This is a genomic window from Flavobacterium flavigenum (assembly GCF_027111255.2).
Lineage (GTDB): Bacteria > Bacteroidota > Bacteroidia > Flavobacteriales > Flavobacteriaceae > Flavobacterium > Flavobacterium flavigenum.
In genome coordinates, this window is the sequence record NZ_CP114285.2 from 1,672,473 (window position 1) to 1,787,815 (window position 115,343).

Genomic DNA, 115,343 nt, shown 5'->3' on the forward strand with positions numbered 1-115,343 from the left:
ATGAACTGCAGGTTGTGATCATGCCCCGAAACTACAATGATATTTTTTTGCCCCTGAATAAGTGCTTTTATTCTTTTCGAAAGAATGGTGTATTGCTTATTCTGAAGATCCTGCGGACTAATTCCTGATGTTTTTCTAATTAAATTAATCATAGAACCAATAACCGGAAGCGGAATTTTATTCTCTAAAGGAAACAATTGTTTCTCTAATGAAAACTGTCCGCCATGTGTACCATTACTCATTAAAGGATGATGCATCGCCAGAACTATTGTCTTTTCCTGGTTTTTATTCAAAATATTTTCAAGCTCATCAAAAAAGTCTTCCCTGGTTTTAATATCGCAATTATCATTTATAGTCGGATGGTCGTTCCAGTCTTCTAAAAACCACTGGCTGTCAATGGTAACTAAAGAAGTAATGCTATCCATTTTTACCTCTTCAATTGGGCAATTTTTTCTTGGTAAGAAAGCTTTTTTATCATTGAGATATTTCGTTACAAAATCAGCCTGAAGCTCTAGCCCTTTTGTACCATTATACCAATCGTGATTTCCAGGAATAAAAATGGTTTTTCCTTTAAAACCTTTAGTAAGTTTGAGCTGATTGGTCAGTTTGGTTTGTGCAGGTTTTACTTCGGCTTCTTTTTTGCTGTCCGGAAAACCTTTAGGATAAATATTATCTCCTAAAAATAATAACGTAGCTCTTTTACTGGATTTCTTCAATTTATTATGCAGCAATTCCAGTGTTTGCTGCGATTTTTCTTCATCTGCATTTCCAGCATCACCAACTAAATAAAAAGTGTGTGCAATTTTTATGGTATCTGTTGCGTTTTCGTTTTCGTTGGCGCTTACCTTTTTTCCATACTGAGCATGATGCGTTGCACACGAATAGATTAAAGACAAAAGTAAAAATGGAACAATTTGGCTTTTAATCCTTACAACAAAATGATTATCCAGAAACAATTTCATAATTTAGTGGTATAAAAATATTCTCTATGAACCTAATAGAACAGTCCGAAGATTTCGTTACTAATTTACTCAAAGATAAACTATCTGCTTTATATTCTTACCACAATTTTAACCATACATTTAGTGTGGTAAATGCAACTAAAGAACTTTGTGAAAAAGAAAATGTAAATCCTGATGACAGGGAATTACTTTTAATAGCAGCATGGTTTCACGATACCGGATATATTAGTGGATATGAAAACCATGAAAATGAAAGTATCAGGATTGCTTCTAAATTTTTAAAAGAAAAAAATCAAACAGATGAATTCATAAAAAAAGTAGGAGATTTGATTTCGGCTACAGCCAAAGAATATATTCCAAAAAATCATCTTGAAAAGATAATAAAGGACGCCGATTTTATCCATATTATTAGTCCCGAATATATTAGTACCTGCGAATTATTACGCCTTGAATTAAAAAACACAGGTATTGTAGATTTTTCAAATCTGGAGTGGGCGACAGAAAACTTCAATTTTTTAATGACAAAACATCACTTTTATACAGATTATGCTCAAAAAAACTGGCAGCCTTTGAAAGAAAAAAACTTAGTCAAAATTCAGAAAAAAATAAATAAGCAGAAAATCAAAAAAGCGGCTACAATTGAAGATGAAGACAAAAAAAAGGAAAAATCAGAAAAAACAGAGCGTGGTGTTGATACCTTATTTCGTGTCACTTTAGGAAACCATACTCGTTTAAGCGGGATTGCAGACAGCAAAGCCAATATTTTATTATCTGTAAATGCTATTATTATTTCAATTGCGCTTTCTTCTATCATTCCAAAATTAGACAGTCCAAAAAATGCCCACCTGGTAATCCCTACTTTTATAATGCTGATTTCCAGTGTGATTACCATTGTTTTCGCCATTCTATCTACCAGACCTAAAGTAACTTCGGGTATTTTTACACGCGAAGATGTTGAAGCAAAAAAAGTGAATTTGATGTTTTTTGGTAATTTTTATAAAATGCCTTTACATGAATATGACTGGGCCATGAACGAAATGATGAAAGACCGTGATTATTTATACTCTACAATGATAAAAGATTTATATTATTTAGGTTTAGTTTTGCAAAGAAAATATAACCTGCTCCGGATTGCTTATAACTTTTTCATGACTGGAATCATCATTACGGTAATTGCATTTGTAATCGCTTTTAAAAGCATTTAAAAAGCTCAACATTTAGTTGAGCTCATCTAATAAATCCTGATAGGTAATTTTCTTTGTTGCAGCATTGGTAACATTATTAATTACTTTTACACGAATTGCTCTCAAACCTGAAACCCCCTGAAGATCTTCCACTTCAAATTGTTCTATCGCAGGCTCCAGTATTTTTTTATGCTGTAAATATTTAATATATTTTAAATACTCCGCTTCTTCACTATTTTGAGAATATACGATTGTGATTTTTTCCTTCTCGGTAATTCTCTCTGCACTGCCTTTTATATGTGCTTTATCAATACGTTTTTTAACAACTTCGTATCTCGCGTTGTATGTTCCGTCAACATCAAAACGTTTTTCATCCATTCTAAAACGGATTGAAAGAGCAGAACTAAACACTAAAATAAGCGAAGTAACATCCAATTCATAAGGCAGGGATTCTTTAAGCTGGTGATGTTCCAGCTCCATTTCACATAAAGTCTGTAATTGCCACAAACGCAGATTATGCAGATACATAATATCAAAAGGTTTTGTAGGCGAAATTGAAGCTCCTATATATAAGTTATGCTCAACACCATCAGTTTTAAAACGTTCGTAATAATGCGGATATATTTGCTGAGCTTCTAATTGCTTTTTATCCAGAACCGAAGCCAGTTTTTTATTGATAATTGACATCGCATTGTCAAACTTCTTTCTTTCCTGATAAAACATTCCTGTTTTTTCGTCTAGACTTTCAAAGTATTGCTCTTCCAGTTTTTTATTGATGGCCGTATCTTTTGTGTTTTTTAGAATTGGGTGAATTTCCTCTTCTATATAACGTTGAATATATTGTTCAGTATCCGCTTTTAACGGCTGATCCAATTCATCCCGCAACGATTCCAATTCAAACTTACGCTGCTCCAAAAGCATCAGATTGCTGTTTGGTTTCTGATTTTCGAAAATCTCTAAAATAGTACTAAGCTGATTTTTCAAATCCCTTCTCACTGTATCATTCCTGTGTTCAGAAGAACCTTTTATATCGATTTGCCCATACAGCGGAAATACATTTTTAAATACAATTTCCTTGAAAATATAATCTTTGGCTGGATTTGTATTTTGAAAATAATTTTGAGATTCCTTTTTAAATTTCCAATATACACTAGGGTGAATTGTAGTATACTCTCGTTGAATAATGGCTTCAACCTGATGTTGCATATCGGTATTGTACCGGTCAATTGTATCGGTAAGATAAGGCAAAACCAAATCCAGTTTTGTAGCATTTACTGTATTTAAAGCTCTTGGAACTTTTGAAACCAATTCGACAATACCTAATAAATTTCCGTCCTTAATAACCGGAGCAAATACACAGCTCTGAATATTTTGCCTTAATAAATGTTCCCCAAGATGTTTGTTTGCCGATTCTTCAGTGAATTTCTGGACATTAGAAATCACAAAAGGTTCTTGGTTGTCCAGTAAATTTTCAAAAGAACAACCAAAAAAAGCGTTTTTACATTCTACTTCCTGATTTGTTGAAAGCAGGAAACTCTGCAACTGATTATCAAACTTAACAGGTCTGATAAATTTTTCTTCCTCCGGATTGTAGATGATAAAACCGACTTTTAGATCTGGAATTTTAAAGATTGATTTAAAGATATTTTCGATAATATCATTTGATGCCACTGTTTTTGTATCCGGTTTTAGCAAATTACTTTTCAAATTCGAAATAGCACTTTCTGTCGTGGCATCAAATAAAGAAACAATTCCAAAACCTTTTAATATCCAGCTTCCCGGTGGAAATTTAGCTTTCCAGAGATCAATGTCACTATAATTATCAATCAGTAAATCAATATCGTCTTGTGAGAGTTCTACCGAATTAGCTGTTGGAGTAATCTCCATAAAATCGGCATTGTACATAATACGGTAATGTTTTTCAATTCCACTTTCATCCGGAATATCATAGAAAAAGATTTTATTAAACTCTATATTCTGTTTATAATAGCTACTCAAAATCAGGCAGCAATTACTGATATAGAATTGGTGATCATCAAAATCACGGATTTCCATATAAAATTCATCGCCTGCATTGCGCAGAATTTTCTTAAATCGCTCGGTATAATTAAAAGAGATATTTTGAAAAGGAATTGTTACTGCCTTTATCTCATTATGAGTTAAAGCTGTTGGAAACAAGTCAGCCATTATATTTTTGATTAAAGCCTCATGATTTTTAATCAGACTGTAATCTTCTATTCCTGTCCTGAATTCCGGGACTGATTCTATTTGCTTTAAAATAGCTTTTGCATAATTTGAGCGATAATCTACATCAGACAAAGCGATTTCTTCAAAAGACTGAATTAATTTATGAAAAGAGATGATAGTTTTAAATGGACTATCTGTGTGCAAAACAGGTTTCATCTGAATTTTGTTTTAGAATACAAAATTAGCAATTAAGTCAATCTGTTTTCTATTTCTTCTGTTTTATTTTCGATCACCTTTCAATTCAAACTTATTAAAACAAAAAAAGTCCTCGTAAGAGGACTTTTATATTTTAAGAATTGTAATTAATTACAATTTAGCAACATGTTTCGTTAATTTAGACTTCAGGTTAGAAGCTTTGTTATCGTGGATGATGTTCTTTTTAGCTAATTTATCAATCATAGAGATTACAGTTGATAATTTAGAAGCTGCATCAGATTTATCAGTAGCTAATCTTAATGCTTTAATAGCGTTACGAGTAGTTTTATGCTGGTATCTGTTAAGAACTCTTCTTTTTTCGTTGCTTCTGATTCTTTTTAATGCTGACTTATGATTTGCCATTTTTCTTAATTTTAGATGTAATAATTTATTATAGATACTAGTTAAAAAAGAAAAACCTCCCACAATTGCAAAACAATCACTTTGGTTTTAACTAATAAAACAAAAACCGAGACACCAATTTCTATTTTACAAAACTTATTCACAACTAATTTTAGTAGTCCGTGGGGGAATCGAACCCCCCTTACCAGGATGAAAACCTGGCGTCCTAACCGATAGACGAACGGACCAATATATCAAGTAAAATACTTAATCTGCAAGAAAAAAAGTAGTCCGTGGGGGAATCGAACCCCCCTTACCAGGATGAAAACCTGGCGTCCTAACCGATAGACGAACGGACCGTGTTTCTCTAATGCGGATGCAAAAATACAACTATTTTTAAGATGTACAACACCTGATGTAAAAAAAAATATTTTTTTTTAATATGCCTTAGCAAACAACACTCTTTTTGTAGACGGATTCCCAGTAAACACACAGCTTCCCACCTCTTCTGCATGACTTAAAGGAATGCATCGAATCGTTGCTTTTGTCAGGTCTTTTATTTTCTCTTCGGTTGCAGCGGTACCGTCCCAATGAGCCGAAACAAATCCGCCTTTACCATCTAAAACCTGTTTAAACTCCTCAAAACTATTTACTTCCGTAATATGGTTATTTCGATAGTCTAATGCTTTATTAAACAAATCCGACTGGATTTGCTCTAATAATTCATTTATATAATTTACAATTCCTTCACCAGAAACCGTCTCTTTTGTCAAAGTATCGCGTCTTGCTACCTCAAAAGTTCCGTTTTCTAAATCTTTTGGACCTACTGCAATTCGAACAGGAACTCCTTTTAATTCCCATTCAGCAAACTTGAATCCCGGTTTTTGGGTCGTTCTGTCATCATACTTAACTGAAATTCTCAGCTTTCTAAGTTTAGCCGTCAGGTCATTAACTGCTGCTGTTATTTCAGCCAATTGTTCATCTGTTTTATAAATTGGCACAATTACCACTTGTATAGGCGCTAAATTTGGAGGTAAAACCAGTCCCTGATCATCGGAGTGTGTCATCACCAAAGCCCCCATTAAACGGGTTGAAACTCCCCATGAGGTGCCCCAAACATGCTCCTGTTTTCCTTCTGCATTCGCAAACTTAACATCAAAAGCTTTTGCAAAATTCTGACCTAAAAAGTGAGATGTCCCTGCCTGCAATGCTTTTCCATCCTGCATTAAAGCCTCTATGCAATATGTTTCATCTGCCCCGGCAAAACGTTCTGTTTCGGTTTTCACTCCTTTTACAACCGGAATCGCCATAAAATTCTCTACAAAATCCGCATACACATTCATCATTTTTTCTGATTCCTCTACCGCTTCTGCCTTTGTAGCATGCGCAGTATGTCCTTCCTGCCATAAAAATTCAGCAGTTCTCAAAAATAAACGCGTACGCATTTCCCAACGTACTACATTCGCCCATTGATTAATCAATAAAGGTAAATCTCTATACGATTGCACCCACCCTTTGTATGTAGACCAGATAATTGCCTCACTTGTTGGACGAACAATAAGCTCTTCCTCTAATTTAGCATTCGGATCAACCATTAGCTTTCCAGGTTTATCAGGATCATTTTTTAATCTATAATGCGTTACAATCGCACACTCTTTTGCAAATCCTTCGGCGTTTTTTTCTTCAGCTTCAAACATGCTTTTTGGCACGAATAAAGGAAAATATGCATTTTGATGTCCGGTTTCTTTAAACATTCTGTCTAATTCAGCCTGCATTTTTTCCCAAATAGCATATCCGTACGGCTTAATCACCATACAGCCTCTTACACCTGAATTTTCGGCTAAATCTGCCTTAACAACCAGTTCGTTATACCATTTCGAATAATCTTCTGCTCTTGTAGTGAGGTTCTTGCTCATATTGAATATTTTGGCACAAATTTTGTTTTATTTTTTTTAACTAAATAGTTTGGCAAAACTAACTATTTTTGTAATGTGCAACAATAAAAAACACCACAGATATGAAAACTTATACTTCACTCCGACAAAACTCAGCTTATTTCTATCTAATTGGATTGTTGAGTTTTTTATTAGCATCGTGTGGTTCTTACCAAAACAGTTCGTATAATGATAATGATGGAGTTTATGGCAATAGCCGTAATTACACTCAGTCAAATACTACTCCTGCCAATAATCAATATCAGGATTATTTTAAATCACTTCAAAACGACGGAATGCCTACCGAAATATTTACTGACGTAGACAGCTATGGTAATTACGCAGAAAATGACAGCACACAAGTTACCTCAGTATCATCTTACCCTTCATGGGGAAGCAGCAATTCAGAAGTCTCAGTCAACGTTTATTCCAGCCCAATGTGGTCAATGGGATTTGGTTATGGCTTTGGATATCCATATTACGGATGGGGAGGATACGGAGGCTATTGGGGTTATTCCGGATACGGATGGGGTTATCCTGGATACGGATGGGGCTACCCTGCTTATTGGGGACCGGGATGGGGATATTCCGGCTATTGGGGACCTGCTTATGGCTATGGATACAGATATAACAACTATTCCTATAATTACGGAAGAAGAGGATCTGCTGCTTACTATGGCGGAAGAAATTATACGTCAAACAGAAGCTATAGCACAAATAGAAGTTACAACACAAGCAGAAGCTATAACAGCAACAGAAACTACACTACAAACAGAAGTTACAATACAAACAGACAAAACACCTTTTCAGATTACAGAAGAGGATCATCAACAAACAGAACATCAAGTCCTACTTTTTCAGACAGAAGAAGCTCAAATCAAAACAATAGCAGTTACGATTCAAGCAGAAGATCAAGTACTACTAACTCAAACAGAACTTACAATTACAACAACAATAGCAGCAATTCGTCAAGAAGTTATTCAGCACCTAGTTCTTCCCCTTCCCGTTCATACAATAGTAGCGGCGGCGGTGGCGGAAGCATGAGATCCTCTGGAGGAGGCGGTGGTGGCGGCAGATCGTATGGTGGCGGTGGCGGTGGAAGAAGGTAACAATTTCATTCTTCAGCGTATTTAGTTACAAATCAAATTCAACAAAAAATGAAAAAAATATTCATCCTAATTATAACAGGATTAACTGCCAGCGTCTCTTATTCTCAGGAAATTTCGGATGGTGTACGATACGCACAGGATAACATAAACGGAACTGCCCGTTTCAGAGCTATGAGCGGAGCTTTCGGAGCTGTTGGCGGAGATTTATCATCGTTATCTGCAAACCCTGCAGGATCTGCAATATTTAACAACAACCAGGCTGGACTGACTTTTAGCAATCAGAACATTAAAAACAATTCTAGTTATTTCAACAATGTAATGTCTGCAAAAGACAATTCATCGGTTTTAAATCAGGCCGGAGTTGTTTTTGTATTCAACACCATGAATCCAAACAACAACTGGAAAAAAATAACTATTGGAGCCAATTATGAAAACACAAACAATTTCAGCAACAAAACAGTTTCAGTAGGAACCAACACAAACAATTCTATAGATGATTATTTTTTAGCATATGCCAACGGAATAGAACTAAGAAATACAAATCTGGATTATAGAGATCAATCCTACAGTCAACAACAGGCTTATTTCGGACTTAGAGGAAAAGTTATCATACCGGCTTCTAATACTGCCAATAATACACAATACCTAACAAATGTTCCTGCAGGAAGCGACCCTGCAAAAGGTGAATATTATCAGGAAAACGAAGTTCATACTGTTGGATACAACAGTAAATTAAGTTTTAATATAGCAACATCCTATAATGACAGACTTTATTTAGGAGCTAATTTAAATGTCCATGTTACGGATCACAGAAGCACAAGAACTTTTTACGAGGACAACGCAAACCCATTGCAAGTCAGAGAAACAATTTCGAATTTGCGTTTTAATAACGAAATCTACACATATGGCAATGGTTTTTCATTTCAACTGGGAGCAATTGGAAAAATCACAGATTCTTTTCGAATTGGTTTAGCATACGAATCGAATACATGGTATGAGTTATATGATGAAATTACCCAAAGTTTATTTACCACAACAGAAAATAGCGCAAATGAGGTTTTTGATTATACTGTAAATCCTAATATTACCAACGTTTACAAACCTTACACCCTGCAGACTCCGGGAAAATTCACTTTTAGCGGGGCTTATATATTCGGAAAAACCGGTTTAATTAGCGTTGATTATTCTATTAAAGACTACGGAAATACTAAATTCAAACCGACGAGTGATTCAGGATTCAGAGAACTGAACAACGACATAGACAACCAACTAACAACAAGCGGTGAATTAAGAATTGGAGGCGAGTACAAAATCAAGAGATTAAGCCTGCGAGGCGGATATCGTTTTGAAGGAAGCCCTTACAAAGACGGCAAAACAATTGGGGATTTAAACAGCTATTCAGGAGGTTTAGGGTATAATTTTGGAGGCACAAAAATTGATCTTGCCTATTCTTACACTGAAAGAGAAACCAATGAGGGATTTTTTGCAACTGGCTTAACTAATCCGGCAAAAATCAATTCTAAACTCAATAATGTTTCCCTGACTTTATTATTTGAATTGTAATTAAAAATCAAAATAGAAGATTGAAAATTTCCGTCTGGTCTTTACCCGGCGGATTTTTTTTAGCCCTGATGGGAGCGGCATCCTTTTGTGGTGGGGTTCACCACAAAAGATACAGCGGACAGCAGGAATAGCTTCATAAAAAACACCTAAATGAAACCTAAACAAGCGGTGTTTGAATAAAAAAGTGTAATTTTGCACTCCAATTTATAAAAGTATGAGAACCAAGTCTTTAAAAAAGAACAAAATTAACGTAATCACTCTTGGGTGTTCGAAAAATGTATATGATAGTGAAGTGCTTATGGGACAGCTTCGTGCAAACGGAAAAGAAGTACAACATGAAGCACCTGAAAAAGAAGAAGGAAACATTATCGTAATCAATACTTGTGGTTTTATAGATAATGCGAAAGCAGAATCTGTAAATATGATTTTGGAATATGCTGATAAAAAAGACAAAGGTTTGGTTGACAAAGTTTTTGTAACAGGATGCCTATCCGAACGTTACAGACCTGATTTGGAAAAAGAAATTCCGAATGTAGATCAATATTTTGGAACAACAGAACTGCCTCAGCTCTTAAAAGCGCTGGGTGCAGATTATAAACATGAATTGCTAGGAGAACGTTTAACGACTACTCCCAAAAATTACGCCTATTTAAAAATTGCTGAAGGCTGTGACAGACCATGCAGTTTCTGTGCCATTCCGCTAATGCGTGGAGGACACGTTTCTCAACCAATCGAAAAATTAGTAAAAGAAGCACAAGGTTTAGCTAAAAACGGCGTAAAAGAATTGATATTAATAGCTCAGGACCTGACGTATTATGGACTTGACCTGTATAAAAAAAGAAATCTTGCAGAATTATTAGAAGCATTAGCCGCAGTTGAAGGAATTGAATGGATTCGTTTGCACTACGCTTATCCTACCGGTTTCCCGATGGATGTTTTGGAATTAATGAAACGCGAGCCTAAAATTTGCAATTATATTGATATTCCGTTGCAGCATATTTCGGATAACATTCTAAAATCGATGCGTCGCGGAACAACTCAGGCGAAAACGACTCAGTTACTGAAAGATTTCCGTGCTGCGGTTCCGGGAATGGCCATCAGAACCACTTTAATTGTTGGATATCCTGGTGAAACACAAGAAGATTTTGAAATTTTGAAAGATTTTGTTCAGGAAATGAAATTTGACAGAATGGGCTGTTTTGCTTACTCTCATGAAGAAAACACCCATGCTTATTTATTGGAAGATGATGTCCCTGCTGATGTAAAACAAGCCAGAGCCAATGAAATCATGGAATTACAATCACAAATTTCATGGGATTTGAATCAGGAAAAAATAGGCCAGATTTACAAATGTATTATTGACAGAAAAGAAGGCGCTCATTTTGTGGGAAGAACAGAATTTGACAGTCCGGATGTTGACAATGAAGTCTTAATAGACGCCTCAAAACATTATGTAAAAACTGGCGAATTTGTTAATATAAGGATAATAGAAGCAACAGAATTTGATTTATACGGAGAACCTGCTTAAATTTACGCTAAACAATCATCAATTTTAAAGTTTATGAAACCTATTCACTCCATTTTTATTTTAGTTTTCACTTTATTAAGCTATCATTCTGTTTCAGCGCAATATGGAAATGGCTACAATAATGGCTATGGAAACGGTTACGGCAGAGGCGGCGGAATGGGCATGGACAGAAGCATGATGCAAGGCCCCCAAAGCAGCCCGAGCAAACCAAAAGAAGTTCCTGTAGAAGAAACAGCTGCGAAAATTGTGGAGCAGATGAAACCCGAAGTAAATCTTGATGAACTACAGGTTATTGCCATTACAAACGTTCTGGCAGACAGCATGAGAGAACAAGGTGTTCTTTTGAAAAACGAAAGCAGCAGCCAGGATCAGAAAATTGAACAAATCACCGCATTAAGAGAAGTTACAACTAAAAAAATTACCGCTTTCCTAAACCCAGGACAGATTGAAAAATACACAACTTTTATGGCTAATTTTAAAGAAATAAAAAAGCCAAAATCTAAAAAGAAAAAAGATAAAGAGTCAAAAGAAGTCAAAGAAGATACTGAAGCAGTAAAGCCTGCCGAATAACAATCCTGACTCAACCTTAAATGTAATTAAAGCATGTTAAAGAAACATTTTTTTTATCTGATTTCAGCCATTATTATTACTTCCTGCGGGACAAAAAACCCATATAAAACTACTGAAAAAGTTTACGATAAGCAGCTTAAAACTTTAGAAAATCAAATTACAAGTAAAGAAGTTCAGCCAATACCACCAGTTGTTCCGCCTGTAGTTATAGACACTACTTATGCTTCTCAATTAGGGATCGTAAAGGATACAATTTCAAAAACAGGATCTACTTCTTTATTAAATGGCATTACAACAGAATGGATAGGAACTGTCAATTTCAATTTAAGAAAACCAAGTTTTATTATTATTCATCATACTGCTCAGGACTCACTACAACAAACTGTTAGTACGTTTACAAAAACCAGAACTCAGGTTAGTGCACATTATATCATTTCTGAAAACGGAAAAGTGGTTCAGATGTTAAATGACTATTTGAGAGCATGGCATGCCGGTGCATCAAGCTGGGGTAAAAACACGGATTTAAATTCCTCATCAATAGGAATAGAACTTGACAACAATGGTTTCAAACCTTTTACAGAAGCTCAAATTAGCAGTTTAGTGGCCCTTTTGACAAAACTGAAAAAGGATTACAATATTCCGACACAAAATATTTTAGGTCATTCTGATATTGCTCCAGGAAGAAAACAAGATCCAAGTGCTTTATTCCCATGGAAAACTTTAGCAGAAAAAGGATTCGGAATTTGGCCTGATGAAGTTCTGGAAGAAGCGCCTTTTGATTTTAAAATTGAACCTGCATTACGAATTATTGGGTATAATACCAAAAATCTTTCAGCAGCGATTCAGGCTTTTAAACTGCATTATATTCAAACAGACACTACAGCTATTTTGGACCGAAAAACAATAGACACCATTTATTCTATTTACAAAAAGCAACTTCAATAGACGGCATCATTTAAAATAAAAACGCATTCCTGATAAAATTTAGAGAATGCGTTTTTTTTTATTATTAGATTTTCAAGACTTGTAAAATACTATTCAAAAAAAATTATCCGAAACCCCTATTCAATCATAATTACGACATTCCTGAGGCAAAAAAATCAATCCTTACTATAAAACTTAAGTACTACTACTTTAACATTAGAAACAAATAAAAACACTGAGCATTTGAATCTGCTTATTCATTATACAAATGATTTAATACCGCTCATGCTAATCTTTTTTTCATAAAAAGTCGTACACAAAGATTTATTTAGGTTAAAGATTTTTCTTAAGCATGTTTTCTTTCGCTGTTATACTAATATTGTACCGAATGAAAATCATAAATTCAAACATATAAAAAAGCTGCCAAAAATGTATAATTTTTGACAGCTTCCAAAAAAAAAAAAAAAATATCAATCTTTATCTCTTTTCCAGAAAGAGTATGTTTTATAATTGATTTTAGAACCCGTAAACTAAAGCCAGAAGTACTTGAGAAGCAGATTTAGCAGGCGCTAAATTAGAATCTACGAACATAACTTCATCTGAATTAGAATCTAGTCTAAATTCTGGTATAATTGTCAAACCATTTATTTTATAATTTCCTGATAAAGTAAAGGCTGTAACATTAGTATCTCCAGAACCTTCTTTAAATTTAAAATATTCACCACGAACTCCTAATGAAAAAGCATCACTGATTGCATAAGATGGATACAAAGCCGCTCCTGTATAACCTACATCACCTTCATTTGAAAAATCAGCAGCGTTTAAACCTAATTTGAATTTATCTGTTAATTGAAATGATGCAGTCAAATCAACAATAGTACCGCTTACTGAACCATCCATAAAATTCAAATAAGCACTTGCCTTATCACTTACATAAGAAAATTGACCACCGACAGCATTTAATCCTTTTTGAGGATCTGCCTGATATGTATTCCAGGAATCATTAAATGCACCTACCATTACTCCAAATTTCTCAGTTATGGCATAATTTGCTTTAACACCTGCATTTTGGAATGGACCATTGGTAAACATATAAGAAGTAGAATAATGAAAGTTCCCTACAGGAGAGATCACCTCATAGCCAATAAATGTTCCCATATAACCCGCTGTCAAAGTCAGTTTATCTGTAACTGCATAACTAGCATACAAATTTTGAATATGAAATGATTCTCCAGAAGTTGTTGCGTTTGGAATAATATCACCATTTTCATCAAATACTACACCTGGCTGACTTGGAAGCGATTGTCTTTGACCTCTTGGTCCAAAAGAAATTTCACCAACAAAAGAAATGTTTTTTATTTTTTTCTTCAAAGCGATATCCAACATCCCTAAAGAAACGGAATTATGGTCTGTTGCAAAACTTGTCGGAATGTTAGGGACTTTAGCAAAATCATATTTGTAATATATATCACCTGAACCTGAAATTTCTAAAGGAGTGGTTTCTGATGTTTCATCTTGCGCAAATGCAAAACTTGTTGTTAGGGCTAATGATAAAATACATAATACTTTTTTCATGTGTAAATTGGTTTTAGTTATTAATTGATTCTGGTTAGTTAAATTTTTATCTTTTTATAATTACGATTGCTTTTTTTGAACTTCAAATCGGTCTAAATCATCATCATTTTCTTCAGCGAATTTATTAACTTTTGTATGAGTAGAATAATCGAAAACTATTTTTTTAATGTTTTTAGAGCAGAATTACGGATTACAAAAATTAAATTAAAAATAATCGTTATTTGATATTTATAAGGATAGCTTTTTAAAAATTCAACAACGCTTTTTTCAATATTAAGTCTTAAAAAATAGGGTTTAAAAGTTTTAAAATAATAAAATAGCCACTTTTAAATCTTTTTTTTTAAAACAAAAAGAAACACACCCTAAAAAAAATAGGGGTTAACTCAAAAAAATACATAAAACAAAAATAAATAAAAAAGAATACCATTAAATAACAGCTAAAAATCAATCAAATAAAATTCCTACAAAAAAATACACGAGATCAGCTTAGATGAACCGCTCTAAAAGACCTTTTAAAACAGAGAAAGCCTGTTAAAACAAACAGGCTTTCTTATAATCTAAAAATAACTGATACTACTTCTGACTATTGTATTTTATTAAAAACTTACGAACTTTAATTCCTGATTCTTTCAGATCAGTATTCTTCCATTTTCCTTCCGATTTTGCAGATTTTTTCAATATTGAACATGTTTCATCTTTATCAGAAACCGACCAGGTAATCCAGCTTAACTTTCGGGATTCCATCCAATCGATGTATTCCTTCCAAGCATTCATATTTAGAGGTCCGTCTCCAGTAGCCTCCATACCGGCTGATTCTGAAATAAAAACCGGAAGTCCGTTTTTGATTGCTTCATCGGTTCTGTCTCTTAATTCCTTCCCATGTGTTGCTGCATAAAAATGCATCGTATACATTATATTATTGTATCCTAAAATAGGATCTGCTGCCGGAAGATGCACATCCTGATCCCAGTGCGGGGATCCAACCAGAATAATATTTTTAGGATCATTACTTCTTATTATCTTAATAACTTCTTCAGCATACGACTTAATTTGTGGCCAGGTTTCATCATCCGGTTCATTGAAAACCTCATAAATAATATTTGGATACTTCGAATACTTTTTAGATATCTCAGCAAAAAAGGCTTTTGCTTCTTCTAAATTTATATTATGACTGTGCCAGTCTATAATTACATAGATATCCGATTTTATAGCCCCTTTTATAACTGCCTCAATTTTATCTTTCGAAAACTGCGGCTCCTTTATATAAGACATGTTTCCTAATTCGATTCCCATAGCCGCACGAACTACGTTACAGTTAAAATCTTTTTTTAGCCATTTAACTGCTTTTTCATTATAAAATCTGGGCCACATGCTATGCCATCCAAAACTCATTCCGCGTAAAACTACCGGATTATTATCCTGATCAACTAATTGAGTCCCCTGAACACTTAACTGACCATGTTTTTTCACAAATTGAGCATTGGTAAAACAAAACATTAATAGTAAGGTATAGACAAAAAGTCTAGCTTCTGTTTTCATATTAAAGAGTGTTATGGAATTAATCGTAATGTAATTACATCATGAGAATCAATATCTGCTGTAAAATTCTTTTTGGTATTACCGATTTCCTTATTTTTCCAAAGATCTTTCAGTTTGTAAAGTGTTTTACCAAAATTTGCTTCATAACCAAAATCAGTATCTTTAATTATATGCTTTTTCCAGTCAAAATTGATTTTTTTGGTAATATCACTTCTGTTTAAAAAAGTAACTGCCCAATTCCTGTCAGATAATGGTTTTACCCAAACTTCCACTCCGTCCTCTGCCAGATATTTAAACCCCTGGATACCTAATTTATCCTGATTTACAGCAATCAGTTCTTTATTGGTTAAAATTGCTAGTGTTTCTTTTGACATCTTTCTGTAATCATTTCCACTGAACAATGGTGACGCCAGCATACACCAAATACTAAAATGCGCCTTATCTTCAATATCATTCATTTCATTCCCTACTTCCATCATGTCAAAATCATTCCAGTGATCAGGTCCGGAATATTTACGGATATCTTTGCGCATGTCTGCAATTTTCATAAATCCCCAGGAAGACCAGTTTTCTGGATGTTTGAATTCACAGTCAAAACAAGGATAAATATCTCCCGAAATTCTCCAAAGATTCCCAACCGGTTTTCCCCATTCCCAAGGCTGATTGTCTCCCCATTCGCAAAGACTGAAAACAATTGGTCTTCCAGCAGTTTTTAACGCATTACTCATGGTTGTGTATGCCTCAGGAGCAGTTATTCCTTTTGTATTACACCAATCGTATTTTAGAAAATCAATCCCAAGCTTCGCATAAAAACGGGCATCCTGATATTCATAACCGCGTGTTCCAGGATAACCGGCACAAGTTTGCGTACCTGCACAATTATACAAACCAAATTTCAAACCTTTGCTATGCACATAATCAATAAGTGATTTCATTCCGTTTGGGAATTTAGCCGGGTCAGGAACTAAATCTCCATTTACGTCACGTTCTCTGGTCATCCAGCCATCATCCAGTACTATATAATTGTAGCCCGCAGCTGCCAACCCTGATGACACCATAATATCAGCGGTTTCTTTTACCAGTTTTTCATCAATATTAGTTGCGAAAGTGTTCCATGAATTCCAGCCCATTGGCGGTGTCATGGCGAGACCTTCGAATTTCCCACCTGTTTGATTATGTGTATTTCCCTGACTAAAACCTAAAACCGAAGTAAGTAAAGTCAATCCTAAAACTATTTTTTTCATTTTTTTAATTTAAAGTCTTTCATAAAAAAGATATTCCCTAATTTTTCAACTAGGGAATATCACATAAACTAACTCAAAAGAAATCTCTTATTTTAATACAAACCCTATATCATCAAATAATACGGTATTACCACCATCACTATTTGATTCTTGGAAGGTAAGCATTGTAAGGCTGGTTGGGTTTCCTAAATCGCTAAAAGGAATTTCCAGATACACCCATGAAGTTGTAACAGGCAATACATAATTTACACCGCCATTTACATTAAAATTAACTCGTCCGGTTTTTGAACCTTTAATAGCAATACGTAATGCTTTGTACGGAGTTAAATCAACATTAAAACCCCAATTTCCTCCATCCCATTGACCAAATTCCCACTTCCAGGATTTTTGGCCTTGATAAGAATCTCCGCCAAAATCAAAATTAACACCTTTTCCAGCCCATGGGCCTCCCCATTGCACACCATACAATACATCATCATACAATGCTGTCCCGATAGCTTCTTTTGAGGTTGCTGTTCCAGATATATTAGCTACAGAAAGGTATCTGTGATTAGCATTTGCCGGTATTTTTACCACGATCTGCTCTAAAGTTGAAGAAACTACTGTAACTGGAACCGCAGGTTGTGTTGGTGTTTCTGCCAAAGTAACTATAGGATCTAAGAAGTATTTACCTTTTATGATTACCTGATCTCCTTCTGAACAGTTTATAGAATTAAAACCGCTGAATGTAGGCACTGGAGGGGCAACTGTCAAATTATAAACCACAGTTCCTCTATCGGTAACTACTTTTAACTGATTAGAAGCATTCGCATAAGGCGTATCCTCATCAACTAATATAATAATGTCAGTATCAGTTACAAATGTTGGTCTGAAATACGTATCGAAGTCATTAAAGTATACTTTTTTTGTAGTAAGCAATCCTTTTCCATGAATTACATAATAGTTTTTTGGATCTACTAATGTTACCGGTGTTAATGGTTTAAGACTTCCATCTGTATTATATCCTGAAGCCATCACAGACTCTATTACAGGAGCGCCATTATAACCTTCAGTACTGTCATCACTTGAACATGAAGTAAAAAGCGTCAGAAAAAGCATCAACGCCATACTTATTGTTAACGAAACAATTTTTATATTTTTCATACTATTATTTTTTAAAATTATTTAAAAGTATACGGCGCTACTTCTGTTAATTTTGGATTTTTAATTAAATCATCTGCAGGATAAGGGAGTAAAAGATTTGATGCCGAAATGGTAATGTGTTTTGGCGTTTCTTTATCTCCTCTGTTTTGTGCTTCTAAAATTGCTTTTGCTTTCGCGAATGGCAAACGTCCTAAATCAAAATAATAATCTCCTTCACAAGCTAATTCTGCACGTCTTTCTTTGAAAATATCATCAAATGAAATAGAAGTTTTAATTGGCAGACCAGCTCTTTTACGAACTGCGTTAAATGATTTTAAAGCAGCAGGATCTGAAGTACTTCCCGATTGCGAACCTAATATTGCTTCGGCATGAATTAAAAGCAGGTCAGCATAACGCATCATATAACTATTCATACTACTTTCTCCATTAAATGGTGCATTGAATGGTCCAGTAATCGATAAATTTTCTTTCCCTATAACATATTTTTTCAAACCAGCTCCTGAATTCTGCGCTTCATTTTCTTCTTCAAAAGTATATCCCAAAAGTTTTGGTGAATCTACTGCCAGTGTTTGTGCATACATTAAGTTTGGATAATAATCTCCAGGAAGCATAAATGTTTCAGCTCTTCTTTTATCGCCTGGCTCATAAACATTATGAATTAAATCTTGAGATGGCGCAATTTGACCTGAATAAGAAGTTTCAACCAATCTGTTTTCTGGTGCAAATAATGTATTAGAGAAGTTTCCTTCGAAATAGGTTCCTGCCCCTGTCCATTGCCATGAGAAAATAGATTCTTCGTTATTATTATTTTTCTGAAGCCATAAATCAGCAAATGATTTGGTTGGCAATTCCTCTCCTCCTAATAATTTAAATTCTCCGCTGTTGATTACTTCCTGAGCCATTGTTCTTGCCAGATCGTATTTCTTTTGATATAAATATACTTTTGCCAAAAGTGCTTTTGCAGATCCGCTAGACACATGTGCGTTTGCCGCGTAATCAGAACCTCTGTTTTTTGATCTTAAATTATCGATAGCAAATTTTAAATCATTTTCAATAAATTTATAAACGTCTTCAACTGGATTACTCGGAATCACGAAGTTTTTAGAATAATCAGCATTATTTTCGATTATTGGCACATTTCCCCATAATCTTACTAAGAAGAAATAAGCAAAGGCTCTAATAAAATGCATTTCTCCCATTGCATTGTTCAAAGCTTCTTTTGAAACGTTTGGACCAACACTTTGAGGCAGTGTATTAATATAAGAATTACAATTGGCAACCGCTCCAAAACATGATCTCCATGAATCACCAATAAAAGACTGGCTGTTGGTAAAACTCAAATCTGTAAATTTTCCAAACTCATTATAAGGACCTGCATACATATTCCCCGAAATAACATCGGTAATACCATAAAATCCTTCTTTATTCATATTAAACCATACAATACCATAAAGTCCGTTACTAGCGTTATCCAGCTTTACATCAGAATCATAATAATTCCCTATTGTTGGTACTCCCTCTGCAGGTACATCTAAAAAGTCCTGAGAACAAGAAGAAGACATTAACATAATGATTGTTAAAGCAACAGCACCGCTTCTTTTTATTATATTTTTCATATTATTTCGTATTAAAATTCAACATTAAAACCAAAAGAAATCTGTCTTGGCACTGGGTAGCGTCCGTTATCTACACCAGATAATAAAGCATCCTGATTGTATGAACCTACTTCAGGATCATATCCTTTATACTTCGTAAAAGTGTATAGATTTTGACCAGAAGCATAAATTCTTAATCTTGTGAGTTTAATTTTTGAAATTATATCAGAAGGAAGTGAATATCCTAAAGTCACATTCTGAATTCTTAAATAAGACCCATCTTCAATAAATCTTGAAGAAACTGCATTATTAATATCATTATATGCAGATGGTCTTGGCAACGCAGCATTGGTATTTGTCGCTGAGTAAAAATCAGCTGCTTCTGTTAAATAATTAGTTCCTAAATTACTATTTAATGTACCCGACATACGAGTTAAATTCATCAGCTTATTTCCAGAAGTTCCTTGAAGAAAGATAGACAAATCAACATTTTTGTATTTAAAATTATTGGTGAAACCATATGTGAATTTTGGATTTGGATTCCCAATTGTCACTAAATCTTTAGTATCAATAACACCATCGTTGTTCTGATCTTTATAAATTACATCTCCTTTTTGAAATTCAGGCAATAATGAGTTGGTACCGTTTTTCAAAACTACTTTTGTTCCAGAACCATTATCATGTCCGTAAGTCAATAAATCCTGATCGGTTCTGTAAATCCCTTCCGCTTGATACCCTAAAAATGAACCAATTGGCAGACCTTCCTGAGTTCTGGAAACTGTAACAGTATTATAAGCTAGTGTTCCCATTGTTTTTACAATGTTTAATCCAGCCATGTTTGTAACCTCATTTACATATTTAGTAAAGTTGGCACTGGCATTCCAAGAAAAGTTCTGAGTAAACTGTTTGTTGTAAGTAAGCGTTACCTCAAGACCTTTGTTCTGCATACTTCCTAAGTTAAAGTATGGAGGATTAACTCCTCCCTCATAATCTCCACCACCTGAAAGGAAGTTTGGAAGAGGCACTTGATACAAGAAATTTTTAGATACTTTTTTATACAAATCGACAGTTGCAGAAAGCGAAGAATTAAATAAAGTAAAATCCAATCCTAAATTCGTCTGTTCTTGAGTCTCCCATTTCAAATCTTTATTAGCCGAATTTGATGGAAGATAAGAAGTTCCCATTGTGCTATTAATCAGATGAAGATTAGAATCATATAAATTGTTTCCAATCTGATTGTTTCCAGTTTGTCCCCAACCTGCTCTCAGTTTAATATTGTCCACATATTTTTTCGTTCCTGCCATAAAAGCTTCATTTGAAAGTTTCCATGAACCACTTGCCGAGCTGAAAACACCCCATTTATTACCTACAAAGAATTTTGAAGATCCGTCAGTTCTAACCGCAGCTGTAATTCCGTATCTGTCTCCATAATCGTAAACTACCCTTCCTAAATAAGAAGCCAACGTTTGAGTACCAGAATAAACTCCGCTTGTAACTGCTTTTGATAAGTCTGAAGCTGCTAGCGATTTATCGTTGTTATCTTTATAGCCATAACCTGTAATCGTATAACCTTGCCAGTGTGCCCTGTTTGATTCCTGAACAGCCAGAAGTGTAAAATTGTGTTTATCCACTGTTTTTCTATAGGTCAGCATGTTTTTTAAGTTCCATGAATTTCCTGAAGAAGGATTATAATACAAATTGGCAAAACTTTTTACTGCGTTTCCTAAAGAATACATTGGATCAAATCGCTGACCTAAATTGTCATAAATATAACCACCTACTTCAAAACGATATTCCAAACCTTTGGCAATATCAACCTGAGTATAAAAATTCCCTGAATAGTTTTTTCTAACTAAAGTATTTGATCCTAATAAAGAAGTAGCAACAGGATTTACAAACGATGTTGCTCCGCCCGCAGGAGGTCCTGCAAAAGCGCCTGATAATTCTCTAACCGCCACATCCGGAGTTGCTAGTAATGAAGTCGCTACAACTCCGTTAAATTGTCCGTTGAGTGTTAGTTTTTCATCTGTTATAGCACCACTTACGTTTACACCAACTTTAATAAAGCTGTTTACTTTAGCATCAATATTAGTTCTGAAGTTGTATCGTTTAAAACCAGATTCAATCACAATACCTTCCTGATTTAAAACACCTCCTGATAAATAGTAATTTATTCCTTCTTTTCCTCCTGAAAATGACAACTGATTTGAACTCATTAATCCCGTTTCATAAATGGCATCCTGCCAGTCAGTACCTTTTCCTAAAAGTTCAGGATGAGCAAATTCTGGTCTGTAAGAAGTTGGATCATAAACTGCTGACAATGCATTTTGATGCCTTGCGTATTCCTGAAGATCCATAGAATGAAGCTTTTTAGGAAGATTACTAATTGTATAGGAACTCTCAAAAGACAACTTCCCAGTTCCTTTCTTTCCTGATTTAGTTGTTACAATTACAACCCCGTTTGCTCCGCGCGAACCGTAAATAGAAGTCGCAGAAGCATCTTTTAAAATATCAATCGATTCGATATCACTTGGATTTAAAAGAGCCAGCGGACTTTGTGTAATATTACCATTATTAGAAAAATTCGAGTTTCCCTGAGCATTTCTTCCAGATGTAGATGAGTTCCTTGCGTCTCCAGACATTGGTACTCCATCAATTACATATAAAGGTTCGTTTGTTCCTGTTAGAGAAGAAACCCCTCTAATTCTCACCGAAACGTTACTTCCCGGTTCGCCAGAGTTACTATTTACCACTACCCCTGCCGCTTTACCCTGCATCATCTGGTCAAAAGAAACTACTTTTAAGTTTTCGATATCTTTTGAGCTGATACTCGAAATAGCACTGTTTACATCTTTTCGCTTTTGAGTACCGTAACCAATTACAACTACATCTTTAAGATCTTCCGCAGCTGATTTTAAAATTACATTTATGGTTTTTCTGCCGTCAACAGCAACTTTTTGAGTATTGAATCCGATAAAAGAATACAATAAAGTTCCATTTGCTGGAACATCGATCGAATATTTCCCGTCAAAGTCTGTTGAAGTCGAAACTTTAGTACCTACAATAGTAATATTAGCCCCTGGTATGGAAAGCCCTTTATCATCAGACACGACACCTGATACTTTTACCTGAGCAGTAATGAAGTTACTCAGCAACAAAAATAAAATCAATGGAATGGCCTTGCGGTTAGCATTCCAATGAATAAAATTAGTCATTAGTTTTTTCATAATAAATGTTTGGTTAGTTGAAAGTTTAATCCTTTATAAAGCAGTAAAAAGGGAGTTATATTTTACCGATTTATTTTTAACAAATCTATAACAGAACGATATAGGAAGTTAATAGTATTATATCATTTAATGATAATATTTTTACTATGCTGTTTTAAAAAAACATATAACAAAATAAAAATATCATTTTATTAAAATATTCGCAATTAAATACCCTAAAAACTCCACAACCAATAAACAATAATTAATGAAACTCAAAAAATTAAAACGATTTCGTTAAAAATAATATTTGTATATGAAAAAAAAGTATCATTATAAAATACGCTTTAACCCAGAAAAATCTTCCCTGTACTGACTGGGTGTACAGTTTTTAATAGCTTTAAAACTACGATTGAAATTCGCAATATTATTAAATCCGGATTTAAACGCCACTTCTGAAACACTCATGTCTTTTTCAACCAGCCATCGGGCAGCATAACCTATACGGATATCATTAATATAGTTTACAAAAGTTTTTCCGGTACGCTTTTTAATAAACCGGTTAAAAGAAATTATAGACATATTCGCAACATTAGCTGCGTCTTCTAAAGTAATTTTATCTGAAAAATGTTTTTGCACATATTCATAAACCAACTTCATTTTATCATAATCATCAAAAGTATCGTAATCTACTGTATACGTAGAAAGCAGCCTCTGATTTCTGGAATTTGCTAAATCATACAACAACGAAGTAATTTCTAAAAAATAATCCATACCATCTAATTTAGAGAGCTTTATCAATCTTGGAGTTAACTCTTCGGCTACTTTTTTAGAAAACAAAATACCATGAATAGAGCGATTAAACATGTCCCGAATCGGATTCATAATTCGTCTTGAAAGTAAGGATTCGTGAAACAAATCATTATGAAACTGGATCGTAATTTCATGAATTTTTTTACTTGTACATTTATTTAACTCCCAGCCGTGATATAAATTTGGACCAATAAGAACCAATTCAACATTATCAATTTCCTCAATATTATCTCCCACGACACGCCTAACTCCTTTTCCGTTTAAAATAAAATTAATTTCAAATTCAGGATGATAATGCACCGGAAAATCAAAACTATCTTTAATTCTGTCAAAGACTAAAAAACTATCCCCACTTGAGAGTGGAGCAATTTCTCTATAAAAATTTTTAGCAGTACTCATCTTACAATATATTTTTAAAGGATATGATACAATAAATTCAATTGCAATAATATGATATATAATTGATAAAATAATATTAATTGAAGTATAAACATCCGATTATCTTTGAAAAATAAAATTATCATTTCCTTTAAAACAACATTAATATTAAGCATTAATGATTTTTAACCTAATATTTTTTTATAGTTTTAATAATTTTAAAGAAAATATGACATTAATTCCTATTTGGAAAATAAAGGAAATTACAATACACTATTTAAGTAGAAATTACTTTCTACTTTATTTAAAAACAAGTAGTCAAAAAATGAAAAAAAACATAATAGTCCTTATAATATCAGCCTTTACGGGAATTTCATGTTCATCACAGACAGTTACAGATAATATTAATTTGTCACTTTCAGATAAAAAATCTACACCCGAAACAGTTTTACTTTATAAAAAACTGAATGTATTAACTCAAAAAGGATATCTTTTTGGACATCAGGATGACCTGGCTTATGGTGTAAACTGGAAATATCAAAATGGAAGAAGTGATGTAAAAGAAGTTTGCGGCGACTATCCCGCCGTTTATGGATGGGATATCGCGGGCCTGGAAAAGGACGAACATCATAATATTGACGGAGTTCCTTTTGAAAAAATGAAACAATACATAAAAGAGGCGAATGAACGAGGAGGGATTTCAACAATAAGCTGGCATTTTGACAATCCGGCAACCGGAAAAAATGCCTGGGATAACACTCCAAACTCACTCAAGACCATTTTACCGGGTGAAAAAAATCATGTAAAATTCACGTCCTGGCTTGATAAAGCAGCCGGTTTCTTTTTATCATTAAAAGATAAAAAAGGAAAAAACATTCCAATTATTTTCAGGCCTTACCATGAATTGACTGGCGGCTGGTTCTGGTGGGGAAAAGGAAACTGTACTCCCGAAGAATTTAAAGCAATCTGGAAATTCACTTTCGAATACCTCCAAAAAAAAGGAGTTCATAACTTAATTTACGTATATAACACAAGTAGTTTCAACTCCAAAGAAGCTTTTTTAGAAAACTATCCGGGCGATGAATATGCTGATATTTTAAGCTTTGACACTTACCAAAATGCTGATGACAAAAACGGCGAAAAATTCATAGCCGAAGTCCAGAGTCAGTTTAGAATCATAAATGAAATTGCTCAAAAAAAACATAAATTAATTGCTTTGGCAGAAGCAGGGTATGAAGCCATTCCAGATCCCAAATGGTGGACAGACACTTTTTCTAAAGCTATTGGGGATTATAAAATTTCATACGCTTTGCTCTGGAGAAATCATGGCTGGCAGGAAAAAGAACAAAAAATGCATTATTATGCTCCCTACCCTGGTCAGATAAGTGAAAAAGATTTTGTCGAATTTTACAAACTTGATAAAACTTTATTTGAAAAAGACATTCAAAAACTATCAAAAAAAATAAACTAACCTAACTATACAACCTTTAAAATAAATCTAATGCACGAAAAAATCAGCTTGAAAGAAAAAATAGGCTACGGACTTGGAGACGCCGCCTCTTCTATGTTCTGGAAAATATTCAGCATGTATCTTCTGTTTTTCTACACCGATGTTTTCGGACTGGCACCAGCAGTAGTTGGAACTATGTTTTTAATTACCCGAATCTGGGATTCCTGCTTTGATCCAATTGTTGGAATCATAGCTGACAGAACCAAATCCAAATGGGGAAAATTCAGGCCTTATTTATTATGGATCGCTATACCATTTGCTGTAATTGGAGTTTTGACTTTTTACACTCCTGATTTTGATGAAAAAGGAAAAATAATCTATGCCTACGTAACGTACTCTTTAATGATGATGATTTACTCACTTATTAATGTTCCGTACGCATCACTTTTAGGCGTAATGTCTTCTGACCGAAAAGACAGAAACACATTATCCTCTTACCGAATGGTTTTTGCCTTTGGAGGAAGCCTTTTAGCTCTTTGGTTAATCGAACCTTTAGTAAATTATTTTGGAGGAAATCTTAATTCAAAAACCGGCTGGCTGGCTACAATAGCTGTATTCGGAATTATAACAACCGTGTTTTTCTGGGCTTGTTTTTTCTGGACAAAAGAAAGGATAAAACCAATAGATGAGGAACAAGCAAATCTAAAGGAAGATTTAAAAGATTTAGTAAAGAACAGGCCCTGGTGGATTTTACTGGGAGCCGGAATTGGGGCATTAGTATTCAACTCTATCCGTGATGGTGCAGCAGTTTATTATTTTAAATATTATGTAAGCAGCAATGTAAATTTTGATTTTAACCTTTTCGGAACAGATTTTCACATGACGCCAACTTCTATTTATTTAGTATTAGGACAGGCAGCCAATATTATTGGAGTGATTGCAGCAACACCGCTGGCTAATAAATTCGGGAAAAAGAAAACCTTTTTTGGCGCAATGACTTTTGCTGCAATCCTGAGTTTAATTTTCTATGTCTTCGGAAAAGAAGATGTTTTCTTAATCATGAGTTTTCAAATATTAATTAGCATTTGTGCCGGCTGTATCTTTCCTCTTATCTGGTCTATGTATGCTGACAGCGCCGATTATTCAGAATGGAAACAAGGACGCAGGGCTACGGGATTGGTTTTTTCAGCATCATCAATGTCACAAAAATTCGGATGGACTATTGGCGGTGCAGGAGCTGGTTGGCTTCTGGGCTACTACGGTTTTCAGGCGAATGTTGAACAAACTGCCACGGCGCAAAACGGAATTCAATTAATGTTAAGTATTCTTCCTGCAATTGCTGCAGCAATATCAGTGGGTTTTATAGCATTCTATCCTTTAACCGAAGAAAAGCTGCAAACTATAGAACAGGACTTGAATGCAAAAAGAGACCAAAAAAAATAAAATACAGATTTAGAAATCAATTTATATGACAACAATAACGGCCGCTACATTTCAGGATAGAAAAGTAGCATTAGAAAAGGAACATCAAACACTCATTGGACTAAAAAACGAACCTCAAAATACAATCGGAAACGGTATTTATCAGCGATATAAAAATCCGGTAGTGACCGCTGCTCATGTACCATTGAACTGGCGCTTTGATTTCAACGAAGATACAAACCCTTTTTTACTGGAACGTATCGGAATGAATGCTGCGTTTAATGCGGGAGCCATCAAATGGAACGGTAAATATTTACTCGCCGTTCGTGTTGAAGGTATTGACAGAAAATCTTTTTTTGCCATTGCCGAAAGTCCAAACGGGAGTGATAATTTCGAATTTTGGGACAAACCGTGCGTCATTCCGCAAACAGAAGAACCGGACACCAATGTGTACGATATGCGTTTGGTACAGCACGAAGACGGCTGGATTTACGGTATTTTTTGTACAGAAAGAAAAGATCCGAAGGCTCCAAAAGGAGACACTAGTTCAGCTATAGCCAATGCAGGGATAGTCCGTACAAAAGATTTAGTGAACTGGGAAAGACTTCCTGATTTAATTTCGAATACAGGACAGCAGCGCAATGTTGTTTTACATCCTGAATTTGTTAACGGTAAATACGCCTTGTACACACGCCCGCAGGATGGTTTTATTGATGTTGGATCTGGCGGCGGAATTGGTTTAGGCTATGTTGATGATATGACAAATCCGGTTGTAAAAGAAGAAAAAATCATCTTCGGAAAACAGTATCACACCATATATGAATTAAAAAACGGCCTTGGCCCTGCTCCTATTAAAACACAAAAAGGCTGGCTGCATTTAGCACATGGCGTTCGTAACACTGCTGCAGGTTTACGCTACACTTTGTATATGTTTATGACCGATCTAAATGATATTTCGAAAGTTACCCACATTCCTGCCGGACATTTCATGGGACCAGAAGGTATCGAAAGAGTTGGTGATGTATCTAATGTATTATTTTCTAACGGATGGATTGAAGACACTGATGGAACTGTTTACATCTATTATGCATCATCAGATACGAGAATGCATGTTGCTGTTTCTTCTGTAGAAAAACTGGTTGATTATGTTACGAATACTCCTGAGGACACCTTTATTTCTGCAGGATCAGTAGAAACAATCATCAGCCAGATTGAAAAAAATAACGCAATATAATTCATGGTATCATCAATATTACAACAGCTAAAAACCGAATTATCAGCTGAACTTGATGCTATTTTAGACTATTGGGCAAAAAATACAATTGATAATAAAAATGATGGTTTTGTTGGTCAGATTGATAGCAATGAAAAAATAATACCTGATGCTGATAAAGGTTCTGTTCTAAACGCCAGGATTTTATGGTCTTTCTCAGCGAGTTATCAGGTTACTCAAAATGAAGAACATAAAAAAATAGCTGAAAGGGCTTTTAAATGTATTTCAAATCATTTTTATGATCCTGAATTTGGAGGTTTATTTTGGAGCATCAATTCAGATACAACACCAAAAGATACTAAAAATCAAATTTATGGTTTAGCTTTTGCCATTTATGGCCTGTCTGAATATTATGTGATTTCAAAAGATGAAAAAGCTCTGGCAATTGCAATCAATCTGTATTTAACAATCCAAAAATACAGTTACGACCCTGTAAACAAAGGTTATTTAGAGGCTTTTACAAGAGACTGGCAGCCTATTGAAGATTTGCGGCTGAGCAGTAAAGATGCTAATGAAAAGAAAACCATGAACACGCATCTGCATATTATTGAAGCTTATGCGAATTTATTCAGGGTTTGGAAAAATCCAAAACTGCAAAGTGATATTATAGAATTATTGCAAACCATAGAAGAACATTTTATCAATACCAGAACGGGACATTTGCATTTGTTTTTTGACGAAAACTGGATTGAAAAACCAGATGTTATTTCGTACGGTCATGATATTGAAGCCGCCTGGCTTTTATTGCAGTGTGCTGAAATTTCAGAAGATGAAAACCTGATTGCTAATTATAAAAGACATGCCATTCAAATAGCAGAAGTTGCGCAGGAGGGTTTAGATTCAGACGGCGGTTTGTGGTATGAATTTGATCCAAAAACAAACAATCTTATAGCAGAAAAACATTGGTGGGTACAGGCCGAAGCTTTAATAGGTTTTTACAATGCATATCAATTAACCCGTGATGAAAAGTTTTTAGACATTGTATTGAAAAACTGGGAATTTATAAAAAATCACATTTTAGACCAGCAAAATGGAGAATGGTTTTGGGGAGTTTACAAGGATTACAGCCTGATTCAGAAAGACAAAGCCGGCTTCTGGAAATGTCCTTACCACAACAGCCGTGCCTGTCTGGAACTGATGCAAAGAATAAAAACTTAAATTATTTCACTTTCATAAAACTGATTATTGCATTAAAAAAACAATTATGAAATCGCCATTAACAAGTTTGCAAAAGCAAAATCTACAAATAAAAAGGCGATCCCATATATGACCTTTAAAAAATAAATTTCACATATATGAAACAACTCTTTTTCTTTAGTTTATTATTTTTTAGCGCAATAAGCCATGCACAAACCAATCTTATTAAAAATGGCGGTTTTGAATCTGAAACGTTAAACTGGAATGGCGATGCTGCTACCCTGTCTCCATATTACAAAAAAACGGGTAAAAACAGCGCTGTCATCAATCAGTTTGTAGGTGCCGAATGGAAGTCAATAGATCAAATTATAAACATTCCAAAAAATTCTTATGCTATAGAATTTAGTGTTTGGGTAAAAGCAGATCAAGTTGAAGGCGGTAAGGAAGCTTACAACGCCGGTTTAATGATTGCCGAATTTACAAACAGCGGCGGGAAGAAAATAATTTCAGAAAACATTGCACAAGTAAAAGGAACTGTAGACTGGACCAATTATAAAAAAACGGTTTTGGTACCTGAAAAAGCCAAACAAATCAGAATCATGCTGGCTTTAGCACAAACAAATGGTTCTCTGTTTTTTGATGACGTAAATGCAACTGCCCTTTCTGAAGAAGAATATTTTAAGCTAAATCCAATAATTACAATTGACGAAGGTCAAAAAACAATTTCAACTCCAAAACAATTTTCTAACGGAAATTTCGAAGACAAACTAAACTCATGGAATGGCGCCGGAATTATTTCGGCTACAGATAAAAAAGAGGGCAATACCGCTGTAGAAATCACTTCAAAAACAGCCGAATGGAAATCAATTGACCAGATAGCTGATATTAATAACGGAGATAAAACTATAGAAATTTCAGGCTGGCTAAAAGCTAAAAATATTCAACAAGGTAAAGATCCGTGGAATAACGGAATGTTTATCATCGAATTCAAAAAAAACGACACAACCAAAGCCTCAGAAGACCAAATTATTGGAACTGTAACCGGAACTACGGACTGGACAGCTTTCAAAAAAACGTTCCCAATTCCGGAAGGTGCAAAACAATACCGGATTATGGTTGCCATGAGTGTTTGTACGGGAACCTTATTAGCTGATAATATTGAAGTTAAGCTATCAAAATAAATTAAAAATGAAAAATACATTTCTAAAAACAGCATTTTTGAGTTTCTTGTCTTTGGCACTTACAAGCTGCTCATCTGATAAAGAATCAGATAACGAAGTTATAGTTGATCCGCCAACGCAGGATGATCCTCTGACTACACAAAATGTATCAAATTATATGGCCGATGCAAATGCATCAAAAGAAACCATAGCACTATTTTATAACTTAAAGAAACTAGGTAAAACTAAAATTGCAATTGGACAGCAAGATGCTTTCAATAACTTTTATCAGGATGCCGGCGGTGATTCGGATATCAAAAAAAATACGGGTTTTGATCCTGCTATCCTAGGGTCAGATTTTATGTTTATTACAGATAAAAACAACAATAATCAATCCAATAACTGGTTTTACCAGCAAGAGCAAAAGAGTATCAGCGATACAAAAGCAGCTTATGCAAAAGGAATGATTAATACTTTTTCCTGGCATCTGAGAGAGCCTAACAATGAAGATACTTTTTATGCTTCTGATATGACAACCGAGCAAAAAAATACAGCTTTTAAAAGTATTTTGCCTGGCGGAGCCAACCACGAATGGTACAAGAAAAAACTGGATAAAGTAGCCAGCGTATTCTTAAATTTAAAAGGTTCAAAAGGCGAATTGATTCCGGTAATTTTCAGACCCTTTCATGAATTTGACGGAAGCTGGTTCTGGTGGGGTGCTAATTTCTGCACTCCGGATGAATATAAAACAGCTTATAAATTTACGGTTGATTATTTAAAAAATACTAAAGGCGTCCACAATATTTTATATGCTTTTTCACCTGACAGAACCTATTTAACCTCAACCGATTATTTAAGCAGATATCCGGGAGATAAATATGTTGATGTTTTAGGAATGGATAATTATGGGGATTTTGACAATCAGGGTTCAACAGGAGCTGTCAAAGCAAATGCCAAATTAAAAATCATTTCAGATCTTGCTAAAACCAAAGTAAAAATTGCAGCTTTAACAGAAACAGGTTATAGAGTTACAAGTTCAAACACACCAATAAATGATTGGTTTTCTACCTATTTATATGATGCTTTGACATCAAATAGTATAGAAGTAAGCTATATGATGTTCTGGACTAATGATAGTGATGGATACTATGTTCCAAATTCGAGCGCTTCGAATGCAGCTGATTTTAAAACCTTTGCTTCAAAACCCAAATCGGCATTAGTAAATTCATTACCAAAAATGTATGAATTACCAAAATAGTTTCTTTATAAACGTAAAGTCCTAGCCCTGATAGAAGCGGTATCCTTTTGTTTTTTCTTTAAAAAACAAAAGATAAAGCGGATAGCAGGAATAGCTTCTAAAAATATAAATTATGAAAAACAAACTTTTTAAAATACTCGGATTAGCATTGCTCATTTCGACAATGTCATGTCAGGCGCAGGAAAGAATTACGGTAAAAGGAACACAATTTTATAAGGGAGACAAACCCTATTCTTACATTGGAACCAATTATTGGTACGGAAGTTTACTAGCATCTAAAAAAGTAGGCGACCGAAAAAGGCTGCTTCGGGAACTGGATTTCATGCAAAAAAGCGGAATCGATAATTTGCGAATTTTAGTGGGTGCGGATGGTGGAAAATACGATTTTACGGTTCGTCCGGCTTTGCAGTATGAGCAGGGAAAATATGATGAGGATTTACTTGACGGACTGGACTTCCTGATGAATGAAATGAGAAAACGCAAAATGTATGCTGTTTTGTACCTGACCAATAACTGGGAATGGTCGGGCGGAATGTCACAATATCTCGAGTGGAATGGAAAAAGTGCTATTCCTATTCCGGCTATCGCTCCTAATACCTGGCCTCAGTTTATGTCGTATACTGAGCAATTTCACAGCTGTGATCCCTGCATGAAAGCACTTGAGGATCATGTGAAATTTATTATGGGCAGGACTAATAAATATTCGAAGAAAAAGTACACGGAAGACAATACGATTATGGCGTGGCAGGTTGGGAATGAACCAAGGCTTTTTACAGTAGAAAACGAAGAAAAGTTCACTATTTGGCTGAATAACATTGTGAATTTAATGGACAGTTTAGATAAAAACCATTTGATTTCTACTGGTTCTGAAGGTTTGAACAGTTCGAATGATGACATAGGAATTTTTGAAAGAACACATAAAAATCCGAATATTGATTACCTGACCATGCATATCTGGCCTAAAAACTGGAACTGGTTTAAAGCCGATAATACCAAAGCTACAATTCCTGTCACTATTGAAAATGCAGGAAAGTATATTGATGCTCATGTTAAAGTGGCCAACAATTTGCAACGACCAATTATCATAGAAGAATTTGGATTGCCGAGGGAAAACGAAAATTTGAATGCCGGAGCTTCTTCCATTTACAGAGATCAGTTTTATAGCTATATTTTTGGCAGAGTTGCCGAAAGTGTTGCCAATAAAGGTCCGCTGCAAGCCGCTAATTTCTGGGGATTTGGCGGTGAAGGAAAAGCAGTAAACGAAACCGGAAAATGGAATCCGGGAGACCCCTTGACAACAGATCCTCCACAGGAGCCACAGGGGTTAAATTCAGTTTTTAATGGTGATAAATCAACTTTGGAAATTGTGAAAAAATTCAATTTGGAGTTGAAATAATTTTTCACCATATAAGTTATGCAAGTTCATTTAATAGTGTTTCTTAAATTGAATATTCATAATTCGTAATTTAAAACTATTTTGTCATTCCGTAGGAATCTCTTTTTTATTTAGTTTGGCTTGAGATTCCTACGGAATGACAAAAGCTTACTATATTGGCATTTGCAATGCATAAAGATTCACAAAATCATTTAAATGAACTTACATAACTTATATGGTTTAAAAACATGAAAAAAATATTTCTTGCCTCATTCATTTTAATTTTCAATGCTTCTTTTTCTCAAAAGGTTCAGGACTTTACTTTAGCTTCTCCAAGCGGAAAAATTAAAGTCAATATATTAATTAATGAAAAGATAACCTGGTCAGTTTTGCACGAAAAAGATTTAATTCTGGCTCCATCATCGGTTTCAATGACGCTGGATCAGAATGAAGTTTTAGGTAAAAATGCTACGCTTTTGAATTCAAAAAGGGAAAAATTAAACCAGACTTTTGAATCTCCTTTTTACAAAAAGAGTGCTGTTAAAAACCAATACAATCTTTTAGTTTTAAATTTCAAAAGTGATTTCAGTATTGAATATCGTGCTTTTGATGATGGCGTCGCTTACAGATTCATTACTAAAAAGAAAAAAGACATTACGGTAAAAGCAGAAGAAGTTACTTTGAATTTTGATCAGGATTATGGAACCTTAATGCCTAATGTCCGTGATCTAAGAAATCCGAAAGACCCTTATATCTCTTCGTTTGAAGCACAATACGAAAATAAAAAAATAAGTGAATTTGCAAAAGATACACTTGCCTTTTTACCTTTTTTAATTGATTATAAAAATCATAAAAAAGCAGTTTTTCTGGAGGCTGGTCTGGAAGATTACCCGGGATTATTCGTTACCAATACTAAATCGAAATCAGGTTTTGAAAGTCGGTTTTCTAATTATCCATTAGAGGAAACAAACGGCGGTTTTAACAACATCAATCGCCTGATTACTAAAAGGTCTGATTATTTAGTAAAGACAAAAGGAACACGCAATTTTCCGTGGAGAATTTTAGTTATTTCTGAAAATGATGCTGAATTAGCTAATAATGATATGGTTCAGAAATTATCTGAACCAACAAAAATTAAAGATCTTTCGTGGATCAAACCCGGAAAAGTGGCTTGGGACTGGTGGAATGACTGGAACATTTACAACATCGATTTTAAAGCCGGAATCAACACACAGACGTATCAATATTACATTGATTTTGCTTCTAAAAACAATGTTGAATATGTGGTTCTTGATGAAGGTTGGAGTCTGGAAGACGATATTATGAAACACAATCCGAATGTTAATCTGGAAGCTTTGATTGCGTACGGAAAAGAACGCAATGTTGGAATTATTTTGTGGAGTTCGTGGATGGCTTTGACCAAAAACACAGACGGAATTTTAAAAAATTATGCCGATTTAGGAATCAAAGGTTTCAAAGTTGATTTCTTAGATCGTGACGATGCCAAAATGATAAATTCAGTTTATGATATTGCGCAAAAAGCTGCAGATCATAAATTGCTTTTGGATTTTCACGGTATGTATAAACCAACCGGAATTCAGAGAACTTTCCCTAACATTTTAAATTTTGAAGGTGTAAAAGGACTGGAGAACAATAAATGGACGCCAAACGATGATGTTCCATTGTACGATTGCTCGATTCCGTTTATCAGAATGATGGCAGGACCAATGGACTATACGCCTGGTGCCATGCGAAATGCAACCAAAAGCGAGTTTAAACCCAGTCACTCAAATCCGGTGAGTCAGGGAACAAGATGTCATCAACTGGCACTTTACACTATTTTTGAAGCACCATTGCAAATGATGGCTGATAGTCCGACTGCTTATATGAAGGAACAGGAAAGCACTGATTTCATTGCTAAGATCCCAACCACATTTGATGAAACACTTGCTCTTGATGGAGAAGTTGGGAAATTTGTTTCGATTGCAAGAAAAAAATCTAATACTTGGTATCTAGGAACCATTACCAATTGGGATTCCAGAGATATTACAATTGATTTTTCTTTCCTTGAAAAAGGCAAAAAATTTGAAGCTGAAATTTTCTCGGATGGATTGAATGCTGATAAAGATGCTAATGATTACAAAAGAGAAGTTGTAACAGTTGATTCAACAACAAAATTAAAATACAGAATGTCAAGCGGTGGCGGATTGGCGATGATTATAAAATAAAAAATGGAGAACAAATTCTTCTCCAAATTTTTTATTTTTTAAGTATAAAACCTAACAGGTTTTGAAAACCTGTTAGGTTTACTATGATAAAATCTTCTCAATCGCATTCAACTCATCAGGAGTGAAATCCAAATTCTGCAAACAATCAATATTGTTATTTAATTGTCTTACTGAACTCGCACCAATCAATACCGAAGTAATTCTTTTGTCTTTTTGCAGCCAGGCCAATGCCATTTGTGCTAAAGACTGATTGCGGTTTTGAGCAATTTCATTCAATTGAATCAATTTCTGAATTCTTTCCGGCGTAACTTCCTCTTCTTTTAAATGTCCGTTTGGATTGTGAGCTCTTGAATTTTCAGGAATTCCGTTTAGATATTTATCTGTCAAAAGGCCTTGTGCCAAAGGCGAAAAGGCAATACAGCCAACTCCTTTTTCTTCTAAAACATCCAGTAAACCTTCTTCAACCCAGCGTACCAGCATGGAGTATTTAGCCTGATGAATCAAACATGGTGTTCCTAATTGTTTCAAAACATCAACAGCCACTCGGGTCTGCTCTGCAGAATAATTACTGATTCCAACATATAATGCTTTGCCGCTTCGAACAGCGTAATCAAGTGCCATCATCGTTTCTTCAATTGGAGTTTCAGGATCCGGACGGTGTGAGTAAAAAATATCTACATAATCAATCTTCATTCTCTTCAAACTTTGATCTAAACTGGATAAAAGATATTTACGGGAACCCCAGTCACCATAAGGTCCATCCCACATCGTGTAACCTGCTTTTGTAGAAATAATGATTTCATCACGCAAATTTCCCTGAAAATTATGCCAAAGTATTTTACCAAAATTGGTTTCTGCCGAACCTGGAACCGGACCATAGTTGTTAGCCAAATCAAAATGCGTAATTCCTTTATCAAATGCTTCTACAGCAATACTTTCAGCATTTTCAAAATTATCTACGGATCCGAAATTATGCCATAATCCTAAAGAAATTTCAGGTAATAGCAATCCGCTTTTTCCACATCTGTTGTATCTCATTAATTAAAGTTTAATAGTTTAGTTTTAGGTTTTAAAGATAAAAAAAACTCTCACAGATTTTGCAGATTTAGGAGATAATAAATCTTCCTGATCTGCAAAATCTGCGAGAGAAAATGCTCTTTTTATTTAAGCAATAAAGCCTTTTTTTTCGATCATTCTACCATCCAGCTAAAACTAGGACGCTATTCAATTATACAATTAAACTTTTCGCCTCTGCGTCTTTGCGAGATTAAAACTTTAAGTTTATTCCTTTATCTCAAAACCACTTTCCAAACCTTTATCAGAGCTTCCACCAACTTTAAGTTTAAATGTCCCCGGTTCAACCAAATAATTTCCGTTGTTATCATAAAAACCAAGTTCCTTATCTGTCAAAGTAAAAGTTACCGTTTTAGTTTCTCCTTTTTTCAAATTCACTAATTCAAAACCTTTTAATTCTTCTACTGGTCTGGCAATACTAGCAAAATCATCGTGAATATACAATTGAACCACTTCTTTTCCGTCATAATTTCCTGTGTTCGTAACCTCAACACTGACCTGAACAGCTTCTCCTTTAGTAAAATTTGATTTATTTACTTTCAGATTTTTGTAATCGAAAGTGGTATAACTCAATCCGAAGCCGAAAGGAAACTGAGGTGTTTTTTCCACATCTGAAAAGTGTGACCAAAACACGTTTTTATCAGCATTTACAGGTCTTCCTGTACTGTAATTATTGTAGTAAATTGGTACCTGCCCTACATTTCTCGGGAAAGAAATTGGCAGTTTCCCGCTTGGATTATAATCTCCGTATAAAACCTGCGCTACTGCATTGCCTGTTTGAGTTCCTAAATGCCATGCTTCTACAATTGCCGGAACATGTTCTGCTGCCCACGGAATAGTTAACGGACGACCATTGTTTAAAACCAAAACGATATTTGAATTCACTTTATAAATTTCTTCCAGTAATTGCTGTTGCAATCCCGGCAAATCGAGATTGGTTCTACTGCGTCCTTCCCCGCTCTGGAAACCGTGTTCTCCTAAAACCATCACCACAACATCTGCATTTTTAGCTGCTGTTTTTGCTGCTTCGAATCCGCTTTTGTCTGTTGTGTTAAAAACGACCTCATCCAAAAAAGTCGCTTTCCCAACAATCAAATCAGCTCCTTTTTCAAAAACCAGCTGATTGTCTTTGTATTGCTGCATTCCTTCCAAAACAGAAACGGCAGTATTATCATCAGCAGCAATTCTCCAGCTTCCCAACGGACTGTTTTTATCATTTGCTAAAGCTCCGATCAAAGCAATTTTTTCCCCGGATTTCTTTAGCGGAAGCAGATTTTTATCATTCTTTAATAAAACAATTGACTTCTTCGCCATATCCAGAACACCATCATTATTGGCTTTATTTCCGATAGTTGCTTTTTCACGTTTTTCATCACAGTATTTGTAAGGATCATCAAATAATCCCAACTCAAATTTCACACGCAAAATTCTTCTCACAGCATCATCAACTAAAGCTTCCTTAACTTTTCCTTCTTTCACTAACTTGGCTAATTCGGCAACATATAAATGTGATTCCATATCCATATCAGAACCTGCTGTAACCGCTTTTAATGTTGCATCTTCGCCATCTTTCGCGTATCCATGTGGAATCATTTCACGAACCGAAGCCCAATCTGAAACCACAAAACCATCAAATTTCCATTTGCCTTTCAGAATATCTCTTTGCAGAAAAACATTTCCGGTTGCCGGAATTCCGTTTACCAGATTAAACGAGTTCATAAAGGTTCTCACACCGGCTTTTGTTGCTGCTTCAAAAGGTGGCAAAACGGTATTGAATAATTTTGAATTACTAATATCAACCAAATTATAATCTCGTCCCGATTCTACATATCCATAAGCAGCAAAGTGTTTCGCACAAGCTGCAATGGTATTGATTTTTCCCAGATCTTCTTTCGAATTCCCCTGAAAACCTGTTACTCTCGCCACCGCAATTTTACTTCCGAGGTACGGATCTTCTCCCGCGCCTTCCATCACACGTCCCCATCTCGCATCGTTTGAAATATCTACATTTGGTCCAAAAGTCCAGTTAATTCCGGATGCCGAAGCTTCGTCTGCCGCAATCGCTGCCGATTTTTTTATAGCTTCCAAATCCCAGCTTGCCGCTTCTGCCAACGGAATCGGACTCAACGTTTTGTAACCATGAATCACATCAAAACCAATAATCAGCGGAATCCCCAAACGGGTTTCTTCGACAGCAATTTTCTGAACTGCCCGAACTTCTTTCACTCCGCGAACGGTTAACATACTTCCCACCCATCCTTTTCTCAGATGTTCGTATTTCAACTCGGCATTTCCGCCTTTTGGAGCCGGACCGGTCACGTCCCAAAAACCGTTATACTGATTCATCTGACCTACTTTTTCTTCGAGAGTCATCAATGGCAAAAGCAAATCAATGCGTTGTTCAGTTGTTTTATTTTTATCCAGATACGGTTTCTTCTGTGCGTTCATATTTCCAGCAGTAAACAGGGTAAAAACCCCAATAATTAGTATTTTTTTATTTTTCATAGTGGTTTAGATAGTATCATATTTTGGGCGTGTCCCTCCGGGTCGGGCTATCCGTTTCAAGTCCTCGCACTTCCTTCGTCAGGCTGTAGGCTTTCCTCTTCTATCCCTCACGCGATTTACGGTAAACGAGAAGTTTCTATCTTTTTAAGGATTCCCATTTATCCACAAACTTGTCATTTCGACGGAGGAGAAATCACACTTGAAATTCCTCAATCAAAATCGCCAAGCTTTGTCGAGCTTCTTGTGTGATTTCTCCTCCGTCGAAATGACAAAAAAGTGTACAACCTTTTACTCCGAAATAAAACAAGAAGCCGGTAAATTCACTTTATTAAACAAATCAGACTGAATCGTATTTCCCCACGCAAATCTCACTTTTACAGGATTTGGTACTTTTTTACTCGTTACAATTACCTGATTGTTTTTTATCGAAGCTTCAGCAGGATAAAAAGTGCCGTCTGTTCCCGCAACTTCAAATTGTTTTGAGATTTTATCTTTAAAATATAATCCTTCAGCAAAATCAAAAGAGACAATAACCTTATTTTTATCAATTTTGATTTCCTTAAAAAGCGGTCCGTTAACCAAATTAGAATTGGTTTTATACGTATTTGCCAGAGCTAAATTTGCCAGACGAATTCCAACCGATTTTTTATCCTTTGGATGAATATCAATAGTATCTGAAACGTCGCTAATTACAACCATTCCGGTGTTGTTTACCTCTTTAAGTAATTTTCTTTGGGAATCTCTTACAATAACATTGGAGAAATTGTTACTGCCGTTTTTAAAAGGGGCAATCTGTACAAAATAAAACGGAAAATCATCCTGCCAGGCTTTTCGCCACGAAGTAATTAAAGCTCCTAAAGTTTTATCATAAACCAATGATCCAACATTTGACTCACCCTGATACCAAAGTGTTCCGGCAATTTTAAAACCTACAAAAGGAGAAATCATCGCATTGTAAGCGCGTCCGGGTTGTCTTGGACCGTATTCCTGTTCGTTCAGTTTTTTGGCATTTTCCAATAAAACAGGATCGTTTTGTACCACTTCTTCGGGCATCCAGATTTCAGCGGGAGTTCCACCCCAGTTAGATGAAATCAATCCGATAGGCACATTTTTTAAATCTTCACGTAAACGCTTGGCAAAAAAATAGCCAACCGCACTAAAATATTTCATGGTTTCCGGAGTCGATTCTGTCCAATTTCCCAGTAAGTTATTTTGAGGCGTCGTCGCGGTTAATTTTGGAACCGTAAAAAAACGAATATTAGGATTCATTGCATTTTTTGCTTCTTCTTCTCCATTATCAATTCCCCAGCTTACCGACATTTCCATGTTGGATTGTCCGGAGCAAACCCATACTTCACCAATCAAAATATTTTTCAGAATTACTTCATTATATCCTTTTATGGAAATCGTATAAGGACCACCGGCTTCAGGCGTTTTGATTTTGAGTTCCCATTGCGCCTGATTGTTTGCCGTAACTTTATATTCCTGATTGTTCCAGCTGGAAACTAATTTGATTTCCTCCTTTGGATTTGCCCAGCCCCAAATTTTCACTTCGGAGTTGCGCTGCAATACCATATTATCGCCAAAAATATTCGGAAGGGAAACGTTTGCCATCATTGTGCCGGAAATCAAAAAGAAAACAAACTTAAAAATATTATTTCTCATTTAGCAGCTTTTTTAAAAATGGTCCATATTCAGCAGCCATAATTTTGTGTTCTTCAATATTAGGATGACCTGAGCAACCGCTTGGTGTCATCGGTTTAAATTTGAAAATCAAAATTGGTTTGTGTGTTTTATCTGCATCAAATTCGGATTTTATTTTATTCAGGCAATTTTCAAAAACTACTGCTTTTTCTCCATTTACCATTGGACTATTTGTCAAAACCAATTGCGCATTCGGATTATTTTTATAAAGCATTTTTATAAAATTGACATAATTCGAAACATACTTTTCAGGATCAAAAGGCAGGCGCTCTTTTTTACCATCGCCATTCGAAAAATCATTGGTTCCTAAGGCAATACTGATAATTTCAGGCTGAAAAGCAAAATCATATTTAGGTTTGGAACTGTCTTTTGTCAGATATAAATTTTCATAAACTGCCGGCATAATCGGAACTTCAGGCCTCTCGTCATTCCAGTTACGATAAATTCCGATTCCGGAAACGGAACTCAATAAATAATCGGCATCAATAGTTCTGGACAAGATGGGTCCGTAGGCATAAAATCCATTGTGGTGGTCAAAATATTCGCCCTGATCACACGGAATTGTGGTTGGATCATTTGCTGCTCCACTGGTGATTGAATCTCCAATAAACTCTATTTTCTTTTTCTTTACAGCAGTTATAGTCATTAATTTGGCTGTAGTTCCGGCAAATAACACATTGCCCATTGTGGCTTCCGTTCCTTTATAAATAGTTAGAGTATGCACTTTTTGTTTAGAAGAAACCTTTATTTCAAAAGACTGAACTGGTCCTTTTTCAACTCTCACTTTTCCCATATACTGCCCATCAAGTTCTAACACCACATAATTATGATGTTCCCACGAATCAATACTTTGGAGTAAAACAGCACATTTTTCCCCTGAAAAATTAAACGATACCGAAGCTGCAGTTCCAATTAAAACAGCTTTATTATCCTCCAGTACATCTACCCTTCCGGCATATAAAAAGGTTTTTACTTTAGTTTGCGAAATCGACATTACGGAAATCAGCAAAAACAAAATTAAATGAGGTATTTTTTTGATAAACATAATTTATTCGTTAAAATATAAATACATTTCACAAATATATCCGAATTACATTTTACAGAAAGATACTAAAATGTCAAAAAGCAATAAAAAAACACCAAAAACGTTTATTAAACCAACCTCTTTTTGCTATTCTAAACAAACGCTTTACCTTTATAAACTAATATTTATCCGCCCGCTCACATGAAAACTACTATTCCCGCCGTGTTGTTTCTTTTGCTTACTATTTTATTTTCTTCTTTTACTTTAAAAAAAGACAACAAAACACAATCTGATTCAGTTAAAAAAATCCAGACTGAAATTGAACGGGATTCTGTCATTTCCTATGCAAAACAATATTTAGGAACACGATATTTGTATGCAAGCAGCAATCCAGACAAAGGATTTGACTGTTCGGGTTTTGTATCTTACGTTTTCAAAAATTTTGGTTTGACCTTACCAAGAAGTTCTGGTGGTTATAAAAATGTGGGCAAGACCTTAAAACCTGATGAATTTAAAGTTGGGGATGTATTAGTATTTTATGGTTATAAGGACAAAAGGGTAATAGGTCACGTTGGCATCATCTGTGAAGCCAATGGAATGCAATCGAAATTTATTCACGCTTCATCCGGAAAAGCACAAAAAGTTACCATCACCGGACTTGATGAAGAACACTATACCAAACGATTTTATAAATGCGTTGATGTTTTGTCTCTTGAATAAAAAACTGGCTCTTCGTCTAAATTAGTGGGGTTCCGTAATAAAGAGGTTGTCATTTCGACGAAGGAGAAATCACACTCATATATCGACAAAGATTGAAGAAATAGTTTACGGAGTTTCTTGTGTGATTTCTCCCTCCGGTCGAAATGACAAAACAACTAAATAATTAATGAGAATCATTTATTCAATTCGACTAATTTAGACGAAGAACCAAAAAAAAATAGTTTTTGAATAAGGTTATTAATTGTGGTATTTACTCAAAAGCACCGCAAATTGGAATTTCTAAAATTTTATTCTTCAGTCAATAATTTAATCAGGCTTTCGTCTTTTTGGTAAATATCCTTATAGAAATTCAGCTGCCCTTCGCGATCTACCCAAGCTGTAAAATAACCAATATAAACCGGAACTTTTTTCTTCAGTGTATACCAGCTTTCTTTTCCGGCATGCATGGCTTTATCAATTCTCTCCGGAGTCCATTTCGGGTCATCTTTCAATAATTCAATAGCCAGTTCACGTGGTTTTGCTACACGCACACAGCCGTGACTAAAAGCCCTGCTTTCCCTTTCGAACAAACTTTTTGAAGGCGTATCATGCAGATAGATATTACTTGAATTCGGAAATAAAAACTTAACCAGTCCTAATGAGTTATTTTTCCCCGGAAGCTGCCTTACAGCTCCATTATTCCATTCCAGATTTTTCTTTAGCAGATAGTCTTTGTCTTTCGCCATTCCAGGTTTGATTTCACTTTTAATTATACTTGGCGGAACATTCCAGTACGGACTAAAAACAATATTATTCATCATTCCACTGAAAATAACTGTTTTGGTCATTGTCCTTCCCACCACAACAGGCGATACAAATGCAATTTTACCATCTTCGATTATATACAGTCTAAATTCGGGAATATTGACTTCGATATATTTTTTGCCTTTTTCCAGTTCCGGATCAATCCATCGGCAGCGTTCCATATTGGCAATTATGGTTTTAATTCTGTCTGAAACCGGAATATTAAAATCATTAATGTGTTCTAATAAAATAGTGTTTTTTGGCACATAGCCATGACGTAATTCGTAATTTTTAACGGCTTTCATCAAAACCGAATCACAAACAGCACTTTTGTTATCTTCTTTAATATCTCCGGTTACAAAAAGCCTTTCTCTGATTTGACCAATTATTGCCGAAGAATCTCCTAATTTCAAACCTTTATAATCTTCTCCAACTTCAATTGTTTTCCAGCCTCCCTTTTTTTCAATATCCCTGTATTGGTGAAGTGCATCACGAAGCTTATAGTACTGACTGAACATTTTGCTTTTCTTATCATCACTAATAGTTGATTTTTTAAAAAGAGAATCGGTTAAAACCTGATAATTAAGTTTCTTTCTAGGAAGCAGCCATTCTAATGAAATAGATGTTTTTTCGTCAAAACCTCTGTATACTTTTTCTGCATAATAGAAATACAAATTGGTAATCATCAAATCGGTATTGATTTTAGAAAGCTTGTTAACCGAATTGTTCTCAAAAACCGAATTGATTTCCTTGTACGGAAAATTAGCTTTCAAACCTTCATTTTCTAAACCTTTATATTTATCATACAACGTATTTCCAAACTCAACAACTCCTTTATTATCAAGCCATAATTGGGTAGATTGTTTTTTACTGTATAAAGCAGCAACCTCTTCCTGAAAATTTTTCAATTTGGGATAAGTTTCATAAAATCCGGCAATCGCCAAACTGTCTATGGTAAGTTTTAATTCCGGAATAACAACTTCTGCTTCTTTTGAATTTTCTTCTTTTTTATCTCCTTTTGAATTACAGGAAACAACAATAAAAAGAAGGATAATAGCAGCAAAGCGGAACCAAATTTTCATAATAAATTTTTGAATAAAATTAGAAAAGTTTCCGTAAAAACAAATTCATTTCAAAATAATATTTTGGCATAAAAAAAACTCCCGACACATCACATGTCGAGAGTTTTCCACCTTTATATAATCAACTTTATTTTAGATAACTGTCCCTTTCAGAGTCAGGATTTTAGGCGTTTTTTCGGCATTTGTAGTAACGGTAACCGTTTTTGTAAAAGCCCCTTTGTTTGCCGCATTATAAGTTGCTGTAACTTTTGCAGATTTCCCAGGAAGGATTGGTTCTTTCGTATAATCTGTAGCAGTACAACCGCATGACCCCTGAACATTAGTAATTACGACAGCTGTTTTTCCAGTATTTTTAAATTCGTAAACAATCGCTTTTGGCGTTCCTTGTGGAATTTGCCCTACATCAATTGTTTCTGCTTTCCACACAATTGTAGAAGCATCAAATTTAGTTTCTACTTTTGAAGCGATTACTTTTATAGGTGTAATTGCTGAAAAAGACATTAATCCTAAGGCCAAAACCAGCATTGAAATTTTGATACTTTTCATGATTATTAAATTTTAAAATGGTTTATAGTTAAATTTATATTTCAAAAGTACTTTACATAAAATCAATTCGCTGTTAACCGGTTTCAAATGTTTGTTAATGACTTGTTAAGCGTGATTTTTAATTCTAAATTTGATTAATATTACACTCTCAAAAAAAGATTTTCTTGAAAATTAACAGACTTAACAGCATTATCATACTGGGGTTAATAGCCATAATTGGTATATTGATTGCACAATTGCTTTGGACAAAAGAGGCTTTTACATTAGAACAGAAAAAACTAAGTCAAAAAACTCATATTGCACTTCTCGAAGTAGTCAAAAAACTTCACGAAGGGACCAATCATGAATTGCCTGCACAAAATCCGGTACAAAAAATTGCAAATGATTATTATATCGTAAACATCGACAACGATTTTGAACCTGATATTCTGGAATTTTATTTGAAAACCGAATTCAAAAAAATGAATATCACCACTGATTTTGAATATGCTATGTATAATTGCCAAAGCGACGAAATGGTTTATGGTAATTACATTTCATTATCTGATAAAGGAAGAGCTAAACAGTCGGTTTATTTTCCTAAACACAAAAATCTGGTCTATTATTTTGCTGTACGTTTTCCGCATGAAACGACTTATCTGTTTAGTTCCATGCGTTTTTGGTTTGTATTATCTATCGTTTTGATTTTCATTTTACTGATTTACGTCTATTCGATTTTGACTCTTCTGCAGCAAAAAAAATATTCAGAACTGCAGCGTGATTTCATCAATAATATGACGCATGAATTTAAAACGCCTCTGTCTTCAATTTTAATTGCATCAAAATATTTAATCGGACAAGATAAAATCAAGGAAGACAAAAAACTGCACACTTATACCGATATCATCATTAACCAGAGCAACAAGCTAAACAGTCATATTGAACAGATTTTAAACATAGCCAAATCTGATTATACGCCGCTCGAATTAAAGAAAGAATCCTTATTAATCATACTTGTTATTGAAGAAGTAATTGAAAATATTCGTTTAAAATATCCGGAAGTTTCCATTAAAATTAAAACAGATTCGAGCCATTACGAACTCGAAACTGACACATTTCATTTTACGAATCTCGTTTATAATTTGCTGGATAATGCTGTAAAGTACTGCAATGAAAAGCCTGAAATTACAGTTGGGATTTTTACAGAAAATAAGTTCTTAAAACTGTCCTTTGAAGATAACGGAATCGGAATTGCTTCTAAAAATATTTCATTTATATTTGATAAATTTTACAGAATACAGAATGAAAAAAGCAATGAGGTTAACGGTTTTGGATTGGGTTTGTATTATGTAAAAAAGATTTGCGACCTTCAAAACTGGAAAATTTCAGCAACACAAAACAGCACAAAAGGTACCACCATAACTTTGTCAATCCCAATATAAAAATGAGCAGCTTTAAAATTCTTTATACCGAAGATGATGAAACATTAGCTTTTTTGACCAAAGACAATCTGGAGCAAAATGACTATGATGTAACACATTGTCCTGATGGAAAATCAGGTTTGGAAAGTTTTAAAAACGACGATTTTGATATTTGTATTTTTGATATCATGATGCCAAAAATGGATGGTTTTGAATTGGCAACAGAAATTAGAAAACTCAATACTGATATCCCAATTATTTTTCTCTCTGCTAAAACTTTAAAAGAAGACCGAATTAAAGGTTTGCGTCTGGGTGCAGATGATTATCTTGTGAAACCTTTTAGCATTGAGGAATTGATCCTGAAAATTGAAGTTTTTCTAAAACGTTCACAGAAAAAAAGCAAACACGGAAAAGCAATTTATGAAATAGGAAAATACCAATTTGACACCAAAAATTTTATTCTTTTTAATGACGAAGAAAAGATTGGCCTTACACAACGCGAAGCCGAATTATTGAAATTGTTTCTGGATAATAAAAATTCTGTCTTAAAAAGAGAGCAGATTTTAACAGCACTCTGGGGAACCGACGATTATTTTATGGGACGGAGCCTGGACGTTTTTATTTCGCGCCTTCGAAAAATTCTCGCAAATGAAAAAGGTATTTCTATCGAAAACTTACATGGAATCGGGTTTCGGTTTGTAATGTAATTTACAGATTTTGATTATAAAAAATTTCGTATTTTTAATAGTAAACTTTTAGATATGAAACTGCATCATTTACGAAATGCCACTTTAGTCATTGAAACAGAAAAACATGTCATCTTAATTGATCCTATGTTAGGAAAAAGGAAAACTATAGCTCCTTTTACCCTTTTTCGTTATCCGCCAAAGAGAAACCCGTTGACAGCACTTCCAAAAAACAGCAGGGAAATCCTGAGTAAAGTCACGCATTGCCTCATAACGCATTTACATCCTGATCATCTTGACAAAGCCGGGGAAGTTTTTCTAAAAAGAAAATCCATTCCGGTTATTTGCAGTAGTAAAGACGAAAAAAAGATAATCCAACGAGGTTTAACCGTTTCACAAACGCTCGATTACTGGCAGCCACAAAATTTTCTTGATGGAAAAATAACGGGTATTCCTGCTGTTCATGGCTATGGTTTTATTGCTAAATTGATGGGAAATGTAATGGGCTTTTTTATTGAGTTACTTAACGAAAAAACGGTTTACATCAGTTCAGATACTATTTTCACAAAAGATACAGAAAGGGTTCTTACCGAATTAAAACCAGATATTGCAACTGTTGCCTGCGGAACCACAAGATTAGATTTTGGACAGCCGTTATTAATGAGAATGAATGATATCCTGAAATTTACAGCACTGGCTCCCGGAAAAGTTTTTGCCAATCATCTGGAAGCTTTAAATCATTGCCCGACAACGAGGGAAGAGTTAAAAAAAGCTTTAGCCGAGAATAATCTTTTGTCAAAAACTGCTGTTCCTAATGATGGGGAATGTGTGGAATATTGATTATAAAACCAACAAACCAAACTCACGTAAAGTATTAACGGGTTTTGAATACCAAAACAATTCAAAATCTTCAAGCGAAGTTTCGAAGTTATTTTTCACTTCCTGAAAAGTATAATTTTTAGGATTTGAAACCGTTATTTTTTTCAGGATTTCGACCAGCCATTCTCCTTCTTCTTTGTTTGTCTGAATGGTAAAACTTTCTTTTTTATCATGAAAAGTCAGCGACATCATTTCCCAGGTTCTTCCTTTTTTAGATTTTGTAAAATGTTCTGCAAAAGGCTTCCCTCCTAACCAGACTACTTTTGCATTTGGTTTTGTATTGAAATCGTTTTGTTCTTCTAAAGCATTAAAAATAAAATCAGGATCTATTTTTGTTTTCGGAATTTTAAAGTCAAACCAATCCTGTAGCTCGTAATCAAAACAGATTCCGTGCATAAAATTGAATAGTGATTTCTTTAATCCAAAACTGAATTTATCGTGATTGATTCCTGTAGAATCGGTATAATCAATATCATTATTGGCAAAAGTTCCAATCGTTTCTGTAGCTTTTGTAACGCCAAATTTCTCCGGATACAAACCAACCGGACTGTGAGCTGTCATAGCAAACTGATGCCAAAACCCGGATTGTAAAACGCCTGCTTCAAACAACTGACGGACCATTTCGAGACTATCAACGGTTTCCTGAATCGTCTGTGTTGGGTAACCGTACATCAAATAAGCGTGAACCATGATTCCGGCTTCTGTAAAATTACTGGTCACTTTGGCGACTTGCTCAACCGTAACCCCTTTATCGATTAACTTCAATAATCGGTCTGAGGCAACTTCCAATCCTCCGGAAACTGCGATACAGCCGGAAGCTTTTAGCAACAAACATAAATCGGCAGAGAAGCTTTTTTCAAAACGAATGTTTGTCCACCATGTGACAGCCAATTTTCGTTTTAAAATTTCAAGTGCCAGCGCACGCATCAAGGCAGGCGGTGCAGCTTCATCAACAAAATGGAAACCATTCTGACCGGTTTGCTCCATCAAATCTTCCATTCGGTCGCAAAGCAAATTAGCGGCAACAGGTTCATACACTTTTATATAATCTAACGAAATATCGCAGAAAGTACATTTTCCCCAATAACAGCCATGAGCCATAGTAAGTTTATTCCAACGCCCGTCACTCCACATTCGGTGCATCGGATTCACAATTTCGATAACCGAAATATATTTATCCAAAGGCAGATCAGAATAATCCGGAGTTCCTACATACGCTTGTTTATAATCGTGTTTTAGGGAATTGTTTTTATAGACAACTTCTCCTTTTTCTAATAAAAAAGTTCTTTTGTATGAATTGTAATCCGGGTTTTCTAAATTGAAAATTAATTCTTCAATTGGCACTTCTCCATCATCCAAAGTAATAAAATCGAAAAACTCAAAAACACGTGCGTCAGAAAGCGAACGTAATTCGGTATTTGGGAAACCACCTCCCATTGAAATCTTAATTTCGGGATGATTTTGTTTTACCCATTGCGCGCATCGGAAAGCACTGTATAAATTTCCCGGAAAGGGAACCGAAATTAAAAATAAAGTCGGTTTTACAGTTTCAATTTTAGCTTTCAAAAGTGAAATTAAAATTGAATCGATATAAGTTAAATTCTGCTGTAAAGCTTCATATAATTCATCAAAAGAATTGGCACTACGCCCCAAACGTTCGGCATATCGGCTAAAGCCAAAATTTTCGTCTATACATTCAACAATAAAGTCCGAAATATCTTCAAGAAATAAAGTCGCTAAGTGTTTCGCTTTATCCTGAGTTCCCATGGTTCCGAAAGCCCAGTCGAGTTCTTCCAGCTGTGCAAAACGGGATGCTTCCGGTAGAAAATCTTCCTGGCAAATCTGCAAAGCCAATGTTGGATTTTTTCCCTGTAAAAACTGGATTACCGGATCGATGGTTTTGATGTATTCATCCTGTAAAGCAAAGATTCGCTTGGAATTATCCGAGATTTCATTTCCAACAACTTGAAACCTGAAACCTGACCCGAGGCTGGAAGCCGAATTGGCGGAGCAAACCTGAAACAAATCTAAAAGTCCTTTCTTCGAAAATAGTTCCAAAATCACATCAATACCCAAATCGGCCTGAAACGATTCTATGTTTTTCGTGTTTAGAAAACCTTTTATATAAGCGGTTGCCGGATACGGAGTATTCAGTTGGGTAAAGGGCGGTGTAATTACAAAAAGCTTGGTTTTCAAAAGGAAATATTTTCTGCAAAAATACGGGATATTTATTTTGTTTTTTGCGAAAAGATTCAACAGCTTAGTTTTGTTCTATTTTGTAGATATTTAATTACATTTGCGGGCATTAAATCATAGCCATGAAGCGAATTTTACTTTTTTTATCTTTATTATTTTTTACCCATACATTTTCGCAAAGCACAAATCATGCAATAGGTTTTAAAGAAAACAAAGGTCAGATTACAGATCAGAAAGGCAAACCGAATACGGCAGTAAAATATCTCTTAAATACTGGTGGTTTAAACGTTCAGTTAAGAAAAAATGGCTTTTCATATGATATTTATGAGGTAAAAAAAACGCCAATTGTTCTTTCGAAAACTTCGAAAACCCATCCTTATCAGATTCCGGAAAAAGATCATGACAAAAAACCTGAATATGATTTAGAGTATTTATTTCACCGAATAGATATTGATTTTGTAAATTCAAATTCGAAAGTTGAATTAATTACAGATCAGGAATCAAAAGATTTTGACAATTATTACAACATTCCAAACAAACCCGAAGGTATTATTGGAGTGCATCAATATAAACAGATAACTTACAAAAATATTTACCCAAATATTGATGTTGTTTTTACGATTCCGGCTGATCCTAAAAAAGTGGTTGAATATAATTTTATCGTTCATCCAAAAGGAAAAATATCCGATATTCAATTAAAGTTTAATGGTGCCGAAACAGATTTAGTTGAAAATAAAATCCAAATGAATGTGCGTTTTGGAAAAATGGAAGAAACGCTTCCAGCTAGCTGGATTGAAGATGGAATCACCAAAAAGGAGATTTCTGTTGGTTATAAGAAGATTAAAAATAATGTTTATGGGTTTAAAACTTCTAATCAAGTTTCAGACAAAACTGTAATTATTGATCCGGTGCCAATAAGATTATGGGGAACTTATTATGGAGGAGAAGGAGGCGACTTTTCAACTGCTTTGTGCAATGATACAAATAACAATGTTTACTTTTCCGGATATACCCGAAGTACTACAAATATAGCTACAATTGGCTCAATTCCTGAATCAAGCTTGTCGACATATTATAATGGATTTGGATATGTTACTAAATTTGATCAAGATGGTCATAGAATTTGGGGAACTTACTATTCTGTAATTCCATATACTATAAAAGTTGATTCAAATGGAAATCTATATTTTACAGGTACGGAACATATCGATGCGACTAACGTTACCACCTCAAATTCGCATCAGCCATCAAAAAACATGTACGATTATTCTGCTGCATATCTTGTGAAGTTGAATTCATCAGGATTAAGAGAATGGGGTACATACTACGGAGCTGAAAGTTTTGATTTTGGAAATGATTTATGCTTTGACAAATCTGATAATGTTTATTTGGTGGGGAGAACACAAAGTACTACTCAAATTTCGACTCCTGGAAGTTATCAACCTATACATGGTGATGGTTATCTTGATAGTGATGGTTATATAGTAAAATTTAGTCCTCAAGGAGTCCGATTATGGGGAACTTATTTTGGGGGAACAGGAAATGACGAAATTAATTCGTGCAATATTTCTGACGACGGTTTTTTGTATGTAACTGGAAATACAACCAGTATTAGTGACATTGCAACGCCTAACTCTTATGAACCAAATTTTATAGGCTACGGCTCTGCAATGATAGCAAAATTTACATTGGACGGTATGAGAATTTGGGGAAGTTATTGCAACGGAGCAAGATTTTCAACTATAAGTAAATCAGTAGTAAAAGAAAATTTTTTATATATCATAGGTAAAACTGATTCACATAATAATCTAATTAGTACAAATACTTTTAATCCAACCTTTCAACGTTCATCATTTTGGTTAGGATCTGATTACAATAGCTATGTTATTAAATTTGATCTTAGTATACAAAAACAGGTTTGGGGTACATACTTTGGTGAAATTATTCAAGATATTGCTGTTAACTCTAAAAACAAAGTCATAATAGAAGGTTGTACAGACATAAAAGATGGAATAGCAACACCTAATGCATATTCTACATCTCCTCAGTATGGTGATGCATACATGATAAAGCTTGATGAAAATGGTCAAAGAGAATGGGGAACTTATTATGGAGGAAATTATAGTGAAGGAATTAATACTGCAGCAGATGTAATTAATAAAATTTCAATAGACAAATCAGATAATATATATTTAGTTGGAAACACACAAAGTTCCAAAGGGATTTCGACCCCTGGAGCCCATCAAGAAAAATATTCATTAAATTCTGTTGGAGATATTCGTAATGTTTATTTAGCCAAATTTCAAGACTGTCTGTCAGACCCACAGGTCAAAAGCAACTCACCAGTCTGCATTGGCAAAACATTAGAACTTATAGCATCCGGAGGAACAAACTATTCCTGGACTGGACCAAACGGTTTTACATCAACAGACCAAAATCCAGTAATTACAAATGCTTCTTTGGCTAATTCAGGAGAATACAGCTGCTTGATTACAGGAACCGGTGGTTGTGATGATACTAAAAAAATCACAGTTGTTATTGGTGATATCCAAGCTCCTATACCTAATATTGCTACTTTACCCTCAATAACAGGTGATTGTAATACTATAATCAACACTTTACCAACCGCTACAGATGCCTGCGCAGGGATAATTACAGGAGTAACTTCGAATCCATTATCATACACACTTCCTGGAAGCTATATTATTGTTTGGAATTATAATGATGGAAATGGAAATACTTCTAAACAAGAGCAAACCGTTACTATTACAAGTCAACCGGTTCCGGTCGCTAATACTCCACAAGTTTTCTGTATACAAGAAAATGTCACTTTAGACGATATCGCAATTACAGGACAAAATATAAAATGGTATGATCACCAAACAACAGGATCACTTTTGCTTAATACAACATTACTACAAAATAATATTGTCTATTATGCTTCACAAACTATAAATGGCTGTGAAAGCGAAAGAATTCCAGTTACAGTAAACATTCAAAATACTCTTCCTCCAACAGGAAATACAAATCAGCCATTCTGTACAGGTCAGAATCCAACAATTGCAGATATTCAAATTACTGGAAATCAAATAAAATGGTATGACGCTTCTATAAATGGAAATCTTCTCCCAGCTACAAAAAATCTTCAAAACGGTAAAACTTATTATGCAACACAAACTAAAAACGGCTGTGAAAGCGAAAAATTCGGAGTTACAGTATCAATAGTAAATACGCCTTCAGCTCCAATAAAAAATGGAAATACAGAATTCTGCAAAAGCGAAAATGCAACTTTAAACAACATCAGCCTTACAGGTCAAAATATAAAATGGTATGAGTCTAATACCTCAACAACTGTTTTACCAAATACAACTTTGTTAGAAAACAACATAACCTATTATGCTTCGCAAACTGTTGGATGCGAAAGTAACAGAACACCTGTTTCAGTTTCAGTTTATAATACGCCATTACCTAACGGAAATAACAATCAACAGTTTTGCATTGATGAAAACGCCACAATTACTGATCTGAATATTTCCGGAACAAATGTTAAATGGTATGACGCCACGACAAATGGAACTAATCTATCAGCAACAACATTGCTGCAAAACGCTACTTATTATGTTACACAAACACTAAATAATTGTGAAAGCGGAAAGCTTGGTGTTACAGTGAAAATTCAGGATACTCAAAAACCAATTGCCAACTCAGCACAAACATTCTGTATTCAGCAAAATGCTATAATAGATGACATTAAAATTAATGGAGAAAATATAAAATGGTATGATCAGCCTGCAGAAGGAATTAATTTATCAGAATCTACCCCTCTTCAAAATGGAATTACCTATTATGCTTCTCAAACAATAAAGGATTGCGAAAGTGAAAGAACTCCAGTGACAATCCAAATTATGGAAGCCACTACAGCCAATTGTATCAATTTTGTTGATGAACTTCCATTTCCGAAATTTTTCACCCCTAATAATGATGGTTCTAATGATTTCTGGACAATTGATTTTGCCTATTTAAAACCTAATATGGGAATCCGGATTTTTGACCGATATGGCAAATTCATCAAAGAACTAGCTCCCAATACAGCCTGGGACGGAACTTATATGGGTCAAAACTTACCGGCTTCGGATTATTGGTTTGTTGTAACCCGATTAAATGAAACAGAATTTAGAGGACATTTTAGCCTGAAACGATAAATTAAAACCAAAAAAGGATGCCATTTAACTGACATCCTTTCTTTTTTACTTTTTCTTCTTGGCCGACTTATCTTTTTTAGTATCACCATTGAGTTTTTTGTTCAGCCTTTTTTCAGATTCTTCAATCATATAATCATAGCAAGTATTGATTGTAGAAAGCTTTACTTTTTTAATCACTTTCAACGCTTTTTTAAATTCTTGCTGACGTTCTAAAAGTGTGATTTTCTTCAAAAGAATTTCTACTTTATTGATTCCTTTGACAGTCAATGCAAAATCAATCAGTTTCATTGCTTCATCGTAATCTTCATTCAAAATTAAGGTATGAATGTAAAAAGGATACACTTCTAAAGCATAAATATTAATCGAAAGTGCTTTTTGAAAATACTCTTTGGCTTCTTCATATTTCAATAACTGATCTGCGAAAACCTGACCGTATAAACACAAGGCCATGATATTTTTATCATCATAAGACAAAGCATAATCCAAAGATTCGATGGTTCCTTCCAACCAATACGGATAATTGTCTAATGCCTGAAAAAGATATTTATCTACTGTTTTCATAATTTTTCTATTCGAAAATGCAAAGATTCTATTGTTCACGGTCGAAATAATCTTCCCGTTTTAATCTTTGCCGTTCCTGTTTGTAATTTTTAACTTGTTTTTGTTTTTTAAAATCTGAACCTTGAAAAATCCGAATCGGATTGCCTCGCTGAATTTGTAATTGATTGATCCATTGTGCCTGAAATTCGGCTTTGAAATGTTTTACGGTTTCATCTTTAAACTTCTGCAACAATCTTTCTGTTGCCAGTTTTTTATTCTGATGCTGAGATCGAGAATCCATAGCCACTACGCTAATTCCTGTTGGAACGTGAGTTGCTCGTACTGCCGAACTTACTTTGTTTACATGTTGTCCTCCCGCACCAGAACTGCGCATCGCCTGATACTGAATATCTTTTTCTGCAATTTCTGTCGTTGTCGCTTTATCAACTTCAAAAATTCCGATAAACCAATTTTTACGTTTATGAAATTTCCTAAACTGACTCTGCCCGATCCATTGAATAGTTCCAACCCACGAGTTTACGAATTCATTTAGATTATCACTTTCGAGTAAAATTGTGGCTGTTTCTACGGTTCCGTTTTCGATTCCTTTTTCACGTTTAAGCAAGGTTGTTTTTATTTTATTACCATGTGCTTCTTCCAGAAAAGTTTTCAGCACCTGAGCCACAACCCAGCTGCATTCAGCCGGACCGCGCCCTGATGTTATTTGAATTATTTTTTCCATAATTTCTGTTTTTTCTAGCGATCCATTCTAACGATTTTTGGAGTGAATGTACCTAATACATCTACCAATTCGTTTTGGTTTGCCATTACTTTATTAATGTCTTTGTACGCCATTGGCGCTTCGTCAATATTACCGCCAATCAAAGTCACGTCGTTTTCTTTGAGCACTTTTTTAATTTCACTTTGCGTAAAAGTTTCTTTGCATTTTTTTCTCGAAAACAATCTTCCTGCACCATGAGAAGCAGAGTTCAAACTTTCCGTATTTCCTTTTCCCTGAACAATAAATCCCGGAGCAGTCATCGAACCCGGAATAATTCCGAGTTCTCCAGCGTTTGCAGGAGTTGCACCTTTTCGATGCACAATAGCTTCTTTGCCGTTTACGATTTCTTTCCATGCAAAATTGTGATGGTTTTCAATGGTTACAACCACTCTTTTTCCAATCGCTTTTGCAATTCGGCGGTGAATATCGTCATGACAGGCTTTGGCATAATCTCCTGCTAAATTCATAGCAAGCCAGTATTCCTGACCATCATGAGTGTTCAAATCCAGCCATGCCAGATGTTGCACATTTTTTGGTAACGGACATTGTTTGGTTGCCAGATACGTATAATGTTTGGCGATATTAGCACCCAAACCTCTTGAACCACTATGGGAAAGCACTGCAAAATATTCCCCAACTCCGATCTTCCATTCATTAAGCGGATCGGTGATTTTTGCAATTCCGAATTCTACAAAATGATTTCCTCCACCAGAAGTTCCTAATTGTTTGTAAGCTTTACTTAAAAGGTTTTTCAAAAGCGGAATATCCTGAAATTCACTTCGGCTAAATACTTCATGATCTGCACGAATAGTGTGAGTTTCATACATTCCAAATTTGGTATTGTCTTTTAAAATAGCCTGCAGCTGCTGCTCTTTTCCTTTGAAGAAAGAAGCCGGAATATCAAAAATTGACAAACTCATTCGGCAGCCTATATCTACTCCAACTCCATAAGGAATTACAGCATTATCTGTCGCCAGAACTCCACCAATTGGCAATCCGTAGCCGGAATGCGCATCCGGCATTAAAGCTCCGGCTACTGAAATTGGTAATTTTAAGGCATCATACAACTGATATTTTGCCTGTTCATCAATCTCATTTTCTCCGAATATCGAAAAAGGCACTCTTGTGTTGTTAAGCTGATGCATTCTGACCTGTACCGGATTTACTAATCCTTCCGCAACTTTTCCCCAGGTTCCGTGTCCGGTAAATCTTTCCGGAAACAGTAAAACTTCTTTGGCCTCGGTTAATATACTTTCTTTTTTTTCTCTTTTTCTGTATCGGTTGATTTGCCCCAAGGCAATATTGATACTATTGTTTTTTGGAAAGCCTATTTTAATCAGGTCTTTTCCGGATAATTTATTTCCCATTTGTTTTTTACTATTGAAATTCTTTCAAAATCAATATTGCCTTTTTCTTTTTTGCAAAAAAATGAATGCTTTACATCAAACTATTTAAGGCGTAAGAATGTAACGCAAAACATCATGCAAACTAAGAGCAATAGATTTTGATCAACATTTTTATCTGAAACAGATAAATTTAGTTCGGATATTCGGGAATTTTTGAAGTGTCTAGAATAAAAAAAGCCCGAAAGTTATTTTCCTTCGGGCTTGTTCATATCTCTAAAATTGATTTGCTATGATTGAGAAAAGCCACGAAGACACATGCCAACAGAATCTGATCCTGATGCGATGTTTTGAGAGGTAAGGTTTAATACAAACATTGTCTTCGTTTATTAATAGTTAATTACTTATTTTCTGATGCAAATTTTGTGAATTATTTTTTTAATAAACAAATTAAATCATAAAACTTTCTTAAAATATTTTCAAAGCACTAAAAAATAAGCAGTTTAAAAATTATTTTTTTTACATCTATTTCATTTTTTAAACCCTAACCATACTCATTATTTCCAATGTTTAAAAGCGATGATTATAGAATGTTCATAAAAAACAAAATTTATCCCCTTAGCCCCGATTACTTCACTTAACATTTATCCTAATCGGAGTTCAGTGAACTTCGTTTGCAGTGAAAATCCTTTTTTGCCGGGGTTTGGCATAAAAGATTACTTCACTTAACTTTTATTTCAATCGGAGTTCAGTGAACTTCGTTTGCAACGGAAAGCGGGACTTTGTTTAATTAAAAACCTAATTTTCTGCTTCTAAATTTAATCCAAAAAAAAGAGGTAACGAATGACTCGTTACCTCGGTATAAATTAGTTTTGAAAATACTAAAACTGATGTACTTTTTTAGAAATCACTAAAAAGGAAACTAAAGAAACAAAAGCCGCAATTGTCAGATAAAAACCAACATAATTCAAACCATACGTACTGGCCAGCCAAATGGCAATCATCGGTGCAAAAGCGGCACCTAAAATTCCTGCCAGATTAAAAGTCAAGGAAGCACCTGAATAACGAACAGTCGTAGGAAACAACTCTGATAAAAAAGTTCCCAAAGGTCCATAAGTAAAGCCCATCAAAGACATTCCGATACAAACAAAAGAGGTTATTAAAAACGGACTTCCTGAATTGAGGAATAACGAAAAGAGAAATCCGAAAATCGCAATAGCAATTGTTGTAAAAATTAATATTTTTCTACGGCCAATTTTATCTGCAACCAAAGCTGAAACCGGAATAAAAATAGCAAAAAACAATACCGAAAACAGTTGGATCAATAAAGCATCTCTTTTTACATAACCTAAATCTGAAGTAACCCAGCTCAGGGTAAATACGGTCATTAAATAAAATACCAAAAATGTAGTTACTGCTGCTAATGTTCCGAAAATTAATTGGTTTTTATAGGATTTAATAAGAGTCAAAAACGGAACTTTTACTTCTTCGTGCGCATTTTTAGAATTTTCAAATGATGGAGTTTCTGTAATTTTGGTTCGGATATAAAAACCAACTATAACCAATAGCGAACTGGCGATAAAAGGAATTCTCCAGCCGTAATTCATGAAATCTTCATTACTCATGGAATCCGTCAGCAACAAGAAAGTCCCTCCTGAAAGCAACAATCCGATTGGCGCTCCCAATTGCGGAAACATCCCGTACCAGGCACGTTTGTGTGGTGGTGCATTTTCAATGGCTAATAAAACAGCTCCTCCCCACTCTCCTCCTAAACCTACACCTTGTCCAAATCGACAAAGCATCAATAACAATGGAGCGGCCACACCAATACTGGCATAACCAGGTAAAAATCCTATTGTAACTGTAGAAATTCCCATAGTCAATAAGGCTGCAACTAATGTAAATTTTCGACCGATTTTATCTCCATAATGTCCAAAAAAAGCAGAACCCAGCGGACGGGATAAAAAGGCTATTGAAAAAGTAGCTAATGATTCTAAAGTTGCCATGGTAGCATCTGAACCGGGAAAAAATAATTGAGGAAAAACCAATACGGCTGCATTGGCATAAATATAAAAATCAAAAAATTCAATTGTAGTGCCAATAAGGCTTCCAAACAGAACATGCTTTAAGGAGTTCTTTTGATTAGGGTTACTTTCCATATAACTTTTATATAACTTTTTTATCTGCAAAAATAGAGTTTCATTGTAAATAATTCAGTTTTAGAAAAATTAGTTTCACAACACTCAAGTTTTTTAACAAATTTTGTAAATTTTCATTGTTACACAACTTCTCAAAAAACTAAAAAGCTGATTACAAAGTTTTTAAACCAAAAAATAAAAATCAAATCATAAGCAATCGTTAAAACCATTTTTAACTGCATATTTTCATTAAATTTACAGCTGTCAAAAATAAATTCAAAATTATGCCAACCGACTGTATCAGCTATCAAAACTCAGGGTATTTCTCTAAATTGATGCAAGACTATTTAGATCAGAAACCAGAATTAAAACCGCTGTACAATCACTTTCCAACACTTGAAAATTTCGAAAAACAAATTATCGAAAAGCAATCAAATTTTGATAACGCAAATCGGGTTGCATTAGTAGATACATTAAAAAAACAATATCAAAATATCGAAATCTCAGATTCGACTAAACAAAATATTGAACTTTTAACACTAGAAAACACATTTACAATTACAACAGGTCATCAGCTAAATTTATTCAGCGGACCATTATATTTTCTTTATAAAATCATTTCAACTATTAATCTTACCAAAGAATTAAAGTCGAAATATCCATCGAATAATTTTGTTCCGATTTACTGGATGGCAACGGAAGATCATGATTTTGAAGAAATCAATTATTTTAATTTTAAAGGAAAAAAATTCCGTTGGAACAAAGAAAGTACGGGGCCTGTTGGAAGACTCTCGACGGAAGGTTTAGCCGAATTTCTGGAAATTTATGCTTTAGAATTGGGATCAAGTACGAATGCCAATACGCTGAAAAAACTGTTTGAAGATGCTTATCTGAAACATGATAATCTTGCAGATGCAACACGTTTTTTAGCCAATAGTCTATTTGCTTCTCAGGGCTTGGTTATCATTGATGCAGATGATTCTGACCTGAAACGAGCTTTTATACCGTATGCAAAAGAAGAATTAGTAAAGCAGACTTCGTTTAAAACTGTACAGAAAACAATCGAAAAACTGACCGATTATAGTGTTCAGGTAAATCCACGCGAAATTAATTTGTTTTATATCGAAGATAATTTGCGTGAGAGAATCATTTTCGAAAAAGACAGATACTTTATAAACAATACGAAAATCTCATTTTCTAAGGGAGAAATTTTCTCTGAACTAGAAAACAATCCTGAAAAATTCAGTCCAAATGTAATTATGCGTCCGTTGTATCAGGAAATTATCTTACCTAATTTATGCTACATTGGCGGAGGCGGAGAAATTGCTTACTGGCTGGAATTGAAATCATTTTTTGATGCCGTAAATATAACTTTCCCAATACTTTTAGTCCGTAATTCAGTACTTCTGGCAACCGAAAAACAGGTTAAAAAAGCAGATCAGTTGCATTTAAACTGGAAAGACTTATTTACGAAACAAGAAGATTTATTAAACGCTGTAACACATAAAATATCAGCTTTTACAATTGATTTATCTGCTCAAAAAGAAATTCTGAAAACCCAGTTTCAATATCTTTACGAATTAGCAGATCAAACCGATAAATCTTTTTCAGGTGCAGTAAAAGCTCAGGAAATTAAACAGACAAAAGGTCTTGAAAACCTTGAAAAACGTTTGCTTAAAGCACAAAAAAGAAAATTGCAGGATCAATTAAAAAGAGTTACTGACTTGCAGTGCGAATTGTTTCCAAATAACAGTTTACAGGAACGTCAGGTCAATTTTTCTGAATTTTATTTAGAAAAAGGCGAACAATTAATTCCATTATTAACTCAAAAATTAAAACCTTTAGAAACTAATTTTTCAATTATTACAATATAGATACCGATAAAATACTACAACAATCAGGAATAAAATAACCACTCCGTTCCGGATTATTGTTTCAAACCAAATAGCGATTTTTAAAATAATTAACTAACCAATTTACCCAAAACAAATGGTAAAAGAACGCTTAATTTCGCTAGATGTCTTTCGTGGACTCACTATTTTATTAATGACAATTGTCAACAATCCCGGAGACTGGGGCAATGTTTATCCTCCTCTCTTACATGCCGACTGGCATGGATGCACCCCAACCGATTTGGTATTTCCTTTTTTTGTTTTTATTATGGGAGTTGCTGTTCCGCTTGCGATGCCTGAAAAATTTTATGGCAGTACAACATTCAGTAAAATTTTAGTCCGCTCACTTCGAATGTTATGTCTGGGAATTTTCTTCAACTTTTTTGGTAAAATTCAATTATTCGGACTCGACGGAATTCCACTTTTAATTGGAAGATTAGCCATAACCATTGCTATTGGTTATGCTTTAATGGGAAGTTTTAGTTCTAAAGTAAAAAACATTTTAGCTTTTTCAATTCTGCTTATTTATCTGGTTTTGGCCTACAGCGATATAGAAGCCTATCATAATGTAAGGCTTCCTGGGGTTTTACAACGAATTGCCATTGTATATTTCGTAGTTTCACTTTTATATTTAAAAACTAATTTAAAAACACAAATTATAACCGGAGCAGTTTTAATATTAGGATATTGGGCTATAATGACACTGATTCCCGTTCCCGGAATTGGAGAAGCAAATCTTGAAAAAGGAACCAATCTGGCATCATGGCTTGATAGTATTTTGCTAAAAGGTCATATGTATAGCGGTACTGTCACCTGGGATCCAGAAGGAATTTTAAGTACCATTCCATCCATTGTAAATGGAATTATCGGACTATTAATTGGACAGCTTTTGCAAAGTGATAGTTCTAAAGTAAAAAAAGCATTAAAAATGGGCAGGATTGGTGCTTTTCTTGTCATTTCAGGATTACTTTGGGATTTGGTTTTTCCAATCAACAAATCGCTTTGGACAAGCAGTTACGTTTTATTCACAACTGGATTGGCAACCGTATTTTTTACCATATTATATTATCTGATTGATATTGCAGAATATAAAAAAGGTTTTAAACCATTCCTTATCTGGGGTGTAAATCCGATAATTGTTTTTTTCTGTTCTCAGATTATTCCGCAGGCTTTGGTAATGATCCAGTTTCAAAATCCAAAAAATCCCGAAGAACAAACCAATCTTTTAGATTTCTTATACCGCTTCTGGATTGCGCCATTCTTCAGTAACCAAATGACAGCCTCATTAGCCGGTGCACTGGTTTACGTTTGCATCTGGACATTTATTTTGTGGATATTCTACAGAAATAAATTAATATTTAAAGTTTAAAAATATTCCACCTATTTATAGAGACGCTTAGCAGTGCCTCTCTTTTTTTTGCAACATGATTCATTATTTAGATTTTTATTATTCAAAACATCATTGTAACCTATTTTAATTGTGAATATATTAAAATCAATTCGCAAAAAAGTTCTATTTTTGCACCAAATTTAAAAAACACAAAAAATGGCTACAAATAGAACTTTTACCATGATTAAGCCTGATGCAGTTGCAAACGGACACATCGGAAATATCCTGGCAATGATTACAAACGGAGGTTTCAAAATCGTTTCATTAAAATTAACGCAGTTAACTGTAGCTGATGCAAAAGCATTTTACGCAGTTCACGCAGAAAGACCTTTCTACGGAGAATTAGTAGAATTCATGTCACGCGGACCAATTGTTGCTGCAATTTTAGAAAAAGACAACGCTGTAGAAGATTTTAGAACTTTAATTGGAGCTACAAATCCTGCTGAAGCTGCTGAAGGAACTATTCGTAAAGCATACGCAACTTCTATCGGAGAAAATGCAGTACACGGATCTGACAGTGATGAAAATGCAGCTATCGAGAGTGCATTCCACTTTGCAGGAAGAGAGCAGTTTTAATTTAGACTTCTTAGATTATTGGATTTTTAGACATACTTAGATTCCTTAAAATCTTATAAAAGGAAACCCACTTCGTTGAAGTGGGTTTCCTTTTTTTAATCACTTTTTTTTTCAATCCAACAATCTAAAAATCTAGCTATCTAAGTTAGCCTAAAATTCTAAGAAGTCTATCGTAAAACCACATCCTTCACAACCTCACGCCCCAACTCTTCATTTATCATTTTAACGATTTTGGATTTCCCATGACTTAATTCTTCACGTAAAACAGCTGATGCCAGTTCTACATAAAGTGTAGTACCTTTAAGGATAACATTTCTTGTATACGTTTTTACACCATTCCCCATCAAATTTGCCCACGCGTCTTTTACATCAATCTGATCCATTCCGGGCTGCAATTTATTTACCTGAATAATCTGCTGCAAAACAGCTCCAATCGTACTTTCGTTATTTAGTCTTTTCGCCATCTTTTAATAAATTTACTGGTCCTGATTTTTTATAATGATATTCTTTATTCTGATTATTTTTCACAACAAAAGTCTCATCTGAAATTGAAATCAGCTCTTCGCTCCACTTTGCATAATCCGTTTTATAATCCAAAAACACTCCTTTATCTGTAAAACGAACAGATACATTTTCAAAAGTATTTGTTGTCAAAAAAGTTCCGTCAAGCTGTGCCATCACTTTTGTCCGTGTCCCTTTAGTCCCTTTAATCTGAAAATAATCAAAGTTCTCATTCATTCCGTATAACTTCTCCTCACCTTTATCAAAAACCACCTTTTCAATTTCCCAATAGCCATTCAGTTTTGCAATATCTGCCGGTTTAATTTCCTGTTTGCAGCCCACAAACAAAAGCGACACAACCAAAATCATAAAAGTGTTTTTCATACTATATATTTTAATAAGAAGCTGTTTCGTGCTGTCCGCTATATCTTTTTCCTGCTGGCAGCAGCAGGAAAAAGGATGCCGCTTCCATCAGGGCTAGGGCTCCGGTTTTCAAAAGATTTTTAGAGAACTACAAAGTTAACTTTATAAACTTTAAAAGAAATAAAAATCTGCTAAACACATTAAACTATTTTATATATTTTTGGTCATACCACAAACCAAAAACATAAACCATGACTAAAACAATTTACAAGATCCTGATTCTCTTAGTATGCATCAGCTGTAGTAAAGAAGACAACAGCTCTGACACCACTCCAACACAAAACATGTATTTCCCTCCTCTGACAGGAAATACTTGGGAAACCCAATCTATATCAGGCCTAAAGTGGAACCAAAATGCTGTTCAGCCGCTTTTAGACTATTTAGAACTCAAAAATTCAAAATCATTTATCATCTTGGTTAATGGCCGAATCGTTTTAGAAAATTACTTCGGAGATCATTCAGCAACCAAAAACTGGTATTGGGCAAGTGCAGGAAAAACATTAACCTCTACCGTTACAGGAATTGCCCAACAGGAAGACCTTATCAACATTAACAATAAAGTATCTCAATATCTGGGCACTGGGTGGACAAGCGAAACACTTGCGAAAGAGAATTTAATTACCTGCAAACATCTACTAACAATGACATCAGGTCTTGATGACAGCACTGATGATGTTGAACCAGCCAATCTAATCTACAAAGCCGATGCAGGTACACGCTGGGCATATCATAATGTTTACGTAAAACTTCAGGATCTTGTTGCAGCAGCAAGCAAACAGAACTGGTCAGTCTATTTCAACGCTAAATTGAGAGATAAAATTGGGATGGATGGCACTTGGGTTCAATTAGGCGTAAACAGCGTTTATACAAGCACTACCAGAAGCATGGCGCGTTTTGGTTTACTGATGCTGAATAAAGGAAAATGGGATAACAATACTATTTTGAATGAAACTTATTTCAATGAAGCCACTAACACATCCCAAAATATTAATTTAGGATATGGTTACCTTTGGTGGCTAAACGGAAAAGCGAATTATCATCTTCCTCAATCACAACTTACTTTTCAGGGAAGTGTAATTCCAACTGCTCCAAGCGATATGTTTATGGCTCTGGGAAAAAACGATCAAAAAATCTATGTTATTCCAAGCAAAAAAATGGTTGTCATTAGAATGGGAGATGCTGCTGATAATGTAAATCTGGCCTTATCTGATTTTGATAAGGTGTTATGGCAGAAAATTAGTGCATTATACCAATAACACAAAAGAATTACAGTAATTTCCATCCCTTACTTTTCAAAAAGCTTTTGCATTCCGTGCAGAAGCTTTTTGAATAAATTAAAAAAGCAAATAGAAAAAAACTATCGCTTTGTACGGATTCTTTTCAACATTCCTGCAAAAAAGAAAGACAGCCCCAATACCAATAGAACATAATAAAAAGACAAGCTTTTATCTTTTGAAACATTTGCAATAACAAAACACAGAACACTTGCAAAATAAAATGCAACAGGAGGTATATTTTTCATTTTATGTTTAAGGAATTATTTAAAAAAACTGTCAACGAATTCATATTTATTAAAGACTTGCAAATCTTCAATTCCTTCGCCGACACCTATGTATTTTACCGGAATTTGAAACTGGTCTGAAATGCCAATTACAACGCCGCCTTTTGCAGTTCCGTCTAATTTTGTAACAGCCAGGGAAGTTACCTCAGTTGCTGCTGTAAACTGTTTTGCCTGCTCAAAGGCATTTTGACCTGTAGAACCATCCAAAACCAAAAGTACATCGTGAGGAGCATCAGCTATAACTTTCTGCATTACACGTTTTACTTTTGAAAGCTCGTTCATCAGATTAATTTTATTATGCAAACGGCCTGCTGTATCAATAATTACTACATCAGCATTTTGTGCTACGGCTGACTGCAAAGTATCAAAAGCGACAGAAGCAGGATCGCTTCCCATATTTTGTCTCACAATTGGAACATCAACACGGTCTGCCCAAACCTGTAATTGATCGATTGCAGCCGCACGAAAAGTATCTGCAGCTCCCAAAACCACTTTGTGTCCGGCTTTTTTAAATTGATACGCCAACTTACCAATAGTAGTGGTCTTACCTACTCCGTTTACCCCGACAACCATTAGAACATACGGTTTTTTATCTTTTGGAACTTCAAATTCTGTTGCTTCCCCTGTATTGGTTTCAGACAATAAAGCCCCGATTTCATCTCGAAGAATCTGGTTCAATTCGTCTGTCCCTAAATATTTATCCTCAGCAACACGTTTTTCAATTCTTTCGATAATTTTCAGAGTAGTATTTACTCCTACATCAGATGCTACCAGAATCTCTTCCAGATTATCTAATACATCATCATCAACTTTGGATTTTCCGGCTACAGCCTTGCTTAACTTTGAGAAAAAAGTTGTTTTTGTTTTTTCAAGACCTTTATCTAAAGTCTCTTTTTTATCGGAAGAGAATAATTTTTTAAAAAAACTCATTTATTTTGTAGGTTTAAGATGTTAAGATTTTAGATAATCTGAAATCCAAATCTTTAAAGAAAGCCCATTGCTTAATTTAGCCCCGATTATATTTCACATAACTTCCTTTTCAATCGGAGTTAAGTAATCTACGTTTTCAGCCAAAACACCTTTATTCTGGAGTTCAGAATAAAACATTGTAGCAAAAAGCGGGGATTCATTATCAAAAAAAGCCAATTTGCAATGCTTCTTTAAATTTTAAACAAATATAAAAAATAAAAAAGCTACTTCCGAATGAAAGTAGCTTTTCTATATAATGTAATTGTAATTATTTCTTTTTCAAGAATTCATCAACTTCTTCAGGAGCCATAATAGATTCTACGAATGTATATGCACCAGTTTTAGGAGATTTAACCATTTTGATGGCTTTTGACAATCTCTTAGAAGCTGTTTGTAACGATGCTACGGTTTTCTTTGCCATGATTCAAATGTTATTGAAATTAATAAAAAAACAAATGACTGGATTTGAAATTTTATTAAACCTCTAATTATTACTTAATTTCTTTGTGAACAGTTACTCTTTTCAAGATTGGATTAAATTTTTTAATCTCTAATCTGTCCGGAGTATTTTTTTTGTTCTTTGTTGTGATGTATCTTGAAGTCCCTGCAACACCAGAAGTCTTGTGTTCAGTACATTCTAAAATTACCTGGATTCTATTACCTTTCTTTGCCATCTTGCTATATATTTATTTAGGAAAAGATTATTTGATAAATCCTTCTGACTGCGCTTTTTTCAAAACAGCAGTGATTCCATTTTTATTAATTGTTTTTATCGTAGATGCTGCTACTCTAAGAGTAATCCATCTATCTTCTTCTGGAAGATAAAAACGCTTTTTAACTAAGTTTACAGAAAACTTTCTCTTAGTTTTGTTCATAGCGTGAGAAACGTTATTTCCTACCATCGCTCTTTTACCTGTAAGGTCACAAACTCTTGACATTATACTTATCTTTTATCGTTATTCAAAATCAGGGTGCAAAGAAAAGAAAAATAAACCATTTAACAAAAAAATATTACACAATTTTCAAAATTTCTTTCTGTAATATTTCCAGACTCTTAATGGTAGCCCTATCTATCACTTTTTCACGTGGTTGCCCAAAGTTAAATTCTTCTGTAATGACACCATTTGGCGTGGCCAAAGCAATAAACACAGTTCCAATTTCAGCATCTGAGTCACCTTTCGATGGACCAGCATTGCCTGTTGTAGCAATAGCATAGTCAGTTTTAAGCAACTGTTTTACATTTAAAGCCATAGCCGATGCTACCTCTGCACTGACTACTGAAAATTCATCTACAAGATTCTGCGGAACCCCAAGAACATTCACTTTCGTTTCTGTTGCATACGAAACAACACTGCCTTTAAAGTAATGAGACGCTCCCGGAACAGCAGATAATAATGAAGCAATTTTTCCGCCAGTAAAACTCTCAGCAGTTGAAATAGTTTTATTTTGCTGAACTAACAATTTCCCTACAACAACTTCGATAGTTTCATCATCATCAAAACCTACTATAATATCGTGAATTATAGCATCCAATGACTTTACATTTTCTTCTATTGCCGCCTCCAAAACCTCTTTATCTGTACCTCTCGCGGTCAATCTCAAACGTACGCGACCCGGATTTGGAAGATATGCCAATTTAATAAACTCAGGCAGATTATTTTCCCAATGTTCAATACGTTCCGCAACTAAACTCTCGCCCTGCCCGTAAGTCAAAATGGTTTTATGAATAATATAAGGACGTTTATATTCGCGGACAATTTTAGGAATTATTTCTTCTTCAACCAGATACTTCATTTCATAAGGTACTCCAGGCAACGAAATAAAAACAGTATTTTCTTTTTTCATCCACATTCCGGGCGCTGTACCAACTTTATTATAAAGTATGGTACATGCAGAAGGAACCAGAGCCTGATCTTTATTCATCTGCGTAATCGGACGTTTAAAATGACCTTCGATTAACTGGGTAACATGAGCCAAAACTTCCGGATTTACAACCAGCTGATCATCAAAATATTCGCAAAAAGTTTTTTTTGTAACATCATCCTTAGTTGGACCTAATCCTCCAGTTACAATCACCAGATCGACTTTATTCTGGAGTTGTGAAAAAGTATCTAAAATATGTTTTTTATCATCGCTTATCGAAATCATCTCCCTCACCTCAACTCCAATTCGATCTAATGCTTTAGCCATGAATCCGGAGTTAGTATCAATAATCTGACCTATTAAAATTTCGTCTCCAATAGTAACGATTGTTGCTTTCATTTTTGATTTTTTTTATTCAACTTTAAGTTGTTTCCAGAAGTAAGACTGTGAGTAAACAGGATTGAGCAAAAGCAGAAACAGCAGCTTTTTGCAACATTAAAAACAGTTTGTCAAACAAATTTCCAGACAAAAGGCATATACCCCCTTCCTGAATTTTAATCCTGTCTTATAAAGCTAAAATAAGGCGTGTATTAAACATCGAAATCTTTTTTAATTTCTTTAACAGCTTCATTTACTTGTTTTTTAATGCTTTTAAAAGTTTCTATAATTTCTTTCTTTTTGCCTTCAGCCTTGGTCCAGGCTTCAACCTGCAAAATTTCTTCAAAAGCTACATTCAAACCCATCAAATCCAGGGTTGGTTTTATTTTATGCGCGTACGAGTAGGCGTGTTTGTGATCTTTCTTCTTAATTCCCTCTTTTATTTGCTTCAAATCTTCCGGCACTTCAGTAACAAACAATCTTAGAATTTCATTTACAAATTCCGAATCATTGTCTGAAAGTGCGTATACTTTTGATAAATTATATTTTAATGCCATTATTTTACTTGTATTCTAAATAATTTTTTATCCTCTAAAAAGCCTTCTAAAACATCATTTGGCTTAACCGCCGCAACTCCTGCAGGCGTTCCGGTAAATATAACATCACCTATTTTTAGAGTAAAATACTGTGATACATACGAAATAAGCTCATCTATTTTCCATAGCATGAGACTTGTATTGCCTTTCTGAACTGTTTTATTATTATTTACAAGTTCAAAATTAATATTTTCAACAGAACTAAAAAGTGTCTTCGGCAAAAAATCCCCAATTACTGCTGAACCGTCAAAAGCTTTGGCTTTTTCCCACGGCAGCCCCTTCTCTTTTAACTTTGTTTGTAAATCACGAGCTGTAAAATCAATCCCTACACTTATTTCATCATAATATTTATGTGCGAATTTAGGCTCGATATATTTACCAACCTTATTAATTTTTACAACAATCTCTATTTCATGATGAATATCTTCTGAAAATTCCGGAATAACAAACGGATGTTGCTTTAATAAAACCGCCGAATCCGGTTTCATAAAAATAACAGGTTCTGAAGGTCTTTCGTTTTTTAATTCTTCAATATGATTGGTATAATTTCTCCCGATGCAGATTATTTTCATATCAATTGTTGTTGGTTTCCAGTTGTCTGTTGTTAGTAAAAAAACCATCAACAAACAACTATTAACTTACTTGGTGTTTAACTTTCTTAATTTAATTGCCGTCAAAACTTTTTTCGTATACAAAGGAAAATCAGCATTTTGAATCCAGCTAAAATAGCCAGGTTCTGATTCTAAAACTTTTTCAACTTTTGCGCCTTTATGTTTTCCGAAAGTAAAAATTTCTTCATTGTCTTTATCAAAAGCAATCATTCCGGCAAAATCAGCAATTTTTTTGCGGGTTGTAAATTCTGACAATGACTTAATATCATTTTCCAGTTCAGGATAGCGATCTAACTGTGCTTTCAATATTTCATAAGTTGCCATTGTGTCTGCTTCTGCAGAATGTGCGTTTTCAAGATTTTTCCCGCAATAAAATTTTAATGCTGCACTTAATGTACGCTCTTCCATTTTATGAAAAATAGTCTGAACATCTACAGAAACTTTATTTTTCATATCAAAATCAACGCCCGCACGAAGCAATTCTTCAGCTAATAAAGGAATATCAAAACGATCTGAATTAAAACCTCCCAAGTCGCTGTCTTTAATCATATTGTAAACTTGTGGAGCCAACTCATTAAATGTTGGTTCATTCGCCACTTTTTCATCTGTTATACCATGTACCTCGGTTGTATGCGGCGGAATTGGAATTGTTGGATTAACTAACCAGGTTTTGCTTTCTTTATTTCCGTTTGGAAAAACTTTAAATATTGAAATTTCTACAATCCTGTCTTTTCCGATATCAATTCCGGTCGTTTCTAAATCGAAAAAGCAGATTGGTCTGCTGAGTTTGAGTTCCATTTTTTTATTTTTGAATTTACAAAAGTAATTTTTAAAGCCGAATTATCACTAATAATTACAGCAAACAACTGTTAAATTATTTTTACAAAAGCATATTTTACGAAAATAAAAAATCCGGCAAAATTGAATTCTGCCGGATTTAATCATTATTAATATATTATTTTAGAAATCCCTGTCGACATCAAATGCTTCTAAATACTCAGCAACACGCTTCACAAAGCTTCCTCCTAAAGCACCATCTACTACCCTATGATCATAAGAATGCGATAAAAACATCTTCTGACGGATTCCTATAAAATCACCTTCAGGTGTTTCTATGACCGCAGGAACTTTCCGAATAGCACCTAAAGCCAGGATTCCAACTTGTGGCTGATTGATAATAGGAGTTCCAAAAACACTTCCAAAAGTACCAACATTTGTCACAGTATAAGTTCCTCCCTGAGTATCATCAGGTTTTAGCTTTCCGCTTTTAGCACGATTTGCCAAGTCATTTACCGCTTTTGCCATTCCGACAAGATTTAACTGATCTGCATTTTTAATAACAGGCACAATCAGATTTCCGTTTGGCAAAGCAGCAGCCATTCCTAAATTTATATTCCTTTTTTTGATAATGTAATCTCCATCAACCGATATATTGATTCCCGGAAAATCTTTTATAGCTTTTGCAACAGCTTCCATAAAAATAGGTGTAAAAGTAAGTTTTTCACCTTCTCTTTTTTCAAAAGCAGCTTTAACCTTTTCTCTCCATTTGACAATATTCGTCACATCTACTTCAATGAAAGACTGAACATGCGCAGAAGTTTGAAGCGATGCTGTCATATAGCCAGAAATTAATTTACGCATTCTGTCCATTTCAACAATTTCATCCTCTCCATTAACAGAAACCGGAACTGCGTGTTGCGTTTTTTGAGGTATTGGTTCTGCTGATTTTGGAGAAAGTACAACTTCTACTTTTTTATCATCAGATTTACGGTTTTCAATGTATTTTAAAATATCTTCTTTCGTAACACGTCCTTCTTTTCCTGAACCGGGTATACCTTCTAATTCAGAGACAGAAATACCTTCCTCCTTAGCTATATTTTTCACCAATGGGGAAAAGAATTTATCCGAATCAGAGAAATTTTGAGGAGTTGAAACAGCTTCTCTGGCAGCATCAATTGTTTTCTCAATTTCAATTGCCTCAGCAGGAATTACCGTTTTTTCAATCGATTTTACTTCTGAAGTATTATCCCCTTCTGTTTCAATAATCGCTATAACTTGTCCAACCTGAACCAGATCATCTTTGCCAAATAATTGTTCAACTAAAATCCCCGACACTTCACTTGGTACTTCACTATCAACCTTGTCCGTTGCAATTTCCAGGACCGCTTCGTCAGCTTCAATTTTGTCTCCAACTTCTTTCAACCAGTTTGTAATGGTTGCTTCAGCTACACTTTCTCCCATTTTCGGAAGTCTCAATTCAAATCTTGCCATATTATTAACCTAAAAGGTGATTTTGATTTTCAGATTGCGAAATTACTAAATATTCAAAATATAAATTACATAAAATTTAATTTTACTCAATTTTTATTATTTGACCACGTTCGTTTTTAGAATTACTTCCAATTATAAAACTACTTTTTTTGGGTAAAATTTTAAAAGTAATATTAGTACGTTTAAGACTTTCTAAGATTTCGATACATTTTTTAAAAGAAACGTATTGATTATCTAAAATAATCTCAATTCTTTTACCCCCTGAAAGGAGGCACGAATTTACCATTTTTTCCTTTTTGAAATCGAAAAAACTTACTTTATTTTTTAAAACGGAAGACAATTGGGGGCTCAAAATTTCATTTTCCGAAAAGAAAACATAACTTTCCGGTAATGGATTTGACTTAGGTTTTCCCTGAAACATTTTAACAACCGAAAAAAGAAAAATTCCAACTTTAATAAAAACCGAAAAAAATAAGGATTTTCTAAAATGCTTCTGATAGAAAAATTCCATTGCCTCCTGAAATCTTCTCATGTATTTTTCGTCCTTAACAGTACTTTCTCCTTTATAATGTAGTACTGATGTTTCATGAAAATAATAATTATTTTTTTGCATTTGCAAAACAGAATAGGATAAATCTATATCGTCTGCATACATAAAACAATTTTCATCAAAACCTCCGATTTGCAAGTACAATTCGCGTTCCATAAACATAAATGCACCTACTAAAATATCAACCTTTCCTGTTTTATTTTCTGATAAATGCTGTGCATAATACTGATTGAAAAGCTTTTGTTTTGGAAAAATTTTATACAATCCAAAAATCTTGGTAAAAGCTACCCATGGCGTTGGGGTTCCGCGTTTGCTTTCAGGCAGAAAATTTCCTGTCCCGTCAATTAATTTACAGCCGATAATACCGAGATTCTTTTTTTCTTCGGCGAAAGCCAGAATTTTTATAAACGTATCTTCTGCAACTACTGTATCGGGATTAAGAATACAAATATATTTGCCTTTAGCCTCAGATACACCGATATTATTTCCTCTTGGAAATCCTGAATTTTCTTTATTTTCAATTAGTCGTACCTCAGGAAACCTGCTTTTCATCATTATGCAGCTATCATCATCAGAATTATTATCGACTACAATAATTTCCCCATGAATACCAGAAAGGGCTTCCTGAACACTCAATACACACTGTTCCAGAAAATAGCGTACATTATAATTAAGAATAACAACTGATAACTGCATCAAAAAATTTAAGTTGAAATATTTGGGAAAGTTAAAAATTTTCAATCAAACCCAACGTGATAAAAGACATTTTCATTATTCTGAAGATACATCACCAGATACTACTAATTTTATTTATATAATTTTAGAAATGATTCTTGCAATAGAACTCAAAATATTCGCATAAATGTTAATTCAAATTTCTTCACATCACAATGGTAAAACTCCGGCAATAAACAAAAATAGTTGTTGCATTTTTTCTACTTTTGCCTCATGCTATCATTTTTAAAACAAAAACCGCATTTAAAAGATCTTTTATCAGGTGATTATATTGATATTCACTCGCATTTATTGCCAGGAATAGACGATGGTGCCAAAACAATATCTGACACAGAGAGCCTAATAAAATCATTCGAAAAGATTGGGGTTTCGCAATTTATAACGACGCCCCATATTAGCCATTATATATGGAATAATTCTCCTCAGGCTATTCAGAAAAATCATGCCGAAACAAGCGGACTATTAAGCAATACTAATGCATCCAAACCTTTTTTGGCTGCAGCAGAATACTTTATGGACGACTGGTTTGAAAAACATTTTCAAAATGAAAAGCTTCTTCCTTTAAAAGACAATTATGTCCTGGTAGAAATGTCATATATAAATGCCCCCATACAGTTGTATAAAATTTTATTTGATTTACAGGTCGCAGGATACAAACCCGTTTTAGCACATCCGGAACGCTATTTATTTTATCATAAAAATTTCATTGAATACGAAAGACTAAAAAAAGCAGGATGTTTGTTTCAATTGAATTTATTGGCTGTTGTAGGCTACTACGGTGAAGAAGTTACTAAAATCTCTGAACAGTTATTAAAAAAAGGAATGTATGATTTTGTGGGCACAGATGTTCATCACAACAATCACATAGCTGCCTTTGATAAAAAAGTAAAAATAAATACAGTAGAAGCATTGAGGGAAATTATAGCCAACAATAATTTTTTCAAATTCTAAAATCCATCAGTTTACACCGATAATTACAAAAAAAGGTCCAAATAAATTTGGACCCTTTTTTTGATTTTTGCAAACTCATCTGCATTAGCTTATATCTTTTTTGATTTTTCTAAACCAGGATTTTTTTTCTATTTTAACCCCATAGCCATATCCATAGCCATATCCTTTGGTAGAATCAGTATCATTAAGGACAATACACATATTTGGTAATTTCTTTTCTCTGTAAAATGTATTCGCTATAGATAACATTCTTTTCTCTAAAACATTAGCACGCATTACATATACAAACGTATCTGCATTTTTTGCAACCAATAATGTATCTGCCACCAGACTTACAGGTGCAGTATCTACAATAATATAATCATATTCCTTTTTTAATGTTTCAAACAGAGTATCTACATTTTTACTCATCAACAACTCTGCAGGATTTGGCGGGATTACACCAGATGGCAATATGTAGAAATTTTGGTAGTCATTATGCTTAATAATGTATTTGTTTATATCTGTATCATTTGACGACAAATAATTAGTTAAACCAAAATTTGGCATCGCAAAATAATCCATAAATTTTGGATTTCTAATATCCATTCCTATCAATAAAACTTTTCTTCCTGATAATGCGAAAGTAGCAGCCAGATTTACTGACACTAATGTTTTACCTTCTGCAGGAAAAGTAGAAGTCACAAAAATAGTTTTTGCTAAACCATCCGGAACATTTGTCAGCATAAATTCAAGGTTTGTCCTGACAATACGTATCGCCTCTGCTGAACTTGTCCTGCTCTCAGTTTTAATCAATTCATTCGCATCTTCAGAAGTAGGGATATCCCCTATAAAAGGTATTTGCGTTTTACCTTCCAGATCCAGTCTGCTTTTAATTTTAGTATCTAATAAATCATGTCCATATATAATTCCAAAGGGTATCAAAAGACCTATTAACAAACCTGCAAGATAAATAACTTTTTTCTTTGGGCTTACTGGAATCTTATTTGCCTTTGCAGCATCAATAACACGCGCATTAGGTTCAGTAGCAGCCAAAGAAATAGCAGTTTCTTCCCTTTTCTGCAGCAAATACAAATACAATTCCTCTTTTACTTTTTGCTGTCTGGCAATGACCCTGAACTGACGCTCCTGCACCGGAATTTTACCAATTTTACTATTCAAAATTCTTTCCTGGCTTTTTAAATCGCGGTTTTGGATCTGTAAATTAGACTGCATTCTTTTTAAACTTGTCGCAACATTGGCTTTAAGTGATGAAATCTGTGCATCTAATTTCACTACTGAAGGATTCTCGGTAGTAGCTGACTTTAAAATCCGGTTACGGTCTAAAACTAACTGATTGTATGACGTAATTAAACCACCTGCTTCCCCATTATCTGATATAATATTGGTTGGCAGTAAATCAGCATTCGTGCTTTTTTTAATAAAATCCAGCAAGGATGAAACTACATTCAACTGAATTTCAGTTTCCACACCCTTTTTATCATATTCATTCGAACCTTCAATAAAAAGCTTGGCTTCAGATTCAATGTCAGTTAACTGATTTGATTTTTTAAAGCTTTCTACATCCTGTTCTACGCCGTCTAATTCTTGTGTAATTAACGCCAGACGTTCAGCTATAAATTTAGATGTGTTTTCAGAAATAAAATTTTTATCTTCTGCAGCATCTTTATTGTAAATTTTAATCATATTATTTAGAAAATCTTCAGCTTTCTTTTGAACAGGATCTGTTATAGATATATTTACAACACTACTGGTTTTACTAATTGATTCGACTTTCAATCTTTCTCTAAAACTTTCCGTAACATTATCCAGGGGACTAATTATAATTCTAATTGATTTATCTCTTCCAATATTATTTTTCTTGTAGAATGCCGTTTTCACAATTATCAACATCCCTATTCTTGTAGGTATTTTCTCTCCAAACTTAAATTGTTTTTTAGATGACAGGAGAACATCCTTTACTTCATTCGGCTCATCTACTATTGTATTTTCTAAAGAGAAAGTATTGTTAGATATTAAATGTAATTTTAAAATTACTTTAGCCTCATCAAATAATTCCGTTTTATTTATAAAATAAACATTTATAGGGGTTTCGCCGTATATATCGCGATCTACAACATTTCCTTCAACAAATAAGGCAACATTAAGATTAAGATCCTTAATAGTACTTTCAACTAATGTTCTTGACTTCAAAATTTCAATTTCGTTATCGACATTGCTTTTTAAACTCCCACCCATTCCTAAGTCTGCAAAGGCTGATAATTCAGAAAGCATACCTCCTTTTTTTTCATCCTTAACCAATATAGAAGTACTGGCAACATAATTTGTTGTGGTGTATCGTAAATACAAAAACGCCAAAACCAAACAAAGGAAAACACTTAATATAAACCATTTCCAATGAATTAAATATTTATCTAGTTGTTCACGAAGATTTACCTCATTGATTACATCTTCTTCAGCTTCATTATAAAAATCTTGCATTTATTTTTGTTTATTCAGTTTATTTAAAAAGTAGAACAGAAAGTGACACTAATATAGAAATTGCTGATACAATAACAGAAGTATTAGGACCTACTGCTGCGGCATTTATTTTAGTTTTGTTTGGCTCTACATACACAACATCATTTTGTGTCAAATAATAAAAAGGTGAATTAATAAAATCCGCTTTTGTGATATCGACTCTATTATACGATTTCACACCATTAATTTCGCGTATAATTAAAATGTTATCCCTTTTACCATAAATAGTCAAATCCTTCGCCATACTTAAAGCCTCAATTAGTGTAATTCTTTCAGAGACTATAGAATATGTCCCAGGTAAAGTTACCTCTCCTTGTAATGAAATTTTAAAATTGGTAATTCTGAGATTAATTATAGGATTTTTAATATAAACTCCGATTTTTGTTTTTAATGATTGCAGCACTTCTGTTCTGGTTAATCCCCCTACTTTTAATTTCCCTAACACAGGAAATTCAATATCACCATTTCTATCTACCAAATAAGTCTGAGTAGTTAATTGACCTGTTGCTAAATCCGGTCTCCCCGAACTAGAAACAGCAATACTTGTCAGATTAAAAGGAATTGCAATTTCTGGATCTTCTGCAGATACAATAATCATCAATAAATCATCTGGCTGAATTTTCACTTCATATGAAGTGGTATTTTGAGGTATATTAGCTCCTTCAATATTTTGATAGTAAATAATATCTTTTTTAGAGGCACATGAAAAAAATAAAAATAAAAGTATAAAAGGTATACCTTTATTAAAAAAATTAGAAAGATTTAAATTCATTAGAATTGTTGATTTAAGTAACAAATATAAGCCAATAGCTGTAATTTTTATTTATTAATGGATTCAGATTAGAGAAAGAGAAGTAGAAAATTTATTATTTTACAACATTAAATTAATACTTTTAAATGATATTACAAATTAAAAACAAACTTAATATGCATTTTCTTCACCCTTAAATACATTAATGACAGTTTTAATAATGATTTTTATATCCAATAGAATACTCCAATTTTCGATATACCAAATATCATATTCTACCCGGTTTTCCATGTCTTTAAGTTCCCTGGTTTCACCGCGATAACCATTTACCTGTGCCCAACCCGTGATACCAGGTTTTGTATATTGACGTACTAGATAATTGCTTATTAAATCAGTATATTGTTTAGTATGATTAACCATGTGCGGACGAGGACCTACAACAGACATATCGCCTAAAAAAACATTAAAAAACTGTGGCAATTCATCTATACTCGTTTTACGCATAAAAGCTCCGAATCTAGTAATACGTTTATCATCTTTTCCCGCTTGCAATTTATCAGCCAGTTTGTTAACCTTCATACTTCTGAACTTCCAGCAAAAAAATGATTCATTATCACGGCCGGTCCTCTCCTGCCTGAAAAAAACCGGGCCTGGTGATTCAACTTTAATTAAAATCATTACTAGAGGGAATAGCCAAGGAAAAATCAACAGTATCACTGCCAGAGAAAAAACAATATCAAATGCTTTTTTTAATAATCTGTTGACTGTATACTCTAACGGTTCTCTTCTAAACATTAGAACAGGTGTGTTGTCATAAAATGAAATTTCAACTTTGCTTGATTTTGTATACAATTGAAAATCCGGAATAAACTTGATACGTACCATGTGGTGCTCACAAATTTTTATCAACTTACTAATTACGTCTACATTATCAATATGCAATGCCACATACAACTCATCTACCTGATTAACAGACACATACCCCTCAACATCATCAAATCCGCCCAATACCGGCGAGGAAATAAAAGCAAAGGGATCTACTTTTTCATCAAAAAAACCTAAAAAGCGATAACCATAAGTTAAATCTTTTGACAATGTTTTACGAATTCGTTCTCCTGCATCGTTTGCTCCTACAATAATTACATTTTTAAAATTATATCCCTTTGCGCGAATAAACTTTAAAAGTTCCATCGACAAAAATCTGGAAAGCATCAACAAACAAAAGAAAAAAGCATAAAAATAAAGTAGACGAAGTCTGGAAATTTGTGTGTATTTCAAAAAAAGCACAAAAAAAGCAATAATTGCAATATGAAATATAAACTTTTTAGTAGTTCTCTTTAAAATTGATTCCAAAGGCTCTATACGTACAATACGATAGGAATCATTACGCAATAATAAAGCTACCCAGATCAAATTGGATAAAAAAGATACCGTTTGTACTTCTTTGAGGAATAATTTATCTAAATTCCCGAAACGTACCCATGCAGACAACACAATGGCTGAATTTAACAGTATTACATCCCAAATTACAAATAAAAGCTTAAAGTAACGAGAAAACCGAAAATTAGAAAGTTTTTGTAAAATTTCCATATTTAATTTCTATTAGCTTTTTTTTCTAAAATTTCACTAAAATGGCTTGCATATTGATCTATAATAATTTCCCAATCATAAATATTGGTAATTTTTTTCTTATTTTCATTTAACATGTACTGAAAAGAATCATTCATATAATTTACATTCAGTATGTGATTTGTTACATCATCCTGATTCTTAAAATACAGGGCATCATTACCTAAAATATAGCGATTGAAGTCATTATCATTTGCACAGATTAAAGTATTTGAAGCCATTGCTTCTAATAAGGATGGATTAGTACCACCAACAGTGTGTCCGTGAAAGTAGAGATTTGAGTAGAACCTCAGATTATTCAATACTTCAATATTATATATCCCTCCAATAAACTGAATTTGAGCAAATGAGGAAAATTTATTTTTCAAATAATCTCCATAAGAAGTTTTGTGATTGCCAATTACTAAAAAAGGACGGGAAAGATTTGCTTTTGCAACACCATCCAAAATAATTTCAATACTGTTTTCTGGTTCTAATCTGGCAATTAACATATCATATTCATAAGCTAATAAGTTATATTCTTGAAGTGTTTCTTGATTATTATTTTCAAAGAGAGTTGCACCATATGCTATATAAGTAGAATCTACTTTATAAATTTCTTTTAAATAATTCTGAATTCCTATTGAATCTGAAATAAGGAAATCACTGTATTTTACGCCCAAAGATTCTGCCCATTTTAGAAATTTCTTTACCTTTTCTGAATATTTAGTTCTTTTCCATTCTAAACCATCCATGTTTGTTGTAATAATTGCTTTTTTAGGCATTAGCCATCCCCAAACCGAGCTACTTGTATATCCTAGTTGCAAAACAATATCACAATTTTGTTTTCTTACATCTAAAATACAATTTAAATCATAAATAAATTGACCTGCAGTTCCTAATTTATGCTCCGGATCATAACAATGCACTATTTGTACACCATTCCATTCTTTCTCTTTATACGGATGATTATGTGAATTATAAACAATGACTTCAAATCCTCGATTTACTAAACCTAACGCCAAGTATTCTGCACATTGCTCGAATCCTCCATAATGGTTAGGTATACCTCTAGTACCTATTATGGCTACTTTCATGAAATATTATTTTTTAATACATTTTTATAAGCTTCTAATGTCTGCTCTGCTGTCCTATTCCAAGTGTAATTGTCTAAAACAAATTTCTTTATTTCGGTATTAACGGGAGCATTGTAGGCTTTCAAAACTGCTTCTTTAATGGAACCAACATTATCCGGATCGCAATAATAACACATATTTTGAAAATACTCTTCTGTATCTCCCTTGGGACTTACAACAATATTACAATCCATTACTGCTGCTTCTAATGAGCTTAACCCCGTTGTTTCAAACCAACTCGGCAATACATGTACCTTGGCTGCTTTATAAATCTTTACCAACTCGACATGTTCTATGTGTTCTATAAATTCTACATTACCTTTTTCTTTGGCCAGCATTTTACATTGTTCATAATAGTCCATATGATTAGGAGAAGGTTTTCCTATAATTGCAAGTTTAAGTCCTGTTCCGGCTAAAGCTCTAATAAGATTTAATTGATTCTTACGCCCTTCAATACGCCCAACTGTAAGCACATAATTTTGGTAATCGTTATTCGTCCCAGCCTCACTACTAAATACTGAAGGATCAATCGCATTAACTACTTTTTGATACGGTACATTTATATCATAATCAATAGAGAGTCTCTTATATTCGCTATGGGAATTTGGCAATAACATTGAGGCTTGTTCTGCAACATATTGGACTGATTTACGGTGCCCTTTCATTAAGTAATCAATCGAATTTATCTTATCACCATTTTTAACAAATCGTGCAATTACTTTTAAATATTCCAACTGGTCGCTTGTCAATATTCGAGAGACGAACCCAGAAAAACCTGTGCGATTTTGTTTTTCATATTCACTATAATCTACATAAATAGTAGATACAACAAATGGAACAACTAAACCTTTTATATGAGGAAGAATATCGCTTGGACGTATAATATTAAAAAAATGTATAAGGTCGTAATCCGTATATGCCAACACTTTATTTGCCAGCACCACATCCACTTTGACGTCAAGGTCTCTTAGAAATGAAGCGGTTTTTAATATCTGCACGGTATCACCTCCCGGACTGGAATAGAGCGTTGCTCTTGCTATCATTAATATCTTCATTCTTATTTTTTGCCCTTAGCGTTTTTTATGTCTTTTAAATAATTTACACCTTTTTTGGTGGGCGTTAAAAAAGCCCCTTCACCATATTCATTCCAAGCATATATTAATCCTATTTTTTCAGTCCCTATTGGATTTTTAGACAACCATTGAACACAATTTGATATAGATTTCTTAACTGAATTTGGAGAAAACCCTACATAATAAGACGCATTTTCATAATTATTGCTCGTATTGGCCCAAGGACGAGGATCCCAGTTTAATGTACAAACTGGAATGTAAGGTAGTTTTTTTGATGTTCTCCTGATATTTTCCCATAATTCAATCTCCGCTGTCTGAAGCTTACTTATAGGAACTTGTATTTTAGTATTAGGAAGCGCAATGTTATGATAATTATAACCCGTAATAATATCAAATCCACATAATTCAGCCAAAGCGATATTATCGGGAGAACCATCGATACAAACGGCAGCACTAACGCCACCTAACCCCCTTTTTTCAGCATCAGAGGAGATAGTAGCAAGAGCGTCTTTTACTGCTTTTGCACTACCAAACCCTTCGACTAAAGTATGGATAGAGAAGAAAATCAAAAGAGGTTTATTATTGACTTTCATATAATTTTTTACAGAAAAATAGCTTAACCATTCTTTTGATACCACTGACCAATTATTTTTATTAATTAAGAATCCGGCATGATTAGCCACCATTAACGAAAATGACATTTTTTGAGTTACTGGTGATTTGATAAAATATTTAAGACTGTTGTTTAATGGTTCTTTTTTAAAATCTCCTTTATCAGGATAATACCAGCAAAAACTAAAAAAAGAAATGCCCGCTTTCGAAGCTGTTTCAATTTGTTTATTCATAATTGATTGCGAACTCGTCATCCATCCCCATTTTGGTTCCCTGTTTGAAAACGAATCTTTTAATTTAGACGTTAAATGATATGGATAAGTTCCATGCCAACCATCAAAATAATAAGCACCCAACTTAACTTCTGCTTGAGCCCGTGCATAGAACATTGTGAAAATAATCAAAAAGAAAGAAATACAAGCTTTGTAAAATTGTACTTTCATAACTGCAATTCTAAATTATTTTTTCAGGTAAGCATTAAAACCCATTTTCCGTAAAATCGCTTTTACCCTAAATTTTAAGCTTATCTTATAAACATTCAACCTCGCACTCGTTGCCGACGCTCCACCTGTTTGAACAGCTGCCCTTTCGTGTTCCAGTAATGCTTTTAAAGAATCACTAGCTCCCCCCTCCTGCATAAGCACTGTAATTTCGTCAAAAAAAACAGCTTTTAATTTTTCCTGAGGCCTTAAAAGCAATTCATAATCACCTGTTATTTTATATGAAATATCAAATAGCCCATATTGATCAAAAAGTCTTTTTGAATGCAAAGATCCCGGATGTGCTACAGTCATATCTTTTAAGAAAAGCGGCCATTCCCAAGGCCAGCCTTTTACACGTATAGAATGACCCGTAAGATCTACCATCTTCATACGGCTAGAAATGTAATCTACTTGATCTATAGAAGGAAGTTTGGACATAAATCCTAAATACTTTTCAATTGCTCCTGGCAAAAGCTGATCATCTGCACCAAGAAACATAATCCAATCTCCACTACTGGCAACAACCCCTTTATTCCACGCATCATAGATTCCTTTATCAGGTTCACTAATCCAAAACGATACTTTTTCGAGATGCTTTTTTATTAGATTCACAGTATCATCCTTAGAACCCCCATCTATTATTATCAATTCTAAATTATCGGAATTTTGAATATTTACACTTTCAATAAGGCGCTCTAAATACGAAGCTGCATTATATGTTGCGACTATAATAGATATCTTCATTATTATGATTATTTTTTTTTATTAGTCTCCTGGATCTCATCTTGTTAAATACTTGTGTATTAAGAGATAAACCAAATATCATCCATGCATAGTATACAAACGGGTTCTCATAAGTATTTACAGATACCGCACTTGTTATAATGTATGCCAGCAAAAAGCCAAAACCTATAGTAGCAAATGCATTTCTTCCAATATTTTTTCTTATTAAAAATCCTATCCTGAATTTTAAAATTAATAGTAACAGCAAACCAAAAATCCCCAACTCAATTCCAAAATTAATAAGTGACGATTCAGCAAAATACAAACCTGTATTGAAATGAGTATGTGCATAATCTGTCGCTCCCAAACCCTTTCCCTGAGGATTTTCAAACAAATACTCTAATGCATCTAAGGTCATATCACCTCTCGCACTTGCACTCGCTTCTTTACCAGATAGAGTAGATTCGATAATAAAATAGAATTTAGGCACACTAAATATTATTGCTGTTACGAAAAATAAAGCTATGAGAACATACTTTAATCCAAAACTTCTAAAACGCTCATCAACAATCAAGACATAGAGAAAAGTGATTAACAAAATAGCCCAGCCAGCTCGTGAAAAAGACGTTAATAAGCAAAAAGTAGAAACTCCTAAACATATTAATAAGGTCCACAGTTGAAGAGCCGAGAATTTAAAATTTGCTTTGTTAACCCAACAAAATAAACCCAAAATTACTATTGCACTGTTAAATATCCCCATTTGATTAGGCCCTCCTGTTATAAGTCCGCTTACACGGTCATAACCCATAATCTGAAATGATGAGTTATCATAGTATAAGGTTCCATCACTTGCTTCTTCAAAAGAAGCACCCAATATATTTCGGAAACTATAACGGATTGTAGGAGATACAAAATCAACTACACCCGTAATATTGATTAACAAACTTCCTAATAGAATTATCAAAAAAAACATTTTGATATCTGAACTTGTAAAACGAATTTTTGAGACCGAAATTGTTAGAAAAAATGGAAAAAATAGTTTTTTAAATGTTCCTGCTATTCTGTAATCATTATCAATCCCTATAATTGTATATACTAAAATGAATATAGAAAAGAATACAAAGATTTTTAAAGCTTCAGTATATGCATAATTCTTAACATTAAGTGTTCGGAAAAACAATGCCAAAATTCCCAATTCTTTCCAAACAGCAAATATTTCCCCACCATCTTTAAATACCAAATACTTAATTGTACCATGTATAGGTAATAAGAAAAATATCAGATAAAGAATACGCTTCTCTGAAACCCGAAAAAAATAAAACAAAAATGCACCTAAAAATAAAAGTTCTAATACCATGCTTTTTTTTTAAGAGGAAGCCTTCAAAATAAGTCTTTTAAACTTTTTTCCTATCTAATAAAAAACTTCTAATCTGTAGGTAAATAAAGTCTTTAAATATCAACAAAATTAAACTGTATACTACTCCTCCAATAGACAAGCAAAATATAAGCTTTAAAAATTTTGGCAAGTAAAGAAAAAGACTAAGCCAAATAGCTATTACCATAATAAATGTAGCAAATAAATATCTCATAAATGAATTTATAAATCCAACTAAAACAATATCTTTCGAATAAAATATCAGGCTTATCAATAGAATCAATTGCGCTACTACTGACGCAATTGCAGCACCATTAAATGAATAAAGTGGGACTAATAAGAAATTCAAACCAATATTAATTATTGTCGACAAGATTATCCAAACCATCACTATTTTTTCCTTCCCTTGCGGATAAAGAATTTGAATGCCTATAAATGATGATAGCCCAATTACTGATATAAGCGGAGAAACAATTTTTAGAGTATCAATTGCTGGTTGGTAAGAATCCCCACAAAACAGAGGAATGATTAAACCGGCTAATAAAAACAATCCGGCAGAGATTGGTAACGAAATTGCTAAAATAAATTGAAGTGCTTTTTGTGAAAGGTCTACAAAACGCTCATTTTGCTGTTCTGACAATAAGTTTGATAAGCGAGGCAACATTACCATACCTAAAGAACTTACCACGGTCAAAGCTACCTGAATTAATTTTGTCGCTGCAGAAAAATAGCCCACTCCCTCATTTGTATCAAGAAAACCAAGCATTAATACATTTAATGTTATGTAAATAACAAAAAATAAATTGAGAGCGAATGAATGAAGTGTAAATCTAAAATGTCTGAAAATACTTAACTCAAGCCATTTAACATTTTTAAAATCAATATACATTCTAAGACGAAAGAGATTAAAAAAATTTCCTCCCGCCACACCAAAAACATTGTAAATAGCATACCACATTAAATCTGTTTTGTTTTTTACTAAAAAAAACAACAAAAACAACGAAATAATTTTAACAATCAATCCCCGAATAGTAATATACTTAAAATCTTCTACCCCTTTGTAAAACCATTCGCTACCAATTGTCATTAAAAAAATGGATGAACTCAAAACCATAAACAATGGCAGCTCGTTACGCACTTTAGTTATGCTATATCCTAATACAGCAATAACTAAATACCCTAGTAACGTAAGAAACAAACTCAAAAGCAATATTTCTAAAGAAATTTTTGTTCTTTTTTCAGGATTATCTCTCACTTTCGCTACTTCTCGTACACCATACATAGGTATCCCTAATAAAACAAACATACCTACATAATCAACAATGGATTTTAGAAAATTTATCTGCCCTATTCCATCTGCCATCAATATTCTGGAAGCATAAGGAAATGTTATCACTGGAAACAAGACAACCGTAACCGTATTAAAGAAATTTAGTAAAAAATTTTTTTTTAATGATTTAGACATTCGTTTTTATTTACTTGACATTAAGATTTTTTCTAGTTCCACTCTTGGAAATATTTCCAGCATCCCACCTCTGGTGGCATTATAAATTTTAATACCATTTTGATTTGCATATTCTAATGCCAGTTTATAATCATCCATTAAACCATTGTATAAATCTTCGGCAGAGTTGGCTAAATTATTTGCACCTTTGTAGTCAACTAAACTACTATGCTTTACCTCACCAAAAAAGTTACAATCAGTACCTAACAAGTATATTTCTTTAAATCCCATATAAAATGCAATCTGCATCAAAAAATGTACTACAGAGCTTCCTTCATATACCCGTTTAGAAATATCTGTACTGATACTTGTTGTCCAAAAGCGTTTCGGAATAATTTTACGAACATAAGCATTATATCCAATACCTTGCTTAAAAGGCACTGCAAAACCATTTTTTATATGCCATTTAATATATTTATCAGGATAAAATGCGCAATTTAATTTAACATCAGTCAATTCATCCTTAATCCTTTCGAATACATTTACATCCACCACACCATAATAGTCTGGTCTCCAATTTGTTTTATCAAACAATTTATAAATAGAGTTCATTCCAAAACAAATCTCACCCTTTAAAATGTTTACATCATCCAACGTTAAACTCGGTCCCGAAGCAACAATAAAACATCTTTTATCATTATGTATATTTTTAAATTGCTTTAAAGATTTAAAACGAGATTTAAAAATAAATGGAACAATATACGCTATATAACTCGTAAGTACTATTTTATATGGTAATTTAATAAACCACAGTTCCTTTATTTTGTTCATTAATTTCTTTAAAATGAGTTAATTTTCTTTACAATTTCTGGCTCTTTCCACTAAAACCTCTATTGTAAATTATTACCTGTTGTAAATCGTACATCTAATCTTTTTATTATTCTTCTTCCAAATTCTACACTTGGTTTTTCGATATATTTTTCCGACAATAACGCGAATCCAAAAGTACAGAAAACTGAAAACAGATAGAATATCATAAGAGTTACGGTCCCATTAATCATAGATAATCTCGGTGCTAAAAAACTAGTAATAAAATGTGCAAATATAAAATGTAATAAATACATAGAAAATGAAACCTGACCTATTTTAATTAATAACTTTTGATTTAAAAAATCATTTTTTTGAAATAATTCAAACAGAAAAACAAATGATAATCCGGATATTATAGGAATAAGTGAGAAAAAGTATGGTACATTAAAATACCATAACATATTAGAGACAAAAGTTAAAGCAATAAAGAACAGAAAATTATTAACTGAACTTAATTCATATTTATAATACTTTTTAAAAAAGAAATATCCAATACCTATCAAAAAAACAGGCAACTGATTAATAATATTAAAGTAAATGAAATCATTATTTGAAATGTAATATCCAGAAAAACTCAATAAAACAATACATAATTGTGAAAAAATAATTCCTGAAAAAATAAATATAAAAATACTCTTAAAGGAATATAATTTAACTCTAGCGACTTTAAACAAAAAAGGGAATATTGCATAGAATGCCATTTCAGTTCCTATTGACCATCCTCCCTCGACAATCTTATTATTAGCTGATGGAACAAAACCATGAATAAAAATTAAATTGCTAAATATATTTAGAAAATTATATTTAGCTGGAACTTCAATTTTACCAGTATGAAATTGTGAAATCAACAAAGATACAACAAAATAGATTATTAATCCACAATAATAAGCTGGAGCAATCCTAAAATATCTTCTAATTCCAAATTTAATCAAAGGTAAAGTTTCGTTATCTCTCCTATAACCAGAAAGACAAAGTGTATAAGCTGAAGCTATAAAAAAAAGTTGAACCCCCATTTGTCCATACCTTGCTATTACTTCAGTTATAAAATCTAAATTCCTAATTTTTTGAGATGTGTGAACCAGAATAACCATCAGTATCGCTACCCCTCTAATTGAGTCAATAAATTTCAACTTCATCATGTACTTGTAAACTTCTTACTTAAATTAATTAGAAATAATTTGATTGTTTAAACTGGAATTTTAATGAGTTCCTTATGCTTAAATATTTGCAGTATTATTTTAGAGAACTAATATTGGATTTTAAAAAAACAGCACGATTGTTAATAATATCCTCCTCATTAATTTTTATTAAAACAATACCTCCAACTGGAGCCCTCAAATAATCATAAACTATATTCAATACTCCGGGATCAGTTTCTATCATGTCAGGATAGCTGATGCCATAACCACCTTGAGTACCAATAGTACTATCTAAAAGTATTTTATAAGGCCAGGTAAGGCCATCATCTTCAGAAAGGCAAACTGTCATATTCGATCTATTAACATCATTGTTAAAAATAAAAACCAATCGTCCTGACTTTAATTTGCCTAAGTAAAATCGAGATGGTGTTGTAGCTCCAAGATCTGTAAATTTGATAGAATTATCCCAGGTATCTCCATCTTTACTTTTAGAATAATAAATTCCATCTTTAGTTCTAACCATACCCAAGTAAGTACTATCTTTCAATTGAACAACCATATGTTCATGAATTTGACTGATTGCAACTGGCACAGGAATTGCTCCTGTTTTTTTAAAATCTACTAAGCTTTCATTTCCATAGTTTGCTTTATAGATAAAGGGTTTATGCATTTGATAATTGCCTTCGTACCATCTTGCAACAGGAAATACAACTTGATCAGAGAACTCAGAATAAAACAATTTATTCAGCATAATACCTTCCACAATTTTTCTTGGAGGAGAAAAATTAATCGTATCGCCATCATCTGACAAGTTTATTTTTGAGTACCAGGTAGTAGCCCATTCTTTTGCGGCAATATTTTTTTTCTGTACATGTTTCCCCCAATACAGATAAAGATTCCCAAATTTATCTTTAAAAAAATTTGGGTCTTTCATTCTTGTGGAATCTTCAGGAGAAACTGCCAATATCAATTTGTCATGATCCCAGCTTTGCCCCTTATCTTTACTTACAGAAATAGTTAGATAATTTTCATTACTTTCACCGTTTCCTCCACTGATCCAGCCTGCATATAAATTACCTAATCTGTCCACACCTATTGATGGTATTCCCTGCCACTTTCTTTTTGACAATAAAAACCTGGGATTATTATTTTGATTTTGCAGGATTTCCCCTTCTCCATATACATCTGAATTTACAATATGATCCTTTAAAAATAAATCAAAGTTATCTCCCGGGTAGGAGTTAGGCGGCTTGTGCGTGTCTATTGGAGTAGGTTTCTCCGAAAAAGAATCTTTATCAACACTACAACATGTGAAAGCAAGTATTGTAAAAATAGAAAAAAGAATTAAGTATTTTTTTTTCATATAAAATATATGTTATCAGGAAAAGTCAAAAAAATATTTTAAAAATACTACTTACTTCAATCTAAATAATTAAAACACAAATAAAACAAGCAACTGCCTAATTACTCTTTTCATTAGGCTCATATTTATGATGTTCGACTACATGAATTTCTTTTTCCTGCTTACCACAAATTGATTGTGCAATTTTCATATCATGGACAAAATTTCTAAATTGATTAGTCGATAAATCAAGTGCCACTCCATCAAAATGAATCCAATCCAGATCTCCCAGTTTTACATGTTTTTCAATCATTAATGCACCAGCAGAAAGTGCCATCATAGAAGCCATAGAACCAATATCATGACTTGAATAACCAGGAATAATATTTGGATATTCTTTAACTTTCAAATTATTATAGTGCCTAATGACTGATACCTGGCAAGATTCTGGCGGAGCTGGATAAGATGATGTACATTGAAGTAAAAAAAGTCTTCTATTTTGCGTAAAATTTTGAAGAACAAATTTTTCATATTCTACATCTGTAAAGCCAGTAGAAATTACAAGATCTCCTTTAAAATTATTTCCAACATTTAATAAAAAATTCTTGTGCTTAGAAATTGTACTTGGAAGTTTCAAAAGTGGTAAATCATATTTCTTGACATATTCAAAAGAATTAACATCGAGAATTGATAAGAACCAAAATATCTCATTACTGGCACATTCTTCTATAAGTACATCAAATAATCTATCATTCAATTCTACTCCTTTTCTATAATCTCTTAATGTATTTCCAAATGGAGAATCATATGGTGAGTTTAATTCCGTTTCAGTATAAAAAGTATCTACATCTCTTTTTTGAACTTTTATAACATTTGCTCCCGCTCCTTTAGCAAGTCTAACCATAGCTCGTAATCTATTTTCATCTCCTATATGGTTATTTGTTAATTCAGCTACAATAATAGGTATGCCTTTTGAAGTATTTTCTAAAAGAACTTTGTAGAGTTCATTATTCTGTTTTAAGCTATTTGGTTTAGTTAAATTAATATCAACTTTATTAAATGTCTCTACACTAATATCACTGAATGTTCTATTACCCACATGTATGAAAGATATTTCTTTTGAACCAGAAAAATATTTTTTTAATGTTTTAAAAATACTTTCTTGTGTTTTTAAAACCATATCAGTATACTCTGGTTGATGGTCAGAAAAATCAGTAATTACATTTGGCACATTACTGTAAAAATCAAAGCCTATAAAATAGACCTCCATTTTTATTGATAATGTTTCCTGAATTGCCAAAGCTAATTTTGTTGCTGAAATAAATAAAAAATCAGTAATAGAAAGCTGATCATTTTCAATAATTGAGAGTGTTTTCTCTGATGTTTCAAAAGTCTCAGGCTCATACGGCAATTGATACCAATTTGTACTGGGAGATGTTATTCTAGAGCTAAAATAACATTTTGCTTTTGATCCATTAGCTTTTATACTTTCGTGTGCCCACAAACTATGCACTAAACAAAAATGGCCAGGAAAAATACGCTCAGAATCATTGATATTTATTACTATACCATCACCCAGAATACTCGTTTTAATTTTTCCAGAGGTAGGTCCTTTCCCTAAAATGTAAATTTTATTTGTTTGTAATTCTGAAACGATATTTTTTATTTGGTTCAAGTAATTCTCCATGATATTCTTTTCCGTTAACATTAACATTTAAATTATTCTCTAATGCCAGATTCAGTCCTGGAATGATATCCCAAACCTTTGCTCCTTTAGGGTTTTCAAAGCTAAAAAAAGATCCCTTAATAACATTATACATATTGTAAACAGCACAACCAATAATTCTATACTCAAATCCAGGTTCTAATTTTAAAATATCTTCTTTTGTTAAACTTGAAGAAATTCCAGCTATTCGAGATTCGAATTTTTCAAACTTATCACCGGTTATCATATACGAATCAAGTTCCGGAAGAGCAAGCATTGATTGCTGATGGATACCGTCAATATAAACACAAACAGCCACACCCCATTCTTTAAGTCCAGATACAAAATTTTCTGTTCCATCTATAGGATCCAAAATTACAATATTTGGCTTTTTAAAATTTTCAAGATTACTTTCGGGGCTTTCTTCAGATATTAAGCCAAAATCAGGAAGATTATCTTTCATGTAATTCTTAATAAGCGTCTCACATAACAAATCCCCTTTAGAAACATAACTGTCGTCTTCCTTTTTAACCTTTGTGTTTCTTAGTAATAATATTTCAGAAAGATTCTCTTGAATTATATTTTTAATATCTAGACATATTGAATTCATAGTAGTCCTTCTGATTTATAAAGTTCATAAATACCATTGTTAGAAATCCATTCCTCTGTACGCTTAAGATCATCAATATCATGAACATCGAAACACCCCTCGGTTAAATAAGGCAATATATTGTTCCCCATCACAGTCCATGGCTGCTGTCCATTTTTCGAGTTTATCCCTTTCTCCATACTTAACACCCAAAACGAATGATCATAGAACAAGCAAGTACCTAATTCTTGTCTGTTAGCAGATATATTTCCTTTGATTTGAACATAGGGCTCTAAAAAACCTTCCACATTAACTTTTCTTGCTCGAAGGGCATGATATTCATCTTTTTGATGCGATGGAATTACAGCAGAGATATTACTATTTTTAAGTAATAATTCTATACAATCATCAATCATATTTGTACTAATTGTTCCAACATTGGCATGTATTACAATTAAGGTTGATATTTCACCTTCTTTCAAAATAGTTTCGCAAGCATGTCTAACAGCATCTGCACTTTGAGCATTTGGAGTAGCTAATTCATCAGGCCTCAAAATAGTAGTAAAGCCAACATTTTTTCCTGCATCTAAAATTTTTGGATCATCACTACTTATATAATATCTCTTTATAAATTTAGATCTTTTCGCAGCTAATGCACCCCAATGTAGAAGAGGAATACCAAAAACAGGCAAAATATTTTTATCCTTAAGCGTATTATTACCTCTTCCAATAATAAGGGCAGCAATATCTTCTCTCTTTGATTGTTCTATACTCATAATTTACACCTTAAATAATTTAAAGTTTTACAATCTTAAATCTTTTATTTTTTTAAAACAATTTCAAATCACTTTCTATCATTTCTTTAACCAGAGCTTCTAAATCATATTGAGGCTTCCATCCTAGTTTAGTTTTAGATTTTGTAGGATCACCAATTAGAAGATCTACTTCAGTAGGACGATAATATTCAGGATCTACACGTACTACTGTTTTTCCTACTTCTAATTGATATAGAGGATTGTTGCAAGATGCTACTTTAGCTACTTCATTTTCGTTTTCTCCTTCAAAAGTCAATGCAACTCCCACCTCAGCAAAAGCCATAATAACGAAATCTCTAATATAGGTAGTCACACCTGTAGCTATTACATAATCTTCAGGAGTATCCTGCTGTAAAATTCTCCACATTGCCTCAACATAATCTTTTGCATGTCCCCAATCTCTTTGTGAATTTAGATTTCCAAGATATAGACATTCTTGTTTTCCTTTTGCGATAGCAGCAGTAGCCATAGTAATTTTACGGGTTACAAAAGTTTCACCACGTCTTGGAGACTCGTGATTAAATAAAATACCATTACATGCAAACATATTATAGGCTTCACGATAATTTTTTGTTATCCAAAAACCGTAAATCTTGGCTGCACCATATGGAGAACGTGGATAAAATGGTGAGTTTTCATCATAAAAACCTCGTTCATTTTTATTTTCTGCCATACCCCCATAAAGCTCTGAAGTAGAGGCCTGATAAATTCTGGTTTTATCACATAATCCCAAAATCCTCACTGCTTCCAATATTCTCAAAGTACCTATTCCGTCTACATTAGCCACATATTCCGGGGAATCAAAAGATACCTTCACATGGGACATTGCTCCTAAATTATAAATCTCATCTGGCTGAACTTCCTGAATTATTCTAATAATATTAGTTGAATCAGTTAAATCTCCATAATGTAATTTAAAGTTAACATGTACCTCATGCTGATCCTGATAAATATGATCAATTCTTTGTGTATTAAAAGATGATGCCCGTCTTTTAACTCCATGTACCTGATATCCTTTTTCTAATAATAATTCGGCTAAATAGGATCCATCCTGACCTGTGATTCCTGTTATAAGGGCTACTTTTTGTGTACTCATTGATTTTTTTACTTTACATTTCATATTCAAGTTAAGATATTACATTATTAATTCCTAACTTTTATTAACCTGAAACTATATTTTTACTTGTTTAAAAACATCTTTATTTTTCAGAAACCAATCATATGTCTTTTGAATTCCTTCTTCAAGTTCTATTTTATGTTTCCAGCCTAAATCATGCATTTTGGTAACATCCATTAATTTTCTTGGAGTACCATCCGGCTTAGTAGAATCCCAAATAATTTCTCCCTGATGCCCTGTGATTTTCTGAATGGTTTCTGCCAGATGTTTAATGGTTAAATCTTCACCAGTTCCTACGTTGTATAAGTAATCCGGTAATTTATTTTCTAAAGCAAAAACCACCGCCTCAGCCATATCATCAACAAATAAAAATTCTCTCATTGGTGTACCGCTACCCCAGAGAGTCACAGCAGCATGATTATTTTCTTTAGCTTCATGAAACTTTCGAATCATAGCAGGTAAAACATGTGATGTATTTAAATCAAAATTATCATGTGTTCCATATAAATTTGTTGGCATCAAGCTCACATAATCCTTTCCAAATTGTTTTCTGATTGCCTGACAAGTTTTAACTCCTGTAATTTTAGCAATTGCATACCATTCATTAGTTGGCTCTAAAGTATCAGTTAACAAATAATCTTCTTTTAGTGGTTGTGGAGCTAATTTTGGATATATACACGAGCTTCCTAAAAAAATAAATTTCTCTACACTATTTTGTAATGCTGCATCAATCAGATTATTCTGAATCTGCATATTCTCCATAATAAACTGGTACGGATAATCATTATTAGCCAGTATCCCACCAACTCTTGCAGCGGCATCAATAATAACTTCAGGTTTTTCTTGAGATATAAAATCACGAACGGCTTGTTGATTTCGTAGATCGAGTTCTTTACTCGAAGCTCCAATTAAATTTGAAAATCCTTTATTAGAAAGTGTCCTCCAAATCGCACTCCCAACCATTCCTTTATGACCTGCGATGTAAATTTTTGTATTATTTTTCATTTTACCTAAATTACCTTTAATGCTTCTTTTTCTGCGACTACTTTCCTTAATCCACTGCTTGAAAAGCGATGATCTCTGGTATTAAAATATAGTTGAATTCCTTTGGATTCACAATATTCTCTACCTGTAAAGTTTTTTTCACGATATTCGTCCCCAATGATACGTACATCAATTTTAAATGAACGCAAAATATCTTCTAAATCCTGTTCAGTAGCATATGGTACAATCTCATCTACAAACTTGCATCCTTTCAATTGAATGTAGCGTTCTACGACAGTTTGTGTAGGTCTGTTTTTTTCGGGCCGATCTAATGTTGGATCCGTTTGCAATGCACAAATCAAATAATCACATTGATGTTTGGCCTCTTCCAACATAGTAATATGACCTGCATGAAGCAAATCAAAAGCGCTAAAGGTAATTCCTATTTTCATGACTATTATATTATACCTGAATGATATTTTTTTCGCTTAATATGCTGAATCTGCGTGGAAACGATTTTGTCCCAAGGCCACTATAAAACCAAAAGTCAGACCCAGCTGACTACTTGTCAATGGATTTGAAGACGAATGTGCTGTTTTCAATCCGTTATAATAAACATTCTGCTCTAAAATTGCCTTATAACTAAGATCTGCAAAAAAAGAAACTTTCTCATTTATTGCAATATAAGGTTTAGCACCAATTATTACAGCACCAATAAGATCACTGTAATCATATTCACTTGACAGTTGGCCAATACCACCCCCTGCATGAACAAGCAAACCAAATTGCCCTCCTGTACTTCGGGATAGTTCAATAACATTACCTAAATTATAACAAATTTCTAATGTAGCTAATTTCTGATCCGTTTGCCTTTCAATTTTCTTAGTAAACTGATCGTAACTTAAAGACCCTAATAGCCCAACGTTTTCAGAAAACATATATCGCAACGAACCTTGTGCATGAGTCATTGATAGTGAATTACCACCTCCTTCTGGTGAAATATTAGATAAAGGAACAGCCAATCCTATTCCTGCTTCTACAAAAAGCTTATCGTATCTTAATCTATATTGTGCTTGTGAAATTGATGTAATTAATAATAAAGCAAAAAATATTTTTCTCATAAGTAGGTAATTTTGGGATTTTTATATTTATAATTATTTTAAAGTTACTATTCTCCGTATTTATACATTTCATGTATTATATTTAGCGCAATTGCCATCACATCTAAAATTTCTAAAAACATTATAATTTCTAAATGTTAAAATCAAAATTATAATTTCAAAAATTTATAATAGTATTTTTCTTTATAATTTTGAAAAATAAATATCTTTTATATACAGCTTCGCTATTCTAACCCCCATATTAAGAATTAGAAATAAAATAAAATTTGTGCAAATGTATTGACATTTTTTAAATTATATACTTAAAAACACGACTGTATAATGAATAGTCGTTACACAAAAATACATTAATCTCATTATCAATCACATACAAATAATCATAAATTATAGTGATTTTGAGAATTTACTTTAAAAAATAAATTTAACTTAATTTAACAACTCAAAAAAAATCGTATTCGTTTTTTTGATGTTAAATTTCTGACATATATTAACCGGTTATAAATTGATTTTAGAAAATAATTTGTAAATTATTTATAAATTGTAAACAAATGCCTAAAGCATAACTTTTAAAATTTAAGTTTATTGCATCATTATTATGAAAGAATATTTATTTTTCTTACTATTTTTCAGTTTTACAACTTACAGCCAAATTTCAGGATGCACAGATCCGCTTTCTAAAAATTACAATCCTAATGCAACTCTAAACGATGGAAGTTGCTTGTACAAAAAAATCAACATAAAACCTGAATATTCAATTTTTTTAAATGATTCTATTAAAGAAACATCAGGACTTATTGCTTTTGACAATTTATTATGGACTCACAACGATGATCATGATAAAACTATTTACGGTTTAGACTCATTAGGAAAAATCAAAAAAAGAATAATTCTGAAAAATGCTATAAATCATGACTGGGAAGAGATTTCTCAAGATAGTTCGTACATCTATATTGGGGATTTTGGAAATAATTATTCAGGAAACAGAACTGACCTAAAGATTCTTAAAATCCAAAAAAAAACATTTTTAGAAAAAGACCCAATCATCGAAACAATCTCTTTTGTTTATTCTGATCAAACCGACCTTCATGCAAAGAGAGCAAATACAACCGATTTTGATTGCGAAGCTTTTATCGTCACAAAAGACAGTATTTATCTTTTTACAAAAAAATGGAAATCATCAAAAACCAGTATTTATAGTTTGCCAAATAAACCCGGAAATCACACAGCACAATTAAAAGAAACATTAGATTCAAAAGGGTTAGTTACAGGCGCAACTTACTTAGAATCAAAAAACCTAATTGCACTTTGTGGTTATTCAACAAAAGGTAAACCTTTCATATATCTCTTATACGATTTCAAGAATCATGATTTCCTATCAGGAAATAAACGAAGAATTAACCTTAAACTTTCTTTTCATCAAGTAGAAGGAATTACAACTGCAGATGGTTTACATTATTATTTAACCAACGAAGCGTTAATCAGGAAACCTATTCTGAATATAAGGCCACAAATACACTATTGCGATCTAAGTTCAATACTGGATTCCGATCTGCATAAATAATTCGCAAATCGTAATATAATAGTTTACTTTTGCAAAAAGTTATGTTTTAATACACATTCATAACTTATTAATTTATAACTCATATTTTACAAAGTGAATTACTTATCTGTAGAAAATATATCAAAATCATTTGGTGAAAGAACACTTTTTGACAACATTTCATTCGGGATTAACAAAGATCAAAAAATTGCTTTTATAGCTAAAAATGGTTCCGGAAAAACAACCATCATGAGCATTATTAACGGTCTGGATGAGCCAGATACCGGACAAGTCGTTTTAAGAAAAGGAATCCGAATGGCGTTTCTTTCCCAGGATAATAATCTTCAGGACGAACTGACTATCGAAGAAAGCATTTTTGCTTCTGATAATGAAACACTTAAAATAATTGAAGCTTACGAAAAAGCGCTTGAAAACCCGGAAGACGAAGAAGCTTACCAAAAAGCTTTTGACGGAATGGACCAGCATAATGCCTGGGATTTTGAAACGCAATACAAGCAAATTTTATTCAAATTAAAACTGGAAGATTTCAAACTTAAAGTAAAAAACCTTTCCGGAGGACAAAAAAAACGTCTTTCACTTGCTATAATTCTAATTAACAGACCGGATTTATTGATTTTGGATGAGCCAACCAACCACTTAGACCTTGAAATGATTGAGTGGCTTGAAAGTTATTTTGCCAAAGAAAACATCACCCTCTTTATGGTAACGCATGACCGTTTCTTTTTAGAACGCGTATGCAACGAGATTTTGGAATTAGACAATGGAAAATTATACCAGTATAAAGGAAATTACTCGTACTATTTAGAGAAAAAAGAAGAACGAATTACATCTGAAAATGCCAGTGTTGACAAAGCTAAAAACTTATTTGTAAAAGAATTAGAATGGATGCGCCGCCAGCCAAAGGCCAGAACAACCAAATCTAAATCGCGCCAGGATGATTTCTACATTATCAAAGAAAAAGCCCAAAGCCGAAGAAAGGAAAATAAAGTCGAACTGGAAATTAATATGGAAAGAATGGGAAGCAAAATTATTGAGCTTCATAAACTTTCTAAAAAATTTAAAGACAAGGTTATCCTGGACAATTTTAGTTTTGATTTCCAGCGTGGTGAAAGAATTGGGATTATTGGTAAAAACGGAACAGGAAAATCAACATTTTTAAACCTGCTGACAGGAACAATTCCACCCGACAGTGGTCGCGTTGTAAAAGGTGACACTATAAAAGTTGGCTATTATACGCAATCCGGAATCAATCCTAAACCAGGTCAGCGTGTTATTGATATCATTAAAGAATATGGCGAATACATTCCGCTTGCCAAAGGCAGGATGATTTCGGCTTCACAATTATTGGAACGTTTTCTTTTTGATGCAAAAAAACAATATGATTATGTTGAAAAATTAAGCGGAGGCGAATTAAAACGTCTCTATTTATGTACTGTTTTGATTCAGAATCCAAACTTTTTAATCCTGGATGAGCCAACAAATGATTTAGACATTGTAACCCTGAATGTTTTAGAAAGTTTTCTTTTAGATTATCCCGGATGTCTTCTTGTAGTTTCGCACGACCGCTATTTCATGGACAAAATTGTCGATCATTTATTTGTTTTCAGAGGACAAGGAGAAATAGAAAACTTTCCAGGGAACTACTCTGATTTCCGTGCTTATGAAGACAGCGCCGATATTGCCCAGAAAGAAGAAAACAAAGCCGAAAAGAAAGACTGGAAACAAAATAATCCGACTGGAAATTTAAGCTTTAATGAACAAAAAGAGTATCAAAAAATTGAAAGGGAAATAAAAGATTTAGAAATAGAGAAAACCAAAATCGAACAATTATTTTCTGACGGAAAAGTTGCTGATGCCGATATTGAAAAAAAAGGAAACGAATTACAAAATATCATTAATAAAATAGAACAGAAAGAGGAACGCTGGTTTGAGCTTTCTGCTAAAATAGAAGGATAATTCAGGCAACCATCAAAATACAGCATTGTAATATCAACTAAACAAATATAAAATGAAAAAACTTTTATCTACCCTATTAGTTTTCACACTTTTTTCATGCCTAAGTCCTGAAAACGATTCATATACACCACCTAAAGACTTTACGGCAGAAAATGACAAAGAAATTACCGACTATATTGCAAAAAATAATTTAACAGCTCAAAAAACCAGTTCAGGCTTGTATTATGTTATCAATGAACCTGGCGAAGGAACGCAACCAACAGCTTCTTCTAATGTTACAGTAATTTACAAAGGATATTACACTAACGGAACTGTCTTCGATCCGGGAAAACCTGAAGGAGTTTCGTTTGGATTAAAACAAGTAATTCAAGGCTGGACAGAAGGGATTCCTTATTTTAAAACAGGTGGAAGCGGTATTCTTTTGATCCCATCACATCTTGGATATGGACCTTATGATTACAGAGGGATTCCGGGAGGATCTGTGCTTATTTTTGATGTTAAATTAATTTCCGTAAATAACTAAATTATAAATCAATATTGGCTCTATTATATGAATTGAGCCAATATTGAAAAACTAAAAATGCTGTTCCAAATAAAATCATATCTCAAGTTTCTTTGGCATTCTAAAAATGAACATGGAGTCCATTCTCCATTCGTTTTTAGTTTACTCACGAAATGTTTTTATGACAAAAAACCGAAACCGGAATATTCGATTCTTAATAACTATCGGAAATCACTTTTAGAAAACAAAAACTTTATTGATGTAACCGATTTTGGAGCAGGTTCTAAAGTCTTTAAATCAACCCGAAGACAAATTTCTAAAATTGCACAAACCGCAGGGATTTCACCAAAACGAGCAGAATTGTTGTTTCGAGTTACCAATTATTTCAAACCGAAAAATGTTTTAGAAATTGGAACCTCTTTAGGATTAGCGAGTTCATCTATTGCATTGGGAAGTAAAGAATCTTTTTTGCTTAGCCTCGAAGGTTGTCAAAATACACAATCAGTCGCGGAAAATTTATTTAATAAACAATTTCCAGATTTTAACTTTGAATTTGTGAATTCAGAATTTAGCAAATTCCTGAAAGATGGCTTAGCAAACAGCTGTGATTGGAATTTAATTTATTTTGATGGAAATCATTCTAAAAAAGCAACTTTAGAATATTTTGACCTTTTACTGCCAACTATAGATAATGATTCTGTTTGGGTTTTTGATGATATTCATTGGTCTTCTGAAATGGAGGAAGCCTGGGAAACCATAAAAAAACATCCAAAAGTAAAAGTGACAATAGATACTTTTCAATGGGGATTTGTATTTTTCAGGCACGAGCAGGAAAAAGAGCATTTTATAATCAGGGCATAAAAAAATGACAACCATTTCTGATTGTCATTTTCAAAACTAAAATAAACCTAACTAACCTATTTTTTTGCTGCTGCGTTTTCTTCAGATTTTGCGCCCATTCTGTTTACAGTATACATTGGTGCAAATTTTATTTTTAAGCCGGCAATTTTTCGATTATCTTCAGCTGTCAAACCTTCTTTTTCAACTGTATTTTTACGGCTGTCAAGCGCTTCATACATTAATTTAATTTCATCCCAGTCTTCACGTGAGTAACTGTCTTTATTATTTTGTACAGTATTCACAAATTGATCGTAAACACTAAGAATGTTTTGAGCATTTACCCATGCAAAACTCATATCATCGCCTATTTTACCTTCACCAAATAATGAATTACGCAATTTTTGTTTCGGAGTTACCTCAGGCGCAAGCTTAGCAGCCATTTGATTTTTAAACTCTTCGTATTTAATTTTACTTTCATTGATTTTTTCAGTTTCAGCAGTATTATCCTTAAGATCAGCAAGAGCTGCTTGTGCATTTTCTGCTCTTCTTTCATATTCAGCTTCAACATCTTTCCAGTCAGCTTTCAAATCCTCTTCTGCTACATTTTTTACTGAATCAACATAGGCTACATAAGAATCAATTTTCTTTTTTGCCTGTTCTTGTTTTTCGTCTTTGCATGATGTAAATCCTAATGCAATTAATACAATACCTGATAAAAGTTGTATGTTTTTCATAATTTGATTATTTAATTATTAGATATCCAAATTTACTTCACATAAAATCAAAATAAATTACATTATTATCATGTTTTTAAAATTAAATATCTTTTAAAAATATAAAACATTACAAATAATGATAATTATATAAAATTTATTAAAAAATCTGTAATGATATTAAACCTAATAATTAGATTATTAATAAAGATGTTTTGTAACAAAATGTGATTCTAAACTACTTATACTTTTTATTAAAAAGTGTTTTGTACTTTTAAATCCAAAATTGTAAAACGAAATGGCAAATCCATTAATTAAAATAACTGACATCAAGCGAAATTTTGTACTTGGGAATGAAATTGTATATGTCTTAAAAGGCGTTAATTTAGAAATTAATAAAGGTGAATATGTCGCTTTAATGGGGCCATCAGGTTCAGGCAAATCTACTTTAATGAACTTACTGGGTTGCTTAGACACACCAACTTCAGGACGCTATATTTTGAATGGAAAAGACGTTAGCCAGATGCGTGATGATGAATTGGCCGGAATTAGAAACAAAGAAATCGGATTCGTTTTCCAGACTTTTAACCTTCTCCCAAGAACTACTGCACTAGACAATGTTGCTTTGCCAATGATTTATGCCGGACATCCTAAATCAGAACGGGTTGTTCGTGCGACTGAAGTTTTGAAACAAGTAAATCTTGCAGACAGAATGGACCATCAGCCCAATCAGCTTTCAGGAGGACAGCGCCAGCGTGTTGCTATTGCCCGCGCATTAGTAAACAAACCCTCTATCATTCTGGCAGATGAGCCAACAGGAAACTTAGATAGTAAAACTTCTGTAGAAATCATGAAGCTTTTTGGCGATATTCATGCTCAGGGAAACACCGTAATTCTGGTAACACACGAAGAAGATATCGCAGCTTATGCGCATCGTGTAATTCGTTTACGTGATGGATTAATCGAAAGCGATACATCAAAATAATTATAGATTTCTGATTTAGACTATCTTCAAAAAAATTTAGTATCACATAGTCTTAGCTTCTAAAAAATGAAAATATATACCAAAACAGGCGATAAAGGTACAACTGCCCTCTTTGGAGGAACCCGTGTCCCAAAAGACCATATAAGAATTGAAAGTTATGGAACCGTTGATGAACTCAACTCCTATATAGGATTAATTCGTGACCAGGAAATTGATTCTGATTATAAGTCAATTTTAATAGAAATTCAGGATAGGCTTTTTACTATCGGTGCCATTTTGGCAACCCCTGAGGAAAAAGAAGTTTTAAAAAACGGCAAACTCAGATTAGAAAACCTTGGCATAATTGATTCTGATATTGAATTACTGGAAAATGAAATAGATAAAATGGAGGAAAGCCTCAAACCAATGACTCATTTTATTTTACCAGGCGGTCACACAACCGTGTCACATTGTCATATTGCGCGTTGTATTTGCCGCCGTGCAGAACGCTTAGCAGTACATTTAAGCCATAATGAACATGTACCGGAAATCACAATTAGCTACTTAAACCGACTTTCTGACTACCTTTTTGTATTGGCACGGAAGTTGTCGTCTGACCTTAAAGCGGAGGAAGTGAAATGGATTCCGAGAAAATAATTTTCTTTAAATTCCAATTTTTGAAATCCCAAATTCCAACTATCAGAGCTGTTGTTTTGGGTTTTGGAATTTAATTTTTGGAATTTACCATAAAACGTTCTTAAATTTTATTAAAATAAATCATTTTTTACTTGTCTTTTTCAGTAAAAAATTTATTTTTGCACAAACTAAATCGACAACAGATGTATTGGACATTAGAATTAGCATCGTATTTAAGTGATGCGCCGTGGCCTGCTAACAAAGACGAACTTATTGACTACGCTATCAGAGCAGGAGCTCCTTTAGAAGTAGTGGAAAACCTACAGTCGATTGAAGACGAGGGAGAGATATATGAATCAATGGAAGAAATTTGGCCTGATTATCCAACAGACGAAGATTATCTTTGGAATGAGGATGAATATTAAAAAATAAACCAAATGAAAAAGTCTCATCACAGAGGCTTTTTTTTTGGTTCAAATACACATTATTTTACATAAAATAGAAATACAATAAATCATGAGTTTTATAAACAGTATTATTAAAGTCTTTGTAGGTGATAAATCACAGAAAGATGTTAAAGCTTTACAACCTTACTTAAATAAAATTAAAGCATTCGAAGCCCCTTTAATGAGTCTGTCAAACGACGAATTAAGAGGCAGGACCGTTTACTTTAAAGACAAAATAAAAGAAGCGAGATCTGAAAAAGATGCTAAAATTGCTTCGCTTAAAGCGGAAGTAGAAAAGATTGAAGACATCGATAAAAGAGAAGACCTATATGATGCAATAGATGCTCTTGAAAAAGAAGCTTATGAAATTTCAGAAAAAACGTTATTGGAATTACTTCCTGAAGCATTTTCTGTTGTAAAAGAAACGGCTCGTCGTTTCAAAGAGAATTCACACATTGAAGTTACTGCAACTGCAAAAGATCGCGAATTCTCTGCTGCAAAACCATACATTACTATAGAAGGTGATAAAGCAATCTGGGCTAACAAATGGAATGCTGCAGGGAAAGATATCACCTGGGACATGATTCACTATGATGTGCAGCTGATTGGCGGTATGGTCTTGCATGAAGGTAAAGTTGCCGAGATGCAGACGGGAGAAGGTAAAACTTTGGTGGCTACTCTTCCACTTTACTTAAACGCTTTGACTGGAAACGGAGTTCACTTAGTAACAGTAAACGACTACTTAGCAAAACGTGACAGCACATGGAAAGCGCCTCTATTCGAATTCCACGGTTTATCTGTTGATTGTATCGATAACCACCAGCCAAGTACTGAAGCCAGAAAAAAAGCGTATGATGCTGATATCACTTACGGAACCAACAACGAGTTTGGTTTCGATTACTTAAGAGATAATATGGCGCACTCACCAAGTGATTTAGTGCAGAGAAAACACAATTTTGCTATTGTCGACGAGGTTGACTCGGTATTAATTGATGACGCCAGAACCCCACTTATCATTTCCGGACCAGTTCCTCAGGGAGATCGCCACGAATTCAATGAATTGAAACCAAAGATCGAAAACTTAGTTGCACAACAGCGTCAGTTAGCGAATGGTTTCTTAGCTGAAGCTAAAAAATTAATCAAAGAAGGTAATACTAAAGAAGGTGGTTTCTTATTATTAAGAGCTTACAGAAGTTTACCTAAAAATAAAGCATTAATTAAATTTTTAAGTGAAGAAGGAATCAAACAATTGCTTCAAAAAACTGAAAATCAATATATGCAGGACAACAATCGTGAAATGCACAAAGTGGATGAAGCTTTGTATTTTGTGATTGAAGAGAAAAACAATCAGGTAGAATTAACTGATAATGGTATCAAATATTTATCAGGAGATACTGATGCGGATTTCTTCGTTTTACCGGATATTGGAACTGAAATTGCTGCTATTGAAAAACAAAAACTGGATAAAGATGCTGAAGCAGAAGCAAGAGAGAAATTATTTCAGGATTTTGGTGTAAAAAGCGAGCGTATCCACACTCTGACACAGCTTTTAAAAGCTTATGCTTTATTTGAAAAAGATGTAGAATACGTTATCATGGACAACAAAATTATGATTGTTGATGAGCAAACTGGCCGTATCATGGACGGACGCCGATATTCAGATGGTCTTCATCAGGCGATTGAAGCAAAAGAAAACGTAAAAATCGAAGCTGCAACTCAAACTTTTGCAACCGTTACATTACAGAATTATTTTAGAATGTACAGCAAATTGGCCGGTATGACAGGTACCGCTGTTACCGAAGCGGGTGAGTTATGGCAAATCTATAAATTAGATGTTGTTGAAATTCCAACCAACCGTCCAATTGCAAGACATGACAAGGAAGACTTCATCTACAAAACAACACGTGAAAAATTCAACGCTGTAATCGAAGACGTTACCGAATTATCAAAAGCAGGAAGACCAGTATTGATTGGAACAACTTCTGTAGAGATTTCAGAATTATTAAGCCGTATGCTTAAAATGAGAGGAATCACGCACAACGTATTGAACGCTAAAATGCACAAGCAGGAAGCACAAATCGTTGAAGAGGCTGGTAAGGCCGGAGTTGTAACTATCGCAACCAATATGGCAGGTCGTGGTACCGATATTAAATTATCTGCGGAAGTAAAAGCAGCAGGAGGTTTAGCAATCGTTGGTACTGAGCGTCACGATTCCCGTCGTGTAGACAGACAGTTACGTGGTCGTTCTGGTCGTCAGGGAGACCCGGGAAGTTCTCAATTCTACGTTTCTCTTGAAGATAACTTAATGCGTTTATTTGGTTCTGAAAGAGTTGCAAAAGTAATGGACAGAATGGGTCTGAAAGAAGGAGAAGTAATTCAGCATTCTATGATGACAAAATCTATCGAACGTGCTCAGAAAAAAGTAGAAGAAAATAACTTTGGTGTTCGTAAACGTTTATTAGAATATGATGACGTAATGAATTCCCAGCGTGAAGTTGTTTACAAACGTCGTCGCCACGCATTGTTTGGAGAGCGTTTGAAACTGGATATAGCCAACATGCTTTATGATACCTGCGAACTAATTGTAGACCAAAACAAAGTAAATAACGATTTCAAAAATTTTGAATTTGATTTAATTCGTTTCTTCGGAATCACGTCTCCGATTGCTGAAACTGATTTCTCTAAATTATCTGAAATCGAAATCACCGGAAAAGTGTATAAAGAAGCTTTGGCTTTCTATACAGAAAAAACCGAAAGAAGTGCCAGAGAAGCTTTCCCTATTATCAAAGGCGTTTTTGAAGAACCAAACAATCATTTTGAAAGAATTGTAGTTCCATTTACAGACGGAATCAAAACTTTAAACGTTGTTACAGATCTGAAAAAAGCTTATGAAAGCGAAGGTGCTCAGTTGATTGCTGATTTCGAGAAAAACATCACACTTTCTATTGTGGATGAAGCCTGGAAAAAACACTTACGCAAAATGGACGAATTGAAACAGTCTGTTCAGTTGGCTGTTCACGAACAAAAAGATCCATTGCTAATTTATAAATTAGAAGCTTTCAACTTGTTTAGAGGAATGCTGGATAACGTAAACAAAGAGGTAATTTCATTCTTATTCAAAGGTGATTTACCAGCTCAAAACGTCCCTGAAATTCACGAAGCAAGAGAAGTTCGTCAAAAAGAAAACTTACAGTTAAGTAAAGACGAAATTCCAAACAGCGAAAGCATGAACCGTGAAGCAGGAGAAACGCAACAACGTCAGGTTACAGAAACTATCGTTAGGGATATGCCAAAAATCAACCGAAATGACACTGTAACAGTTCAGGAAGTTGCTACTGGAAAAACGGAAACAATGAAATTTAAAAAAGCTGAAACCCTAATTGCTAATGGCACTTGGGTTCTTGTTAAATAACAATTTCTAAAGTAATACATTTTAGATCCCCCAATTACAAAAGTAGTTGGGGATTTTTTATGCAAAAAAAATAATATTTGTTCTTTCTAAAACGAATAAAATGTATTTTTGCAAACGAAACAAAGAAACAACTTTTGAAAAAGTTATTGATCATATTTCTTTCCTGCATGCTATTAGTTCCTTCTTTTGGCAGTTTCTTTGTTTACACCTCATTCAAATTAAATCAGGAAGAAATTGCAAAAACGATCTGCGTACAGCGAAAAATGGTATTTAATAGCTGTAACGGTCGTTGCGAACTTCAAAAAAGTCTGAAGAAATATGCCGACAATGAAAAAAAGATGCAAAACAACCTCAAAGAAAAAGTTGAAGTTGTTTACATTCAAAATTCACCAACAGCTAATTTCAAATTAATTACACCTATCGAATCAGCAGCAGAACTTTTTGCTTCTTTTGATTCAAAACCAGTTTCGGTTTCCAATAGCACTTTTCATCCTCCATCCTTTTTTATATAAATTTTAGTACCCTTTTCAATTCAAAACTGAAAAGATTTTTCTTGTCGTCATGTCAGGAAAACACATGTTGCTTTTAAAATTTATATAATTAAAATGAAAAAAATATACTTTACCCTATTCATCATAGGGCAATGTGTCCTTGCACAAAATAAAACAGAACAGGACACAACAAAATCACAGGAACTTGAAAACGTTTTTATAACCGCAAATCGCACAGCAACTTTACGAAAAGAAACACCTGTCGCCATCAGCAAGTTAACTGCTAAAACTATTAACGAAGCCAAGGCAACTGCTGTCTATGAAATTATAAATAAAACACCAGGAGTTCTCATGGTGAATTTAGGAAACGAACAGCATATGATGTCTATTCGTCAGCCTATGACAACAAATGCCTACTATTTATATCTGGAAGACGGTCTGCCTATTCGCCCAATGGGAATTTTCAATCACAATGCTTTATTAGAGATTAATCAGTTTAACCTTCAAAGTATTGAAGTGGTAAAAGGTCCGGTTTCTTCTTTATATGGACCCGAAGCCGTTGGCGGTACTATTAATCTAATTTCGATAAAACCATCTCTTGATCCTGAATTTAAATTTGGAATACAGGCCGATAATTATGGTTATAGAAGATTTCAGGCTGCCGGTGGTGCTACTATTGGAAAGGTTGGCTTTCATGTTGCAGGAATTTCCAGTTTGCAGGAAAATGGCTGGATGACCTATTCTGATTATAACAAAGACAATCTGAATGTTCGAATCGATTATAACATCTCACCTTCTACGCGACTAATCAGTAATACCATGTATGGAAAATATTATTCGGACATGAGCGGAAGTGTAAATGAAGAAGCTTTTAATAACAGAACCTATAAAAGTACGACTGACTTTACATATAGAAAATCGGATGCCTTAAGAACCCGTTTAACATTAGAACATGACTGGAACAGCAACTCCAGCAGTTACATCACCGCTTATTTGCGTGATAACAAATTAGGTCAAAATCCATCCTACGGAATCAAATGGAGTCCAACTGTTAATCCGACAACTGCAAAAGGTGAAGTCAATTCAAACAACTTCAAAAGTTATGGAGCAATCGGACAGCATACTCAAAAGTTTGAATTTCTGAATACCAAACTGGTTGCAGGAGCCCTTTATGATTATTCTCCGGTAACGTATTGGTCTTATGTTATCGATTTAAAAGCCAATCTAAATCCTGGAGAGGCAGGAAAACAAACGGTAGATTCGTATGAAATTATTGCAGAACATCCGGATTCAAAACTGGCAGATTATTCGGCTGATATTTTTAATACAGCAGGCTATGCGCAATTGAGTTTTAATCCGATTGAAAAATTAGTCATCACATTGGGAGGCCGTTACGACAATATGAAAGTTGATTATGATAACACTCTCGATCTTTCTTCAGGAAGTAAAATATATGACAAGGTTACATTTAAAGTAGGAGCTAACTACAACCCAACAGATTTTATAGGTTTCTATGGCAATTATTCTCAGGGCTTTGCTCCTCCGGGAATTACATCCATTTTCAGAACAAAACCCGGAACTGGCGGTACAACAGCTGTTCCTGCCGAATTTTATTACAACTTAAAACCGGCAGATTTCGATAATTATGAAATTGGCGGATGGCTTTCCTTTTTTCAAAATAAATTAAACTTTGACTATGCTTTCTATTATATGGAAGGCAAAAACGAACTGTTAAGCATCAAACTGCCTGATAACTCAACTGATTATCGTTCCGCCGGAGAAACCCGTCATAAAGGAATTGAATTTGGAGCCTCTTATCGTCCTTCAAAACAATTCAATTTTCGACTTGGCGGAACTTACGCACAGCATACTTATATCGATTTTAAACTTTCAGACAAACCATCAGATCCGGTTCAGAATTTAAACGGAAAAGAAATGCCTGCTGCTCCAAGATGGTCCGGAAATTCAGAGGTAAGTTATTACCCAAGCTGGCTTCCCAACTTAAGAACTTCTGTCGAGTGGCAGTTGGTTGGCAGCTATTATCAGGATCAGATCAATACTGTAAAATATGATGGTTACAATTTATTCAACGCCAGAATTGGCTATCAATGGAAAAAAATTGAAATCTACGGAAATGTCATGAACCTAACCGATAAATTATACGCTTATAATGTTTCGAGAACAAATATCGCAAACGCGCAGCCTACCTATACAGCAGCTGCACCAAGAACTTTTGTTTTTGGAATACAATATAATTTATCATTAAAAAAATAATTTTTAGAAGCTAATCCCGCTCTCCGCTATATCTTTTGTGGCGAACCCCGCCACAAAAGGATATCGCTTCTATCGGGGCTAAAAAGATCTAACAATGAGCAAAGCAATAAAAGAGAAAAAGTCCAAAAAAAAAGATTCTAAATTCATTAAAAAAATCAAACAGCACATGTACAAATGGCATAGTGTTATTGGTTTAATCACCATTATTCCGGTTATCTTCTGGACATTATCAGGTTTGATGCACCCATTTATGGCTCATTTTTTCAAACCCGAAATTGCCCATGATAAACTGGAACAGCAAATTATTGATCAAAATCAATTGCAATTTTCGATTCAGGAAGTTTTACAGAAAAACGAACTAACACAATTCAAAAATTTTAGAATTGTTGCCTTCAACAATAAAACGTATTATCAGCTTAAAACAATAATTGGCGAGTTATGGTATTTTGATGCCTTAACAGCTGAGAAACTAGAAAACGGAGATCAAAAATATGCTGAATGGCTTTCACGATATTTTTTAGACGATCAAAAAAGCACCATAAAAAAGAGTGAGGTTGTAACCGAATTTAATTCGCAATACAAATATGTAAACCGTTATTTACCTGTCTATAAATTGAGTTTTGATCGCCCTGATGCGATGGAAGTTTATGTAGAAACCTCATCAGGCAAACTGGCTACTTTTAATCCGGTTTCCAGACAATGGTTTATCTGGTTTTTCGACACTTTTCATAACTGGTCCTTTATAGATGCCATTTCGAACAACAGTATTCGGATTATTACCATGATTTTCCTACTGTCAATTATTGGATTTTCTGCCCTGAGTGGAATTTTAATTTACGGCTTACTTTGGAAACAATTCAAAAAAACAGATAGTTTACAACCCAAAAAAGGACTTCGAAAATACCATCGCCAAATCGGGATCTGGGTTTCGCTTTTTACATTGACTTTTGCTTTTAGCGGTGCGTACCATGCCACTACAAAATGGGCTCCCTACACTTTATCACAAATGATTTACGAACCTACTTTTGAAACCAAAGAAATTCCCAGAGCAAATAATATGCTCAATTTAGACTGGATTCGTTTTCAAAACATGAGCATTATTACACTCAATGATACGGCTTATTATCGTTGTCAGTTGGCTGAAAAAGAAACAAAAAGATTCAAAAAACCAAAATCAGATTCTAAATGGAACAAAAAAGAGGATACAAAATCTGAAGTCATTTACATCAATGCAACTACAAATAAAATTGCGCCAAACCTGGATTTAGAATATGCCGAATTTTTAGCTTATTATTTTACCGATGGTGCACCAAAAGCTTCGTGCTGCGAAATGATTGATACGTCAGAAGATGACTCTCAGCCTTCATTTGAAAATATAAAATTATTGGAATCAAAAGTTTTGAATGATTTTGAAAGCAGGGAATATGGCTTTGTCAATAAAAGGCTTCCAGTCGTAAAATTAGCGTATGACACACCTGAAAGAACAACTTACTTTATCGAAACTTCAACATCAAGATTAGCTGCGGTTATCAATAACTCAGACCGGATTGAAGGGTATTCTTTTGCCATCCTGCACAAATTTTTATTTATGGACTGGGCTGGAAAAAACATCCGTGACCTGACGATGGTTTTGGCTGCATTGACGATTTTGATTGTGAGTATTCTTGGGTTTATTTTGTTTTTGAAGAAATAGTATCGTTTTATTCCTGCAAGGTCTTTTCTTGACCTTGTAGGTATTTAAAACCACAATAAACAGACGTAAAAGGTTTTAAAAACCTCGCAAAAAACTTAATAAGTAAATTTATCGGGGATTCTCCTCATAATAACGCGCTTCGATACGCTTAATATCTTTTATGGAATTTTTCGCCCAATCTAAACGCTTTACCAAAATCTCTTCATCAGACAACTGCCATTTTATATCCGATCTTCGAAGCCTGTTGGCTAGGTTTTGAATTATAATAGCCGCAGAAACCGAAATATTGAGGCTTTCGGTAAAACCAACCATTGGAATTTTCAGGAAACCATCTGCATTATCCATAATTTCTTTAGACAATCCTTCTTTTTCTGTACCAAAAAATAATGCGCTTGGTTTTGATATGTCAAAATCTTCCAGCATGCAGTCTTGTTCATGAGGTGTTGTCGCAATAATTTGATAACCTTTGCTTTTTAAATCTGAAAGACACCCAGCAACTGAATCAAATCGGTTAATGTCTACCCATTTCTGGGCTCCAAGGGCGATTTCTTTATCAATTCTTTTCCCAAAACGCTGTTCGATAACATTCAGTTCCTGAATTCCGAAAACTTCACAGCTACGCATTACCGCACTTGTATTGTGCATTTGGTACACATCTTCTACGGCAACTGTAAAATGTTTGGTACGATTTTGAAGAACATGTAGAAATCTTTCTTTACGGTTGTCTGTTAGTATGTTTTCTAAGAAAGCCAGGTAATCTAAATCAATCATTATCTATATTTTTATTGCTAAGTATATTTTTAATTACGTTATTTAAAACAAAGGTATTCCAATCTTCCTTGTATGAATAGCCTCTATTTATATCCCTTGGGTTTTCTTTCGAATAAATTGAGAAATAAGTTCTGAATGATCTATATCTTAGATCTTGCCAGGCAATTTGTTTCTTTTCCTGTTTAATGAGTTTTGAAACACAAAAAATGACTCCTTCAGAATTAATAGTAACATCTCCAATAGAAAAAGCTTTACCTTCATCAAATTCTTTCATAAAATCATTTACTTGGTTATTAAAATATAAATCCCATAGTGAATCCATAATACTTACATAAAGTGCAAGGCGTTCTCTTTTCTTTACTCCAAAATAAGAATTAAAATGAATTTTTAAAACTTCATCATTATGATTTCTAATGTAAAACTGGTATTCTCTTCCAAAAACAAAATAGAATTTAAACCAATTAACTCCAAAGCGAAAGTCTTTTATTTCTGAGTTTTTAAAAAATATAAAACCTTCATTTTTTAAATCTTTATCTTCAAATCGAATAAACTCAGGATGGAGATGCAAATCTCTTTTATAATTATCGAAAAAACTTCTTTGGATTTTTACCTTAAATTCCGTTTTCAATTTATTTGATTTTAATGGGGTGCTAAAATAACCATTTCATTTTAAAAATTTCTCATTTGATTATTTGTAATTATAAATGAAATCTGAAGTACTACTCTTAAAACTGGTATGATTTAATTCGTACTATTCTTAAAATCGGTTACTTTTACTAATTACTAACCGCATCATAAAAATAACCTGAATGAACAAGTCTTTTTACAAGAGTATTCTATGTGCTTTATCTCTCACCCTTTTTGCCTGTGCTACAAAATCTCCCAAAGAAATTCCTGTTGGTTTAGGCTGGAGCAATAATTCTGTTAATACCGTTAAATTCAGAAAAAATGCTGTAACTACTTTTAAAGATCTTCAGTTCACAGCTTATTATGATGCAGATGGCTCTGTAGTTTTAGGCAAAAGAAAACTTAATTCTGCTAACTGGGAAATCGTAAAAACACCTTACACTGGTAATGTAAAAGATGCTCATAACAGCATTAGTATTGCTGTAGATGGAAAAGGCTTTTTACATATAAGCTGGGATCATCATGATACCAGACTTCGATATGCAAAGAGCAAGTCGCCTTTAAGTTTAGATTTAGGTAATGAAGAATCAATGACCGGAATTGCCGAACAAAAAGTGACGTATCCTGAATTTTATAATCTGCCCAACGGAAATTTATTATTCTTTTACCGTTCCGGTGCTTCGGGAAGAGGCAATATGATTATTAACTCCTATGATTTAAAAAACAAAAACTGGTCACAAATTCAAAGCAATTTATTAAATGGTGAAGACAAAAGAAGTGCTTACTGGCAAGCCAAAGTAGATAAAAAAGGCACCATACATCTCTCATGGGTTTGGAGAGAAAGCTGGGATGTTTCGACGAATCACGATATTTGTTATGCTCGTTCTTTTGATGGAGGTTTGACTTGGGAAAAATCAAATGGAGAAAAATATAATTTACCAATAACTGTAGCATCTGCAGAAACTGCTTGGAAAATTCCGGAAAAATCGAGTTTGATCAACCAAACTTCGATGACAGCTGATGAAAACGGAAACCCTTATATCGCTAATTATTGGAGTGAAAATGATATTCCGCAGTTTCAGATTGTTTATTTAGAAAATGGTAGCTGGAAAAAATCAAATACAGGTTTCCGAACAACTCCTTTCTCTCTGGGAGGTGGGGGCACCAAAAAAATCCCGATTTCCAGACCTGATTTGTTACTTAAGGAAGAAGGAAAAAACCGCTATTTGTACCTTCTTTTTAGAGACAGCGAAAGAGAAAACAAAGTCTCAATGGCTTACACAAATTTAAATAAAGACAGCAATTGGAAAGTAACCGATTTAACCTCAACCGCAATAGGTGAATGGGAACCTAATTATGATATTTCACTTTGGGAAAAGCAAAAAAAACTTCATATCTTTCTTCAAAATGTAAATCAGGTTGACGGCGAAGGTCTGGCAAAGTCAGAACCGACAATCATACGGATATTAGAAGTGAATCAGTTACCCAAATAATTGCAATACAAAAAATGAAAAAGAAATTAGTAGTACTGACAGGAGCAGGAATAAGCGCCGAAAGCGGTATCAAAACATTTCGTGACAGTGACGGATTATGGGAAGGTCATGACGTAATGGAAGTAGCCACTCCCGAAGGCTGGTATAAAAATCAGGAACTGGTTTTGGATTTTTACAACAAAAGACGCCAACAGCTTAAAGAAGTGGAACCTAATTTAGGACACAAAATCCTAGCCGAATTAGAAAAAGATTTTGATGTTTATATCATCACTCAAAATGTTGATGATTTACATGAAAGAGCTGGCAGTTCTAAAGTTCTACACCTTCATGGAGAATTGCTAAAAGTCAGAAGTACCAAAAATCGCGATTTGATTTTAGACTGGACTGAGGATTTAATCACGGGAGATTTAGATGAAAATGGACACCAGCTGCGTCCGCATATTGTTTGGTTTGGCGAAGATGTTCCGGCACTTGAAGAAGCGATTGCCATAACGGAAACCGCTGATTATTTTGCCGTAATCGGAACTTCCCTTCAAGTTTATCCTGCTGCGGGTCTGATAAGTTACACCTATAGTATTACACCAGTTTTTTATATTGATCCGAAGCCAATTTCAATTCCGAATATTAGAAACAAAATTGAAACCATTGCAAAATTCGCTTCAGAAGGTGTAGCTGACCTGAGAGATAAACTATTGAATTTAGAAAAAACAAAATGATTTTTGAAAGCTGGCTGCAGCAATTAGCGGAATTCAATCTGGTTTCCTTGGCTGTTTTTTTCCTGATTGAAAACTTAGTTTTGATCTATATCTCAGTTTTGATCGGACGAATAATTGAACCAGAGAATACTGTTTTAAAAAAGTCTGATCGTAAATGGGTATTCTCAACTCTAATTTGCAATACATTCATAACAGTATCAGGCTTTGAATTGTATCGATTGGGAATCCTCGAAATAGATTTTTCAGCATCAATTGTTACTTTATTATTGGACACCTTATTGCTGATTGTTTTAATGGACTTTTTTATGTTCTGCTTTCACTTTCTGGCTCATCGCTTAAAATGGTTCAACCCTATTCACAGGCTTCATCACACACATGTTGATACCAGTGTTTACAGCCTTTATGTACTTCACCCTATTGAAACTTTAGGCTTTGGTATGATTTGGCTATTTTTAATTACGCTCCTGAAATTTAAATTTTTAAGCATCATAATTTACCTCATTTTAAACTTATCGTACGGAATATTTGGCCATTTAAAGACTGACATTTTTCCTGATTTTTGGTATAAAAACCGCTTAACAAAATGGATCTCAACTACAAAATTCCATAACGACCATC

The 115,343-nt window shown here is 33.9% G+C and carries 94 protein-coding genes and 2 tRNA genes (2 of these 96 cut by a window edge); 38 read left to right on the top strand and 58 right to left on the bottom strand.

All coding sequences use genetic code 11. The features are described from left to right. Positions 1-962 carry the start of a metallophosphoesterase gene (locus OZP09_RS06415; RefSeq protein WP_281310476.1) on the bottom strand. 2,773 nt of this gene lie to the left of the window's left edge, so 962 of the gene's 3,735 nt are visible here — the first part of the coding sequence; it begins with the start codon at positions 960-962; its stop codon lies off the left edge, out of view. A 26-nt stretch (positions 963-988) separates the two neighbouring features. Here OZP09_RS06415 and OZP09_RS06420 point away from each other — a divergent pair, with 26 nt between their 5' ends. Continuing rightward, complete coding sequence (locus tag OZP09_RS06420) at positions 989-2,167, top strand: Pycsar system effector family protein (RefSeq protein WP_281310477.1); 1,179 nt, start codon at positions 989-991, stop codon at positions 2,165-2,167. Positions 2,168-2,179: 12 nt separating this feature from the next. Here OZP09_RS06420 and OZP09_RS06425 read toward each other — a convergent pair whose 3' ends face one another. The 5 genes from OZP09_RS06425 to proS all read right to left on the bottom strand — a co-directional run bounded on the left by OZP09_RS06425 (position 2,180) and on the right by proS (position 6,846). After that, positions 2,180-4,549: a GAF domain-containing protein gene (locus OZP09_RS06425; protein WP_281310478.1), complete on the bottom strand. Its 2,370-nt coding sequence runs from the start codon at positions 4,547-4,549 to the stop codon at positions 2,180-2,182. Between the two features lie 150 nt (positions 4,550-4,699). Beyond that, positions 4,700-4,951 carry a 30S ribosomal protein S20 gene (gene rpsT, locus OZP09_RS06430; protein WP_041517133.1) on the bottom strand — a complete coding sequence of 84 codons (252 nt, stop codon included), beginning with the start codon at positions 4,949-4,951 and terminating at the stop codon, positions 4,700-4,702. A 155-nt stretch (positions 4,952-5,106) separates the two neighbouring features. Beyond that, a tRNA-Glu gene (locus OZP09_RS06435) sits at positions 5,107-5,178 on the bottom strand. A gap of 39 nt (positions 5,179-5,217) precedes the next feature. Next, positions 5,218-5,289, bottom strand: a tRNA-Glu gene (locus tag OZP09_RS06440). Positions 5,290-5,367: 78 nt separating this feature from the next. Continuing rightward, positions 5,368-6,846, bottom strand: coding sequence for a proline--tRNA ligase (gene proS / locus OZP09_RS06445; RefSeq protein ID WP_281310479.1), 1,479 nt, complete (start codon positions 6,844-6,846; stop codon positions 5,368-5,370). A gap of 101 nt (positions 6,847-6,947) precedes the next feature. Between proS and OZP09_RS06450 the strand changes: the two genes are divergently transcribed. The 5 genes from OZP09_RS06450 (at position 6,948) to OZP09_RS06470 (ending at position 12,579) form a co-directional block, all read left to right on the top strand. Continuing rightward, positions 6,948-7,973: a hypothetical protein gene (locus tag OZP09_RS06450; protein ID WP_269237074.1), complete on the top strand. Its 1,026-nt coding sequence runs from the start codon at positions 6,948-6,950 to the stop codon at positions 7,971-7,973. A gap of 48 nt (positions 7,974-8,021) precedes the next feature. Further along, positions 8,022-9,536 carry an OmpP1/FadL family transporter gene (locus tag OZP09_RS06455; RefSeq protein WP_269237075.1) on the top strand — a complete coding sequence of 505 codons (1,515 nt, stop codon included), beginning with the start codon at positions 8,022-8,024 and terminating at the stop codon, positions 9,534-9,536. Positions 9,537-9,750: 214 nt separating this feature from the next. Next, positions 9,751-11,064: a 30S ribosomal protein S12 methylthiotransferase RimO gene (gene rimO / locus OZP09_RS06460; RefSeq protein ID WP_269237076.1), complete on the top strand. Its 1,314-nt coding sequence runs from the start codon at positions 9,751-9,753 to the stop codon at positions 11,062-11,064. A gap of 33 nt (positions 11,065-11,097) precedes the next feature. After that, entirely contained in the window at positions 11,098-11,634 is a 537-nt protein-coding gene (locus OZP09_RS06465; RefSeq protein WP_269237077.1) for a hypothetical protein, read from the top strand. Positions 11,635-11,667: 33 nt separating this feature from the next. Continuing rightward, entirely contained in the window at positions 11,668-12,579 is a 912-nt protein-coding gene (locus OZP09_RS06470; protein ID WP_281310480.1) for an N-acetylmuramoyl-L-alanine amidase, read from the top strand. A gap of 495 nt (positions 12,580-13,074) precedes the next feature. Here the strand turns inward: OZP09_RS06470 and OZP09_RS06475 are convergent, their stop codons facing one another. The 7 genes from OZP09_RS06475 to OZP09_RS06505 all read right to left on the bottom strand — a co-directional run bounded on the left by OZP09_RS06475 (position 13,075) and on the right by OZP09_RS06505 (position 24,072). Further along, positions 13,075-14,133, bottom strand: a complete 1,059-nt coding sequence (locus OZP09_RS06475) for an outer membrane beta-barrel protein (RefSeq protein WP_269237078.1) — start codon at positions 14,131-14,133, stop codon at positions 13,075-13,077. 573 nt (positions 14,134-14,706) lie between these two features. After that, positions 14,707-15,672 (bottom strand): glycoside hydrolase family 5 protein, encoded by a 966-nt coding sequence (locus OZP09_RS06480; protein ID WP_269237079.1) that lies wholly within the window; start codon positions 15,670-15,672, stop codon positions 14,707-14,709. 11 nt (positions 15,673-15,683) lie between these two features. Next, positions 15,684-16,916, bottom strand: coding sequence for a glycoside hydrolase family 27 protein (locus OZP09_RS06485; protein WP_269237080.1), 1,233 nt, complete (start codon positions 16,914-16,916; stop codon positions 15,684-15,686). 87 nt (positions 16,917-17,003) lie between these two features. Further along, complete coding sequence (locus OZP09_RS06490; protein WP_269237081.1) at positions 17,004-18,059, bottom strand: hypothetical protein; 1,056 nt, start codon at positions 18,057-18,059, stop codon at positions 17,004-17,006. A gap of 17 nt (positions 18,060-18,076) precedes the next feature. Further along, on the bottom strand, positions 18,077-19,675 hold the full coding sequence (locus OZP09_RS06495; protein ID WP_269237082.1) for a RagB/SusD family nutrient uptake outer membrane protein: 1,599 nt from the start codon (positions 19,673-19,675) through the stop codon (positions 18,077-18,079). A gap of 11 nt (positions 19,676-19,686) precedes the next feature. After that, positions 19,687-22,881: a SusC/RagA family TonB-linked outer membrane protein gene (locus tag OZP09_RS06500; RefSeq protein ID WP_281310481.1), complete on the bottom strand. Its 3,195-nt coding sequence runs from the start codon at positions 22,879-22,881 to the stop codon at positions 19,687-19,689. A gap of 312 nt (positions 22,882-23,193) precedes the next feature. Next, positions 23,194-24,072 carry a helix-turn-helix domain-containing protein gene (locus OZP09_RS06505; protein WP_269237086.1) on the bottom strand — a complete coding sequence of 293 codons (879 nt, stop codon included), beginning with the start codon at positions 24,070-24,072 and terminating at the stop codon, positions 23,194-23,196. Positions 24,073-24,376: 304 nt separating this feature from the next. On the opposite strand from OZP09_RS06505, the gene OZP09_RS06510 reads away from it, so the two are divergent. From OZP09_RS06510 to OZP09_RS06545, 8 genes are all read left to right on the top strand, one after another. Continuing rightward, on the top strand, positions 24,377-25,522 hold the full coding sequence (locus OZP09_RS06510) for a glycoside hydrolase family 26 protein (RefSeq protein WP_281310482.1): 1,146 nt from the start codon (positions 24,377-24,379) through the stop codon (positions 25,520-25,522). Between the two features lie 30 nt (positions 25,523-25,552). Beyond that, on the top strand, positions 25,553-26,944 hold the full coding sequence (locus OZP09_RS06515; protein ID WP_281310483.1) for an MFS transporter: 1,392 nt from the start codon (positions 25,553-25,555) through the stop codon (positions 26,942-26,944). 25 nt (positions 26,945-26,969) lie between these two features. Next, positions 26,970-28,157 (top strand): glycoside hydrolase family 130 protein, encoded by a 1,188-nt coding sequence (locus OZP09_RS06520; RefSeq protein WP_269237088.1) that lies wholly within the window; start codon positions 26,970-26,972, stop codon positions 28,155-28,157. A gap of 3 nt (positions 28,158-28,160) precedes the next feature. Beyond that, the gene (locus tag OZP09_RS06525; protein ID WP_269237089.1) at positions 28,161-29,354 is read left to right on the top strand and encodes an AGE family epimerase/isomerase; all 1,194 of its coding nucleotides are present in this window, start codon (positions 28,161-28,163) and stop codon (positions 29,352-29,354) included. Positions 29,355-29,491: 137 nt separating this feature from the next. Then, on the top strand, positions 29,492-30,514 hold the full coding sequence (locus OZP09_RS06530) for a carbohydrate binding domain-containing protein (protein ID WP_281310484.1): 1,023 nt from the start codon (positions 29,492-29,494) through the stop codon (positions 30,512-30,514). Positions 30,515-30,521: 7 nt separating this feature from the next. Next, the gene (locus OZP09_RS06535; RefSeq protein WP_269237091.1) at positions 30,522-31,751 is read left to right on the top strand and encodes a glycoside hydrolase family 26 protein; all 1,230 of its coding nucleotides are present in this window, start codon (positions 30,522-30,524) and stop codon (positions 31,749-31,751) included. 112 nt (positions 31,752-31,863) lie between these two features. After that, a complete protein-coding gene (locus OZP09_RS06540) occupies positions 31,864-33,147 on the top strand; it encodes a glycoside hydrolase 5 family protein (RefSeq protein ID WP_269237092.1) in 1,284 nt (427 codons plus the stop codon). Positions 33,148-33,374: 227 nt separating this feature from the next. Continuing rightward, positions 33,375-35,354 (top strand): retaining alpha-galactosidase, encoded by a 1,980-nt coding sequence (locus OZP09_RS06545; RefSeq protein WP_281310485.1) that lies wholly within the window; start codon positions 33,375-33,377, stop codon positions 35,352-35,354. 81 nt (positions 35,355-35,435) lie between these two features. Here the strand turns inward: OZP09_RS06545 and OZP09_RS06550 are convergent, their stop codons facing one another. The 4 genes from OZP09_RS06550 to OZP09_RS06565 form a co-directional block, all read right to left on the bottom strand. Then, entirely contained in the window at positions 35,436-36,392 is a 957-nt protein-coding gene (locus tag OZP09_RS06550) for an aldo/keto reductase (protein WP_269237096.1), read from the bottom strand. Between the two features lie 243 nt (positions 36,393-36,635). Beyond that, on the bottom strand, positions 36,636-38,933 hold the full coding sequence (gene bglX, locus OZP09_RS06555; RefSeq protein WP_281310486.1) for a beta-glucosidase BglX: 2,298 nt from the start codon (positions 38,931-38,933) through the stop codon (positions 36,636-36,638). A gap of 288 nt (positions 38,934-39,221) precedes the next feature. Beyond that, on the bottom strand, positions 39,222-40,598 hold the full coding sequence (locus OZP09_RS06560; RefSeq protein ID WP_269237097.1) for a sialate O-acetylesterase: 1,377 nt from the start codon (positions 40,596-40,598) through the stop codon (positions 39,222-39,224). Further along, complete coding sequence (locus OZP09_RS06565) at positions 40,588-41,682, bottom strand: SGNH/GDSL hydrolase family protein (RefSeq protein ID WP_269237098.1); 1,095 nt, start codon at positions 41,680-41,682, stop codon at positions 40,588-40,590. The genes OZP09_RS06560 and OZP09_RS06565 overlap by 11 nt, the downstream gene beginning before the upstream one ends. A gap of 180 nt (positions 41,683-41,862) precedes the next feature. Between OZP09_RS06565 and OZP09_RS06570 the strand changes: the two genes are divergently transcribed. Continuing rightward, the gene (locus tag OZP09_RS06570; RefSeq protein ID WP_269237099.1) at positions 41,863-42,381 is read left to right on the top strand and encodes a C40 family peptidase; all 519 of its coding nucleotides are present in this window, start codon (positions 41,863-41,865) and stop codon (positions 42,379-42,381) included. A 287-nt stretch (positions 42,382-42,668) separates the two neighbouring features. On the opposite strand, the gene OZP09_RS06575 is transcribed toward OZP09_RS06570, so the two are convergent. Both OZP09_RS06575 and OZP09_RS06580 read right to left on the bottom strand, forming a co-directional pair. Next, positions 42,669-44,246, bottom strand: a complete 1,578-nt coding sequence (locus OZP09_RS06575; protein ID WP_281310487.1) for a L,D-transpeptidase family protein — start codon at positions 44,244-44,246, stop codon at positions 42,669-42,671. 132 nt (positions 44,247-44,378) lie between these two features. Next, on the bottom strand, positions 44,379-44,792 hold the full coding sequence (locus OZP09_RS06580; protein WP_269237102.1) for a DUF1573 domain-containing protein: 414 nt from the start codon (positions 44,790-44,792) through the stop codon (positions 44,379-44,381). A 164-nt stretch (positions 44,793-44,956) separates the two neighbouring features. Here OZP09_RS06580 and OZP09_RS06585 point away from each other — a divergent pair, with 164 nt between their 5' ends. The 3 genes from OZP09_RS06585 to OZP09_RS06595 are packed head-to-tail and all read left to right on the top strand — an operon-like array spanning position 44,957 to position 47,718. Beyond that, complete coding sequence (locus OZP09_RS06585) at positions 44,957-46,213, top strand: sensor histidine kinase (protein ID WP_269237103.1); 1,257 nt, start codon at positions 44,957-44,959, stop codon at positions 46,211-46,213. 2 nt (positions 46,214-46,215) lie between these two features. Further along, positions 46,216-46,899 (top strand): response regulator transcription factor, encoded by a 684-nt coding sequence (locus OZP09_RS06590; RefSeq protein WP_281310488.1) that lies wholly within the window; start codon positions 46,216-46,218, stop codon positions 46,897-46,899. A 54-nt stretch (positions 46,900-46,953) separates the two neighbouring features. After that, positions 46,954-47,718 carry an MBL fold metallo-hydrolase gene (locus tag OZP09_RS06595; RefSeq protein ID WP_281310489.1) on the top strand — a complete coding sequence of 255 codons (765 nt, stop codon included), beginning with the start codon at positions 46,954-46,956 and terminating at the stop codon, positions 47,716-47,718. Here the strand turns inward: OZP09_RS06595 and OZP09_RS06600 are convergent, their stop codons facing one another. Continuing rightward, the gene (locus OZP09_RS06600) at positions 47,719-49,953 is read right to left on the bottom strand and encodes a B12-binding domain-containing radical SAM protein (RefSeq protein WP_281310490.1); all 2,235 of its coding nucleotides are present in this window, start codon (positions 49,951-49,953) and stop codon (positions 47,719-47,721) included. A gap of 122 nt (positions 49,954-50,075) precedes the next feature. Between OZP09_RS06600 and OZP09_RS06605 the strand changes: the two genes are divergently transcribed. Then, a complete protein-coding gene (locus tag OZP09_RS06605) occupies positions 50,076-54,155 on the top strand; it encodes an Ig-like domain-containing protein (RefSeq protein WP_269237106.1) in 4,080 nt (1,359 codons plus the stop codon). Positions 54,156-54,200: 45 nt separating this feature from the next. Here the strand turns inward: OZP09_RS06605 and OZP09_RS06610 are convergent, their stop codons facing one another. The 4 genes from OZP09_RS06610 to OZP09_RS06625 all read right to left on the bottom strand — a co-directional run bounded on the left by OZP09_RS06610 (position 54,201) and on the right by OZP09_RS06625 (position 58,978). After that, entirely contained in the window at positions 54,201-54,716 is a 516-nt protein-coding gene (locus tag OZP09_RS06610) for a tetratricopeptide repeat protein (protein ID WP_269237107.1), read from the bottom strand. A gap of 28 nt (positions 54,717-54,744) precedes the next feature. Next, on the bottom strand, positions 54,745-55,437 hold the full coding sequence (gene prfH, locus OZP09_RS06615; protein WP_269237108.1) for a peptide chain release factor H: 693 nt from the start codon (positions 55,435-55,437) through the stop codon (positions 54,745-54,747). A gap of 14 nt (positions 55,438-55,451) precedes the next feature. Beyond that, entirely contained in the window at positions 55,452-56,843 is a 1,392-nt protein-coding gene (locus OZP09_RS06620; RefSeq protein ID WP_281310491.1) for an RtcB family protein, read from the bottom strand. Positions 56,844-57,700: 857 nt separating this feature from the next. Further along, a complete protein-coding gene (locus tag OZP09_RS06625) occupies positions 57,701-58,978 on the bottom strand; it encodes an MFS transporter (RefSeq protein ID WP_281310492.1) in 1,278 nt (425 codons plus the stop codon). A gap of 263 nt (positions 58,979-59,241) precedes the next feature. On the opposite strand from OZP09_RS06625, the gene bshC reads away from it, so the two are divergent. From bshC to OZP09_RS06640, 3 genes are all read left to right on the top strand, one after another. After that, positions 59,242-60,831 (top strand): bacillithiol biosynthesis cysteine-adding enzyme BshC, encoded by a 1,590-nt coding sequence (gene bshC / locus OZP09_RS06630; protein ID WP_269237110.1) that lies wholly within the window; start codon positions 59,242-59,244, stop codon positions 60,829-60,831. Positions 60,832-60,946: 115 nt separating this feature from the next. Then, positions 60,947-62,218, top strand: coding sequence for an acyltransferase family protein (locus OZP09_RS06635; protein ID WP_281310493.1), 1,272 nt, complete (start codon positions 60,947-60,949; stop codon positions 62,216-62,218). 177 nt (positions 62,219-62,395) lie between these two features. Continuing rightward, positions 62,396-62,815, top strand: coding sequence for a nucleoside-diphosphate kinase (locus OZP09_RS06640; protein WP_012026941.1), 420 nt, complete (start codon positions 62,396-62,398; stop codon positions 62,813-62,815). Between the two features lie 167 nt (positions 62,816-62,982). On the opposite strand, the gene OZP09_RS06645 is transcribed toward OZP09_RS06640, so the two are convergent. Continuing rightward, entirely contained in the window at positions 62,983-63,279 is a 297-nt protein-coding gene (locus tag OZP09_RS06645; protein ID WP_269237112.1) for a DciA family protein, read from the bottom strand. After that, positions 63,260-63,700: a hypothetical protein gene (locus tag OZP09_RS06650; protein WP_269237113.1), complete on the bottom strand. Its 441-nt coding sequence runs from the start codon at positions 63,698-63,700 to the stop codon at positions 63,260-63,262. Before OZP09_RS06650 ends, OZP09_RS06645 begins: the two co-directional genes overlap by 20 nt. Before the next feature lie 230 nt (positions 63,701-63,930). On the opposite strand from OZP09_RS06650, the gene OZP09_RS06655 reads away from it, so the two are divergent. Next, the gene (locus OZP09_RS06655; RefSeq protein WP_269237114.1) at positions 63,931-64,995 is read left to right on the top strand and encodes a serine hydrolase domain-containing protein; all 1,065 of its coding nucleotides are present in this window, start codon (positions 63,931-63,933) and stop codon (positions 64,993-64,995) included. A 281-nt stretch (positions 64,996-65,276) separates the two neighbouring features. On the opposite strand, the gene ftsY is transcribed toward OZP09_RS06655, so the two are convergent. From ftsY to OZP09_RS06705, 10 genes are all read right to left on the bottom strand, one after another. Then, a complete protein-coding gene (gene ftsY / locus OZP09_RS06660; protein WP_281310494.1) occupies positions 65,277-66,230 on the bottom strand; it encodes a signal recognition particle-docking protein FtsY in 954 nt (317 codons plus the stop codon). Positions 66,231-66,537: 307 nt separating this feature from the next. Continuing rightward, positions 66,538-66,690 (bottom strand): DUF4295 domain-containing protein, encoded by a 153-nt coding sequence (locus OZP09_RS06665; RefSeq protein WP_070261881.1) that lies wholly within the window; start codon positions 66,688-66,690, stop codon positions 66,538-66,540. A 70-nt stretch (positions 66,691-66,760) separates the two neighbouring features. Next, complete coding sequence (rpmG, locus tag OZP09_RS06670) at positions 66,761-66,943, bottom strand: 50S ribosomal protein L33 (RefSeq protein WP_017495179.1); 183 nt, start codon at positions 66,941-66,943, stop codon at positions 66,761-66,763. Between the two features lie 27 nt (positions 66,944-66,970). Next, a complete protein-coding gene (rpmB, locus tag OZP09_RS06675; RefSeq protein WP_008468080.1) occupies positions 66,971-67,207 on the bottom strand; it encodes a 50S ribosomal protein L28 in 237 nt (78 codons plus the stop codon). A gap of 73 nt (positions 67,208-67,280) precedes the next feature. Beyond that, a complete protein-coding gene (locus OZP09_RS06680; RefSeq protein ID WP_281310495.1) occupies positions 67,281-68,531 on the bottom strand; it encodes a CinA family nicotinamide mononucleotide deamidase-related protein in 1,251 nt (416 codons plus the stop codon). A 191-nt stretch (positions 68,532-68,722) separates the two neighbouring features. Beyond that, positions 68,723-69,067 carry an Hpt domain-containing protein gene (locus OZP09_RS06685; RefSeq protein WP_269237116.1) on the bottom strand — a complete coding sequence of 115 codons (345 nt, stop codon included), beginning with the start codon at positions 69,065-69,067 and terminating at the stop codon, positions 68,723-68,725. Next, complete coding sequence (locus OZP09_RS06690) at positions 69,067-69,678, bottom strand: fumarylacetoacetate hydrolase family protein (protein WP_269237831.1); 612 nt, start codon at positions 69,676-69,678, stop codon at positions 69,067-69,069. The genes OZP09_RS06685 and OZP09_RS06690 overlap by 1 nt, the downstream gene beginning before the upstream one ends. Before the next feature lie 66 nt (positions 69,679-69,744). Continuing rightward, positions 69,745-70,515, bottom strand: coding sequence for a 3'-5' exonuclease (locus tag OZP09_RS06695; RefSeq protein ID WP_269237117.1), 771 nt, complete (start codon positions 70,513-70,515; stop codon positions 69,745-69,747). 162 nt (positions 70,516-70,677) lie between these two features. Continuing rightward, entirely contained in the window at positions 70,678-71,988 is a 1,311-nt protein-coding gene (locus OZP09_RS06700; protein ID WP_269237118.1) for a dihydrolipoamide acetyltransferase family protein, read from the bottom strand. An 82-nt stretch (positions 71,989-72,070) separates the two neighbouring features. After that, positions 72,071-73,234: a glycosyltransferase family 2 protein gene (locus OZP09_RS06705; RefSeq protein WP_269237119.1), complete on the bottom strand. Its 1,164-nt coding sequence runs from the start codon at positions 73,232-73,234 to the stop codon at positions 72,071-72,073. Between the two features lie 252 nt (positions 73,235-73,486). Here OZP09_RS06705 and OZP09_RS06710 point away from each other — a divergent pair, with 252 nt between their 5' ends. Then, positions 73,487-74,224, top strand: coding sequence for a tyrosine-protein phosphatase (locus OZP09_RS06710; RefSeq protein WP_269237120.1), 738 nt, complete (start codon positions 73,487-73,489; stop codon positions 74,222-74,224). A gap of 84 nt (positions 74,225-74,308) precedes the next feature. Here the strand turns inward: OZP09_RS06710 and OZP09_RS06715 are convergent, their stop codons facing one another. The 19 genes from OZP09_RS06715 to OZP09_RS06805 form a co-directional block, all read right to left on the bottom strand. Then, entirely contained in the window at positions 74,309-76,705 is a 2,397-nt protein-coding gene (locus OZP09_RS06715; protein WP_281310496.1) for a GumC family protein, read from the bottom strand. 19 nt (positions 76,706-76,724) lie between these two features. Continuing rightward, positions 76,725-77,516 (bottom strand): polysaccharide biosynthesis/export family protein, encoded by a 792-nt coding sequence (locus OZP09_RS06720; RefSeq protein WP_281310497.1) that lies wholly within the window; start codon positions 77,514-77,516, stop codon positions 76,725-76,727. Positions 77,517-77,666: 150 nt separating this feature from the next. Further along, positions 77,667-79,085 carry an undecaprenyl-phosphate glucose phosphotransferase gene (locus tag OZP09_RS06725; protein WP_281310498.1) on the bottom strand — a complete coding sequence of 473 codons (1,419 nt, stop codon included), beginning with the start codon at positions 79,083-79,085 and terminating at the stop codon, positions 77,667-77,669. Positions 79,086-79,087: 2 nt separating this feature from the next. After that, positions 79,088-80,200 (bottom strand): DUF1972 domain-containing protein, encoded by a 1,113-nt coding sequence (locus tag OZP09_RS06730; RefSeq protein WP_269237124.1) that lies wholly within the window; start codon positions 80,198-80,200, stop codon positions 79,088-79,090. Further along, positions 80,197-81,294: a glycosyltransferase gene (locus OZP09_RS06735; RefSeq protein ID WP_281310499.1), complete on the bottom strand. Its 1,098-nt coding sequence runs from the start codon at positions 81,292-81,294 to the stop codon at positions 80,197-80,199. Before OZP09_RS06735 ends, OZP09_RS06730 begins: the two co-directional genes overlap by 4 nt. 2 nt (positions 81,295-81,296) lie before the next feature. After that, the gene (locus tag OZP09_RS06740; protein WP_281310500.1) at positions 81,297-82,367 is read right to left on the bottom strand and encodes a glycoside hydrolase family 99-like domain-containing protein; all 1,071 of its coding nucleotides are present in this window, start codon (positions 82,365-82,367) and stop codon (positions 81,297-81,299) included. Between the two features lie 15 nt (positions 82,368-82,382). Further along, positions 82,383-83,150, bottom strand: a complete 768-nt coding sequence (locus OZP09_RS06745) for a glycosyltransferase family 2 protein (protein ID WP_281310501.1) — start codon at positions 83,148-83,150, stop codon at positions 82,383-82,385. Then, complete coding sequence (locus OZP09_RS06750; RefSeq protein WP_281310502.1) at positions 83,119-84,486, bottom strand: O-antigen ligase family protein; 1,368 nt, start codon at positions 84,484-84,486, stop codon at positions 83,119-83,121. The genes OZP09_RS06745 and OZP09_RS06750 overlap by 32 nt, the downstream gene beginning before the upstream one ends. Before the next feature lie 37 nt (positions 84,487-84,523). Continuing rightward, positions 84,524-85,969, bottom strand: coding sequence for a flippase (locus OZP09_RS06755; protein ID WP_281310503.1), 1,446 nt, complete (start codon positions 85,967-85,969; stop codon positions 84,524-84,526). A 6-nt stretch (positions 85,970-85,975) separates the two neighbouring features. Next, on the bottom strand, positions 85,976-86,779 hold the full coding sequence (locus OZP09_RS06760; protein ID WP_269237132.1) for a 6-hydroxymethylpterin diphosphokinase MptE-like protein: 804 nt from the start codon (positions 86,777-86,779) through the stop codon (positions 85,976-85,978). Positions 86,780-86,838: 59 nt separating this feature from the next. Next, positions 86,839-87,957: an acyltransferase family protein gene (locus tag OZP09_RS06765; protein WP_281310504.1), complete on the bottom strand. Its 1,119-nt coding sequence runs from the start codon at positions 87,955-87,957 to the stop codon at positions 86,839-86,841. A gap of 94 nt (positions 87,958-88,051) precedes the next feature. Beyond that, positions 88,052-89,320, bottom strand: a complete 1,269-nt coding sequence (locus tag OZP09_RS06770) for a sialidase family protein (protein ID WP_281310505.1) — start codon at positions 89,318-89,320, stop codon at positions 88,052-88,054. A gap of 97 nt (positions 89,321-89,417) precedes the next feature. After that, positions 89,418-90,986, bottom strand: coding sequence for an N-acetylneuraminate synthase family protein (locus tag OZP09_RS06775; protein WP_281310506.1), 1,569 nt, complete (start codon positions 90,984-90,986; stop codon positions 89,418-89,420). Continuing rightward, positions 90,931-91,614, bottom strand: coding sequence for an inositol monophosphatase family protein (locus OZP09_RS06780; protein ID WP_269237135.1), 684 nt, complete (start codon positions 91,612-91,614; stop codon positions 90,931-90,933). The genes OZP09_RS06775 and OZP09_RS06780 overlap by 56 nt, the downstream gene beginning before the upstream one ends. Then, positions 91,611-92,369 (bottom strand): acylneuraminate cytidylyltransferase family protein, encoded by a 759-nt coding sequence (locus OZP09_RS06785; protein WP_281310507.1) that lies wholly within the window; start codon positions 92,367-92,369, stop codon positions 91,611-91,613. Before OZP09_RS06785 ends, OZP09_RS06780 begins: the two co-directional genes overlap by 4 nt. A gap of 52 nt (positions 92,370-92,421) precedes the next feature. Next, entirely contained in the window at positions 92,422-93,504 is a 1,083-nt protein-coding gene (gmd, locus tag OZP09_RS06790; RefSeq protein WP_269237138.1) for a GDP-mannose 4,6-dehydratase, read from the bottom strand. Between the two features lie 75 nt (positions 93,505-93,579). Continuing rightward, positions 93,580-94,530 carry a GDP-L-fucose synthase family protein gene (locus OZP09_RS06795; protein ID WP_269237139.1) on the bottom strand — a complete coding sequence of 317 codons (951 nt, stop codon included), beginning with the start codon at positions 94,528-94,530 and terminating at the stop codon, positions 93,580-93,582. Between the two features lie 5 nt (positions 94,531-94,535). Continuing rightward, positions 94,536-94,961 (bottom strand): adenylyltransferase/cytidyltransferase family protein, encoded by a 426-nt coding sequence (locus OZP09_RS06800; protein ID WP_281310508.1) that lies wholly within the window; start codon positions 94,959-94,961, stop codon positions 94,536-94,538. A 36-nt stretch (positions 94,962-94,997) separates the two neighbouring features. Continuing rightward, positions 94,998-95,630 carry an outer membrane beta-barrel protein gene (locus OZP09_RS06805; protein WP_269237140.1) on the bottom strand — a complete coding sequence of 211 codons (633 nt, stop codon included), beginning with the start codon at positions 95,628-95,630 and terminating at the stop codon, positions 94,998-95,000. 595 nt (positions 95,631-96,225) lie between these two features. On the opposite strand from OZP09_RS06805, the gene OZP09_RS06810 reads away from it, so the two are divergent. The 4 genes from OZP09_RS06810 to OZP09_RS06825 all read left to right on the top strand — a co-directional run bounded on the left by OZP09_RS06810 (position 96,226) and on the right by OZP09_RS06825 (position 100,510). Next, on the top strand, positions 96,226-97,191 hold the full coding sequence (locus OZP09_RS06810; RefSeq protein WP_281310509.1) for a T9SS C-terminal target domain-containing protein: 966 nt from the start codon (positions 96,226-96,228) through the stop codon (positions 97,189-97,191). Between the two features lie 93 nt (positions 97,192-97,284). Next, positions 97,285-99,147, top strand: a complete 1,863-nt coding sequence (locus OZP09_RS06815; RefSeq protein ID WP_025571685.1) for an ABC-F family ATP-binding cassette domain-containing protein — start codon at positions 97,285-97,287, stop codon at positions 99,145-99,147. 52 nt (positions 99,148-99,199) lie between these two features. Further along, a complete protein-coding gene (locus tag OZP09_RS06820) occupies positions 99,200-99,670 on the top strand; it encodes an FKBP-type peptidyl-prolyl cis-trans isomerase (RefSeq protein WP_269237144.1) in 471 nt (156 codons plus the stop codon). Positions 99,671-99,727: 57 nt separating this feature from the next. Continuing rightward, on the top strand, positions 99,728-100,510 hold the full coding sequence (locus tag OZP09_RS06825) for an O-methyltransferase (RefSeq protein WP_269237145.1): 783 nt from the start codon (positions 99,728-99,730) through the stop codon (positions 100,508-100,510). Positions 100,511-100,566: 56 nt separating this feature from the next. On the opposite strand, the gene OZP09_RS06830 is transcribed toward OZP09_RS06825, so the two are convergent. Next, positions 100,567-101,223, bottom strand: coding sequence for a DUF6565 domain-containing protein (locus OZP09_RS06830; RefSeq protein WP_269237146.1), 657 nt, complete (start codon positions 101,221-101,223; stop codon positions 100,567-100,569). A 277-nt stretch (positions 101,224-101,500) separates the two neighbouring features. Between OZP09_RS06830 and OZP09_RS06835 the strand changes: the two genes are divergently transcribed. From OZP09_RS06835 to OZP09_RS06865, 7 genes are all read left to right on the top strand, one after another. Continuing rightward, the gene (locus tag OZP09_RS06835; RefSeq protein WP_025572795.1) at positions 101,501-102,187 is read left to right on the top strand and encodes an ABC transporter ATP-binding protein; all 687 of its coding nucleotides are present in this window, start codon (positions 101,501-101,503) and stop codon (positions 102,185-102,187) included. A 66-nt stretch (positions 102,188-102,253) separates the two neighbouring features. Beyond that, entirely contained in the window at positions 102,254-102,823 is a 570-nt protein-coding gene (locus OZP09_RS06840) for a cob(I)yrinic acid a,c-diamide adenosyltransferase (protein ID WP_269237147.1), read from the top strand. A gap of 182 nt (positions 102,824-103,005) precedes the next feature. Then, positions 103,006-103,227: a DUF2795 domain-containing protein gene (locus OZP09_RS06845; protein ID WP_007138072.1), complete on the top strand. Its 222-nt coding sequence runs from the start codon at positions 103,006-103,008 to the stop codon at positions 103,225-103,227. A gap of 91 nt (positions 103,228-103,318) precedes the next feature. Next, complete coding sequence (secA, locus tag OZP09_RS06850; protein ID WP_281310510.1) at positions 103,319-106,660, top strand: preprotein translocase subunit SecA; 3,342 nt, start codon at positions 103,319-103,321, stop codon at positions 106,658-106,660. 134 nt (positions 106,661-106,794) lie between these two features. After that, positions 106,795-107,172, top strand: a complete 378-nt coding sequence (locus tag OZP09_RS06855; protein WP_269237148.1) for a hypothetical protein — start codon at positions 106,795-106,797, stop codon at positions 107,170-107,172. A 93-nt stretch (positions 107,173-107,265) separates the two neighbouring features. Continuing rightward, complete coding sequence (locus OZP09_RS06860; RefSeq protein ID WP_281310511.1) at positions 107,266-109,425, top strand: TonB-dependent receptor; 2,160 nt, start codon at positions 107,266-107,268, stop codon at positions 109,423-109,425. A 94-nt stretch (positions 109,426-109,519) separates the two neighbouring features. Further along, complete coding sequence (locus OZP09_RS06865) at positions 109,520-111,118, top strand: PepSY-associated TM helix domain-containing protein (RefSeq protein ID WP_281310512.1); 1,599 nt, start codon at positions 109,520-109,522, stop codon at positions 111,116-111,118. Between the two features lie 108 nt (positions 111,119-111,226). On the opposite strand, the gene OZP09_RS06870 is transcribed toward OZP09_RS06865, so the two are convergent. Both OZP09_RS06870 and OZP09_RS06875 read right to left on the bottom strand, forming a co-directional pair. Next, a complete protein-coding gene (locus OZP09_RS06870) occupies positions 111,227-111,889 on the bottom strand; it encodes a TrmH family RNA methyltransferase (protein WP_269237152.1) in 663 nt (220 codons plus the stop codon). Continuing rightward, a complete protein-coding gene (locus OZP09_RS06875) occupies positions 111,882-112,517 on the bottom strand; it encodes a hypothetical protein (protein ID WP_269237153.1) in 636 nt (211 codons plus the stop codon). The genes OZP09_RS06870 and OZP09_RS06875 overlap by 8 nt, the downstream gene beginning before the upstream one ends. Before the next feature lie 181 nt (positions 112,518-112,698). Here OZP09_RS06875 and OZP09_RS06880 point away from each other — a divergent pair, with 181 nt between their 5' ends. The 3 genes in view from OZP09_RS06880 to OZP09_RS06890 are tightly spaced (at most 14 nt apart) and all read left to right on the top strand, a layout consistent with a single transcriptional unit that may run on beyond the window. Then, on the top strand, positions 112,699-114,009 hold the full coding sequence (locus OZP09_RS06880) for a BNR repeat-containing protein (RefSeq protein ID WP_269237154.1): 1,311 nt from the start codon (positions 112,699-112,701) through the stop codon (positions 114,007-114,009). A 14-nt stretch (positions 114,010-114,023) separates the two neighbouring features. Next, positions 114,024-114,725, top strand: a complete 702-nt coding sequence (locus tag OZP09_RS06885) for an SIR2 family NAD-dependent protein deacylase (RefSeq protein WP_269237155.1) — start codon at positions 114,024-114,026, stop codon at positions 114,723-114,725. Next, positions 114,722-115,343 carry the 5' portion of a sterol desaturase family protein gene (locus OZP09_RS06890; protein WP_269237156.1) on the top strand. 71 nt of this gene lie beyond the right edge of the window, so the window shows 622 of its 693 coding nt (coding positions 1-622); its start codon is at positions 114,722-114,724; its stop codon lies off the right edge, out of view. The genes OZP09_RS06885 and OZP09_RS06890 overlap by 4 nt, the downstream gene beginning before the upstream one ends.

Coding starts and splice junctions, on each gene's coding strand:
- bglX (WP_281310486.1), bottom strand. CDS start 38,933: ATGAAAAATAAAAAAATACTAATTATTGGGGTTTTTACCCTGTTTACT.
- OZP09_RS06800 (WP_281310508.1), bottom strand. CDS start 94,961: ATGAAAATAGGAATTACCTTTAGCGCTTTTGATTTGCTTCATGCAGGT.
- OZP09_RS06700 (WP_269237118.1), bottom strand. CDS start 71,988: ATGGCAAGATTTGAATTGAGACTTCCGAAAATGGGAGAAAGTGTAGCT.
- OZP09_RS06505 (WP_269237086.1), bottom strand. CDS start 24,072: ATGAGTACTGCTAAAAATTTTTATAGAGAAATTGCTCCACTCTCAAGT.
- OZP09_RS06580 (WP_269237102.1), bottom strand. CDS start 44,792: ATGAAAAGTATCAAAATTTCAATGCTGGTTTTGGCCTTAGGATTAATG.
- rpmB (WP_008468080.1), bottom strand. CDS start 67,207: ATGTCAAGAGTTTGTGACCTTACAGGTAAAAGAGCGATGGTAGGAAAT.
- OZP09_RS06425 (WP_281310478.1), bottom strand. CDS start 4,549: ATGAAACCTGTTTTGCACACAGATAGTCCATTTAAAACTATCATCTCT.
- OZP09_RS06690 (WP_269237831.1), bottom strand. CDS start 69,678: ATGAAAATAATCTGCATCGGGAGAAATTATACCAATCATATTGAAGAA.
- OZP09_RS06825 (WP_269237145.1), top strand. CDS start 99,728: ATGCTGTTCCAAATAAAATCATATCTCAAGTTTCTTTGGCATTCTAAA.
- OZP09_RS06770 (WP_281310505.1), bottom strand. CDS start 89,320: ATGAAAAAAAAATACTTAATTCTTTTTTCTATTTTTACAATACTTGCT.
- OZP09_RS06735 (WP_281310499.1), bottom strand. CDS start 81,294: ATGAAGATATTAATGATAGCAAGAGCAACGCTCTATTCCAGTCCGGGA.
- OZP09_RS06535 (WP_269237091.1), top strand. CDS start 30,522: ATGAAAAATACATTTCTAAAAACAGCATTTTTGAGTTTCTTGTCTTTG.
- proS (WP_281310479.1), bottom strand. CDS start 6,846: ATGAGCAAGAACCTCACTACAAGAGCAGAAGATTATTCGAAATGGTAT.
- OZP09_RS06755 (WP_281310503.1), bottom strand. CDS start 85,969: ATGTCTAAATCATTAAAAAAAAATTTTTTACTAAATTTCTTTAATACG.
- OZP09_RS06500 (WP_281310481.1), bottom strand. CDS start 22,881: ATGAAAAAACTAATGACTAATTTTATTCATTGGAATGCTAACCGCAAG.
- OZP09_RS06625 (WP_281310492.1), bottom strand. CDS start 58,978: ATGGAAAGTAACCCTAATCAAAAGAACTCCTTAAAGCATGTTCTGTTT.
- OZP09_RS06705 (WP_269237119.1), bottom strand. CDS start 73,234: ATGCAGTTATCAGTTGTTATTCTTAATTATAATGTACGCTATTTTCTG.
- OZP09_RS06830 (WP_269237146.1), bottom strand. CDS start 101,223: ATGAAAAACATACAACTTTTATCAGGTATTGTATTAATTGCATTAGGA.
- OZP09_RS06760 (WP_269237132.1), bottom strand. CDS start 86,779: ATGAACAAAATAAAGGAACTGTGGTTTATTAAATTACCATATAAAATA.
- OZP09_RS06515 (WP_281310483.1), top strand. CDS start 25,553: ATGCACGAAAAAATCAGCTTGAAAGAAAAAATAGGCTACGGACTTGGA.
- OZP09_RS06810 (WP_281310509.1), top strand. CDS start 96,226: ATGAAAGAATATTTATTTTTCTTACTATTTTTCAGTTTTACAACTTAC.
- OZP09_RS06885 (WP_269237155.1), top strand. CDS start 114,024: ATGAAAAAGAAATTAGTAGTACTGACAGGAGCAGGAATAAGCGCCGAA.
- OZP09_RS06880 (WP_269237154.1), top strand. CDS start 112,699: ATGAACAAGTCTTTTTACAAGAGTATTCTATGTGCTTTATCTCTCACC.
- OZP09_RS06635 (WP_281310493.1), top strand. CDS start 60,947: ATGGTAAAAGAACGCTTAATTTCGCTAGATGTCTTTCGTGGACTCACT.
- OZP09_RS06685 (WP_269237116.1), bottom strand. CDS start 69,067: ATGGCATTAAAATATAATTTATCAAAAGTATACGCACTTTCAGACAAT.
- OZP09_RS06560 (WP_269237097.1), bottom strand. CDS start 40,598: ATGAGAAATAATATTTTTAAGTTTGTTTTCTTTTTGATTTCCGGCACA.
- OZP09_RS06650 (WP_269237113.1), bottom strand. CDS start 63,700: ATGAAAAACACTTTTATGATTTTGGTTGTGTCGCTTTTGTTTGTGGGC.
- OZP09_RS06550 (WP_269237096.1), bottom strand. CDS start 36,392: ATGAGATACAACAGATGTGGAAAAAGCGGATTGCTATTACCTGAAATT.
- OZP09_RS06605 (WP_269237106.1), top strand. CDS start 50,076: ATGAAGCGAATTTTACTTTTTTTATCTTTATTATTTTTTACCCATACA.
- OZP09_RS06575 (WP_281310487.1), bottom strand. CDS start 44,246: ATGAAAATTTGGTTCCGCTTTGCTGCTATTATCCTTCTTTTTATTGTT.
- OZP09_RS06620 (WP_281310491.1), bottom strand. CDS start 56,843: ATGGGAAATAAATTATCCGGAAAAGACCTGATTAAAATAGGCTTTCCA.
- OZP09_RS06540 (WP_269237092.1), top strand. CDS start 31,864: ATGAAAAACAAACTTTTTAAAATACTCGGATTAGCATTGCTCATTTCG.
- OZP09_RS06845 (WP_007138072.1), top strand. CDS start 103,006: ATGTATTGGACATTAGAATTAGCATCGTATTTAAGTGATGCGCCGTGG.
- OZP09_RS06725 (WP_281310498.1), bottom strand. CDS start 79,085: ATGGAAATTTTACAAAAACTTTCTAATTTTCGGTTTTCTCGTTACTTT.
- OZP09_RS06715 (WP_281310496.1), bottom strand. CDS start 76,705: ATGCAAGATTTTTATAATGAAGCTGAAGAAGATGTAATCAATGAGGTA.
- OZP09_RS06780 (WP_269237135.1), bottom strand. CDS start 91,614: ATGAATTCAATATGTCTAGATATTAAAAATATAATTCAAGAGAATCTT.
- ftsY (WP_281310494.1), bottom strand. CDS start 66,230: ATGAGTTTTTTTAAAAAATTATTCTCTTCCGATAAAAAAGAGACTTTA.
- OZP09_RS06565 (WP_269237098.1), bottom strand. CDS start 41,682: ATGTTTATCAAAAAAATACCTCATTTAATTTTGTTTTTGCTGATTTCC.
- OZP09_RS06775 (WP_281310506.1), bottom strand. CDS start 90,986: ATGGAGAATTACTTGAACCAAATAAAAAATATCGTTTCAGAATTACAA.
- OZP09_RS06805 (WP_269237140.1), bottom strand. CDS start 95,630: ATGAGAAAAATATTTTTTGCTTTATTATTAATTACATCAATTTCACAA.
- OZP09_RS06870 (WP_269237152.1), bottom strand. CDS start 111,889: ATGATTGATTTAGATTACCTGGCTTTCTTAGAAAACATACTAACAGAC.
- prfH (WP_269237108.1), bottom strand. CDS start 55,437: ATGGAAAAAATAATTCAAATAACATCAGGGCGCGGTCCGGCTGAATGC.
- OZP09_RS06840 (WP_269237147.1), top strand. CDS start 102,254: ATGAAAATATATACCAAAACAGGCGATAAAGGTACAACTGCCCTCTTT.
- OZP09_RS06860 (WP_281310511.1), top strand. CDS start 107,266: ATGAAAAAAATATACTTTACCCTATTCATCATAGGGCAATGTGTCCTT.
- OZP09_RS06595 (WP_281310489.1), top strand. CDS start 46,954: ATGAAACTGCATCATTTACGAAATGCCACTTTAGTCATTGAAACAGAA.
- OZP09_RS06470 (WP_281310480.1), top strand. CDS start 11,668: ATGTTAAAGAAACATTTTTTTTATCTGATTTCAGCCATTATTATTACT.
- OZP09_RS06510 (WP_281310482.1), top strand. CDS start 24,377: ATGAAAAAAAACATAATAGTCCTTATAATATCAGCCTTTACGGGAATT.
- OZP09_RS06450 (WP_269237074.1), top strand. CDS start 6,948: ATGAAAACTTATACTTCACTCCGACAAAACTCAGCTTATTTCTATCTA.
- rimO (WP_269237076.1), top strand. CDS start 9,751: ATGAGAACCAAGTCTTTAAAAAAGAACAAAATTAACGTAATCACTCTT.
- gmd (WP_269237138.1), bottom strand. CDS start 93,504: ATGAGTACACAAAAAGTAGCCCTTATAACAGGAATCACAGGTCAGGAT.
- OZP09_RS06765 (WP_281310504.1), bottom strand. CDS start 87,957: ATGATGAAGTTGAAATTTATTGACTCAATTAGAGGGGTAGCGATACTG.
- OZP09_RS06420 (WP_281310477.1), top strand. CDS start 989: ATGAACCTAATAGAACAGTCCGAAGATTTCGTTACTAATTTACTCAAA.
- OZP09_RS06570 (WP_269237099.1), top strand. CDS start 41,863: ATGAAAACTACTATTCCCGCCGTGTTGTTTCTTTTGCTTACTATTTTA.
- OZP09_RS06730 (WP_269237124.1), bottom strand. CDS start 80,200: ATGAAAGTAGCCATAATAGGTACTAGAGGTATACCTAACCATTATGGA.
- OZP09_RS06455 (WP_269237075.1), top strand. CDS start 8,022: ATGAAAAAAATATTCATCCTAATTATAACAGGATTAACTGCCAGCGTC.
- OZP09_RS06785 (WP_281310507.1), bottom strand. CDS start 92,369: ATGAGTATAGAACAATCAAAGAGAGAAGATATTGCTGCCCTTATTATT.
- OZP09_RS06710 (WP_269237120.1), top strand. CDS start 73,487: ATGCTATCATTTTTAAAACAAAAACCGCATTTAAAAGATCTTTTATCA.
- OZP09_RS06640 (WP_012026941.1), top strand. CDS start 62,396: ATGGCTACAAATAGAACTTTTACCATGATTAAGCCTGATGCAGTTGCA.
- OZP09_RS06645 (WP_269237112.1), bottom strand. CDS start 63,279: ATGGCGAAAAGACTAAATAACGAAAGTACGATTGGAGCTGTTTTGCAG.
- OZP09_RS06475 (WP_269237078.1), bottom strand. CDS start 14,133: ATGAAAAAAGTATTATGTATTTTATCATTAGCCCTAACAACAAGTTTT.
- OZP09_RS06610 (WP_269237107.1), bottom strand. CDS start 54,716: ATGAAAACAGTAGATAAATATCTTTTTCAGGCATTAGACAATTATCCG.
- OZP09_RS06485 (WP_269237080.1), bottom strand. CDS start 16,916: ATGAAAAAAATAGTTTTAGGATTGACTTTACTTACTTCGGTTTTAGGT.
- bshC (WP_269237110.1), top strand. CDS start 59,242: ATGCCAACCGACTGTATCAGCTATCAAAACTCAGGGTATTTCTCTAAA.
- secA (WP_281310510.1), top strand. CDS start 103,319: ATGAGTTTTATAAACAGTATTATTAAAGTCTTTGTAGGTGATAAATCA.
- OZP09_RS06820 (WP_269237144.1), top strand. CDS start 99,200: ATGAAAAAACTTTTATCTACCCTATTAGTTTTCACACTTTTTTCATGC.
- OZP09_RS06520 (WP_269237088.1), top strand. CDS start 26,970: ATGACAACAATAACGGCCGCTACATTTCAGGATAGAAAAGTAGCATTA.
- OZP09_RS06695 (WP_269237117.1), bottom strand. CDS start 70,515: ATGGAACTCAAACTCAGCAGACCAATCTGCTTTTTCGATTTAGAAACG.
- OZP09_RS06740 (WP_281310500.1), bottom strand. CDS start 82,367: ATGAAAGTACAATTTTACAAAGCTTGTATTTCTTTCTTTTTGATTATT.
- OZP09_RS06530 (WP_281310484.1), top strand. CDS start 29,492: ATGAAACAACTCTTTTTCTTTAGTTTATTATTTTTTAGCGCAATAAGC.
- OZP09_RS06745 (WP_281310501.1), bottom strand. CDS start 83,150: ATGAAGATATCTATTATAGTCGCAACATATAATGCAGCTTCGTATTTA.
- OZP09_RS06495 (WP_269237082.1), bottom strand. CDS start 19,675: ATGAAAAATATAATAAAAAGAAGCGGTGCTGTTGCTTTAACAATCATT.
- OZP09_RS06665 (WP_070261881.1), bottom strand. CDS start 66,690: ATGGCAAAGAAAACCGTAGCATCGTTACAAACAGCTTCTAAGAGATTG.
- OZP09_RS06590 (WP_281310488.1), top strand. CDS start 46,216: ATGAGCAGCTTTAAAATTCTTTATACCGAAGATGATGAAACATTAGCT.
- OZP09_RS06865 (WP_281310512.1), top strand. CDS start 109,520: ATGAGCAAAGCAATAAAAGAGAAAAAGTCCAAAAAAAAAGATTCTAAA.
- OZP09_RS06480 (WP_269237079.1), bottom strand. CDS start 15,672: ATGAAAACAGAAGCTAGACTTTTTGTCTATACCTTACTATTAATGTTT.
- OZP09_RS06490 (WP_269237081.1), bottom strand. CDS start 18,059: ATGAAAAATATAAAAATTGTTTCGTTAACAATAAGTATGGCGTTGATG.
- OZP09_RS06795 (WP_269237139.1), bottom strand. CDS start 94,530: ATGAAAAATAATACAAAAATTTACATCGCAGGTCATAAAGGAATGGTT.
- rpmG (WP_017495179.1), bottom strand. CDS start 66,943: ATGGCAAAGAAAGGTAATAGAATCCAGGTAATTTTAGAATGTACTGAA.
- OZP09_RS06680 (WP_281310495.1), bottom strand. CDS start 68,531: ATGAAAGCAACAATCGTTACTATTGGAGACGAAATTTTAATAGGTCAG.
- OZP09_RS06835 (WP_025572795.1), top strand. CDS start 101,501: ATGGCAAATCCATTAATTAAAATAACTGACATCAAGCGAAATTTTGTA.
- OZP09_RS06545 (WP_281310485.1), top strand. CDS start 33,375: ATGAAAAAAATATTTCTTGCCTCATTCATTTTAATTTTCAATGCTTCT.
- OZP09_RS06525 (WP_269237089.1), top strand. CDS start 28,161: ATGGTATCATCAATATTACAACAGCTAAAAACCGAATTATCAGCTGAA.
- OZP09_RS06750 (WP_281310502.1), bottom strand. CDS start 84,486: ATGGTATTAGAACTTTTATTTTTAGGTGCATTTTTGTTTTATTTTTTT.
- rpsT (WP_041517133.1), bottom strand. CDS start 4,951: ATGGCAAATCATAAGTCAGCATTAAAAAGAATCAGAAGCAACGAAAAA.
- OZP09_RS06465 (WP_269237077.1), top strand. CDS start 11,098: ATGAAACCTATTCACTCCATTTTTATTTTAGTTTTCACTTTATTAAGC.
- OZP09_RS06655 (WP_269237114.1), top strand. CDS start 63,931: ATGACTAAAACAATTTACAAGATCCTGATTCTCTTAGTATGCATCAGC.
- OZP09_RS06720 (WP_281310497.1), bottom strand. CDS start 77,516: ATGAATTTAAATCTTTCTAATTTTTTTAATAAAGGTATACCTTTTATA.